Below are 114082 nucleotides of genomic sequence, written 5' to 3'. Positions count from 1 at the left end.
TCGCCGCCATCCACGGCGCCGTGAAGCCGATCGAGACCCTGTTCGTGGTCGACGCCATGCTGGGCCAGGACGCCATCAACACGGCCAAGGCCTTCAACGACGCGCTGCCGCTGACCGGCATCGTGCTCACCAAGCTCGACGGCGACTCGCGCGGCGGCGCGGCCCTGTCGGTGCGCCACATCACGGGCAAGCCGATCAAGTTCGCCGGCGTGTCCGAGAAGCTCGACGGGCTGGAGGCGTTCGACCCGCAGCGCATGGCCAACCGCATCCTCGGCATGGGCGACATCCTGGCCCTGGTCGAGGAGGCGCGCAAGGGCGTGGACGCCAAGGCGGCGGCCGACCTGGCGCAGAAGATCAAGGTCGGCGGCAAGTTCGACATGAACGACTTCAAGGCCCAGCTGGGCCAGATGAAGAAGATGGGCGGCATGGCCAGCCTGGTCGACAAGCTGCCGGCCCAGTTCCAGCAGGCGGCCGGCAACGCCAACATGGACCAGGCCGACAAGCAGGTGCGGCGCATGGTCGGCATCATCGACTCGATGACGCCGCAGGAGCGCGCCAAGCCGGAGCTGATCAAGGCCACCCGCAAGCGCCGCATCGCGGCCGGCGCCGGCGTCCAGGTGCAGGAGGTGAACCGCATGCTGACCCAGTTCGAACAGATGCAGACCATGATGAAAAAACTGTCGGGCGGCGGCATGATGAAGATGATGCGCTCGATGAAGGGCATGATGCCGGGCCTGCGTTAAAGCCCATATCGCGTCGTTCCCGCACAGGCGGGAACGACGGCTATCAGCCCTCCCCTGGCACCGCCCGCGCGCCCGCGCCAGGCGGTGTTTTCATGTGTGGGACAGGGGCGCCGCGCCCCTGAACGGTGCGTGGCCCGCCCGGCGCCCTGATTTAAGTGGTGTTTCCGGGAAAAAACGCGAAAAACACTTGCATCCCCGGTAAATCCCCACCAATATTAGCCGTGCGATCAATTGCGCAATTTTCCATGTGTTCGTTAAGGAGGCTAGAAGATGGCAACAGCCAAAAAAACCCCAGCAGCAGCACCAGTCAAGAAAGCGGCGGCCGCCAAGCCCGCCGCCGTGAAAAAAGCAGCACCCGCAGCCAAAAAAGCCGCCGCTCCGGCCGCTCCGCGCAAACCGAACGCCGCTTTCATGAAGGCCATGACGCCTTCGGCCGTGCTGGCCGCCGTGGTTGGCGCCGCCCCGTTGCCGCGCACCGAAGTGACCAAGAAAGTGTGGGATTACATCAAGAAGCTGAACCTGCAAGACCCGGCCAACCGCCGCATGATCAATGCCGACGACAAGCTGAAGGCGGTGTTCGGCGGCAAAGCCCAGGTGTCCATGTTCGAGATGACCAAACTGATCTCCGACCACCTGAAATAAGCCCACTGGCGACGCCAGCCCCCTGGCCCCACCCCGGCGCGGCGCGACCGGGGTTTTTTTTTGAATGCGGCGAACGCCGCACCGCCACGCCTCTTCCCGGCAACACCTACCATGTCGATCCAGTACCACGCGGTCACCCGCGAACGGCACGGCGCACTGCGCTGGCAACACCCGGCCAGTCACGCCTTCGCCTCCCACCTGCCCGTCGTCGCGCTGGCGGCCCACGAAATGGCCGAAGCGGCCCGCGCCATGCCGCTGGCCTTCATCGCCCAGGACGGCGGCCATCTGCCGGTCGCCGTGCTGGGCCTGCTGAATGAACGCAATGCCTACGTGGCCCCGGACGGGCGCTGGACGGCGCGCTACCTGCCGCAGGCGCTGCGGCTGCATCCTTTCCGCCTGCTCGACAACGGCAAGGCCGAGCGCATCCTGTGCGTCGATGAGAGCGGCGGCCTGATTGCGGACGGCCTGGACGGCCAGCCTTTCTTCGACGCGCAAGGCGCGCCGGCGGCGCCGCTGGCGGCGCTGCTGGCGCGCTTGCGCCAGCACGAACAGGGCCTGCGCCTGGCCGGGGCCGCATGCGCGGCCTTGCATCGCCTGGGGCTGCTGCGGCCGTGGCCGATCAGCGTCGACACGCCGCACGGCGTGCAGCGCACGGCGGGCCTGTTCCAGATCGACGAGGCGGCGCTGCAGCGCCTGCCGGGCGCCGAGCTGGCGGCGCTGCGCGATGGCGGCGCGCTGGCGATGGCCTATGCCCAGCTGCACGCGGCGCACAATCTGGCCGAGCTGCAGGCGCTGGCCGCCACGCCGGCGCCCGCGCCGCGCCAGCGGCCGGCGCAGCAAGTCCCGTCGGCGCTGCCGGCGTTGCCCGCGCTGCCGGCATTGCCTGCCGGCGCACCCGCCGTGCTGCTGGTGTCGTTCAACTGGAGCACGCTGTGCGAGATCCCCCACCTGGTGCGGCAGGCCGGCTGCCGGGTCGACGTGCTGTGCCCCAGCCACAACGCCGCCATCCAGAACAGTTTCCACGACCACTGGTTCGATTCCGGCCCGACCCTGGACAGCCTGCTGGCCGCGCTCGAGGGCCTGGCGGCCGGCGGACGCTACCGCCAGGTCATCATCGGCGACGACCCCATCCTGTGGGCCATCCACCGCCGCCCGCTGCCCGGCCTGCGGCACCTCCTGCCGATCCGCAAGGAGCAAGCCCAGGCCATGCTGGGCAAGACGGGCCTGGCCCGCCATTGCGACGAACATGGCGTCACGGCGCCCCGCTTCCATGTGCTGGCGCGGGCGGACGACGCGGCGGCCGCGTTGCGGGCGCTGGGCTTGCCGCTGGTGCTCAAACAGGACTATTCGAGCGGCGGCGCGGGCGTGTGGGTGGTGCGCGACGAGGCGCAACTGCGCCAACTGGTCGCCGCCCACGATTTCAGCGAACCGCTGCTGGCGCAGCAATTCATCGCCGGCACCCTGGTCGGCGCGGAAGCCCTGTTCCGCGATGGCGAGCTGCTCGAATATGTGAACGCGGCCGATGTGGACCCCGATTTGGGCCCCAGCACCAAGCGCCGCTACCTGGCGCGCGATTCGGTGATCGGCGCGCTGCTGACGCGGCTGGGCCGCAGCGCCGGGCTGCACGGCTTCGCCAATATTTCGTTGATGCGGGAGGACGGCAGCGGCGATTACTACCTGTTTGAGGCCGATCCACGCCCCAACAAGTGGGTGGCCTACGGCAAATGGTTCGGCAGCGACTTCACGGCCGCGTTCCGCCGCTTCATCGGCAACGACGCGACGACCGGCCCCGCGGCCGAAGTGCCCGGCGCGCCCCTGGTCCACCACGAGGTCGAGTACTTCCCCAACCACGCGGCCAAGCTGCTCAACGAAGGCCGGATGGCCGACGCCATCGTGCACCTGGTCGATTTCGCCAACAACTGGCGCTACACGGTGTACGACCCGGTGCTGCTGGAGGCGAAGATGCGCACGCTGCTGCGGGGGATCAAGTTCCAGCCGGCGCCATCACAACGGTGATTTGAACTTCCAGTTCTGCCACGCCGACAGCACGGCGTTCGGGTATTCGGGGCGGCCGCGGCTGCCGTTGTAGCGGCCCAGCGCCAGATACAGGTTGCCGGCCTCCATGTCCAGGTACATGCGCAGGATGGCGCAGCCGTAGCGCAGATTGGTCTGCATGTTGAACAGGGCGCTGCGGTTGCGGTCGCCGATCACGTTGGTCCAGAACGGCATCACCTGCATGTAGCCGCGCGCGCCCACCATGGACACGGCGTACTTGCGGTAGGCCGACTCGACCTGGATCAAGCCCAGCACGAGGCCGGGGTCGAGACCGGCCCGGTGCGCCTCGTACCACGCCGTCTCCAGGAACTCCGTGCGCACCTGCTGGTCCGGCAGGCGCCGTTGCAGCCGGGCCGACATCTGCGCCAGCCACACCTGGTAGCGCTGCTGGTCGCCGGGATTGCGGAACGCGGGTTTGGGCGGACGGCTGTCGAGGATGGCGTTCGACAAGGCCAGCCGCACGGAATCGGCCAGCGCCTCCTCCTTCTGGCTGCCGGCGTGGGCGTTGGGGCCGTGCAGCGCCCCCGTGGCCAGCGCCAGCGCCATCGCCCAGCGCTGGGGCCGGGCCCACCAGCGGCGCCGGTCGGCGCCGTCGGCTGGACGGGGGGCGGTCAGGGCGTCCACGGTCAGGCGGCGAGTTTGGCCTTGACGAAGTTGACGATCTCGGCCAGCGGCACGGCGGTCGCCTCGGTATCGCGGCGGCCCTGGTATTCGAGGTTGCCCTCCTTCAGGCCGCGCTCGCCGATCACGACGCGGTGCGGCACGCCGATCAGTTCCCAGTCGGCGAACATGGCGCCCGGACGCAGGCCGCGGTCGTCGACGATGACGTCGATGCCGGCCGCCAGCGCCTGCGCGTACAGCTGCTCCGTCTCCGCCTTGACCAGCTCGCTGCGGTCCATGCCCATCGGGCACAGCACCAGCTCGAACGGGGCCAGCGAGGTCGGCCAGATGATGCCCTTGTCGTCGAAGTTCTGCTCGATGGCCGCGCCCAGGATGCGGGTCACGCCGATGCCGTAGCAACCCATCTGCAACGGGGCCGGCTTGCCGTTCTCGTCGAGGAAGGTGGCCTTCATGCTTTCCGAATAGGCCGTGCCGAGCTGGAACACGTGGCCCACCTCGATGCCGCGCTCGATGGCCAGCACGCCCTTGCCGTCGGGCGAGGCGTCGCCCTCGACCACGTTGCGCAGGTCGGCCACCAAGTGCGCTTCGAGCACGTCGCGGCCCCAGTTGGCGCCGGTGTAGTGGAAACCGGCGTCGTTGGCGCCGCACACGAAGTCGGCCATGTTGGCCACCGTGCGGTCGGCCACCACGGTGACGGGCGCCTTGGTGCCGATCGGGCCCAGGTAGCCGGGCACGCAGCCGTACACTGCCAGGATCTCGGCCTCGGTCGAGAAGCGGTGCGCGGCCAGGCCGGCCACCTTGCCCACCTTGACCTCGTTCAGCTCATGGTCGCCGCGCAGCAGCAGCATGAAGTATTGCTGGGTGACTTTGCCGTCCTGCTCGTGGTCCACCGTCAGCGCGATGGTCTTGACGGTGCGGCTCAAAGGCAGGCCCAGCAGCTCGGCCACCTGTTCGCACTTGGTGGCGTTGGGGGTGGCGGCCTTGACCAGCGCCTCCGTCGCGGCGGGGCGGGCGGCCGCCAGCGGCAGCGCCTCGGCCGCCTCCATGTTGGCCGCGTAGTCGGACGTCGGGCAGTACACCAGCGCGTCCTCGCCGGTGCTGGCGATGACGTGGAATTCGTGCGAGCCGGTGCCGCCGATGGCGCCGTTGTCGGCCGCCACGGCGCGGAACTTCAGGCCGAAGCGGTTGAAGATGCGGGTGTAGGCGTCATACATGACCTTGTACGAGGCCTGCATGCCGGCCAGGTCGCGGTCGAACGAGTAGGCGTCCTTCATGGTGAACTCGCGGCCGCGCATCAGGCCGAAACGGGGGCGGCGCTCGTCGCGGAACTTGGTCTGGATGTGGTAAAAATTCAACGGCAGTTGGCGGTAGGATTTGATTTCCGAACGGACAACGTCGGTGATCACCTCCTCGGACGTGGGCTGGATCGCGAAGTCGCGGCCGTGACGGTCCTTGACGCGCATCAGTTCCGGGCCCATCTTGTCCCAGCGGCCCGTCTCCTGCCACAGTTCGGCCGGCTGCACGAGCGGCATCAGCAGTTCGATGGCCGACGCCGCGTTCATCTCTTCGCGCACGATGGCTTCGACCTTGCGGATCACGCGCAAGCCCATCGGCATGTAGGTGTAGATACCCGAGCCCAGGCGTTTGATCATGCCGGCCCGCATCATCAACTGGTGGCTGACGATTTCGGCATCGGCTGGTGCTTCTTTAAGCGTGGAAATAAAAAATCGGGAGGCGCGCATAACGGTGAATTCTTTTTAAAAAGAGAGGGTTATAATCAACCTAATTTTAAAGGATTAGCTGGCTGATGCGTCCATACTTTATACAAATGCGTTCAATTGATGGCGTTGCGGACGTTTTCGTACCCCGAAAACCGTGCCGGCACGCCAATTTGTGGGCAAAAATGTAAGCCGGACGCGCAGTCGCAGAAAGTTTGAGGTGCAACATGCTCGATCGTGAAGGGTTTCGGCCCAACGTCGGCATCATCCTGCTGAACGCCCATAACGAGGTGTGGTGGGGCAAGCGGGTGCGCGAGCACTCATGGCAATTTCCGCAAGGCGGCATCAAATACGGGGAAACGCCGGAACAGGCGATGTACCGGGAGCTGGAAGAGGAGATCGGGTTAAGGCAGGAGCACGTCAAGATCGTCGGCCGCACGCGCGACTGGCTGCGCTACGAGGTGCCCGACCACTTCATCAAGCGGGAAATCCGCGGCCACTACCGGGGTCAGAAGCAGATTTGGTTCCTGTTGCGCATGTGCGCGCGCGACAACGACGTCAACCTGCGCCTGACCGACCACCCCGAGTTCGACGCCTGGCGCTGGCATGACTACTGGGTGCCGCTGGATGTCGTGATCGAATTCAAGCGGGACGTGTATCAGCGCGCGCTGCAGGAATTGTCGCGCTTCCTGACCTGGCCGGCGCACGGCAACGGCCAGCACCGCCACACGTCGCGCTACCTGCGCCAGCCGCACGCGCCGCGCGCCGTGACCACGCCCGGGCCCGCGCCCTGCGCGGAAGGCGCACCGGCCGCCGCCACGCCGCAGCCGGAGGCGGGCCAGCAGCCGGCCGCTGGCGGGGCCGATCGCGGACCATCGCGCCCTCCCCGGCCCGCGGTGACGGCGCCGGCCGCAGCGGCGCCAACCGTTCGCGAGGAGGCGGCGGACGTGGTCAAGGCCGGCGGCTGAGCGCCCTCGGCTGAAACAACAGCAACAGTTTGAACGGGCGGGACGGCCAGACAGCGGTCCCGCCCGTTTTTCTGTGCGGCCGCGCCTTCACACCATGGGGCGGGTCCGGCCGGACGTCCGCCGTGGCGCGCGCGGCGCGCCAACGTGCACAAAGCACGCAGCGGGTACAATGGCGGCTGGCTGTTCCACCGATACCATCCATGTTCAATCCCTCCTCCGACGACGTGCGCCGCTTCTTCTGCGAGACGTTCCGCAAGCAGCGCGCCAACGACATCCTCAGTCCCATCGAAGCGATGGCGGCCGACTGGATACGCCACCACCCCGAGTACGACGACATCCTGAGCGACGTGGAGCGCGCGCTGGCGCGCGACTTCAGCGTCGACAGCGGCCAGACCAACCCCTTCCTGCACCTGGCTATGCACCTGTCGATCGACGAGCAGATCTCGATCGACCAGCCGCCCGGCATCCGCGACGCCGCCACGGCGCTCACCCTGCGGCTGGACTCGGCCCACGAAGCGCACCACCAGATCATGGAATGTCTGGGCGAGATGATCTGGACGGCCCAGCGCTCCGGCCTGCCGCTGGACGGCGACGCCTACGTGGAAAGCGTGCGGCGCCGCCTCAAATGAAAACCGGGGTCAGGTCATACCATCAGGCAAGATGCGCGCATCTTGCTGAATGGTATGACCTGACCCCGGTTTTTTACGGCCGGCTTAGCGGTGCGGCGTGGACAGCGTGCCCGGCAGGCTGTGCAGGTAAGCGGCCAGGTCCTTGATGTCCTGGTCGCTCAGTGGCTTGACCTGGCCGCCCATGATGGCGTTGCTGCGGCCGTTGGCGCCGTCGCCGCGCTTGTAGGCCGTCAGCGCGTGCTCCAGATAGTCCTTGTGCTGGCCGGCCAGCTTCGGATAGCTGGGGTCGATCGGGGTGTTGAAATCCTTGCCGTGGCAAGCGAAGCAGCTGTATTTTTCCGTCAGGGCCTTGCCGGCCTCGATGTTGCCGCTGGCGAAGGCCGACAGCGAGACGGCGGAGCAGACCAGCGCGGTGATCAGTTTTTTCATCGGTTCAGTCCTTATTTCGCCGTTTGCTGGGAATAGTATGCCGCCACGTCCGCGATGTCCTGCTCCGACAGGCTGGTCGCGATGCCCTTCATGGACGGATGCTTGCGCTCGCCCTTCTGGTAGGCCTTGAGCGCGTTCTCGATGTACTTGGCCGACTGGCCACCAATCATGGGCACCTGAAACAGTTCCGGGAAGGTCGCCTTGTAACCGGGGATGCCGTGGCAGCCGATGCACATTTCAATTTTGGCGGGCGCCGCCTTGGCGTCCCCGACGATGTCGGCCGCGGTGGCGGCATGGGCGAATCCTGCAAGCACGAGAAGTGCGTAGACTTTTTTCATGGTGTGGTGGCTTTGTGATCAGTTGGAATCGGATACAGCCCAAGCGCAAATCTTAACTTTTGCGCTATCAATCGCCGATTCTAACCCAAGAATGTTTCCATAGTCTATCTAGAATCATGGACAAACCGGCCGATCTTCGCTAGGCGTGGCGCATTGTTCCCACCCCGCTTTGAGGGCGGCCTCTAGCGAACTGTCTTATACTTCGACGATAACATCTGCGACACGCAGCATCGATCCCCCTTTCCACAGTGAGACCGCCACCCATGCACGCCAACCAAGCACCCGCCCCGCGCTTCGAGGGTTCCGACAACTACGTCGCCACCAACGACCTGAAACTGGCCGTCAACGCGGCGCTGACGCTGCAGCGTCCGCTGCTGATCAAGGGCGAGCCAGGCACCGGCAAGACCATGCTGGCCGAGGAGGTGGCGGCCGCGCTCAACATGCCGCTGATGCAGTGGCACATCAAATCGACCACCAAGGCCCAGCAGGGCCTGTACGAGTACGACGCCGTGTCGCGCCTGCGCGATTCGCAGCTGGGCGACGAGCGCGTGCGCGACATCCACAACTACATCGTCAAGGGCGTGCTGTGGCAGGCCTTCACGGCGCCCGAGCCGGTGGTGCTGCTGATCGACGAGATCGACAAGGCCGACATCGAATTCCCCAACGACCTGCTGCGCGAACTGGACCGCATGGAGTTCTACGTGTACGAGACGCGCGAAATGGTGCAGGCCAGGCACCGCCCGCTGGTCATCATCACCTCCAACAACGAGAAGGAATTGCCGGACGCCTTCCTGCGCCGCTGCTTCTTCCACTACATCAAATTCCCCGACCGCGACACGATGGAGCAGATCGTGGCCGTGCACTACCCGAACCTCAAGCGCGAGCTGCTGGCCCAGGCCCTGCAGACGTTCTACGAGGTGCGCGACGTGCAGGGCCTGAAGAAGAAGCCGTCCACCTCCGAATTCCTCGACTGGCTCAAGCTGCTCATGGCCGAGGACATCCCGGCCGAGGCCCTGCGCAGCCAGGACGCCAAGGCCATCGTGCCGCCGCTGCACGGCGCCCTGCTCAAGAACGAACAGGACATCCACCTGTTCGAGCGCCTGGTGTACATGGCCCGGACCAACCGCTGATGAACGCCGCCCTGCAATCGTTCACCCCCGTCACGCTGGAAGGGAACGGCGTGCGGCTGGAACCGCTGGCGCCGCACCACGCCGACGGCCTGCGCGCGGCCGCCGCCGACGGCGAACTGTGGCAGCTGCGCATCACCTCGGTGCCGGCGCCGGAGGAGACGGACGCCTATATCGACAAGGCCATCGCCATGCGCCCGTCGCGGTTCGCCTTCGCCGTGATCGACGCGGCCAGCGGCGCCGTGATGGGCAGCACCAGCTTCCACGACATCGTGCCGGAACTGGACCGCGCCGAGATCGGCTACACGTGGTACGCGCGCAGCCGCCAGCGCAGCCACGTCAACACCACCTGCAAGCTGCTGCTGCTCGGCCACGCGTTCGACGCGCTGGGCTGCGCCGTGGTCGGCCTGCGCACCGACAACTTCAACCACACGTCGCAACGCGCCATCGAACGGCTCGGCGCCAAGCGCGACGGCGTGCTGCGCCACCACGCGCTGCGCCGCGACGGCACCGTGCGCGACACCGTCATGTACAGCATCGTGCGCGGCGAGTGGCCCGAGATCAAAGCCCACCTGCAGTACAAGCTGCACCAGGGGGGACGCTGACCATCATGCTGATCGATTTCTTCTTCACCCTCAAGGACGCCAGGATCCCCGTCACGATCAAGGAGTTCCTGACCCTGCTCGAAGCGATGCAGAAGAACGTCATCGCGCCGTCGATGGACGACTTCTACTACCTGTCGCGCCTGACGCTGGTCAAGGACGAGGCCCACTTCGACAAGTTCGACCGCGCATTCGGCCAGTACTTCAAGGGCATCCACGGCGCCTTCGAGACCAACAGCGCCATCCCGCTCGACTGGCTGGTGCAGCGCATGAAGCGCGAGCTGACCGACGAGCAGATCGCCCAGCTCGAGAAATTCGGCTACGACAAGCTGATGGACCGGCTCCAGGAACTGCTCAAGGAACAGAAGGAGCGCCACGAGGGCGGCAGCAAGTGGATAGGCACGGGCGGCACCTCGCCGTTCGGCCACGGCGGCACCAACCCGGAAGGGGTGCGCATCGGCGGCAAGGGCGGCAACCGCACGGCCGTCAAGGTGTGGGAGGCGCGCGCCTACAAGGACTACGACGGCGAACGCGAACTGGGCACGCGCAACATCAAGGTGGCGCTGCGCCGGCTGCGCAAGTTCGCGCGCGAGGGGGCCGAGGAGGAGTTGGCGCTCGACGCCACCATCCGCGCCACGGCCAGCAACGCCGGCTACCTCGACATCAAGATGCGCCCCGAGCGCAAGAACAAGGTCAAGGTACTGATGCTGTTCGACGTGGGCGGCACCATGGACGACCACATCGAGCGCACCGAGGAATTGTTCTCGGCCTCGAAGACGGAGTTCAAGAACATGGAGTTCTTCTACTTCCACAACTGCGTGTACGACCACCTGTGGAAGAACAACCGGCGTCGCCACGCGGAACGCTTCGCCACCTGGGACGTGCTGCGCAAGTACCCGCCCGACACCAAGCTCATTTTCGTCGGCGACGCCACCATGAGTCCCTACGAGATCCTGCAGCCGGGCGGCTCGGTCGAGTACAACAACGAGGAGGCGGGCTCGGAATGGCTGGCCCGCTTCACCAACGCCTTCCCCAAGTTCGTGTGGCTGAACCCGGAGCCGGAGGGCATCTGGCAGTACCGCCAGTCCGTCTCCATCATCCGCCAGCTGATGAACAACCGCATGTTCCCGCTCACCATCGAGGGGCTGGAGCGGGCCATGCGCACGCTGAGCAAATGAGGCGGATGGGGCGCGCCCCCGCCCGTCAGGCCGGTAGCTGCAGGCGGTAGCCGACGGCCGTTTCCGTCAGCAGGTGGCGGGGCTGGGTGGGATCGTCCTCCAGCTTGTGGCGCAGGTGGCCCATGTAGATGCGCAGGTAGTGGCCGTTCTCGGCCTGCGACGGCCCCCACACGGCGCGCAGCAGCTGGGGGTTGGTCATCACCCGTCCCGCGTTGGCCACCAGCACGGCCAGCAGCCGGTATTCGGTCGGCGTCAGATGCACGTTCTGGCCGGCGCGCGTGACGCGCCGGTTCGGCAGGTCCACCTCCACGGCGCCAAAGCGCACCACATCGCCGCCGCCGGCGGGCTGGCGCTGGCGGCGCAGCGTGGCGCGCACCCGCGCCAGCAGTTCCCCCATGCCGAACGGCTTGGTCAGGTAATCGTCAGCGCCGGCGTCGAGCGCGCGGATCTTGTCGGCCTCGTTGGCGCGGGCCGACAGCACAATCACGGGCACGGCCGACCATTTGCGCAGGTCGGCGATCAGTTCCACGCCGTCACCGTCGGGCAGGCCCAGGTCCAGCACCACCAGGTCGGGCTTGCGGGTGCCGGCGTCGATCAGGCCGCGCTGCAGCGTGGCCGCCTCGTGCACGTGCCAGCCCTCGTCCTCCAGCGCGCCGCGCACGAAGCGGCGGATCTGCGGCTCATCCTCGATCAGCAGCGCGGTCGGCATGGTCTCATTCATCGGTGCGTCCTTGTCGTTCGGGTTCCGGCTCCGGCTCCGGCGGTGGCGGCGGACTGCCCACCGGCAGCGAGAACACGAAGGCGGCGCCGCCGGCCGGCGATGGCGCGGCGTCGATCCTGCCGCCATGGGCCTCGACGATGGCGCGGCAGATGGCCAGCCCCAGTCCCACGCCCGGCTTGGCCGACTCGCGTTCGCCGCGCGTGAATTTCTCGAAGATGGCCTCCTCGCGCCCGTGCGGCAGGCCGGGGCCGTCATCATAGACCATGACGTCGACCCACGCGCCGCGCGGCTCGGCGGCCACCGCCACGTGGCTGCCCGGCGGCGTGTATTTGGCGGCGTTCTCCAGCAGGTTGCACAGCACCCGTTCGATCAGCACGGCGTCGAAACGCAGCAGCGGCAGGTCCGGCGCCAGCCGGGTGGCCACCACGTGCGCCGCCAGTTGCGGGCCGCTGGCGCGCAGCGCGCTGCCCACCACCTCCTCCAGCGGCTGCCACTGCAGGTTGAAGGTCACCTCGCCGCTCTGGATGCGGGCCATGTCGAGCAGGTTGGTGACCAGGGCGCCCATGCGCCTGGCCTCGTCGTGCAGCGCGTTGGCCTGCGCCAGCTGGGACGGCGCCAGCGGCGGGCGCGACGCGGCCAGCGATTCGGACATGCCCACCAGCGACGTGAGCGGCGTGCGCAGATCATGCGACAGGGCCGCCAGCAGCGAATTGCGCAGCCGTTCCGATTCCATGTTCACCAGCGCGTCCTGCGCCACCTCGATGTAGTGCACGCGTTCGAGCGCGATGGCGGCCAGGGTGGCGAAGGTGTCGAGGTGCTGGCGCTGCTCCGGGACCATGATCCAGCGCCGGTGCTCGGGCTGGATCGCCAGCACGCCGCGGGTGCGCATGGGCGCCACCAGCGGCAGGTAGAAGATGCGGCTGGCCGGCAGCGTGTCCGTGCCCAGGCCCGCGCATTCGGCATGGTCGAACGCCCACTGGGCGATACCCCGGTCGAACACGGCCATGTGGGCCATGGCGGCGGCGTCGGACGGGTCCTGCGGCGGCAGCTTGAGGCGGCCGTCCGCGTCGGGCACCAGCAGCGTGGCGCGGGCCCGGAACGCGCCCTGGATGAAACGCTGGGTGATCTCGAAGATCTGCTCCGTCTGCAGCGCGCCGGACAGCGCGCGCGCGTACTCGTACAGCGCGCGCGAGCGGGCCTCGCGGCGCGAGGCCACGTGGGCCTGGAAGCGCAGGCCGGCCGTCAGATGGCCGGTGATCACGCCCACGGCCAGCATGACGGCGAACGTGACCAGGTATTGCAGGTCGGAGATGGCGAACGTGAAACGGGGCGGCACGAAGAAGAAGTCGAAGCACGCCACGCTGACGCAGGTGGCCACCACGGACGGGCCGCGCCCGAGGCGCACGGCCACCAGCAGCACGGCCAGCAGGAACAGCATGACGATGTTGGCCAGGTCCAGGTAGGCCAGCATGGGCGTGGCCGCCAGCGCCGTTGCCAGGCTGGCGGCGCCGGCCCACACGTAAGGGGCCAGGCGCCTGCCCTCGTCCGGTTCCAGGTCGCCGTCCGGCTCGGCCCGCGCGCGCGCGGACGCGCCCTGCCCGTCCGGCCCGTCCCGCTGCTGGGCGGCCACCTCGATCAGGTCGATCTCGGGCGCGTACTCGGCCACGCGGCGCAGTTGCGAACGGTGCCACGGACGGCGCCTCCGCCGGGCGCGCGCCATGACGATCTTGGACAGGTTGTGGCCGCGCGCGTAGTCGGCGATGGCCACGGCCACGTCCCGGTCCGACAGCACGGCCGTGGTGGCGCCCAGGCTCTCGGCCAATTTGAGCGTGTTCAGGATGGATTCGCGCCGGGCGGCCGGCAGCCGTTGCAGGGCCGGCGTCTCCACATAGACGGCGTGCCAGGCCGACCCGAGCTGGCTGGCCAGGCGCGCCGTGCTGCGCACCGTGTGCTCGGCGCCGGGATGCGGCCCCACGCAGGCCAGCAGCGTGGCGCCGGTCTTCCAGATGTCGCCGATAGCCTGCTCGACCCGGTAGGCGCGCACGTCGTCCTCGATACGGTCGGCCGTGCGGCGCAGCGCCAGCTCGCGCAGCGCGATCAGATTCCCCTTGCGGAAAAAATTCCGCGACGCGCGCTCGGCCTGCTGTTGCTGGTACACCTTGCCGCCCTTGAGGCGGGCCAGCAGTTCATCGGCCGGCAAGTCGACCAGCACCACCTCGTCGGCCTCGTCGAACACGGTGTCGGGCAGGGTCTCGGCCACACGGATGCCGGTGATGCCGCCCACCACGTCGTTCAGGCTTTCGAGGTGCTGGACGTTGACGGTGGTGAGCACGTCGATGCCCGCGTCCAGCAATTCCTCCACGTCCTGCCAACGCTTGGGATGGCGCGAGCCGGGCGCGTTGGCGTGGGCCAGCTCGTCGATCAGGATCAGCGGCGGGCGGCGCGCCAGCGCCGTGTCGATGTCGAATTCAGCCAGCTGTTTGCCGCGATAGGCGATCTGGCGCAGCGGCAGCACGTCCAGCCCCTCGAGCATGGCGGCCGTCTCGCTGCGGCCATGGGTCTCGATCACGCCCACCAGCACCGGCTGGCCGTCGGCCCGCAGCTTGCGGGCGGCCGCCAGCATGGCGTAGGTCTTGCCCACGCCGGCCGAAGCGCCGAAATAGATGCGCAGCTTGCCCCGCGCCGCCTTGCGTTCCTGCGCTTGCACTTGCGCCAGCAAGGCGTCCGGGTCGGGTCGTTCGCTATCGTTGGGGAACATGGCGTCCTGTTGTCATGGCCAGCAACGGCCAGTTTAACGCTTCTGTCGCGATTCCGCGTCCAGCGCCAGATTCAGCGCCAGCACGTTGACGCGCGCTTCACCGAAAAAGCCCAGATGCTGGCTCTGGCGGTGGTCCGCGATCAGCGCGAACACGCGGGCCGGATCGAGCCGGCGGGCCGCCGCCACGCGGCGCGCCTGGTACTGGGCGGCGGCCAGGCTGATCTCGGGATCGAGGCCGCTGCCGGAGGCCGTCACCAGGTCGACCGGGATCGGCAGCGGGTTGCCGGGACCGGCAGCGCGCAAGGCGGCGATGCGGCCCTTGACGGCGTCCACCTGGGCCGGGTTGTTGGGACCCAGGTTGGAGCCGCCGGAACCGGTGCCGTTGTTGGGCATGGGACTGGTGGCGGATGGGCGGCCCCAGAAGTATTTGGGCGACGAGAAGGCCTGGCCGATCAATTCGGAGCCGACCGGCTTGCCGCCGGCTTCGACGATGCTGCCGCCGGCCTGGGCCGGGAAGGCGGCGGCGCCCACGCCGGTCACGGCCAGCGGATAGAGCACGCCGCAGATAATGGTCAGGGCGCCGAACAGGACGACGGCGGGACGGATGGTGGAAGACATGATGACTCCAGAGTGTGTATGGGCATGCCCCGTCCCGCGCGCGCGGGACGGGGCGGACGGTTAGACGAGGTGGAACATGGCCAGCACCACGTCGATCAGCTTGATGCCGGCGAACGGCAGGACGACGCCGCCCACGCCGTAGATCCAGATGTTCCGGCGCAGCAGGGCGGCGGCGCCGATGGCGCGGTAGCGCACGCCCCTGAGCGCCAGCGGGATCAGGAACACGATGATGAGCGCGTTGAAGATCACGGCCGACATGATGGCCGAGGCGGGGCTGGCCAGGTGCATCACATCCAGCGCCTTCAGGGCTGGATAGGTGCCCACGAACGCGGCCGGGATGATGGCGAAGTACTTGGCGATGTCGTTGGCGATCGAGAAGGTGGTCAGCGAGCCGCGCGTCATCAGCATCTGCTTGCCGATCTCCACGATCTCGAGCAGCTTGGTGGGGTTGGAATCGAGGTCCACCATGTTGCCCGCCTCCTTGGCGGCCTGGGTGCCCGAGTTCATGGCCACGGCCACGTCGGCCTGGGCCAGCGCCGGCGCGTCGTTGGTGCCGTCGCCCGTCATGGCCACCAGCCGGCCTTCGGCCTGGTAGCTGCGGATCAGTTTCAGCTTGTCCTCGGGCGTGGCCTCGGCCAGGAAGTCGTCCACCCCCGCCTCGGCGGCGATGGCGGCCGCCGTCAGCCGGTTGTCGCCCGTGATCATCACGGTCTTGATGCCCATGCGGCGCAGTTCCGCGAAGCGCTCCTTGATGCCGCCCTTGACGATGTCCTTGAGCTCGACCACGCCCATCACGCGGCCGCCGTCCACCACCACCAGCGGCGTGCTGCCGCGTCGCGAGACGTCGTCCACCGCGCGCGTCACCTCGGGCGGATAGGGCATGCCCAGCGCCTCGACGTGCTTCCTGACCGTGTCGGCCGCGCCCTTGCGCACGGCGCGCTCGCCGATGTCCACGCCGCTCATGCGGGTGTTGGCGGAGAACGGCACGAAGGTGGCGTGCAGCGCGCCCATTTCGCGCTCGCGGATGTTGAAGCGCTGCTTGGCCAGCACCACGATGCTGCGCCCTTCCGGCGTCTCGTCGGCCAGCGAGGCCAGTTGCGCCACGTCGGCCAGCTGCTGCTCCGTCACGCCCGGCGCGGGGAAGAAGGCCGACGCCTGGCGGTTGCCCAGCGTGATGGTGCCGGTCTTATCGAGCAGCAGCACGTCCACGTCGCCGGCCGCCTCCACCGCGCGGCCCGAGGTGGCGATCACGTTGGCCTGCATCATGCGGCTCATGCCGGCCACGCCGATGGCCGACAACAGGCCGCCGATGGTGGTCGGGATCAGACACACCAGCAGCGCGATCAGCACCGTGATGGAGATCGGGCTGCTGGCGATGCCCAGCGCCTTGGCCGCGGCCACCGAGAACAGCGAGAACGGCAGCAGCGTCACCGTCACCACCAGGAAAACGATGGTGAGCGCCACCAGCAGGATGGTCAGCGCGATCTCGTTGGGGGTCTTCTGGCGCTTGGCGCCTTCCACCATGGAGATCATGCGGTCGAGGAAGGTCTCGCCGGGATTGGCCGTCACCTTCACCACCAGCCAGTCCGACAACACGCGGGTGCCGCCCGTGACGGACGAGAAGTCGCCGCCCGATTCGCGGATCACCGGCGCCGATTCGCCCGTGATGGCGCTCTCGTCGACCGAAGCCACGCCTTCGATCACCTCGCCGTCGATGGGGATCACGTCGCCCGCCTCGACCAGGATGTAGTGGCCCTTGCGCAGCTCGGTGGCCGACTGCGGCAGCCAGGTGGTGCCGTGCTTGGGGCTGGCCAGCTTCTTGGCCGTGACGGTCTGCTTCAGGCTGCGCAGCGAGGCCGCCTGCGCCTTGCTGCGGCCCTCGGCCAGCGCTTCGGCGAAGTTCGCGAACAGCACGGTGAACCACAGCCAGACGGAGGTCGCCAGGATGAAGCCGGACGGCGCCTCGCCCTGCCCCACCAGCGACTGCACATACAGCAGCGTGGTGATGATGCTGCCCACGTAGACAACGAACATCACGGGGCTGCGCAGCTGGGTGCGCGGGCTCAGCTTCCTGAACGCGTCCACGATGGCCGGCACCGCCAGCGCGGCATCGAGCAGCTTGATCTTCTTCGCGGGCGGATTGGTAAAGAGCGTCATCCCTTGTTGAGATGTTTGCGTGTGTGACATCTTGAGCTCCTGAGATTAACGGGCGAACAGCTGCAGGTGTTCGACCACGGGGCCGAGCGCCAGCGCCGGAACGTAATTGAGCACGCCGACCAGCACCACCACGCTCACCAGCAGGCCGATGAAGATGGGGCCGTGGGTGGGCATGGTGCCGGCGTTGGCCTCGAGCCGCTTCTTGCCGGCCAGCGAACCGGCCACGGCCAGGATCGGCACGATCATGGCGAAGCGGCCGAACCACATGGCGATGGCCAGCATGGTGTTGTAGAACGGTGTGTTGGCGGACAGGCCGGCGAACGCGCTGCCGTTGTTGTTGGCGGCCGAGCTGAACGCGTACAGGATCTCCGAGAAGCCGTGCGCGCCAGGGTTGGCGATGCCGGCCTTGCCGGCCGCCGTCAGCACGGCGATGGCGGTGCCGGCCAGCACCAGCGTGGGCGTGACGAGGATGGCGATCGAGGTCATCTTCATCTCGTACGACTGGATCTTCTTGCCCAGGTATTCCGGGGTGCGGCCTATCATCAGGCCGGCGATGAACACGGCCAGGATGGCGAAGATCAGCATGCCGTACAGGCCCGAGCCCACGCCGCCGAAGATCACTTCGCCGAACTGGATCAGCAGCATGGGCACCATGCCGCCCAGGGGCATGAACGAGTCGTGCATGGAATTGACGGCGCCGCACGAGGCGGCCGTGGTGACGGCGGCGAACAGGGTCGAGGCGCTGATGCCGAAGCGGGTCTCCTTGCCTTCCATGTTGCCGCCGGCCTGCAGGGCGCTCATCTGCTGGTCCACGCCCAGCGCCTGCAGCGCGGGGTGGGCTTGCTGTTCGGCGCCCATCACGGCCACCGCGCAGACGACGAACAGCAGCGTCATCGCGGCCAGCACGCCCCAGCCCTGGCGCTCATCGCCCACCATGCGGCCGAACGCGAAGCACAGGCCGGCCGGGATGAGGAAGATGGCGATCATCTGGAAGAAGTTGCTCAGCGGCGTAGGGTTCTCGTATGGATGGGAGGAATTGGCGTTGAAGAAACCGCCGCCGTTGGTGCCCAGCATCTTGATCGCCTCCTGCGACGCGACCGGGCCCATGGCGATGGTCTGGGTGGTGGTCGTCAGCGTCTCCGTGAGCGGTTCGCCGTTGGCGTCCTTCAGCGGCTGGCCGTCGGCGCCCGCTTTCGGCTGGGTGTAGGTGACGGGGTCGAGCAAGGTCACTTCCTTGTAGGCCGAGAAGTTCTGGATCGCGCCCTGCCCCACCAGGAACACGGCGAACACCAGCGACAGCGGCAGCAGCACGTACAGCGTGGAGCGGGTGATGTCGGCCCAGAAGTTGCCGATCGATTTGGCCGAGCGCGACGAGAAGCCGCGGATCAGCGCGAACGCGACGGCGATGCCGGTGGCGGCCGAGAAGAAGTTCTGACCCGCCAGCGCCAGCATCTGGGTCAGGTAGCTCATGGCCTGTTCGCCGCCATAGCCTTGCCAGTTGGTGTTGGAGACGAAGCTGACGGCCGTGTTGAAGGCCGAGTCGGGGCTGACATTGGCCATGGCCTGCGGATTCAGGGGCAGCCATTGCTGCACGCGCTGCAGGCCGTACACGGCCAGCGCGCCCAGCGCATTGAACGTCAGCAGGGCCACGGCGTAGGCTTTCCAGCCCTGGCCTTCGACCCTGCCGTCGCTGCGGTTCCGGTCCACGATGCCGGCGGCGCGGTACAGCAGTTGTTCCACCTTCCCCAGCCAGCCCAGGCCGGGGACGGGGGCACCCTCGCCCACGCGCGCCAGCACGATGCCCAACGGGTAGGCCAGCGCCAGCAGCACGACGAGGAACAGCGCCAGCAACAGTAACGATTGCATGGTCATCACAGGTCCTCCGCTTTCAACAGCGCCAGCACCAGATAAACCAGCAGACCGGCCGAGGCCAGCGCTCCGATCACATAAAAGGTGTTCATTGTTGGCCTCCCAGCTTGTCGCAGCCGGCGGCAAAGGCCACCGTCACGGCCAGGAAGGCCACGATCGCACCAACAAAAACCATATCCATTTCGCCCCTCACGAGTCTTGTTTTGACAGTGAGCAGGTTATCGGGACCGATCTAAAAGTGGTGTAAAGACTCGGGGAGCGGGTGTAAACAAGCCGTAAAAAAATCAAGGCTCGCCCGTGTATGCCGTGAGCGTTTGGAACGCGTCGTGCGGCAAGTGGACGGGGATAGAGTAGCTCATGGTGCCCCCCCGGTCTAAAAGCTCTACATCAGGCTAATTTGGTCTAGAACGCGCTAGAACACTCTGGAACGCTCCAAACCGGCTCTAATTCGCTCTAAAAGTAGCGATAGGAACTTGCTCTCCGCTCTAAAGTGGTCTAATTCTTGGGACTAGTTCCTGATAATTAGACTGCAATAGAGTTGATTAGCTCAATCTCCTCGAAATTAGACTTGAGTAGCCCGCTTTAGCCGTCTTAGAGCACCTCCCGAAAAATAGACGACGAGGTAGGTATCTACGGCGGGGGCGCCGCAGTGGCCAGAGTCACCCTTGATATACCGCCACGATCAGTCGTCCTTCTCGACGAAGCGCTTGAGGCGCGACAGCGCTTGTTCCCATTCGCGGCCGATGGCGTCCAGCGCGCGCCGGGCGTCGTTGATGCTGGCCGACTCCAGCTGCCACAAGCGCTCGCGGCCGAGCCGGACGTCGCGCACGACGCCCGCCTCGGCCAGCACGTTGAGATGCTTGGTCACGCCCTGGCGGCTGATGTCGGTGCCCTGGGTCAGCTGGGCGATCGACAGGGCGCCGCCGGCGCTGAGCGCGGACACCAGTTTCAAACGGGTGGGATCGCCGAGGGCCGCGAACACATGGGCCAGCGATGGGTCCGACGAAGCCGCCGCCCCACCCGCGCCGGCCGTGCCGCCCTGTTGCGACCTTTGCGCACTATTGGCTGACATAGCGTTCCACGTTCTTGAGCTGGTACACCCAGCCCTCCGAGTGCATCTCGAACGCCTTGCGGCGCCGGTGCTGCGGGATCTGGTCGAAGCCCGTTTCCACCACCGTCAGCAAGATGCCATTGCCCGGCGCGTCCTTGAGCGTGAACGTCACCAGCGTGGGCTGCTCCTGCGTGTAATCGATGGTCTGGTCCATCGGGTACGGATGCCAGTGGAATGACAACAAGTCCTGCGGTTCGATGCGGTCGAGCACCACGTCGAGGAAGATGTGCTCCATCCCTTCCGAGGTCATCCGTCCGCGCGCGCGCTGGCCGGGCTGGAAGCGCTGGCCCTTCATGTCGGCGCCGAACCAGACGCCGAATTGCTCGGCCTCGGACAGGGCGCGCCACACGCTGGCGCGGCTGGCGTTGATGAGGATGCTGCGTTCGATACGGTCGGTTTCCGATGCGGTAGTCATGCTGCGGTTCTCCTTTCCATTCGTCTGCGGTTGATAGGCAACCATCTGGTTGCAAGATCAGGATAGGACACGCAACGGAGAAATGCAACCATTTAGTTGCGCAAAACGCGCACGCGGGCGGGCCGTGTCAGGCCATGCCCATCAGCTTCTTGATGGCCGCGCGCAGCAGCGGGTCCGCCACCGGCAGGTCGAGGATGCCTTCCGCGCCGGCGGCGCTGCCCTTGCGCGCGTCGTACACGAACGGCGGCGCCACCAGCAGCACCACGGCCGGCTGCAACGGGCCGCCGCTGGCCCGCAGCTCGGCGCACAGCAGATACGGATCGAGGTGCATGGCCGTGTGGATCAGCGCCACGGACACGGCCCGCGCGCCGCAGGTGAGCACGGCCTCCGTCTCGCTGCCGGCCCACTCGACGGGTATCCCCAGCGGCTGCAGCAGCCTGCCCAGATGGGTGGCGAAGGTGGCGTTGTGGTCCACCACCAGCACCGTGCCGCGCGCGGGCTGGCGCCGCATGGCCGCGTAGTCGGCCGGGTCGGTCAGGTCCAGGTCCAGCCGTTCGCGCCGGCGCCGTTCGGGCAGCGGCGGCATGCCGGCCGCAGTCAGCTTGGCGAGGGCGTCGGCCCGGCGCGCGACCAGTTGCGCCAGTTCCGCGTACACGGCGTCCCAGTCGAGCGGACGTTCCAGGGTGGCGTAAGGCAGGGCCAGCGCGGGCGTGCCCAGGATCAGGGCCGGGCGGATGGCGCCGGCCGCCAGCGCCGACAGCGCGGCCAGCGCCTTGAGGTCGTCGCCGTTGGCGATCAGCAGGTCCGGCTCTTGCAAACTGTGTTCGGACAGGCAAAAATACGCCGGCCCCGGCGCGGGCGCGCCCGCCAGCTGGGCCGCCAAGGTTTGCGCCTCGTCCGGCGCGAAGCCGAGCAGGCGCACGGCGAACGGAAAACGCCCGGTGGGCATCGGAGTCGGGATCGGCGTGTTGGGCATAACCATGTCTGAACCTGCTGTTTTCCCCATTTAACCACAATTTGTGCCCCATCCCGGCCGCGCGAATGCCACCATGGCGGCCCGTTGAGGATAGAATACGCAGGCGTTTGCTTAAACCTGTACATAAACCCAGTATCGAATTGACAAGCCTGACCACGTATGGCCACTAAAAAACCCGCATCCGACTACAGCGAATCATCCATCCGCGTCCTCAAGGGACTGGAGCCCGTCAAGCAACGCCCGGGCATGTACACCCGCACCGAGAATCCGCTGCACATCATCCAGGAGGTGATCGACAACGCCTCCGATGAGGCGCTCGGCGGCCATTGCAAGAACATCGTCGTGACGCAGAACGCGGACGGCAGCATCACCGTGGAGGACGACGGCCGCGGCATCCCGGTCGGCCTGCACCCGGAGGAAGGCGTGCCGACCGTGGAGATCGTGTTCACGCGCCTGCACGCGGGCGGCAAGTTCGACAAGGGCTCGGGCGGCGCCTACGCCTTCTCGGGCGGCCTGCACGGGGTCGGCGTGTCGGTCACCAACGCGCTGTCGAAGCGGCTCGAGATCATGGTGTGGCGCAAGGAGCCGGACGGCAGCGGCCTGCACAAGCTGGCCTTCGAGCACGGCGACGTGGTCGAACCGCTGTCGTCGGCGCCCGCGCCGCGCGACGGCAAGAAGTCCGGCACCCGCGTCACGGCCTGGCCCGACCCCAAATACTTCGATTCGCCGCTGATCTCGCAGGTCGAGCTGCAACGGCTGCTGCGCTCCAAGGCCGTGCTGCTGCCGGGCGTGTCCGTCACGCTCACCAACGCCAAGACCGGCGACACCCAGACCTGGCAGTACAACGAGGGCTTGCGCGGCTACCTGACCGAAGCCCTGGCCCAGTGCTCGAACGGCGAGACCGTGATCCCCCTGTTCGAGGGCGCGCAGTTCGCCGGCCCGGACGCGGAGGGCTTCGCCGAGGGCGAGGGCGCGGCCTGGGTGGTGGCGTGGACCGAGGAAGGCGCCGTGGTGCGCGAATCGTATGTGAACCTGATCCCCACCCCGAACGGCGGCACCCACGAATCGGGCCTGCGCGAAGGCTTGTTCGGCGCCGTCAAGAACTTCGTCGAGATGCACTCGCTGCTGCCCAAGGGCGTCAAGCTGCTGCCCGAGGACGTGTTCGCGCGCGTCTCGTTCGTGCTGTCGGCCAAGGTGCTGGACCCGCAGTTCCAGGGCCAGATCAAGGAGCGCCTGAACTCGCGCGACGCGGTGCGCCTGGTGTCGACCTTCGCCAAGCCGCCGCTGGAACTGTGGCTGAACCAGCACGTCGAATACGGCAAGAAGCTGGCCGAACTGGTGATCAAACAGGCCCAGTCGCGTCTGCGCTCGCTGCAGAAGGTGGAGAAGAAAAAATCGTCCGGCGTGGCCGTTTTGCCGGGCAAGCTGACCGACTGCGAATCGTCGGACGTGCAGCGCAATGAACTGTTCCTGGTCGAGGGCGACTCGGCCGGCGGCTCGGCCAAGATGGGCCGCGACAAGGAATTCCAGGCCATCCTGCCGCTGCGCGGCAAGGTGCTCAACTCGTGGGAGACGGACAAGGACCGCCTGTTCGCCAACAACGAGATCCACGACATCGCCGTGGCCATCGGCGTCGATCCGCACACGGTCGGCGACACGCCCGACCTGTCCGGCCTGCGCTACGGGAAGATCTGCATCCTGTCCGATGCGGACGTGGACGGCTCGCACATCCAGGTGCTGCTGCTCACGCTGTTCTTCCGCCACTTCCCGGCGCTGATCGCCAAGGGCCACATCTGCATCGCCCGCCCGCCGCTTTACCGGGTGGACGCGCCGGCGCGCGGCAAGAAGCCGATCCAGAAGCTGTACGCGCTCGACGACGGCGAACTGGTGGCCATCGAGGACAAGCTGCGCAAGGACGGCGTGAAGGACGGCGCCTGGGCCATCTCCCGCTTCAAGGGCCTGGGCGAGATGAACGCCGAACAGCTGTGGGAAACCACCATGAACCCGGACACGCGGCGATTGCTGCCGGTGGCGCTGGGCGAATACGCGCACACGGAATCGGCCGCCCGCTTCAACATGCTGATGGGGAAAGGCGAGGCGGCCGCCCGCCGCGCCTGGATCGAGGAACACGGCAACGAAGCCGAAGCCGACATCTGATCCCCCGAATACACAACGACTAGACCATGACTCAAGCTAATCTCTTTGACGAACCCCTGCCGGAACCGGACGAGGCGGGCACGCCCGGCGGCCCCACCGACGGCGGCGAAACGCTGACCCTGTCCACCTTCGCCGAGCGGGCCTACCTCGATTACGCCATCTCCGTCGTCAAGGGCCGCGCCCTGCCCGACGTGTGCGACGGCCAGAAGCCCGTGCAGCGCCGCATCCTGTACTCGATGAACGAACTGGGGCTGAACGCCACGGCCAAGCCGCGCAAGTCGGCCACCGTGGTCGGCGACGTGCTCGGTAAATTGCACCCGCACGGCGACCAGTCCGTGTACGACGCGCTGGTGCGCATGGCGCAGGACTTCTCGCTGCGCTACCCGCTGATCGACGGCCAAGGCAACTTCGGCTCGCGCGACGGCGACGGCGCGGCCGCGATGCGGTACACGGAAGCGCGCCTGACCCCGATCGCCAGGCTGCTGCTCGACGAGATCGACCTCGGCACGGTGGACTTCCAGCCCAACTACGACGGCTCGTCCGAGGAGCCGTCGCTGCTGCCGGCGCGCCTGCCGATGGTGCTGCTGAACGGCGCCTCCGGCATCGCCGTCGGCCTGGCCACGGAGATCCCGTCGCACAACCTGAACGAAGTGGCGCAGGCCACCGTGGCCATGATCCGCAACCCCAAGATCGGCCACGACGAGCTGATGGCGATGATCCCCGGCCCGGACTTCCCCGGCGGTGGCCAGATCATCACGCCGGCCGCGCAGATCCAGGACATGTACGCCACCGGCCGCGGCAGCATGAAGGTGCGGGCCCGCTGGAAGATCGAGGAACTGGCGCGCGGCCAGTGGCAGGCCGTGGTCACGGAACTGCCGCCCGGCACCTCGTCGCAGAAGGTGCTCGAGGAGATCGAGGAGCTGACCAATCCCAAGGTCAAGCTGGGCAAGAAGGCGCTGTCGCCGGAGCAGCTGGCGTTGAAGTCGCTGATCCTCAATTCGCTCGACACCATCCGCGACGAATCGGGCCGCGCCGCGCCCGTGCGCCTGGTGTTCGAACCGAAGTCGAAGAACCAGGACCAGACCGAATTCATGCTGATGCTGCTGGCCCACACCTCGCTCGAGACGTCGGCCTCGATCAACCTGGTGATGATCGGCGGCGACGGCCGTCCGCGCCAGAAGGGCCTGGGCGACATCCTGCAGGAGTGGATCGACTTCCGCTTCGAGACCGTGACCCGGCGCACCAAGTTCAAGCTGGGCAAGGTGGACGACCGCATCCACATCCTGGAGGGCCGCGAGACCATCCTGCTCAACATCGATGAGGTGATCCACATCATCCGCAATTCGGACGAACCGAAGGCGGCCCTGATCGAGCGCTTCAAGCTGTCGGACCGCCAGGCCGAAGACATCCTGGAAATCCGCCTGCGCCAATTGGCCCGCCTGGAAGCGATCAAGATCCAGCAGGAACTGGCCGAGCTGCGCAAGGAAAAACAAACGCTGCAAGACCTGCTCGACAACCCGTCGTCGATGAAGCGTCTGATCATCCGCGAGATCGAAGCGGACGCCAAGCTGTATGGCGACGCGCGCCGCACGCTGATCGAAGAAGCGCAGAAGGCCGTGGCCGAGCAGAAGGTGGTGGACGAACCGGTCACCGTCATCATTTCGGAAAAAGGCTGGGTGCGCGCGCGCACCGGCATCGGCCACGACGCGACCCAGTTCACGTTCAAGGCCGGCGACGCGCTGTACGGTGCCTTCGAATGCCGCACGGTCGACACCCTGCTCGGCTTCGGCAACAACGGCAAGGTCTATTCCGTGCCGGTGGCGGCCCTGCCCAACGCGCGCGGCGACGGCGTGCCGATCACCACGCTGGTTGATCTGGCCGGTGGCGCGCGCATCCAGCACTACTACGCCGGACCGGCCACCACCCAGCTGATGCTGGCCACGACGGCCGGTTACGGCTTCCTGGCCAAGGCCGGCGACATGGTCAGCCGGATCAAGGGCGGCAAGGCCTTCATCACGCTCGACGAGGGCGACCTGCCTCTGCCGCCGGCCGTGGTGCCGGCCACGGCCAACGCCGTGGCGGTGGTATCGGAAGGCGCGCGCCTGCTGGTGTTCGGCCTGGACGAGATGAAGACGCTGGCCAACGGCGGGCGTGGCGTGATCCTGATGGAGCTCGACGCCAAGGAAAGCCTGGTGGCGGCCCGCCCGATCAGCCAGAAAGGCGTGCTGGTGAACGGCATCGGCCGGGGCGCCAAGCCGCAGGAACTGCGCGTGGTCGGTGAAACGCTGCTGGGCCACATCGGCAAGCGCGCCCGCAAGGGCAAGCCGCTGGCCTCGAAGATCAAGCCCGAGACGCTGACCGCCATCGTCTGATCGGCTGCCACAATAAAAACCGGGGTCAGGTCATGCGATCACGCATCTTGCGTGATCGCATGACCTGACCCCGGTTTCTTTATTGCGACGCTAGAAGGGCTTACTTCATCGTCTCTTGCTGCTCCGCCTTGGCGACCTTGGTGCGGTGGTGCTTGGCCTTGGTCTTGGCTTTCGCTTGCGCGGCGTCCGGCTTGGCGTCCATGGCTGGTTGCTCGGCCCGGGCGGCCGCCTTCATGTCGGTCGCATCGGCCTTGACGGCGGCGGCGTTGGCATCTTCCTGGGCGGCTGCCGGTGCCGGTTGCGCCTGGGCAGCCGGGGCCACGGATGCGGCGGGCGCCGCCGGCGCAGCTGCCGGTGCGGCCGCTTGCGCGGCCTCCGTATGCTGTGCGGCGGGGCCTTGGGCGTAGGCGGCGGTGGCCAGCACGGAGGCCAGCAGGGCGGTCATCAATTTAGTCATCTTCACTCCTTTTTAAGGTTCAGTTAAGCGAAGTGCAGGTTAAGGGTCGCACCATTGCCGCTCTGTGCGTTACTTAACCAAGCTCGACAATTTCCTGACGGCAGCGGCCGGCCCTTCAGCGTGGCGCCGGCCGCGAATACAGGTCGATGATGGTGCTGATCGCGTCCTGGCACACGGTGCAGAACTGGTCGCTGCGGTCGAACATCATGCACTGCAGCTGCGGCCGGAAATAGCCGGTCGCTTCATAGTTGGCGCCTTCGAACGCGCCCACCGCGTGCCGCGCGGGCGCGCGCGAGAACAGCTCCTCCTCGTGTGCCAGCTCGCGCCTGAACAGGGCGCTCATCTCCGACTCGGGCCGTTGCGCCTTGCGCAGCGCCGCGCGCTGCTGCTGGATGTCGCGCGAATAGGCTTCGAATTCCGCCTTCGGCCACGGCGTGGGCAGCGCGGTGCCCGGCGCCACGAACTTCTTCCACTTCACATTGGCCGGATCGCGCAGGGCCGTGGCGTTCGGCTCCCAAGGTTCGACCCGCGCGCCGCCGGGCTGGTACACGGCCGGCGACGTGTAGTACTCGTCGGCCAGCCCGGCGAAGTGGTGGCCGAACTCGTGGATGAACAGGTACTTGGCCCAATCGCTGTTGGCCGCCGCCGTGCTGAACTGGCCGAAGATGCCGCCACCGCCGTAGGTGTCGTTGTTGACCAGGATCTCGATGAATTCGTAGGGCGCGTTCTGCGCCAGTTCGCGCAGGGCGCGGTTGTCGGTGGCCAGCACATAGCGCTCGCTGCCGAAGATGTCGTAGCGCGTGCCCAGGCGCGAGGCGTGGTGCACGCCCGTGGACGGGCGCGAGACGCCCGATTCCGGCGTCGGCGCGGCCAGCGCCCACACGTTGAAATCGCCGGCCCGCTCGCGGAATGGCGACACGGAGAACAACTGGTCGGCCATGCGGCGCGCCGTCGCCTCGAACTTCTTCATTTCGCCGGCCGTGTAGCCGTCGCCGAGGATCAGCAGGTCGACCTTGTCGGGCGACGGGCCGCTCACGCGGATGGGGATAGGACGCAGCGCCGACGGCTCCTGCTTGCGCACCACGTCCGGCGCATCCGGGTCCAGCTCCGTGCTCCAGGCCAGCGTGAAGGCGTTGTTGTCGTCGCGCTTGAGGATGCGCACGGTGACGGGATGTTCAGGCCGGGGGAAGCGCACCGATTCCTCGAAGCCGCGATTGGTCTTCTCCGCTTCGGCCGTCGAGCGCCACTCGTTGAACACGGTGGAAAAGCCGCGCGAGTACAGCAATTTGCCGCTGGCCTTGTCCACCACTTCGACCTTGTTGACGCCGCGGTCCGTGTCGTCCACCGTGCGCGCCATGTTGCCCGGCCACGCCAGCGGTTCGATCACGACGCGTTCGATCGCGTACTGCTCGGCGCTGGCGTTGCCGGTGTGCAGATAGTCGAGGCGCATGGTGGCCGGCGCGGCGGGTTGCGCCGCATGCGCGGGCATCGCCAGCAATAACAGCGCGGCGCAGCTCAATGCCAGCGCGGGGTTCAGCCAGCGCTGGCTGGCGAGGAACGAAGGGAAAGTCACGACATCTCCTTTGAAGTGGCAAATTGCACGGTACGCATCGAAGCCGAGCATTGTAATCTGGAAGCCCGTCATCGCTCCCGCGGAGCGTGGGAAGCGCCGCCGTTGACATTGACCACGATGGATTGTTGCGTCATCGCAGAACATACGCCTGACGTACGTCCAATAATTGCTTGGGCCTCAGACGGCGAAAGCGAAAGGTGGGCAGCGTATGGAGCGGATAAGCACAGGAGAATTCACATCCAGCGTATGGGACAGGCTCACCGCCCCATCTGGCGCTTCCGGCCTGCATGAAGGCGCCGGGCGGTTCTCGGCGGAACAGCTCAAGCGTGCGATCGCACGCGACCTGGAGGCACTGCTCAACACACGCGTCGCCTTTCCAGAAGGCGACTTGGCCGCCCTGCCACTCTGTCAGCGCTCCATTCTCAATTTCGGCCTGACGGACTTCGCCCAACTGTGCCAATCCGACAGCGAGGACAGAAAGGAAATCTGCCTCCGCCTGCGCGACGCCATCGAACGCCATGAACCGCGCCTGGTCAAGGTGCGGGTCACGTTGCGCGCCGAAGCGGGCATGGTGAATCGGCTCAGCTTCGTCATCTCCGCCCAGTTGCGCGCCCTCCCCGCGAACGACAGGGCGCTTTTCGATATGCAGTTGGAGCAGTCCACCCTGCATTACTCGGTCAGCTAGTCATGCCCCACGGCGGCGCCACACACGGGAAGTAAGATGAAAAAGCTCAGAACCTACTACGAACGTGAACTCGGCGCCCAGTTGGGTTTTAATCAGGAATTCGCCGCCAGGTTCCCCGCCCAGGGCAGCCGCCTGGGGATGGTCGACGGCGCCGACGGCGATCCGCACATCGAACGCTTTATCCAGGCCAATGCGCTGTCGAACGCGCGCATCGCCAAACTCATCGATGAAAGCGACAGCAAGCTGACGGAAGCGCTGCTGGGTGTGAATTACCCGCAGTACGTGCGACCGCTGCCCGCCTGCGCCATCGTGTGCGCCGACACGGAAGCCCACGCGGGAACCATGATGGGAGTCACGACCATCGCGGCGGGAGCGACCATGGGCGCCCGCACGCCGGACGGTGATGCGTGCAAATTCCGCACCGTCTTCCCGTTGCAACTGACCCCGCTGCGGCCAGGAAAAGTCGCCTACCACGCCGGCTTTCACCCGCCCGCCTCCGTGCGGCGGCCCGCGACCGCGATCAGTGCACTCAGCATCGAGATCGAGAGCAAGGCGGCGACCATAGGCCTGGACCGCATTGAACTCGACCACTGGCGCCTGTACATCGATGCCGAACCGTCCTTGTGCGCCCTCATCCGCGACGTGCTGTTCATGCACACCGCTTGCGCCTACGTCGAACTGGACGACGAAAACTGGATCGAACTGGAGACGGTGCCGCTCAAGCCGGTCGGTTTCGAACCAGATCAGATGGTGCTGCCGTCCGTCGCGGGCGCGCACCCGGCCTACCAGTTGCTGACCGAGTACTTTGGCTACGGCGAAAAATTCAACTTCTTCGATGTGGATTGGCCCGTGCTCGCACGCCACGTGCGCGCGCCTTGCGGGCGCCTGACCTTGCATCTTGGATTGGCCGGGGTTGCCGCCGACAGCGACATCGCGCGCCGCCTCGCCATGTTGACGAACAAGCATTTCATCCCCGGTTGCACGCCCGCCATTAATCTGTTCAAACGCAACGCATGTCCGATCGAACTCAACCACACAGCCACGGATTACGCGTTGATGCCCGACGCCCATCCCGCCGCCGGCTATGACATCTACAGCGTGGACAAGGTGAGCGCGATCCAGGACGGTCCCAACGGGCAGACGCTGGCCGAATTCAGGCCCTACTACGCGATGCGCCACGGTGAGGGCGATGCCGCGCGGGGCCGCTACTATCTGGTCAGGCGCGACCCGCTCAAGGCGCTGAGCGATCCCGGCCACGACCTGCGCATCGCCCTGGTCGACCTCGATTTGGACCCGCTGGCCACGGACGACGCCTGCGTCTCCATCGAACTGAGCTGCACCAACCGCGATCTGCCGAGCCGGCTGCGCCCCGGCGCCCCCGGCGCCAACCTGTCGCTGGAGGAGGCCCCCGATGATTTCCCCCTGCGCCTGCTGCGCAGACCGGGCAAGCAACACCGCTTCAGTGCCGACGCCCACTGGCGCTTGATCGCCCACCTGTCACTGAACTATTGCTCCCTGGCGCAGGGCGGCCTGAACTACCTCAAGGAAATGCTGACCTTATATGACATCACCCGGTCGCCGGTGGCGCAGCGCCAGATCGCCGGCATCACCGCACTCGACCACCGGCCGGCCCGGGCCTGGCTCCTGGACAGCGAACGCGGCGCCCCGGTCCATGGCGTCGAAGTGCGGATCACGCTCGATGAAGACGCGTTCGCCGGCAGCGGCATGCATTTATTCGTCCAGGTGCTCGATCACTTCTTCGGCTTGTATGTACACCTCAACAGTTTTACGCAACTGACCGTCCTGTCGCACGCCAACGGAAGGGAACTGATACGATGCAAACCACGAAACGGCGCCCTGCAACTGGTGTGATGCGGCGCCTGATCGAGCGCCCGCAGCAGTTCCAGTTCTTCCAGGCTGTGCGTTTGATCGACCTGCTGCTCAAGCAACGCGCGGCAACCCGGCAAGTCACCCTGGAGCAGGTGCTACGCTGCAAGAACAGCGTTTCGCTGCGCTTTCCTCCCAGCCAGATCGAAGCCATGTCGATCGAAGCGCACGGGCCGCTCGACACCGACGTGGCGTTGCGTCAAGCCGTCGCCGACGGGCAGTTGCAACGCGTCGAACTCACCCCCGCCTTCATGGGCCTGCTGGGCGTGAGCGGCGTGCTGCCCTACTGCTACACGGACACCATCGCCGCGCAAGTCCATCTCGACAAGAACGAGAGCGGCCGCGCCTTCCTCGACAGCTTCACCCACCGTTCGCTGACGCTGTTCTATCGCGCCTGGGAAAAATCACACGTGGAATACCGCCGCGACGGCGATGGCAACGATGGTTTGCTGCCACTGCAACTGGCCTTGGCCGGCGCCGGGCCCCGCCTGGGAACGGCCCACCGTCCCCGGCCGCCGGCCAACATCATCCCCGACGAGGTCGTGGCGCACTATGCCGCCCTCCTGCGCCACCGTCCCGTATCGGCGATCGTGATGACGCGGGTGCTGAACGAATACTTTGGCTTGCCGATACGGTTGGAGCAATTTGTGGGCGCGTGGGAAGCACTGCAGCCGGACGAGCAAACCCGCATCGGCGAGTTCAGTCACCAGCTGGGGGTGAACGTCATCCTGGGCGACAGCTACCAGTGTCACGACCTGTGCGTAGGTCTTTGGTTAGGCCCGCTATCGCGCCAGCAATTCAACCAGTTCCTGCCCGACGGCGACGGTGCCCGCGCGCTGCAAGCCATGCTGGCCCTGTTCGCAAGCCCGCCCATCCGCTTTAAGGTGCACCTGGTGCTGCGCGCCGCCGACATTACACCCGCAATACTGAATTCCGACGCCCAGCTAAGCTACGGCACCGTGCTGGGTGGACCGGCGACGACCGACGAGGACGTTTTCCAGTATGACATCCGGTTCTGACACGGCCGGTCAACGCAGGCATACACGAAGGAGAATATGGTGAAAGATGACAACGATGTCGACGGCGCACAAGGCTTGGAAGCCATCCTCACGGCCCGCAACCGCCCCTTGCGCCTGCGGCTCGGCCGCACCAGCGACGGCGCGGACGAACCATTGCTGCCGCAACGGATCGATGGCGTGGAAGCCATCTGCGATGGCATCGAACTGCGCATCTACTGTCTCGCCCTGAGCGCCAGCATCGCACTCAACACCCTGATCGGCCAGCCGGTCGAAGTGCAGATCGTCACCGACCAGGGGGAATTGCGCAGCATCTGCGGCATCGTCACCGAGGCCAGCCAGGGCGAGAGCGACGGCGGCCTGGCCTCGTATCAACTGGTGATGCGCGACGCGCTCGCCGTGCTGGACCTGAGTGTCAACACCAAGGTATTCTTCAACCAGAGCGAACTGGACATCGTGCAAGCCGTGTTGCGCGAAGCGCGCAGCAGCATTCCGGCCCTGGCCGCCACCTTCGAATTCGAACTCGACACGGCCCTCAGCCTGCGCAAGGACCCGGTGCGGCGCCAGATCATCCAATACAACGAAGGCACCGGCGCCTTCCTGCGCCGGCTGCTGAAGCGGCGCGGCATAGGCTGGTTCTTCCGGCCCGGCCGCGCGGGGTCCGGCGGCCAGAGCGCGGACGCCTCGTCCACGCCCGCCCACACCATGGTGTTGTTCCATGACGCCAAACGCCTGAAACAGAGCCCCGCCGGCAGCGTGCGCTTCCACCGCGACAGCGCGACCGAGGAGCGCGACACCATCACCGCCTGGAGCGGCACCCGCGTCCTGCGGCCGGGGCGCGCCGCCCACTTCAGCTGGGACTACTGCAACCCGCGCGGCACCGGCTTCATGAGCGCCAGCGCCGACAGCGGGGCCGACCAGGGCGCCAAGGGCAACAAGTTGGCCGCCGGGCTGGAACGCTATCTGGTCGAGGCGCCGCATGTGCGCGACAACTACGATGATCTGTGCGCGCTGGCGCAACAAAGCATGGCGCGCTCGGACTTCGAGGCCAAATGCTATTACGCCGAAGGCGGCGTGCGGGCCTTCGGCGCCGGCCAGTACTTCAGCCTCGACGGCCATCCAGACCTGGATGGCCGGCCCGAGGAGGAGCGCCAGTTCATCATCCTGTCGCAGCACATCACGGGCCAGAACAACCTGCCCAAAGGCTACGACGAGCGGATCGACCGCCTGTTCGCGCGCAACGGCTGGCAGATCGACAGTCCGCACTCACCCACTTCCGGCGCCGGCTGGTTCGCTTCGGGCGAGCTGCGCTGGCGCACGCGCATCACCTGCGTGCGGCGCGACACCGCGTTCGTGCCGGCCTACGACACCCGCACCGACCTGCCCCACCCGCGGCTGCAGAGCGCGGTCGTCGCCGGTCCGGAAGGCGCGGAAGTCCATTGCGACGCGCAGGGCCGGGTCAAGGTGCGCCTGGGCGGCATGCGCGAGCAGGACGAGGTGAACGGCGTCGGCAATTACGCCTGGGTGCGCGTGGCCAGCAGCTGGGCCGGCACGGCCGCCGGCAGCGGCCAGCACTTCGGCGTGTTGACGCTGCCGCGTCCCGGCACGGAGGTGTTGATCGCGTTCCTGGGCGGCGATCCCGACAAGCCCGTCATCATCGGACAGCTCTACAACAGCGCCGCGCGGCCGCCCCGCCTCGGCGCGGACGACCTGCCGGGCAACAAGTACCTGTCCGGTGTGAAAAGCAAGGAAATCGGCGGCAGCCGCGCCAACCAATTGCGCCTCGACGACACCCCCGGCCAGATCAGCACGCAACTGGCCAGCGACCACGGCCGCAGCGAATTGAACCTGGGCTGGCTCACGGCGCCGCGCGAAAAGGGCGCGGGCAAGGCGCGCGGCGAGGGCGCCGAGTTGACCACCGACGCCCAACTGGCCCTGCGCGCGGGCAAGGGCATGTTGCTGTCGGCCTGGAAGCGGCTCAACGGCGACAGCAAGCAGCTGGAACGATCGGAGTATCTGACGCTGATGCAGGATTGCGTCGACCTGTTCCGCTCGCTCGGACAGTACGCGGCCCAGCACCAGGCACTGCCGGTGGACGAGGGGCCGCAGGGCGAAGCGCAGGCGGCCATCAAACAATGGGAGAACGGCAGCAACACGGCGCCGCAAGGCAGCGACGGCGGCGCCGGCGCGATCGGCGTCACGGCGCCGGACGGCATCAGTTTCGCCACCAACAAGGCCATCGTCAGCTATGCCGCCACCAACATCGACACGGTGGCGCAGCAGCATCTGCAGCTGACCTCGGGCCAGCGCTTCAATGTCAACGCCGGCAAGGGAGTCTCGCTGTTTTCGCAACAAGATGGCATGGCCTTGATCGCCAACTACGGCAAGTTGCTGATGCAGAGCCAGCACGACAGCACGCAAATCGACGCGGCCAAGGACATCAAGATCAGCGCCAGGGGACGGGTGATGATCATGGCCGAGGAGATCGTGTTCATCAATTCGGGCGGGGCCTACCTCAGCCTCAAAGGCGGCACGCCGGAAATCGGCGGGCCGGGGCCGTTGACGGTCAAAACCGGCGGCCACCATTGGAACGGGCCGGCCAGCCAGAGCGCGGAATTGCCGACATTCAGCGATGGCGACTTCAGCCGTGAGCCACATTTGGTGCGCGCCAGCGACGGACAGCCCGTGAAGGACATGGCGCTGCACCTGGTGCGGGACGGCGATGATCCGTTGTCCGGCACCAGCGATGCTACCGGCTCGGCCTGCAAGGTGGACGCCAATCGCATGCAGCAGTTGGGAGCGATCTTCCACAAACCGCGCACCTGATCCGGAGGATGGACGATGAGTAATCCAGAACCAAGCCAGTCCGACGCGGGGGCCGCCCCGGCGGCCCCACTTGATCCGCGCGACGATCCGAACGCTATCATCGTCGGGCAGAAATGGGGGCCCGCGCTGCTCAATGGCGGCAAACTCACGGCGATCATGGGTTTGCCCCTGCCTGGGGTGGTGATCTTCGTTCATGGCGTCAACTCGGACGGCGAGTGGTACAAGGAAGCTGAAAGTGGACTGTGCGCCGGACTCAACGACCGGCTCAAGCGATGCGATGAACACATGGCCTACCCAACGGCCGAAGGAGGACAACTGACGCCGGCCACATATTTGTCCGAGCTGACGCCGGATGGCCATATCAGTCCGAACATGCAGCCGGACACGTTCATGAAGAACGACGACTATTTCACACCTGTCATCCATTTCCGCTGGGGCTACAAGGCCAGCGCTCAGGAATTGCAACAATATGGCGACTCGATCTACCTGAACGAGCAGGATTACTGGGGCGGCGGCCCGTTCGCCAACGGCTGCACTGCACTGCCCGACCTGTGGAGCGAGGGGCTGTCGGACCAACTGTTCCTCTGGTTCCATGTCAATCATTTGAACCCCACCAATGACCGCAACGTCTATTCCTGTCCGCCACGGCCCTACTTCGTGCTGGCCGCATTGCGGCTGGCCAAACTGGTCGCCTCCCTCCGCGCCAAGCAGGCCGACGTGCCCATCACCCTGGTCTGCCACAGCCAGGGCAACATGATCGGTATGGCCGCCGCCTTCCTGGGCGACCGGATGGACCCGGTCACGGACGCGGCCGGGCTCACCGGCCGCTGTGTGGCCGACACCTATGTGCTGTGCAACGCACCCTACAGCCTGGCCAAGGAAAACAGCGCCGAGGACTGGACCGAGAGCCACATGAAGGACAAGCATGGCGGCTACGGCCGCCAGACCGCCAGCGCCCGCATCGGCACGCTGCGCGCATTCTTCGACATCGTCAGGCCGCCAGCCGCGCCGCCGCAGAAGGTCGAGGACATCAACCAGTTCATGGAAAACGAGAACCATCGCTTCGATGCGGCCGAGGACCGCTTGCGGTATGGCTACGGCATCGCCCCCGCCACCGTCGGCCGCGTGACACTCTATTGCAATCCGCATGACGAGGTGATCTCGTCGGCTTCCGTGCAGGGCATAGGCTGGCGCGGTTTGAACCAGGCCGAGATCGACGCCACCGGCGGCGCCACGCTATTCTGCCAGCGCGTGTTCGCGCAAGGATTCATGGTCGGTGAGAAGGGGCGATATCACTACTGGAACAACCACTACCTGCAACCCAGCCCAGGCAGCCAAAAATACTGGAACCCGGCGTCGCTGGAGGCGAAATACTCATTGTTGAAGGGTGTGGATGCGGACCGGGACAACTTCTTCGGACAGGTGATGAGCATTTTCACCGCGCCGTTCGCCATCGTGGCCTTCAGTCTGGCCAAGGTGCGCATCAACGCCTTGCCGGATAACGACTGGGCCATTCCCATCGACGCGCCCCAGTTGCCGAAAGCGTTCCCGCCACAGGCGATGCGCTTTGGCCTGCCGTGCGATAAATTTGATCAGGCTTATGAAGTACCGGGCCAATCGCGCAACCGCCTTCTGGTGCGCACAGCCGACGACTCGTTCGCCGGCGACCGTGACTTGCCGGCGCCGGTGGCCGCTGAAACGGGCGATAAGACCGATGCCGCCAAGGGCACTGAGGAAAGCGAGGCGGCCATGCGCTACGAGGATCACGCCCGTCTGCGTATGCAGGCCAGACGCGAAGGTTTGGTCAAGAAAGGCGGGCAGGTAATCGGCGAGGACAAGCCGGAAGAGGCCAGCGCGGAATACAAGACCTGGCACGACAAGAAGATCAAGACCTATCTGGCCGACAACCTCGACACCCACGCCACCGACCATTCGACGATTCTGACCAATCCCATGCACGCGCAGCAGGCGCTGGCTTATGACGTGGCCGTGGGACTGTGCCATATCCGCGACGAGCATTTGCATAAGCTGAGAATAGCAGCGGATTGGCGACTTCTAGACGGTTTGGCCGACGATGACCCGAACAGTGCATTTCTTGAATACTTCAAGTACGGTTACGTGGAAAGCGTTTCAGCCTACGAGTGGGTACGCAAGCCCGGTAGCGAGGGAACCATGCCAGACAAGATCATTGACCAGCGCGAGCATCCTGCCCCGCGCGCACAAGCACACCCTGGAGGCCATCCATGAGCCCCCTGATCTCAACCCGTCCACGACGGTTCGCCTGGACGATCCTAGCCTTTATCCTTGCCTTCGGCGCCATGTTCCTGCTCACATGGTTTGCCACCGCCGACGCACCACGCCAACTCACTGAGGAAGAAGTCATGAAACGATTCTTGATCATGCCCGCACTCGCCGCTTTCTCCACCCTAGCTTTGCTCACTTCCTGCGTAGGCGGGCCCGGCGCGACTGTCAAGGACACTCACGCTGCGGCACAAGTAATCGCCGAACCCGCCCCCCCCTTCATGGCTCAGGTTGTCGGATTGCAATGGCTCAACCCCCTGCATCGGAAGGACTACCCGACCGAATGGGAATTGCTGTGGACACTAGGGTTGGCGCAGCCCAACAAGAATGACGACATGGTTAGAACCGAGCCACAAAAATTTTCCACATTACAAACCGTCGGTTCCATCGCGGTCGGAAATGACGGCGAGGAGACTTTCAAGGGCTATCATCACAAATATGTTGACAAACTTACGGTGTTATTTCATGACATCTATTTCTCCAGCTCCAGTTACTTCTACAACGCCCACTCACTTGAGGATAAATCGACCTGGCGTGAGCTTGCCGGCATTCATGTCGAATATGCGCTGCCGGAGGGGCGACTCGACCCAGTTGAAGCGGCACAGTTCACACGAGACAACATCATCGCCTGTTTCAATATCGGAAATATCCACGCGCCAACCACTTGGTCCCGCAACACCCCACCTGACGTGCACGTGACCATGGGCGGCCCGAACGCCGGCTTCACTTCGCTCTCGGCAGCGCTGCGCTACCTGCAAGCGCATCCGAACGAAACCGTGTGGGCCATGAATTGGGATGCCCCCAGCCGCCCCAAGGATAAGCAGATCAACGAAAACATGGTGCTGCTGGTGCTGGCCGGCCCCAACTACAAGACCGAGCGCGACGCGCTGGCCTGGATCGGTTATCCGGTCACCCACGCCGCCACCGAGTTCGAGGTACAAAAGGGCATGCCGCCGCGTCCAGTCCAGGCACTGCAAGCCGCGCTGAACACGGCAACAGCAAACGCAGGCAAGCAAACCCTGGACATCGGCTACGTGATCCACGACGCCGGTCTCGACACTCCCGAGTCGCAGCAACGGCTGCGCAATCTGGCGCACGCGCTCACGCTCGACGCGCCGGAATTCGACGTGACGAAACATGCCTTCAACACTCCCGCCCTGCTGGGCGAGATGGGTGCAGGCACGGCGCTCACCAACGTCGCGCTGGCCATCGGCTACGCCAACCACCTGGGGAAAAACGTGCTGGTGGCGGGCACCACCGACCCCGATCACCCCACCGCCGTGCTGGTGACGCCGCCGGCCACCGTGCGCCCGATCGAGCCGGACAAGCCTTGGTACCGCGCGCGCGGCGGCAACCACGCCTACCTGATGTGGTGGGGCATCCGCCACGACGAGACCTCGCGCATGCAAGGCTACTCCGATTGAACGCTTGACCACGACCTGACCTGAAAGGAAAGAACATGCGCGGCGTAATACGATTGAACGACCCGACCAGCCATGGCGGGAAGGTGATGACGGCGGCGTCCGCCAGCATCGTGATGAACGTGGCCGTCGCCCGCAAGGGTGACATGTGCACCTGTCCTATTCCAGGCCATGGCATGTGTACGATCACGGAGGGCAATCCCGATGTCCTGATCGATGGCGTTCCCGTCGCGTTCCAGGGTCATAAAACCAGTTGCGGGGCGACGCTGATCTCCACGGTTTCCGATAGCGGCTGCGGCTAGGCGTCTCGGCCTCGCGAACGGGGGACGACTTGGCGGCGCGCTACACCGCCAAGCTTCGGCTCAACACCATTACTTGTACTGGTACAGCGGCAGCTGCAAATGAATCGGCCGGATGTCGAGCCGCAGGTTGTAGATCGAATACGCCTCGGCCATCGGCGACTGGTAGCCGACGCTGTCGGCGGTCTTGGTGAACTTGAACTCGAAGCCCAGGTCCGGCGACGCTTCGCCCGGTGGCGACAGGGCCAGCCCCAGCGCCTCCTCCTGGCTGTTGTCGATCAGCTTTTCCATCAGCTGGACGACGGCGTTGCTGCCCAGGATGTCGCCGCTGAACACGGGCATCTTGGAGAACGGCCGGGACGGATCGAGCTTGCCGGCCGCCTTGTCGGGCGCCGGCGTGTAGCGGCGCGTGGCCAGGTTGTACTTGTCGCCGTGGTCCAGGTAGCTGATCACGACGTTCTTGACGTTGAATTCGGCCGCCGCCTCGTCCGTCGTGGCGCGCGACAGGTCGATCAGCAGCGCGCCCGTGTAGCCGACGATCTCCACCTCGCGCCGGCTGTCGATCACCATGGCCGTGTTCTCGTCCACCCCCAGCCCGATCTGGTAGCCCTTCTTGAGCATGGCGGGGATCATGCGCGCGAAGCGGCCCCGCACCAGCAGGTGCTGATCGACGAACACGTCGTCGCCGATGAAGCCGAGGCCGGGCGCGATCTCGCGCCCCTCCGTCACGCCCTGCTTGAGCGTGGCCAGCACGGTCTTCGGTTCGTAGAACATGGTGCTGCTCATGATGGCGGCGCCGGCGCTGGTGCCGGCGATCACGCCGCCGCGCCGGTACACTTCCCACACGGCGTCCAGGATGGCGCTGCGCTGGCCGTCCTCGCGCAGCAGGGCGCGCGTGATGCGGGCCTGGTCGCCACCGGCGAAGAACACGCCGCCGGCCTGGCGCACGGCGTCGGCCAGGCGGACGTCGTCGGCGGCCTTGCGGAAGTCGCTGTCAGCCAGCTTGACGGCCACCGGCACCAGGAAGGCGTTGGCGCCATACTGGTCGAGGCGATTGATGATGGACAGGCCGGCCTGTTCGGGATAGGCCGAGGCGGACGGGAACACGGCGATGCGGGCGCCCTGGCCGCCGGCCAGCTGCACGATGCGTTGCCACACTTCGGCGTTGTCGCCGCGCAGGCCGCCGCCGATGATCACGAGCGAACCCTTGGGCGCGGCCGGCTCGTCCGCGTACAGGTTGCCCGCAGCGCAGCAGAACAGCACCACGCTCCCCAGATAAGCCAGCAAAGTCTTGAGCACTCGCATATCTTGTCCGATCCAGGAAAACAGGCCGGGCCAGAATGCGCCCGCCTCAGGAGACAATATACCTGATTTGACGGCTGGGTTTATGAGCGCGCAAATATATGGTCGTTTTCGCTCATGCCTGATGGCGCAGGTCGGCGCGGGGCACGGGCCGGCCCCCCCGGTCCAGGACGAATTGTCGCCATTTGCCCCCGCCACGCCCCCCAAACGCGCACTATCGGGTCCTATTTATCCTGTGCCGGGCCATCCTTGTTTATAATCAATCAAATCTTCCGGTCCACCTAGCCTCTTCTTATCACCATGACAGCACAACTCTCCAAAAAAGCCGAAGCCTGGTCGGCGCGCTTCTCCGAACCCGTCTCCGACCTGGTCAAGCGCTACACGGCCTCCGTGTTCTTCGACAACCGCCTGGCCAAGGCCGACATCCAGGGCTCGCTGGCCCACGCCGAAATGCTGGCCGCCCAGGGCATCATCAGCGCCGCCGACCGCGCCGAGATCGAGCGCGGCATGGCGCAGATCGCCCAGGAAATCGAGGCCGGCCAGTTCGAATGGCTGCTGGACCTGGAGGATGTGCACCTGAACATCGAGAAGCGCCTGACCGAACTGGTGGGCGACGCCGGCAAGCGCCTGCACACGGGCCGCTCGCGCAACGACCAGGTGGCCACCGACATCCGCCTGTACGTGCGTTCGGCCATCGACGACATCCTGGCCCTGCTGGCCGCCCTGCGCGGCGCCCTGACCGACCTGGCCGAGGACAACGCCGACACCATCCTGCCCGGCTTCACCCACATGCAGGTGGCCCAGCCCATCACCTTCGGCCACCACATGCTGGCCTACGTCGAGATGTTCGGCCGCGACGCCGAGCGCATGGCCGACTGCCGCAAGCGCGTCAACCGCCTGCCGCTGGGCGCGGCCGCGCTGGCCGGCACCACCTTCCCGATCGACCGCGTGCGCGTGGCCAGGACGCTGGGCTTCGACGACGTCTGCCACAACTCGCTGGACGCCGTCTCGGACCGCGACTTCGCCATCGAGTTCACGGCCGCCGCCTCGCTGATCATGACCCACGTGTCGCGCATGTCGGAGGAACTGGTGATCTGGATGAGCCCACGGGTGGGCTTCATCGACATCGCCGACCGCTTCTGCACCGGCTCGTCCATCATGCCGCAGAAGAAGAACCCGGACGTGCCGGAACTGGCGCGCGGCAAGACCGGCCGCGTCTACGGCCACCTGATGGGCCTGCTCACGCTGATGAAGGGCCAGCCGCTGGCCTACAACAAGGACAACCAGGAAGACAAGGAACCGCTGTTCGACACGGTCGACACCGTGGTCGACACGCTGCGCATCTTCGCCGACATGGCCGGCGGCATCAGCGTCAAGCCCGATGCCATGCGCGGCGCCGCCCTGCAGGGCTACGCCACCGCCACCGACCTGGCCGACTACCTGGTCAAGAAGGGCCTGCCGTTCCGCGACGCCCACGAAGCCGTGGCGCGCGCCGTGCGCGCCTGCGTGGACCAGGGCTGCGACCTGGCCGACCTGTCGCTCGAGCAGCTGCGCGCCTTCTCCGATCTGATCACCGACGACGTGTTCGCCGTGCTGACGCTGGAAGGCTCGGTGGCCGCGCGCGACCACGTGGGCGGCACCGCGCCCAACCAGGTGCGCGCCGCCATCGCGCGCGTGCGCGCCCAGCTGGCCGGCTGACCGCGACGCGCGCCCAACGCGCGCGCCGGCCGCAGGCTGTCCATGCCGTCTCCACCCGGGGCGGCATGCAAGACATAACACGGGGCGCCCACGCAGCGCCCCGATCGCAACGCCCAAAACGAGAACGAGGAGACCGGAATGTTTATGTCGATATCGCGGGCCATCGACCTGCTCAACGAAAAAGTGGCGAACGCCGTGGCCTATGCGCTGCTGGCGGCCGTCGCCATCTGCACCGTCAACGCCCTGGTGCGCTACATCTTCAACACCAGCTCCAACGCCTGGCTGGAGATCCAGTGGTACCTGTTCGCGGCCATGTTCATGCTGGCCTCCAGCCACACCCTCAAGCGCGACGAGCATGTGCGCATCGACGTCATCGCCGGCCGCTTCTCCAAACGCACCCAGGTCTGGATAGACCTGTTCGGCTTCCTGTTCTTCCTGATGCCCATCTCGCTGGTGATCCTGTACTTCGGCGTGCCGTTCGCGCTCGGCTCGATCCAGAGCGGCGAGATGTCGAGCAACGCGGGCGGCCTGATCGTGTGGCCGGCCAAGCTGCTGGTGCCGGTCGGCTTCGTGCTGATGGTGCTGCAGGGCGTGTCCGAGATCATCAAGCGCATCGCCTTCCTGGCCGGGAAGATCGACGGCCATGAATTCGCCAAGCACGTGGCCACGCCGGAAGAAGAAATCGCGGCCATCAAGGCCGCCAACAAGCTGCAGTAATCCCCCACACTAAAACAAGAGCGGAACGCGAGACATGGAACTATTCTTGACTGCGAACCTGGCGCCCATCATGTTCGGCGCGCTGGTGATCTTCCTGCTATCGGGCTTCCCGGTGGCGTTTTCCCTGGCCGCCAACGGCCTGTTCTTCGGCCTGGTGGGCATCAAACTGGGCCTGCTGAACATCGAACTGCTGCAGGCGCTGCCCAACCGCATCTTCGGCATCATGGCCAACGACACGCTGCTGGCCATCCCCTTCTTCACCTTCATGGGCCTGGTGCTGGAACGCTCCGGCATGGCCGAGGACCTGCTCGACACGATAGGCCAGCTGTTCGGCCCCATCCGCGGCGGCGTGGCCTACGCCGTGATCTTCGTGGGCGCCCTGCTGGCCGCCACCACCGGCGTGGTGGCCGCCTCCGTGATCTCGATGGGCCTGATCTCGCTGCCCGTGATGCTGCGCTACGGCTACGACAAGCGCCTGGCCTCGGGCGTGATCGCCGCCTCCGGCACGCTGGCCCAGATCATCCCGCCGTCGCTGGTGCTGATCGTGATGGCCGACCAGCTGGGCCGCTCCGTGGGCGACATGTACAAGGCCGCCTTCGTGCCCGGCCTGCTGCTGACGGTGATGTACGCCGGCGTGGTGCTGCTGATCTCGATCTTCGCGCCCAAGATGGTGCCGGCCCTGCCGCTGGAGGCGCGCAACCTGCGCGAACCGAACGGCGACAGCGGCGTGCGTTCGCTGCTGGCCCTGGTGGCGGGCGCCGTCGCCGCCTCCTACGCGTTCGCGCGCTACTTCGGCGCCGCCCACCCGGCGCTGGCGGCCGATGAACTGGGCATCTTCTCGGCCGGCGTCGGCATCGGGGGCGCCTTCCTGTTCGCCCTGCTCAACCGCCAGCTGAAACTGGGCCTGCTGTCGCGCATGGCCGAGCGCGTGGTGTTCGTCATGATCCCGCCGCTGGCCCTGATCTTCCTGGTGCTGGGCACCATCTTCGTCGGCCTGGCCACGCCCACCGAGGGCGGCGGCATGGGCGCCATGGGCGCCATCATCCTGGCCATGCTCAACGGCCGCCTGTCGTGGAGCCTGACGCGCCAGGCCATGCATTCGACCACGCGCCTGGCCTGCTTCGTGATCTTCATCCTGATCGGCTCGACCGTGTTCTCGCTGGTGTTCCGCGGCGTGAACGGCGACCTGTGGGTCGAGCACCTGCTGTCGTCCCTGCCCGGCGGCAGCACCGGCTTCCTGATCGTGGTCAACCTGATGTTCTTCCTGCTGGCCTTCTTCCTCGACTTCTTCGAGCTGGCCTTCATCCTGGTGCCGCTGGTGGGTCCGGTGGCCGACAAGCTCGGCATCGACCTGATCTGGTTCGGCGTGCTGCTGGGCGTGAACATGCAGACCTCGTTCATGCACCCGCCGTTCGGCTTCGCCCTGTTCTACCTGCGCTCGGTGGCCCCCAAGGAAGTCAAGACCTCCGACATCTACTGGGGCGCCATCCCGTTCGTGCTGATCCAGGTCATCATGGTGGGCCTGATCATCGGCTTCCCGCACCTGGTGTCGGTGGAGAAGAAGGTCGACATGCACGAGCAGCTGGAACTGAAGATCGACACCCCGTCCAGCGACGAGAGCGCGCCGCCGCCCGAACCGACACAGGACGACGAGGCGCCGCAGCTGAACTTCTCGACCGACACGGACAAGAAGTGATGCGCGACCTGCGCCCCGCCGCGCCGGCGCCGGCCCGCCGGCCCACCCTGACCTACCGCAAGCCGCAGCTGGGCCGCGACTACTGGGTGGCCGACGGCATCCTGCCCAACGCCGACGACGTGTCGCGGCGCTGCTTCGGCAAGGCGGAATGGGAGCTGGGCGCGCCGCACCGGGCCGAGCCCTGGCCCGGCATGCGCGCCGCCGGCGCGCTGCTGCCCGGGGAACTGGCGCGGGTCGAGGCGTGGGTGAGGAAGGTGACGGGGGCCAGGCGGCTGTGGCAGGAGGCCACGCCGCAGGGCAGCACGCTCAATCACAACTACGTGCAGCTGGTGGGCGGCATCGAATCGGGCGCGCGCCCGCACACGGATTCGACCAAGCTATGCCGCTACGCGGCCGTGATCTACCTGTCGCCCGATCCGCTGCCGACGGCCGGCACCTCGTTCTACCGGCTGCGCTACCCGGACGGCACGCTGGGCGGCAATGTCTGCAGCCCGCCGCACGCCAACCTGCGCGAGGCGCTGGGCGTGACCGGCCTGCCGCCGCAGGCGTGGCACGAGGAACTGCGGGTCGACAACGTCTACAACCGCATCCTGCTGTACAAGGCCAACCTGGTGCACTCGGCCAGCGGCTACTTCGGCTGCGACCATGCCGACAAGCGCATGACGGCCGTGTTCTTCTGGATGGCCTGAAAGATCAACGAGGGCGACGCGCGCTGAGGCGTCAGCGCCCCAGCCCCGGCCGGGGCGGCGCCACGATCTTGGCCAGCACCGAGAACGCGGCGCCGGTCTGGTTCTGCTCCAGCAGCAAGGTCAGCTCGGTGTAGGTGCAGATCATGTTGACCAGGCTGATCTTGTCCCACGCCAGCTGCTTGAGCACGGCGTGGTAGATGCCCGGCGTGCGGCAGGTCTCCGGATTCAGGTGCAGCGTCACCGCGTTCAGCTGTTCCAGCCGCGCCAGCAGGCGCTCGCCGGCGAACACCTGCTCCACCACGCCGATCAACGGCCGGCTGCAGATCACCATCACCTCGTTCACGCCGCGCGTGACGGTCACGAAGGCGCCGCGCACCGGCTCCGTGCGCGCCAGCAACTGGCGGTGGCATTCGTGCGTGTGCTCGGAATAGCGGAACGTGAATTCCGTCAGCTCGGTGCGGGTGGTCAGCTCGCCCGTCTTCTGGGCCAGCACGATCTGGCTCTCGCGCACCGGCGGCAGGCGCTCGGACACGCGCCGCAGCGCCATCACCACGGCCGCCTGGCCGACCGGCTTCCACAAATCGCTCTCCAGCTGCGGCTGCAGCTGGCGCGCCAGTTCCGATAAATTGATCAGGCCACGGCCCAGCCCTTCGGTCAGAAACGCCGATTCCATGACGATCCGCTCTACTTTGGTAGCTATCGACAGCATAGTGAACTCCCGCTTGCGTCGCCGCCCCTGCGCGGCCGGCATCCGGTCCCGCGCGACGGCGAACTATCCACCCAATGACAAGGGCGCCATGCGCCCGGGCCGGGCGGGCATGGCGCCGGGACCGCGCGCTGCGCGGACCTGCGCGGTTTATGTGGGAGGGGGCAGCGCGGCGCTGATCACGTTGCGGGATAAGCGATAGTGTCTGGACCGACGTGGGTGAGCAGTCATGGTTTTCTTCCTGTGGTTCCCGATAGGCGCGATGTGCCGAGGGTGTGCCCCGCGCTTTTTATAAGCCGGCCGGAATGGTATTGCGGCCGTGTTGCGACCTAGTGTAAATCGCAATATTAAAAATTCGCAACCTTTACCTGCCGTTAAGCCGCGCAGAGTGTTGCGTTCGGCGCGAATTTAGAGTGTTACACCTATTCCGTGGCGGAATTCACACGAAACCGGGCTATCGTGCGCGATTCCCACGCCAAGTTGCGGTAAAAGCGGCCGCCGTAATGCTTTTGAGAATGTCCCATTCTTAACATTTTTGCGCGCCGCGACCAATTTCCCAAGTTTTTTGACTTGGCCCCGGCCGACAGCATAGTGTGCCCCTGCCCGCTGTTTTCGCCCCATCCAGCGCGCGCCCGGCCACCCCGCCTGGCGCACGCGGGAAACACCGGGCTGGCCACCGTTACCCCCGGCCAGGCAGCCCTTCAATCGAACGAACATACCCCATGGAGAAGAGATGAATTTACGTAAGACCCTACTTGCCGCATCCATCGCCGCCCTGCCGGTGGTGGCGTCCACCGCCGCCCACGCGGCCGGCCCCCTGATGGCGGCGCCCGTCGCCCTGGCTTCTCCACAAGAGAGCGCCAGCCTGGTGGCCAAGCTGACCGCCAAGGACAGCGCGCTGGGCCTGGGTGCGCAGCACAGCTTCCAGATCGCCAGCCAGCATCCGGGCGTGGCCGGCACCAAGATCGTGCGCCTGAACCACACCTTCAACGGCCTGCGCGTGTTCGGTTCGGAAGCCGTGGTCGTCACCAACGCGGCCGGCGACATCGTCAGCCAGTCGGTGTCGGAGCGCCGTCCCGGCGTGCGCGTCGCCGACGCGCGCGGGCGCGTGGCCATGGCCACCCCGGCCGCGCCCGACCTGACCCCGGTCCTGAGCGGCGCCGACGCCATCGCGCTGGTGGTCAAGCAGGTGGCGCCGCGCGGCGTGCACCGCTGGATGCCGACCTCGGAACTGCTGGTCTACCCCGTGATGAAGTCGGTGCGCGTCGCGTCGGCCCTGAACAAGGCGGAATCGGATCTGAACGCGCTCGACCTGGAACAGGTGGTCGACCACTACGAGCTGGCCTACATGGTCCACACCCGCATGGCCGACGGCAACCGCCTCGTCTATCACGACACCGTCGTCAACGCCAAGACCGGCGCCGTGATCGCCCAGTGGAAGGCGCTGCAGACCGTGGTCGGCACCGGCAACAGCCAGTACAGCGGCTCGGTGCCCATCAACACCACCCTGAGCGGCAGCACCTATTCGATGAAGGACGCCACGCGCGGCGTGGGCGGCACCTACGGCGGCATGGCCATCACCAACGCCAACCACAGCTCGGCCAACAGCCCCAGCGCCGGCAGCATCTACACCAACACCAGCAACTCCTGGGGCGACGGCCAGAACTACAGTGGCGGCAGCACCACCAGCGCCAACGGCCAGACGGCCGCCGTCGATTCGCTGTGGGGCCTGATGAACACCTACGACGGCATGAAGAACGTGCTGGGCTGGTCCAGCCTGGACGGCAACAACACGGCCACCTACATCGCCGTCCACGTCGACAACTCGTACGACAACGCGTTCTACGACTCGGGCTGCAAGTGCATGTACATCGGCGACGGCAGCAGCTTCAAGAGCCTCGACTCGATCGACGTGATCGGCCACGAGATGTCGCACGGCGTGACCGACTCGAGCTCCAACCTCAACTACTCGGGCGAATCGGGCGGCCTGAACGAGTCGAACTCCGACATCGGCGGCGAGATGATCGAGGCCTACGCCCACGGCGGCGGCACCGGCAGCGTGGTGCCGGCCACCGGCAACGACTGGATGATGGGCAAGGACATCGCCAAGGACGGCCAGCCGCTGCGCTGGATGTACAAGCCGAGCAAGGACGGCAGCAGCCCGGACGCGTGGAGCAGCACCATCAAGAACCTGGACGTGCACTACAGCTCGGGCCCGAACAACCGCATGTTCTACTTCCTGTCGCAGGGTTCCAACGCCAGCTCGACCAGCGACTACTACAGCCGCTACCTGGTCAAGAGCCCGCTGGCCATGACCGGCATCGGCAACGACAAGGCGTGGCGCATCTGGTTCAAGGCCAACACCACCAAGTTCACCTCCACCACCAACTACGCCGATGCGCGCTCGAAGGTGCTCGCTTCGGCCGAGGAACTGTATGGCGTGGGCAGCAAGGAGGCGATCGCCGTGCAGCGCGCCTACGCGGCCATCAACGTGGGCAGCGACGTCGACGAGGTGGCCGGCGGCGGCGGCGTGAGCATCAGCACCCAGCCGGCCAGCATCACCGTGGCGGCCGGCTCCACCGCCTCGTTCGCCGTCGGCGCCACGGGCGGCACCGCGCCCTACACCTACAAGTGGTACCGCAACGGCGCCCTGATCAGCGGCGCCGGCGCGGCCACCTACAGCTTCACGGCCCAGAGCACCGACAACGGCGCCGTGTTCAACGCCACCGTGACCGATTCCTCGGCCACGCCGGTGACGGCCACCTCGGGCAACGCCACGCTGACCGTCAGCAGCACCGGCGGCACCACCGAGCGCGTCACCAACGGCGGCTTCGAGTCCGGCACCACGGGCTGGAGCGGCAACACGGGCGACATCGGCTCCTACAGCGGCGAGACGGCCTACGAGGGCAGCAAGTTCGCCTGGATGGGCGGCAACGGCAGCGCCGTCACCGAGAAGCTGACCCAGGCCGTGGTGATCCCGTCGACCGCCACCAGCGCCACGCTGAGCTTCGCGCTGCACATCGACACGGCCGAAAGCGGCAGCACCGCCTACGACAAGCTGACGGTGAGCGTGAAGAACAGCGCCGGCACCACGCTGGGCACGCTGGCCACCTACAGCAACGTGAACGCGGCCTCGGGCTACCAGATCCGCAGCTTCAACCTGTTGCCGTACAAGGGCCAGACCGTGACGCTGTCGTTCTCGGAGACGGAGGATTCGTCGCTGCAGACCTCGTTCGTGATCGACAAGGTCAGCGTGCTGACCCAGTAATCGACTGAAGCGGTAACGCAATAGGACCGGCGGCGCTGTTGTATCGGCGTCGCCGGTTGCAGAGCAACATTGCCTTTTTTGCAGCAGCGGTCTAAGGTAGCGCAGGGCTGTCCGACCGTTGAGATTTTTTCGATTGTGAACCACCGATGCGTACACCGAATTTCCCCTCCGTGCCCTCCCCCATGCCGTTGAAGCGCGCCCGGGCCCGGACCTGACATGCGGTTCCAGTTGCAGGTGCAAGGCGCCGGCGCCGCCCGCCGCAGCGTGGCGCTGGAGGCGGCCAGCGAGGCGGAGGCGATCCGGCTGGCGGCCCGCCAGGGCTGGCGCGTGCTGGCCGTCGCGGCCCCCGGCACGATGGACGCCGACAGCCGCGCCGGTGCCGGTGCCGGTGCCGGTGCCGGTGCCGGTGCCGGCGCGGCCGTCGGCGTCCGCGGCGCCCAGCCCTTCCCCCTGCTGCAATTCAGCCAGGAGCTGCTGGCCCTGCTCGAAGCGGGCCTGAACCTGGGCGAGGCCATCGCCACCCTGCGCAACAAGGAGCAGCGGCCCGGCGCGCGCGCCACGCTGGTGGCCATCGAGCGCGCGCTGCAGCAGGGCCAGAGCTTCTCCGACACGCTGGCCGGCCTGCCGTCCATCTTCCCCGACATCTACGTGGCCACCGTGCACGCGGCCGAACGCTCGGGCAACCTGCCCGAGGCGCTGGCCCGCTACGTGGCCTACCAATTGCAGTTCGACGCCATCCGCAAGAAGCTGGTGTCGGCCGCCATCTACCCGGCCATGCTGCTGGTGGTGGGCACGCTGGTCACGCTGTTCCTGCTCGGCTACGTGGTGCCGCGCTTCAGCGTCGTGTATGAAAGCTCGGGGCGCGAGATCCCCGTCATGTCGCAGCTGCTGCTCGGCTTCGGCCGCACGCTGGCCGGCCACCCGTGGCTGTCGCTGGGCGCGCTGGGCGGCGCCGTGGCCGCCGTGGCGCTGGGCCTGGGCCACCCGCAGCTGCGCGCGCGCCTGATCCTGGCCGTGCTGCGCCTGCCCGTGCTGGCCGCGCGCGCGGCCGAATTCCGGCTGGCGCGCTGCTACCGCGCCCTGAGCCTGCTGCTGCACGCGGGCATCCCGCTGGCCAAGGCGCTGGCCATGACCAACGCCATGCTGCTGCCGGCCCAGCAGGAACAACTGGCGCTGACGCGGCGCGCCGTCGAACAGGGCCTGCCGTTTTCCGTGGCGCTGGAACGGCACGGCCTGGCCACGCCGGTGGCGCAGTCGCTGCTCAAGGTGGGCGAGAACACGGGCCGCCTGGGCGACATGCTGGAACGCTCGGCCAAATTCCACGACGAGCAATTCGCGCGCTGGGTGGACTGGGCCTCGCGCCTGATCGAGCCGCTGCTGATGACGGTGATCGGCGTGGTGATCGGCGGCGTGGTGGTGCTGATGTACATGCCGATCTTCGAGCTGGCCGGGAGCCTGTCGTGAACGCGCGCGAACCGGCCATCCTCGGCCCGGCCCTGCTGCAGGCGGCGCGCGCGGCCGCCATGGAACAGGGCCGCCCGCAACTGGCCGTGCTGCAGGAAATGGCCGGCCTCACGCCGGAGGAATTCACGCGCCAGCTGGCCGCGCTGTTCCACTATCCGGCCTGGCCCATGGCCCGGCTGCAGGCGGCCCATCCCGCGTTCGAGCTGCTGCCCTACACGGACTGCGCCCAGCGCGACTGCGTGCTGCTGCACGAAGCTGGCCACGACCACGGCCACGGCGGCGCGCCGGTGCTGGTGATCGCCGACCCGCTGGCCGACGACGTGCTGCAATGGGCCGGCTACGCGGTGCCGGTGGCGTTCACGGTGGCGCTGGCCCACGCCGACGACCTGGCCGCCTACCTGGCCCAGCTTGAATCGGCCCAGCAAGCCATGGCCGGCATGCTGGGCGAGGATGGCGCCGGCCCGGGCGACGACACGGACGTCGAGGACATCTCGCTGATCCGCATCAGCGAGGACAGCAGCCCCGTCGTCAAGCTGGTCAACTCCACCATCTACGACGCGCTCAAGTTCCAGGCCAGCGACATCCACCTCGAATGCGACGTGGCCAGCCTGGTCATCAAGTACCGGGTCGATGGGGTGCTGGTGCAGGCCGGCCAGGTGCAGGGCTTGCAGATGGCCGAGCAGGTGATCTCGCGCATCAAGGTGCTGGCCGAGCTGGACATCGCCGAGCGCCGCGTGCCCCAGGACGGGCGCTTCAAGGTGCGCGTGAAAGGCAGCGAGATCGACTTCCGCGTCTCCATCATGCCCAACATCTTCGGCGAGGACGCCGTGCTGCGCCTGCTGGACCGGCGCGCGCTGACCGAGGCGGCCCAGTCGCTGCGGCTGGAAAGCCTGGGCCTGAACGGGGACGCCATCGTCCACATCCGGCGCCTGGCCGCCAAGCCGCACGGCATGCTGCTGGTGACGGGCCCCACCGGCTCGGGCAAGACCACCACGCTGTACGCGGCGCTGACGGAAATTAACACGGGACGCGACAAGGTGGTCACCATCGAAGACCCGGTCGAATACCGGCTGCCGCGCGTGCTGCAGATCCCCGTCAACGAGAAGAAGGGCCTGACCTTCGCGCGCGGCCTGCGCTCGATCCTGCGCCACGATCCGGACAAGATCATGATCGGCGAGATCCGCGACGACGAGACGGCGCAGATCGCCGTGCAGGCGTCGCTCACGGGCCACCTGGTGTTCACCACGGTCCACGCCAACAACGTGTTCGACGTGGTGGGCCGCTTCCTGCACATGGGGGTGGACCCGTACAGCTTCGCGGCCGCGCTGAACGGCATCGTGGCCCAGCGCCTGCTGCGCCTGAACTGCGAGCACTGCGCGGTGGACGCGGCGCCCGATCCGCAAGACCTGCGCGACAGCGGCCTGACGCCGCAGCAGGTGGCGGGCTGGCGCTTCAAGGCCGGCGCCGGCTGCGGCCATTGCCGCGGCACCGGCTACAAGGGCCGCAAGGCGGTGGCCGAGGTGCTGATCCTGAACGACGCCATGCGCGAAATGATCTGCACCCGCGCGCCGGTGGGCCGCATGAAGGAGGAAGCGGCCACGATGGCGTTCCGTCCCGCGCGCGAGGCGGCGCTGGACCTGGTGCGGCTGGGGGAAACGACTTTAACGGAGCTCAATCGTGTCACTTATTGATGGGCTGAACGCGTGGCGCGACGCGCGCCGCGACGGGCGCGCGCATGGGGGCCGGAACGATGGCTTGAACACGGGCTTGCTCGCGGGCCTGGGCGCGCGCACGCTGCGCGTGCACGTGGCGCCCCAACAGTTGCTGACGGTGGTCTGCCGTGGCGGCCAACCGGTGGCGGCCAGCTCCGCGCGCGTGGCCATCGACAATCCCACAGGCCACTGGCAACCGGCCGTGGACGCGCTGCGCGCGTGGCTGGCCAAGTCCGGCCAGACCGGCGCCGGCCTGCCGCTGGAACTGAGCCTGGCGGGCCGCTGGTGCCAGATGCTGGTGGCGCCGTGGAGCGACGCCGTGCTGACGGAGGCGGGCGCCACCCGCTTCCTGCAGACCCAGTTGGCCGCCCTGTACGGCGAGGCGGCGCGCGGCTGGAGCGTGGCGGCCGACGACGCGCCCCACGGCCAGCCGCGCCTCGCGTGCGGCATCGACGCGGCCTTGCTGGCCGACCTGCGGGCCGCCGCCGGCGCGCGTTGCCGCGCCATCGAACCGGCCGTCAGCGTGGTGCTGCGCGCGCTGCTGGCGTCGCGTCCGCAGGCGCTGGCCGTGGTGGAGGCGGGCCGGCTCACGCTGGCCGCGCTGGCCGGCGGCCGCATCACGGCCATCGCGGCCCAGCCCTGCGGCGCGGCCTGGCACGGCGAGCTGGTTCAGGCGTGGCAGCGCTGGACCCTGCGCGCGCCGGAACTGGCGCAACTGACCGACATCGCCGTGGTCGATCTGAGCGGGGCCAGCCTGCGCCTGGCCCGCGCGGCCGGCGCCGACGTGCTGCCGCCGCCGTTCCGGCTGGCCGACAGTCCGTTCGGCGCCGTGCAGACGCCGGCCATCCCACAGGAGGCGGCATGAATTTCAATCACCTGCCGCCCGCCCATCAACCGCCCGGGCCTCCCGGATCGCCACCCGGATCGCCGCCGCCGCCGGCCACAGCGCGCCTGCGCTTCCGGCTGGCGCGCCTACTGCCGCTGCCCGCCGGCCATGTCAGCCGCGTCAACTTCCTGCCCGCCGGCGCGCCCCTGTCGGGCTGGCGCCTGGCCCTGCTGGCGGCCGGCCTGCTCGTGCTGGCCCCGACGGCCATCAGCTGGAACGCCCGCCAGCAGGCCGTGGCGCGGCTCGACAGCCAGCTGGCCCAGGCCCAGCCCCGTCCCATCGCCCGGCCCGCGCGCGCGCCGGCTGAACAGCGCGCGCTGGATCAGCAGGTGAAGGCGGTCGCCGCCGCCGTGCGCCAGCTCAACCTGCCCGTGGCGCGTCTGGTGAAGACCGTGCAGCCGCCGCGCGACGTGCGCGTGGCGCTGCTGGCGCTGGACCTGAACAGCCAGCCGGCCGCCGACGCGGGCACCTCCACCACCCCGGCCGGGGCGCTGAAGATCGCGGCCGAGGCGGAAACCATGCAGGACATGATCAACTACCTGGCCTTCCTCAACCAGCAGCCGCTGTTCCAGTCGGTCTATCTGGTCAAGCATGAAATGAACGTGAACGCACCGGACCACCCGTACCGCTTCCAGATGGAGGCCCAATGGCATCAATGAGCGCACCGAAGCTGACGCTGCCGCCCAATCTGTCGGCCCGCCTCGCATGGCAGACGCGCCGCGCGCTGCGCCGCACCGGCCTGCCCGCCATCGCGGGCGCGGCCTGCCTGGCGCTGGCCGCGCTGGCCTCCTGGCATGGCGCGCAACTCGAACAACGCCAGGCCGAGCTGACCCGCCAGCTGGCCGCCGCCGCCCGCGCGGCCGCCACGCCCGCCATCCCCGTGGCCACGGAAGCGGACGGCGTGGCCGCGTTCTACGCCTACCTGCCCGCGCACGACACCATCCCCGACCAATTGAGCGCGCTGGCCAGGGTGGCGCAGGACAGCGGCGTCACGCTGGCCAAGGCCGAATACAAGGCGGAGCAGGACAGCCAGGCCGCGTTCCTGCGCTACCAGATCACGCTGCCGGTGCGGGCCGACTACGCCAGCGTGCAGAACTTCATCATCGGCGCGCTGCAGGCCGTGCCGGCGCTGATACTGGACTCGGTGGCCTTCAAGCGCGAACAGATCGAGAGCGGCGACGTGGAGGCGCGCATCCAGTTCGTGCTGCTGGTGCGGCTGCGCGGGGTGCGCCGATGAGAAAGCTCGTACTCGGGGTGGCCGCCGCCGCCACCGTGCTGGCCGCATGGTTCGCCCCCGACCAGGATGGCGGCGTGGTCGGCCCGGCCGGCGCCACCACGCGCGAACCGGCCGCCGCGCGCACTGCCGGCGATGCCGGCGCCGGCACGACGCAGGGCGGAGCGACGCAGGGCGGAGCGAGCGGCGCGGCGGGCACCCCGGCCGACGCCAACGGCGGCCCCGCCCCACAACAATGGCTGGACCTGCAAATCCATCCGCGCGTGAGCGACGATGAACTGGGCAACCTGTTCGCCAAGCAGAGCTGGCAGCCGGACGCGCCCAAGAAGGTGCTGCCGCCGCAGGTGGCCGATGCAACCCAGGCGGCGCAACCGGCGCGCGCCTCGGCCGCGGCGACGGGCGCGCCGCCGCTGCCGTTCCAGTTCATGGGCCGCTTCGTCGAGGATGGCAAGAGCGCCTACTTCCTGCAGCAGGACGGCCGCAACGTGGTGGCCCGCCCCGGCGAGAAGATCGACGACAACTACCTGCTCGAAAGCGCGGCCAACGGCGCGCTCCAATTCATCTACCTGCCGCTCAACGAGCGCCAGACCTTAGCCGTAGGGGACAACAATTGAACCATCACGCCGCATTCGCCGTCCTGTCGCTGAGCGCCCTGCTGTGCGGCTGCGCCGGCAGTCCCAGCTACAAGGAAGGCAACGCGCTGCTCGACGCGGGCCAGATCGACCAGGGCCTCGCCAGGCTGGAACAGGCCGTGCGCGACGACCCGCACAACGCCGAATACCGCATGGTGCTGCTGAACCGCAAACTGAAGATCGTCAACGCGTACAACGCGCGCGCCGAGCTGCTGCGCGAGCAGGGCGACGCCACCGGCGCCGGGCAAAGCTACCGCCAGGCGCTGGCCGTGGACCCGGCCAACAGCGTGGCGCGCCAGGGGCTGGCCGCGCTGGAGCAGGACGCGCGCCACCGCCGGATCATGGCCGAGGCGGAGCAACTGCTGGCCAAGGGCGGCGACGCCAACCTGGCGCAGGCGCAGGACGTGCTGCGCCCGCTGCTGCTGGAGCGACCCAACCAGCGCGACGCGCTGCGCCTGAAGACCCGCATCGCCGACGCCCAGACCCGGCTGCATCCGGCCGGCGGCCGGCTGGCGGCCGCCTACCGCAAACCCGTCACGCTGGAATTCCGCGACGCGCCGCTGCGCTCCGTGTTCGACTTCATCGGCAAGGTGTCGGGCCTGAACTTCGTGTTCGACCGCGACGTCGATCCCAACCTGCGCGCCACCATCTCCGTGCGCGACGCCAGCATCGAGCAGGCCATCTCCATGCTGCTGGGCGCCAACCAGCTGGAACAGACGGTGACGGGCGAGCGCGCCATCACCATCTACCCCAACACGCCGCAGAAGGTGAAGGACTACCAGCAGCTGGTGGTGCGCAGCTTCTTCCTGGCCAACGCCGACGTGAAGACCGTGGCCTTCACGCTCAAGACCCTGCTCAAGGCGCGCGACATCGTGACGGACGAGCGGATCGGCATGATCATGATGCGCGACACGCCGGAGATGGTCCGCATGGCCGAGCGCATCATCGCCGTGCAGGACGTGGCCGACCCCGAGGTGATGCTGGAGGTGGAAGTGCTGGAGGTCAAACGCACGCGCGGCCAGGAACTGGGCATCCGCTGGCCCGACGGCGCCGGCCTGACCCTGCTCGGCCAGGGCAACAGCCTGCCGGGCAGCCTGAAACTGGCCGACCTGCACCGCATCAACGGCGAGAACATCGCGCTGGGCCTGGGCTCCACCACGCTCAACGCCACGGGAACGGACACCGACAGCAACATCCTGGCCAACCCGCGCATCCGCGTGCGCAACAAGGACAAGGCCAAGGTGCTGATCGGCGACCGCGTCCCCGTCATCACCGTCACCACCAACAACGGCGTCAGTTCCGACAGCGTCAACTACGTGGATGTGGGCCTGAAGCTGGAGGTCGAGCCGAACGTCCATCTGGACGATGAGGTGGCGATCAAGATCAACCTCGAAGTGAGCAGCGTGGTCAAGGACATCACCAGCAAATCGGGCACCCAGGCCTACCAGATCGGCACCCGCAGCGCCGCCACCGTGCTGCGCCTGCACGACGGCGAAACCCAGGTGCTGGCGGGCCTGATCAACGACGAGGACCGCAAGACGGCCTACAAGGTGCCGGGTCTGGGCGAAGCGCCCGTGCTCAACCGCCTGTTCGGCAGCCAGAAGGACGACAGCACCCGCAGCGAGATCGTGCTGTCGATCACGCCGCATGTGCTGCGCGCCATCCAGCGTCCGGAAATGAGCGCGGCCGAATTCAATTCCGGCACCGAGACGGACATCGGCGGGCGCGGCGCGGCCGGGCTGGTGCTGGCCTCGGCCGGCGGCGGTGCCGGTGCCGGTGCAGGCGCGGGCCAGCCCGCCCCCATGCCCGCGCGCGCCGCCACGGCCATGACGGGCGGCGCGCCCATGGCCGACGCGGACGCGCCGACCTCGGCCCCCACCGAACCGCCAGCCGCATCCGACGCCGGCGACGGCGCCGCCACGCCGCCCGCGCCGGCTTCCGCCAAGCCGGTTCCGCCGGGCGGCATCCCCTACGCGCCGAAGAAAGGACAGTGATTGTGGCCGCCCTTCGCGCGCGCCAGCGCGGCTTCACCTTCATCGAGCTGATGATCACGCTCACCATCATGGCCACGCTGGCCACGGTGGCCGTGCCGATGGCGCAGGTGGCCCTGCAGCGCGACAAGGAGCGCCAGCTGCGCGCCGCCCTGATCGAGCTGCGCGAGGCGATCGACGCCTACAAGCGGGCCGCAGACAACGGCCGCATCAAGCCGGCCCTCGGCGAATCGGGCTACCCGAAGAAGCTGGAGGACCTGGTGGACGGCGTGCCCGACGAACGCAGTCCGCGCAAGCAGAACATGTACTTCCTGCGCCGCCTGCCGCGCGACCCGTTCGCGCCGCCCGGCGTGGGCGCGGCGGCCAGCTGGGCCACGCGCAGCTACGCCTCGCCGCCGGACAATCCCACCGAGGGCGAGGACGTGTTCGACGTGGCCTCGCGCTCGGACGCCGTGGGCCTGAACGGCGTGCCGCTCAAGCTATGGTGACGGCCATGCACAGGCGCGCGCGGGCCGGCTTCACGCTGATCGAACTGCTGGTGGTGTTGTCCATCATCGCGCTGATGCTGACCATCGCGCTGCCGCGCTATTTCGGCTCGGTGGAGAAGTCGAAGGAGGTGGCGCTCAAGGAAAACCTGCAGGTGCTGCGCAGCGGGATCGACAAATACTATGCCGACAAGGGCGAATACCCGTCCGCGCTGGCCGACCTGGTGACGCAGCACTACTTCCGCACCGTGCCGCTGGACCCGGTGACGGAGTCGGCGTCCACCTGGCAGCTGCTGCCCTCGCCCGACGTGGACAAGCCGGGCGTGGCCGACGTGCGCAGCGGCGCCAAGGGCAACACGCATGAGGGAGTGCCGTATGGCCAGCTTTGATGGACGGCCAGGACGGCGGCCCGCGCGCGGCTTCGCCTACCTGTGGACGCTGCTGATGGTGGCCTTCATGGGCGTGGGCCTGACCATCGCGGGCGACCTGTACGCGACGGCGGCGCGGCGCGACCAGGAACGCCAGCTGCTGTTCATCGGCCACGAATTCCGCAACGCCATCGCCAGCTACTACAAGGCCAACGGCCGCAACCAGTATCCGCAAACGCTGGACGAGCTGCTCAAGGATCCGCGCTTCGCCGGCGCCACGCGCCACCTGCGCCGGCTGTACGCGGACCCCGTCACGGGCAAGGCGGAATGGGCGCTGGTGCTGGTGCAGGGCCGCATCGCGGGCGTGCACTCGTTGTCGTCCCGCCAGCCCATCAAGCAGGACAATTTCGACGACGACGACGCCGGACTGCGGCAGAAAGCCCATTACGCCGACTGGGTGTTCACCTATCCGCACGACCTGTTCATCCCGCCCCAGAGCGGCGCATCGCCCCAGAACGGCGCCGCACCCAACGCCGCGCCCAATGCCATTCCCGGCGGTTCGCCCATACGGGGAGGATAGAATGACGGCATGAGCCTGACAATATCCCGTATCCTCCACGCCGGCTATGTGTTCGCATGCGGCGCCACGCGCATCGCCTTCGACCCCATCTTCGAAAATCCGTTCAGCCGCAACTGCCACGCCTTCCCGGACGTGCGCTTCGACCTCGACCGGATCAGGCAGCAACGCTTCGACGCCGTCTTCATCTCGCACTTCCACGACGACCACTGCTCGCTCGAGAGCCTGGACCTGCTGGACCGCGACACGCCGGTCTATCTGTACTGCCTGTTCGACGAGCTGTTCGCCATGCTGCGCGAACTGGGCTTCCGCCACGTGCACGCGCTGCGGCTCGACGAGACGGTCGTCGTCGGCGCCATGGCGGTGACACCGCGCGAGGCGATCGACGCCGACGTGGACGCCATGTTCCAGGTGCGGGCCGGTGGCGTGAACGTGCTCAACGTGGTGGACGCGTGGATCGCCCCCGTCACGCTGGCCGTGCTGGCGCGCGAAGCGCCGTGGGACATGGTGCTGTGGCCGTTCCAGACCATGCGCGAGGTGGAGGTGCTGATGCCGTCCCGCGCGGAGATCGATCCGGTGGAGATTCCGGCCGAATGGCTGGAGCAGCTCAAGGTGCTCAATCCCCGCTACGTGGTGCCCAGTTCCTGCCAGTTCCAGCAGGAGCCGTGGTCGTGGTACAACCGCGCCTTCTTCCCGCTCACCTACCGGCTGTTCCAAGAGGCCGTGGAGGCGGCGCTGCCGCAGGCGCGCGTGGTGCGCCTGAACCCGTCCGTGTCGGTGACGCTGGACGCGGCCACGCTGCGCCCCTCGGAACCGCTGCCGTGGGTGATCCCGGTCGGCGAGCAGGACGTCGATTACCAGTACGACGGCCACGCCGCGCCGCCCGCGACGGCCGACATCGCGCGCCACTTCGCGCCGCTGACGGCGCCGCAGCGGCAGACCGTGCTCGATTACTGCCGCACAGGGCTACTGGAAAAATACAGCGGTATGGAACTGGAACCGGGCGGCTATTTCGACCAGCCGCGCGTGTGGCGGCTGTCGCTGTACGACCATGACGGGACGGCCACCCACTTGCGCTACCGGGTGCGCGGCGACAGCATCGCGCGCCTGCCCGATGACGATGCCAGCCCGCTGGGCTGGGCCACGGAGGTGCCGCTGGCCAAAGTGTACGCGGCGCTGGTGCTGGGGGAATCGTTGACGTCGATGTACATGCGCATCAACGATGCGCGCTTCGACGCGGTCACGGAGGAGGAGATCGCGGACGCGGAGATCGTGGACGATCCCCTGATCCGCTGCCTGTTCAACGACGCCTTCGGCGCCTACCAGGCCGCCCAGTTGCGTCGTCTACAGCAAGGAAGGAACTAGCGCTTGAGCCCCGGCCAGGGCGGCCGGGGCGGCGGGAATGCTTACTTCTCGACGAAGGCGCGTTCCACCACGTAGCTGCCCTGGTGGTTCATATTGCCTTCGTTGAAGCCCTTGGCCTTCAGCATCTCGGACAGGTCGTGCAGCATGGCGGGGTTGCCGCAGATCATCACACGGTCCTGCTCCGGATCGAGCTGGTCCAGGCCGAACTCGGCCGCCAGCGCGCCCGTCTCCAGCAGTTCAGGGATGCGGCCCGAGCGCACAAACGGTTCGCGGCTGGCCACCGGGCAGTAGATCAGCTTGTCCTTGATCAGTTCGCCCAGGTATTCGTGGTCGTGCAGTTCGGCCTCGATGAAGTCCTTGTAGCCGAATTCGCTCACGAAACGCACGCCGTGCACCAGCACGATGTGCTCGTAATCGTCGTAGTACTCGGGGTCGCGGATGATGCTCATGAACGGCGCCAGGCCCGTGCCGGTGCTCAGCAGGTACAGGTTGCGGCCCTTCTTCAGGTTGTCCTTGATCAGGGTGCCGGTCGGCTTCTTGCCCACCAGCACGGTGTCGCCCACCTTCAGGTGCTGCAGGCGCGACGTCAGCGGGCCGTTCGGCACCTTGATGCTGTAGAACTCCAGCAAATCGTCGTAATGGGGGCTCACGATACTGTAGGCGCGCACCAGCGGACGGCCCTCCACTTCCAGGCCCATCATCACGAACTGGCCGGACAGGAAACGCAAGCCAGCCTTGCGCGTGGTTTTGAAGCTGAACAGCGTGTCGTTCCAGTGATGGACCTCGGTCACCGTTTCTGAGTAGTAATTCGGGAAATTGGCAGTGGTCATACAGGTAGAGGTTGCAAGTTGATGGAGTTGCAGCTAAAGCATGGCGATGGGGCGCCGAAGGGGCAATTGTACATCTTCCACCACATGCCTGCATTTTAGGCGGCCCCCGCCCGCCGCCGTCACGGATGAAACTGCTATCATCGGCGCAGCGCAGACACGACGATCCGCGCTCCCACGACACACCCACAGGAGACACTATGACCATCGGCGGCAGCACCATCGAACAGGCATTGGCCACCCTTTCCGACATGACGGCCGGCGCCGTGCCCATCGGCCGGGACGAATACCGGCAACGCATCCTCAAGGCGCAGGCCCGCATGCGCGAGCTGGGCATCGCCGCCATCTACGTGAACGCCGGCGCCAACCTCACCTACTTCACCGGCACCCGCTGGACGGCCAGCGAGCGCATGGTGGGCGCGATCGTGCCGGCCCACGGCGCGCTCGAATACATCGCGCCCGCCTTCGAGGAAGGCACGCTCAAGGACTTCATGCAGGTGGAGGGCCGCGTCAACTGCTGGGAGGAGCATGAAAGCCCCTACCAGCTGTTCATCGCCACCCTGCAGCGCATGGGCGTGGCGCCGGACGCCGACCGCCCGCCCCGCGTCGGCCTGTGCGAAAGCGCCGCCTTCTTCATCGTCGACGGCATCCGTCCGCTGGCGGCCGGCTACACGCTGGAGAACGCCCGCCCCATCACGGCCTGGTGCCGCAGCCGCAAATCGGCCGCCGAAATCGCCCTGATGCAGCGCGCCAAGGACATGACGCTGGCCGTGCACGTGGCCACGGCCAGCATCCTGCACGAAGGCATCACGACGGTCGAGGTGGAACAGTTCATCGAGCGCGCGCACCGCAAGGTGGGCGCCTCGGGGTCGTACTTCGTCATCGTGCTGTTCGGCGAGGCCACGGCCTACCCGCACGGCGTGAGCTACGTGCAGACGCTCAAGCCGGGCGACACGGTGCTGATCGACACCGGCTGCAAGCTGCACAATTACATTTCCGACATCACCCGCACCTACGTCTACGGCCAGCCCAGCGACCACCAGCGCGCCGTGTGGGCCAGCGAGCAGAAGGCGCAGCTGGCCGCCTTCAACGCCGCGCAGCTGGGCGTGCCGTGCGAGCATGTAGACCAGGCGGCCCGCCGCGCGCTGGAGGAGGATGGCTACGGCCCCGGCTACAAGCTGCCCGGCCTGCCCCACCGCACCGGCCACGGCATCGGCCTCGACATCCACGAGTGGCCGTACCTGGTGGGTGGCGACCAGACCCCGCTCGACGTCGGCATGTGCTTCTCGAACGAGCCGATGATCTGCATCCCCGGCCACTTCGGCGTGCGCCATGAGGACCACTTCTACATGACGGCATCCGGTCCCAAATGGTTCACGCAGCCGGCCTACAGCATCGACGACCCGTTCCGCCTGCAACACAAGTGACGCAAAACAACCGGGGTCAGGTCATGAATTCAGGCACTTTTCCTGAATTCATGACCTGACCCCGGTTTTCCAGGCGACCAAGTTACTAGCACGATGCTATAGTCGTCGGGAATGCCGCCCGCTGGATGCGGTGGCGCTTCTGACAATCTGTTTCATCATGGCAACGACCGACGCTACCGGATTCGCGCGCTACGCTTGGCTCACGGCGGGCCTGTCGCTGCTGTTCTGCGCCACGTTCACGCTGTACGTGTGGAGCGAGAAGCAGATCGACCTCGCCAACGACGTGCGCCATGAGAGCGAAATGCTGTCCGACGAGCTGCGCCAGTCGTCCGACGACCTGACCCACATGGCGCGCAGCTACGTGGCCACCGGCGAGCCGGCCTTCCGCCGCCATTACGACGCCATCCTCGCCATCCGCGACGGCCGCGCGCCCCGCCCGCTCGATTACCACATCGTGTATTGGGACCTGGTGCCGGCCGACGGCCACGCGCCGCGGGCCGACGGTCCGCCTGTGCCGCTGCTGACGCTGTTGCGCCGGGCCGGCGTCACGCCGGACGAACTGGCGCTGCTGACCGAATCGAAAACCAATTCCGACCAGCTGACGGGCATCGAGCACGCGGCCATGGCGCTGGCCGGGCCGGGCGCCGACACGGCGGCGCGCGCGCAGGCCACCCGCATGTTGAACGACGCGGCCTATCATCAGGCCAAGGCCCGCATTTTGCGCCCCATCATGCACTTCCAGCTCCAGCTGGAACAACGCACGGACGCCAGCGTGCAGGACGCCAAAGTGCGGGCCCGGTGGGCGCGCCGCGCCTTCCTGCTGGCCGGCGCGCTGCTGGTGGCGCTGCTGCTGCGCGTGGTGTGGCTGCTGCGCACCACGCTGGGCGCGTCCGTCACGGCGCTGCACGCCAGCATCGCGCGGCTGGGCAGGGGCGACTTCGCGACCCCGATCACCGTGGCGCCCGGGCGCGAGCACAGCGTGCAGGGCTGGCTGGCGGCCACCCGCGCCAAGCTGGCCGCCAGCGACGCCAGCCGCGCGGCGGCCGAGGAGCAGGTGCGCTACCTGGCCCACTTCGATCCGCTCACGGGCCTGCCCAACCACAGCCGCATGCATCAGCTGGCCCGGCAGGCGTTCGCCGACGCCGGCCCGGCCGGCCAGCCGGTGGCGCTGCTGTTCCTGGACCTGGACCACTTCAAGGACATCAACGACGCGCTGGGCCACGGCACCGGCGACGCCGTGCTGGCCGAGCTGGCGCGCCGCCTGCACGCCCAGCTCGCCCACGAGGACGTGGCCTGCCGCCTGGGCGGCGACGAATTCGTGCTGCTGCTGCGCGGCGCCGGCCGCGCCGAGGCGCCCGCGCGCGCGCAACGGCTGCTGGCCGCCGTCGCCGCGCCGTGCCGCGTCGAGGAATACGACCTCAATCTGTCGGCCTCGATCGGGGTGGCCATCTTCCCCGACGACGGCGAGGAGCTGGAACTGCTGCTGCAGCGGGCCGACATGGCCATGTACAGCGCCAAGCGCGAAGGGCGCAACGGCTACCGCCTGTTCGCGCCGGCCATGCAGGCCCATTTCACGCGCCAGCTGCAACTGGTGACGGCGCTGCGCCAGGCGCTGGGCAGCGAGCAGCTGCAGGTGGTGTACCAGCCGCAGGTGGCGCTGCACAACGGCGCCGTGGTGGGCGCCGAGGCGCTGCTGCGCTGGCGCCATCCGGCGCTGGGCGTGGTGGCGCCGGTCGAGTTCATCCCCGCCGCCGAACACAGTGGCCTGATCCTGCCGCTGGGCGAATGGGTGCTGCGCCAGGCCGTGCGCCAGGCGCGCGCGTGGCTGGACGCGGGCCTGCCGCCGCTGACGATGGCCGTCAACCTGTCGGCGCACCAGTTCCGCCATCCGGACCTGCCCGAACTGGTGGGCCGCATCCTGCGCGAGGAGGGGCTGGCGCCCGAACACCTGGAACTGGAGCTGACCGAGGGGGTGGCCATGCACGACCCGCACGGCGCCGTGCTGACCATGAACAGCCTGCACGAGCGCGGCGTGCGCATGGCGATCGACGACTTCGGCACCGGCTTCTCGTCGCTCAGCTATCTCAAGCAATTCAAGATCTGCAAGCTGAAGATCGACCGCAGCTTCGTGCGCGACATCGACAGCAACCCCGAGGACCAGGCCATCGTGGCGGCCATCGTCAGCATGGCGCGCGGCCTGGGGCTGAGCACCATCTCGGAAGGGGTGGAGACGGAGCAGCAACTGGCCCTGCTGCGCGCGCAGGGCTGCGACGAAATCCAGGGCTACTACTACAGCCGGCCGCTGGCGGCGGCCGACTTCGCGGCCTTCGTGCGCAGCCGCGCCGGCGACAGCACCGCCGGGGATCAGCCGCGCTTCATCACCAGCGTCAGGATGTCGTAACTGGCCACCAGCTCGTCGCGCTGGTTGGTCACCTGCACGTCCCAGGCCACCACGCCCTGGCCCACGCCCTTGTCGTCGGTGCGGTTGCGGTCGACCTTGCGCTTGCACGTGAGGCGCGCGCGGATGGTGTCGCCGATCGCCACCGGGGTGATGAAGCGCAGGTTGTCGAGCCCGTAGTTGGCCAGCACGGGACCGGGCGCGGGCGACACGAACAGCCCGGCCGCCGCCGACAGCACGAAGTAGCCGTGCGCGATGCGCTGGCCGAACTGGGTGTCGCGCGCGGCGATCTCGTCGAAGTGCATGTAGAAGTAGTCGCCCGAGACGCCGCCGAAGTTGACGATGTCCGCCTCGCTCACCGTGCGGCGGTGGGTCAGCAGCGAGTCGCCGATCTGCAGGTCCTGGAAGTATTTGCGGAACGGGTGCTGTTCGCTCTCGCGCACGGCCGCGCCGCGCACGTACTCGCCCGTGACGGCGGCCAGCATGGTGGGCGAGCCCTGGATCGCGGCCCGCTGCAGGAAGTGGCGCACGGCGCGGATGCCGCCCAGTTCCTCGCCGCCGCCGGCCCGGCCCGGGCCGCCGTGCTTGAGCTGGGGCAGCGGCGAGCCGTGGCCGGTGGAGTCGACGGCCGCCTCGCGGTCCAGGATCAGCACGCGGCCGTGCGAGGCGGCCGCCAGCGGCACGCAACGGGCGGCCGTGCCCACGTCCTTGGTCACCAGCGTGGACACCAGGCTGCCCTTGCCGCGCGCGGCCAGCGCCATCGCCTCGTCGATGTCGTCGTAGGCGATCATGGTGCTGACCGGGCCGAACGCCTCCACGTCGTGCACGGCGTCGTTGCGCAGGCCGTCGCGGCACAGCAGCAGCGTGGGCGCGAAGAACGCGCCGTGCTCCACACCCTGGCCCACGGGCTTGAAGCCGTCGCCGGCGCCGTACACGATCTCGTTGCCGCGCGCCAGCATGGCCACGCGCTCGGCCACGTCGCGCTGCTGGTCCTTCGAGGCCAGCGCGCCCATGCGCACGCCCTCGACGGACGGGTCGCCCACGCTGACCTTGGCCAGCCGCTCGCGCAGCCGTTCGCCCACGGCCTGCACCTGCTGGCGCGGCACGATGATGCGGCGGATGGCCGTGCACTTCTGGCCGGCCTTGCCCGTCATCTCGCGCGCCACCTCCTTCACGAACAGGTCGAACTCGGGGTCGTCCGGCGTCACGTCCGGCGCCAGGATGGCGCAGTTGAGCGAGTCCGCCTCGGCCGTGAACGGCACCGAGTTGGCCACCAGGTTGGCGTTGGTGCGCAGCCGCGCGGCCGTGTCGGCCGATCCCGTGAACGTCACCACGTCGGCGCCCGTCAGGCGGTCCAGCAGATCGCCCGTGCCGCCGATCACCAGTTGCAGCGCGCCTTCGGGCAGCAAGCCCGATTCGTGCATCATGCGCACCAGCGCCTCGGTCAGGTAGCTGGTAGCCGTGGCGGGCTTGCCGATGCACGGCATGGCGGCCAGGAAGCTGGGCGCGAATTTCTCCAGCAAGCCCCAGATGGGGAAGTTGAAGGCGTTGATGTGCACGGCCAGCCCGCCGCGCGGCACCAGGATGTGGGTGCCGGCGAAACCGCCGCTCTTGCCGAGCGCCATGGCCGGGCCTTCATGCAGCACGTTGGACGACGGCAGCTCGCGGCTGCCCATGCTGGCGTAGGCGAACAGGGTGCCGGTGCCGCCCTCAATGTCGACCCAGCTGTCGGCGCGGGTGGCGCCCGTCAGGTGCGAGATCGCGTACAGCTCCTCCTTGCGGCCGACCAGGTACAGGGCCAGCGCCTTCAGGCGCGCGGCGCGCTGCTGGAAATCCATCGCCATCAGGGCCGGCACGCCGGTCTTACGGGCGTAGTGGACGGCCTCGCCGAAGTCGATGCGCTCGGCGTGGGTGTGGTAGATGACGGCGTTGGTCAGGGCGTTGTGCAGCGGCGTGGCCGCCTCGGCGCCGAGCCAGCGGCCGCCGATCAGGCTTTGCAGGGTGGGGGTGTGGGCCATACTGTGGTCTCCGTTCGATTCTTTATCCGACCGGCGCGTGGCGGCCGGCGCATGTTTGCTTGTTACGTCATTCAGGTGTGGCGTTCTTGTGCAGGTGCAGCGGCAGCGAGGTTTCCCATTCGATGCGCGGGCGGTCCGGCTCCACCTCCGTCAGCGCCTCCACCTCGCGCATGGTCTGCATCGAGCGCACGGCCAGCTCCTGGTATTGGGCCGTGCCCTCGCTCTTCCAGCGGATCTCGTCGTCGCTCAGCGTGCGCAGCACGCGCGCGGGCGAACCGACGGCCATGCTGCGCGGCGGGATCACCATGCCGGCCTTGACGAAGGCCATGGCGGCGACGATGCTGTCGGCGCCCACTTCGGCCTTGTCCATCACCACCGCGTTCATGCCCACCAGCGCGTTGCGGCCGATGCGGCAGCCATGCAGCACGGCGCCGTGGCCGATGTGGCCATCGCGCTCGACCACCGTGTCGCAGCCGGGGAAGCCGTGCATGACGCAGGTGTCCTGCAGGTTGGCGCCCTCCTCCAGAATCAGGCGGCCGAAGTCGCCGCGCAGCGCCGCCAGCGGGCCGATGTAGCAGCGCGGGCCGACCACCACGTCGCCGATCAGCACCGCGCTCGGATGGACGTAGGCGGTCGGATGCACGACCGGCGTGACGCCGTTGATTTGATAGACCTTGACCATGCCGTCGCTCCTTTCCTTACACGCGCTCGATGATGAGGGCGATGCCCTGGCCCACGCCGATGCACATGGTGCACAGGCCATAGCGTCCGCCCGTGCGTTCCAGCTGGTTCAGCGCCGCCAGCACCAGCCGCGCGCCGGACGCGCCCAGCGGGTGGCCGATGGCGATGGCGCCGCCGTTGGGGTTCACGTGCGGCGCGTCGTCGGCCAGGCCCAGGTCGCGCGTGACGGCCAGGCCCTGGGCGGCGAACGCCTCGTTCAGTTCGATCACGTCCATCTGCGCCAGCGTGAGCCCGGTCTGCGCCAGCACCTTCTTCGAGGCCGGCGACGGGCCGAAGCCCATGATGCGCGGCGCCAGGCCGGCCGTGGCCATGCCCACCACGCGGGCGCGCTTCTTCAGGCCGTACTGCTGGGCGGCGGCGGCCGACGCCAGCAGGATGGCGCAGGCGCCATCGTTCACGCCCGACGCGTTGCCGGCGGTGACGCTACCGTCCGGCGTGACCACGCCCTTCAATTTCGCCAGCATCTCCAGCGTGGTCTCCGGACGCGGATGCTCGTCCGTGTCCACCACCCTCGGTTCGCCTTTCTTCTGGTGCAGCGTGACGGGCACGATCTCGTCGCGGAACACGCCGGCCGCGTGGGCGGCGGCCCAGCGCTGCTGGCTGCGCACGGCGAACGCGTCCTGGTCGGCGCGGCTGATGTTGAACTCCGTGGCCACGTTCTCGGCCGTCTCCGGCATGCTATCGATGCCGTAGCGCGCCTTCATCACCGGGTTGACGAAGCGCCAGCCGATGGTGGTGTCCTCGATCTTCGCCGCGCGCGAGAACGCGCTGTCGGCCTTGCCCATCACGAACGGGGCGCGCGTCATGCTCTCCACGCCGCCGGCGATCACCAGCTTCGCTTCGCCGGCCTTGATGGCGCGCGCGGCGATGCCCACCGCGTCCAGGCTGGAGCCGCACAGGCGGTTGATGGTGTTGGCCGGCACCTCGACCGGCAGGCCGGCCAGCAGCGCGGCCATGCGGCCGACGTTGCGGTTGTCCTCGCCGGCGCCGTTGGCGCAGCCGTAGTAGACGTCGTCCACGGCGGCCCAGTCCACGCCGGGGTTGCGCGCCATCAGGGCGGCGATGGGCAGCGCGGCCAGGTCGTCGGCGCGCACGCCGGCCAGGGCGCCGCCGTAGCGGCCGAAGGGGGTGCGGATGGCGTCACAGATGAAGGCGTCGTTCACGTAGGCTCCTCGTTGGGATGGTTCAATTCAGGATTTCGGTCGGGGTTTCAAGACTTGGGGCGCTTGTCGACCACGCGCTTGGCCTTGCCCGTCAGCGTGCGTTCGATACTGTTGGCCGCCAACAGGCGCACCTTGGTGCTCACGCCCACGTAGGTCTTGATGTGGTGTTCCAGTTCGCGCGACAGGGCTTCCGTCTCGAACTCGGTCAGGCGGCCCGACACCTCGGGACGCAGCTCGCCGATCACGTCCAGCTTGTCCAGGTGGCCTTCGCGCGAGACGACCAGCTGGTACACCGGCGCCAGCTTGGGCATCCTCAGCACCAGCTCCTCGATCTGGCTGGGGAACACGTTCACGCCACGGATGATCAGCATGTCGTCCGAGCGGCCCGTGATCTTGCCGATGCGGCGCATGGCGCGCGAGGTGGGCGGCAGCAGGCGCGTGAGGTCACGGGTGCGGTAGCGGATCACGGGCAGCGCCTCCTTGGTCAGCGACGTGAACACCAGCTCGCCCTCGCTGCCGTCGGGCAGCACCTCGCCCGTTTCCGGGTCGATGATCTCGGGGTAGAAATGGTCCTCCCAGATCACGGGGCCGTCCTTGCTCTCGATGCACTCGCTGGCCACGCCCGGCCCCATCACCTCGGACAGGCCGTAGATGTCGACCGCGTCGATGCCGGCGCGGCGTTCGATCTCGGCGCGCATGGCGTCGGTCCACGGCTCGGCGCCGAAGATGCCGACCTTGAGCGAGCTGGCCGCCGCGTCCAGGCCCTGGCGCTGGAATTCCTCGACGATGTTGAGCATGTACGACGGCGTGACCATGATGATGGACGGCTTGAAGTCCTGGATCAGCTGCACCTGCTTCTCCGTCTGCCCGCCCGACATGGGCACCACCGTGCAGCCGAGCCGCTCGGCGCCGTAGTGCGCGCCCAGGCCGCCCGTGAACAGGCCGTAGCCGTAGGCGATGTGCACCATGTCGCCGCGCCGGCCGCCGGCCGCGCGGATCGAGCGCGCCACCACGTTGGCCCAGGTGTCGATGTCGTTCTGGGTGTAGCCCACCACGGTCGGCTTGCCGGTGGTGCCGCTGGACGCGTGCACGCGCACCACCTGCTCGCGCGGCACGGCGAACATGCCGAACGGGTAGTTGTCGCGCAGCTCCTTCTTGCCCGTGAACGGGAAGCGGGCCAGGTCGGCCAGCGACTTCAGGTCGTCCGGATGCACGCCGGCCGCGTCGAACGCGGCGCGGTAGTGCGGCACGTTGTCGTAGGCGTGGCGCAGCGACCATTGCAGCCGTTGCAGCTGCAGCGCCTGCAGTTCATCCTTGCTGGCGCGTTCGATGGGCTCCAGATCGTCCGGGCCGGGAATACGAGTTACCATTGCTCTCTCCTTGCGGGCGCCGAAGCGCCCGGTGCTGCGATGCGAGGCGGATCAGACGAGGGACGGGGGCGGCGGCATCACCTCGCCGCTCACGCGGTGCGACTTGCCGCGCATGAGCGCGAGCACGCGCCCGCCCTGGTCGCTGACCCGGATGTCGTAGACCCCGCTCTTGCCGGCCAGCGCCTGCTCCACCGCTTCCGCGGTCAGCACGTCGCCCAGCCGGCCGGGGGCCAGGTACTCAATCGTGCAGCCGGCACCCACCGTGTTTTGGTTGTGGCTGTTGCACGCGAACGCGAAGGCGCTGTCGGCCAACGCGAAAATGAAGCCGCCGTGGCAGGTCTGGTGCCCGTTCAGCATGTCTTCCCGCACCGGCATGCGCATGCGCGCGTAGCCGGGACGGATGGAATCGAGGGTCATGCCCAGCGCCTGGCTGGCGCGGTCGCGCGCGTACATGGCGGCGCCGGCCGCCTCGGCCAGCGCCTGCGCCTGCTCGGGTGTCAGCGCGGGCCGGTGGGCGTGGGCGTCCTTGTGCGCGTCCTGGTGGACTTCCTTGTTGGCGATGTTATGCATGGATGGGGGCTCCCGAAGCTTGACGGCGGCGCAGCAGCGGCGAGACGCGGTAGCGGTCCTCGCCGTAGCCCTGGGTCAGGTGATGCAGCACCGCGACCACATGGTCCACGCCCACGGCGTCGGCCCAGGCCAGCGGGCCGCGCGGATAGTTGACGCCCTTCTGCATGGCGATGTCGGCCGCCTGCGCGCTGCACACGCCCTGCTGCACGGCGTCGGCCGCCTCGTTGGCCAGCATGGCGACGGTGCGCATCACGGCCAGTCCCGGCACGTCGTCGAGCCGGGTGACGGTGAAGCCGGCCGCCTGGAACAGGCCGACGACGGCGTTGAACGCGGCCGGGTCGCACTGGTCGGCGCGGGCCACGGCGATGCGCGTGGCCGTGGCGTAATCCAGCGCCAGATCGAACAGCACCGTGTTGGCGTGCTGGTTGTCGCGCGCGCGGGCGGTGGCCGTGCGGCCGTCGGTCAGGTAGACGGCGGCGCCGTTGCAGTGGAAGACGGGCGCTTCGCCGCTCGCATGGCCCTCGGGCGCATGGCGCAGCGGCACCTCGATGCCGCGCGCGCGCAGGCGCGCCGCCAGCGCTTCGACCATGGGGCCATGGGCGCCCGGCGCCATCTCGACATGGACCTGGGCGGGGCAAGGCTGCGGCGCTTCGCAACGGGGCCGCGGCGCCGCCGCGTCCTCGCCGTACGGGTAGCAGCCACGGCCCGATTTGCGGCCCAGGAAGCCGGCGTTGACCAGTTCCTGCTGCTGCACGGACGGCGTGAAGCGCGGGTCGTTGAAATAGGCCGCGAACACGGACTGGGTGACGGAGAAGTTCACGTCGTGGCCGATCAGGTCCATCAGCTCGAAAGGCCCCATGCGGAAGCCGCCCGCCTCGCGCAGCACGGCGTCGATGGTGGCCGCGTCGGCGGCCTGCTCGTTCAGCAAACGCCAGCCCTCGGCGTAGAACGGCCGCGCCACCCGGTTGACGATGAAGCCCGGCGTGGATTTGGCGTGCACGGGGCTCTTGCCCCAGGCGGCGGCCGTGTCGAACACGGTGGCCGCCACGGCGGCGTCGGTGGCCAGGCCGCTCACCACCTCCACCAGCGCCATCAGCGGCACCGGATTGAAGAAGTGCATGCCCACCAGCCGTTGCGGCGCGCGCAGCGGCGCACCGATGGCCGTGACGGAGATGGACGAGGTGTTGGTGGCCAGGATGCAGTCGTCGCCGACGACGGATTCCAGCTCCGTGAACAGGGCGCGCTTGGCGTCCAGATTCTCCACGATGGCTTCCACCACCAGGCCGGCGTCGGCCACGTCGGCCAGCGTGGCGGCGGCTTGCAGGCGCGCGCCGGCGGCGGCCGCGTCGACCGCGCTCATGCGCTCCTTGGCCACCAGCTTGTTGAACATGCCGATGACGCCGGCGATGGCCTTGGCCACCACCTCCGGCCGGGCGTCGTACAGCTTGACGGTGTAGCCGGCGGCGGCCGCCACCTGGGCGATGCCGCTGCCCATGGCGCCGCTGCCGATCACGGCCACCACGCGCGAAGTCGGGAGCGCGGCCATGCTCATTGCCCCTTGAATTGCGGCGCGCGCTTGGCCATGAAGGCGGCCACGCCTTCGCGGTAGTCGTCGCTGTTACCGAGTTCGCTCATCATGCCGCATTCGAGCGTGAGCTGCTGCTGCAGGGTGTTGGCCGGGCTGGCGTACAGGGCCTGCTTGGTGAACGCCAGGCCCTTGGTCGGCGCGCTGGCGAAGTGCTTGGCCATGGCGGCCGTCTGCTGCGCCAATTCCTCGTCGGGCACGCATTTCCAGATCAGGCCCCAGGCTTCGGCCTGTTCGGCGCTGAGCTTCTCGCCCAGCATGGCCATGCCCATGGCGCGCGCCGTGCCCACCAGCCGTGGCAGGAAGTAGGTGCCGCCCGTGTCGGGGATCAGGCCCAGTTTGCAGAACACCTCCACGAAGCTGGCCGATTTGGCGGCCAGCACGATGTCGCAGGCCAGCGCCAGGTTGGCGCCGGCGCCGGCCGCCACGCCGTTCACGGCGCAGATCACGGGCATGGGCAGCGCGCGCAGCGACAGCACCAGCGGCGCGTAGTTCTTCTCCACCGAGTCGCCCAGGTCGACGCCGCGCGCGCCCGGTTCCACGGCGCGGTCGGCCAGATCCTGTCCGGCGCAGAAGCCGCGCCCGGCGCCCGTGAGCACGAACACGCGCACGCTCTTGTCGCCCTGCACGCGGTGGATGGCGTGCTTGACCTCGTCGTGCATGGCCTGGGTGAAGCTATTGAGCTTGTCCGGGCGGTTCAGGGTGAGCTGGGCTATGCCGTCGGTGATCTCGAACAGGATGTTTTCGTAGTTCATGGCGTCTCGTAGGGTTGTCCGGTTGATGTGGATTATTCAGCCTGGTCGAAATCGACCACCAGCTTGTCCGTCACGGGGAAGCTCTGGCAGCTCAGCACGAAACCACGGGCGATCTCGTAATCCTCGAGCGCGTAGTTGACGTCCATGTCCACCTTGCCATCGACCACCTTGCAGCGGCAGGTCGAGCACACCCCGCCCTTGCACGAGTAGCGCATGTCGATGCCGGCCCGCAGGCCCGCGTCCAGCACGGACTCCTTGTCCTTGTCCATGGTGAAGGTGGTGTGGTTGCCGTCCATGATGACCGTCACTTCCGTCTCGTGGCGGGCCAGCGCAGGATCGAGCGCGCGCTTCTGGTGCTGGTGCTTGGGGATGCTGGCCGCGAACAGCTCGATCTTGATCTGCGACTTGGCCATGCCCGCTTCCTGCAACGCCTCGGACACACCATGCATCATGTCCTCCGGGCCGCAGATGAAGGCCACGTCGTAGTCCTTGATATCGATCCAGTGCTGCAGGAACTGCTGGCACTTTTCCTTGGTGATGCGGCCGTTGAACAGGTCGATGTCCTGCTGCTCGCGGCTCATCACGTAGGCCAGGTTCAGGCGGTCGAGGTACTGGTCCTTGAGGTCCGTCAGCTCCTCCTTGAAGATCACGGACGAGGAGGCGCGGTTGCCGTAGAACAGCGTGAAGCTGCTGTGCGGCTCGGCCAGCAAGGTGGTCTTGATGATGGACAGGATGGGCGTGATGCCGCTGCCGGCCGCGAAGGCCACATAACGGCGCCGGCTCTGCGCGTCGAGCGGCACGTTGAAGTGGCCCATGGGCGGCATCACCTCCAGCGTGGCGCCGGCCTTGAGCGTGTCGTTGGCCCAGCCCGAGAACAGGCCGCCGGCCGTGCGCTTGATGGCCACGCGCAGCGCGCCGTCCTGCACCGCCGAGCAGATCGAATACGAGCGGCGCACGTCCTCGCCGTCGATGTGGGTGCGCAGCGTGAGGTGCTGGCCCTGCTGGAACGCGAAGCTCTCGCGCAGTTCCGGCGGCACGGCGAAGGTGACGGCGATGGTGTCGCGCGTTTCATTGCGCACCTGCGAGACGGTCAACGGATAGAATTTGCTCATGGTGGTCAGTGGCACTTGAAGTAGTCGAAAGGCTCGCGGCAATCGAGGCATTTGTAGAGCGCCTTGCAGGGCGTGGAGCCGAACTGGCTGGTGAGTTCCGTATGGGTTGAGCCGCACTGCGGACAGGCGACGACCGGTTGCGCGCCCAGTCCCGGCAAGGCGCCGCGCTGCACGGCGTTGCGGTCGCGCAGGCCGCTGATGTCGATCGCCTGCTGGGCCGGCGGGGCGATGCCGTAGCCGCGCAGCTTGGCCTTGCCCGATTCGCTCATCCAGTCCGTGGTCCAGGCGGGCGTGAGCTGGGTGTGCAGCCGCACGTCGGCCACGCCGCGCGCGCGCAGGGCCTCCGTGACGGCGTCCGCGATCACCTGCATGGCCGGGCAGCCGGAGTACGTGGGCGTGATGGTGACGGTGCAGGCGCCGTCCGCCGCCACGTCGACGGCGCGCACGATGCCCAGGTCCACCACCGAGATCACGGGGATCTCGGGGTCGGCCACCTCGGCCAGCCAGGCCCAAACCTGTTCGGCGGTGACGGCGGCGGCTTGCATGGCCATCACCTTCGTCACCATTCCGCGCCGGGATAGGCGCGCTGCAGGAACTGCATCTCGGCCAGCAGGTAGCCCAGGTGTTCGCTGTGCACGCCCTGCTTGCCGCCCTTTTGCATCCACGCGTCCGGCGACGGCATGACCAGCGTGGCCTCGGCGAAGATGGCGGCCACGTGTTCCAGCCACTGGGTCCGCAGCGGCGCGGCGGCCGGCGCCACGCCGGCGTCCACCATGGCCTGGTCGACGGCGTCGTAGTTGAACATCTCGCCCGTGTACATCCACAGCGCGTCGGCCGCGGCCTGCACCTTGGCGTGGCTCTCGGGCGTGCCGTCGCCCATGCGCACCACCAGGTCGCCGCTGCGGCGCAGGTGGTAGGTCACTTCCTTGAGCGACTTCTCGGCGATGCCGGCGATGCGCGCGTCGGACGACTTGGTCAGCGCGCCGATCAGGAAGTAGTGCCAGGTGTCGAAGAAGAACTGGCGCATCATGGTGTCGGCGTAGTTGCCGTTGCGCTGCTCCACCAGCAGGCAGTTGCGGAACTGGTGCGCGTCGCGGTGGAAGGCGAGGCGGTCCTCGTCGCGGCCTTCGCCTTCCAGCTCGCCCGCGTAGCTGTACCACAGGCGGGTCTGGCCCAGCAGGTCGAGCGAGACGTTGGTGAGCGCCATGTCCTCCTCCAGCGCCGGCCCTTTGCCGCACAATTCGGAGATGCGCTGGCTCAGCACGAGGGCGTTGTCGCCCAGGCGCAGCAGATAGTCGAACTTGTTGTGATCCACGGTGCGCGCTCCCGCTTACAGGTTCTTGACTTCTTCCGGCATCGGGAAGAAGGTTGGATGGCGGTACACCTTGCTGTTGGACGGCTCGAACAGGGCACCCTTGTCGGACGGGCTGCTGGCCACGATGTCGGCCGCGCGCACCACCCAGATGCTGACGCCCTCGTTGCGGCGGGTGTAGACGTCGCGCGCGTTATTGATCGCCATTTCGGCGTCCGGTGCGTGCAGGCTGCCCACATGCTTGTGCGCCAGACCGTGCTGGCTGCGGATGAACACTTCCCACAATGGCCATTCTTTGCTCATGCGATTCTCCTCGTTTTATCGTTTTCAGGCGGCAGCCTTGGCGGCGGCGTGCTTGTCGGCGTAGGCCGTGAGCGCGTCGCGGAACCACTGGCCTTCCTCGTAGGCCTTGACGCGGGTGGCCAGGCGTTCGCGGTTGCAGGGGCCGTTGCCCTTAAGGACCGCGTGGAACTCGCTCCAGTCGATCTCGCCGAATTCGTAGTGGCCCGTTTCGGCGTTGAACTTTAGCTTGGGGTCGGGGATGGTCAGGCCCAGGTACTCGGCCTGGGGCACGGTCTGGTCCACCATGCGCTGGCGCAGCTCGTCGTTGGAGAACAGCTTGATGCGCCACTGGGCCGATTGCGCGCTGTTGACCGATTCCGCGTCCGACGGGCCGAACATCATCAGCGACGGCCACCACCAGCGGTTCAGCGCATCCTGCGCCATGGCCTTCTGCTCCGGCGTGCCGCGCGACAGCGCCAGCATGATGTCGTAACCCTGGCGCGCGTGGAACGATTCCTCCTTGCAGACGCGGATCATGGCGCGCGAGTACGGGCCGTACGAGCAGCGGCACAGCGGGATCTGGTTGATGATGGCCGAGCCGTCCACCAGCCAGCCGATGGCGCCCATGTCGGCCCACGACAGCGTGGGGTAGTTGAAGATGCTCGAATATTTGGCCTTGCCCGCGTGCAGGGCGGCCAGCAGCTCGTCGCGCGAGACGCCCAGCGTCTCGGCCGCGCTGTACAGGTACAGGCCGTGGCCCGCCTCGTCCTGGATCTTGGCCAGCAGGATGGACTTGCGCTTGAGCGTGGGCGCGCGCGTGACCCAGTTCCCCTCCGGCAGCTGGCCCACGATCTCCGAGTGCGCGTGCTGCGAGATCTGGCGGATCAGCGTCTTGCGGTAGGCGTCCGGCATCCAGTCCTTGGCCTCGATCTTCACGCCCGCGTCGATCCGGTCCTGGAACGCGCGTTCTTCCGCGCTCATGTCATCCAGGTTGCGAACTTGCTTGAGCCCCGTTTCCACCATCTGTGCGTACATGATTGATCTCCAAGTGAGAAGAACGCATCATACGATACGAATTTTCGTTTGGCTACACGTTTTTTGAGTCATAACGAAATTTCGTATCTTGTCATAGGCAAGCATGAAAATAATGCTGCGCTCAAGCCGGGGCAAAGTAAACTGCTGCCTGATCTGATTCATTCAATCTGCGGAAACCGATTTTGCCCATGACAACAACGACGACTTGCGACGGCTGGATAGCCCACTTTCTGGCCACCGACCCACCGCGCTCCAAGTCGCTGGTGGTGACGATCTTCGGCGACGCCATCGTGCCGCACGGCGGCATGGTGTGGCTGGGCAGTCTGATCAACTTGCTCGAACCGTTCGGCGTGAACGACCGGCTGCTGCGCACCTCCGTATTCCGTCTGGCGCAGGAAGGCTGGCTGGGCGCGCAGCGCGACGGGCGCCGCAGCTCGTACGCGATTCCGGCCGACGCCATGGCCCGTTTCAGCAGCGCCTACCGCCGCATCTACGCGCCGCTGCAACTGCACTGGGACGGCAACTGGACCCTGCTGTTGAGCGCCGGCGGCAACATCACGCCGGCCGAACGCAGCACGCTGCGCAAGGAATTGTTGTGGCAAGGCTACAGCATGATCGCACCCGGCATCTTCGGCCACCCGGCCGCCGAGGCCGACGTGCTGGAAGCGTTGCTGGCCCGCGTGGGCGTGCAGGGCAAGCTGTATGTGTGCCGTGCCAGCACGCTGCCGCAGGTGAGTGCGCGGCCGCTGAGCGACATGGTGGCCGAGGGTTGGGATTTGTCGGACGTGGAAGCGGGCTACCAGAATTTCATGCGCCAGTTCGCGCCGCTGCTGGACTTGCTGCGCCAGCAACCAGCCATCACCACGGCGCAGGCCTTCGTCGTGCGCAGCCTGCTGATCCACGCTTATCGCCGCGTGCAACTGCACGATCCTCAACTGCCGGTGGAACTGCTGCCCGACCCGTGGCCGGGCGCCCAGGCTTACGAACTGGCGCGCGACATCTACCGGCTCGTGTTCGCGCCAGCCGAGGACTTCATCATGGCCACCCTGCGCCGCGAGGACGAGCGCGCGCCAGAGGCCGACGACAGCTTTTACCAGCGCTTCGGCGGGCTGCGCTAAGCCGCGCCACCGACGGCATACATGGGGTGGCGCGTTTTTTTCTGGTTTTTCTAAACCATCGGATTTCGCACTAATTCGCTCTGGATGCCACTATTCCGCTCTAATTTTGCCCGCTGACATTACTATTTCGTACTAAACCATACTAAAAGATCGCCCGTCGTTTAGTGCGTTTTAGTGCGTTTTAGAGTTGCCGCCAAAGTCATTTTAGTAAGCGATAGTATGATCTAGCGCGCTTCCGCATCAAATAGCGTCATCTAGAAAAAGCCCCTTCCAGAGAGTCCCACCCCACCTATACCCGCGCTCAGACTTGACTAGAATTAAATTCTAGAACAATATTCTAGCCATGAAAACAGCCGACACCACCATCCCGCTCGACCGAAAAAGCGCCATCCTGGCCGCCGCGCTGGCCGTGTTCGCCGAAAAAGGCATAGCAGCGGCCACCATCGACGACATCCGCCAGCGCAGCCAGGCCTCCGTGGGCAGCATCTACCACCACTTCGGCACCAAGGAAAACATCGCCGCCGCCCTGTTCGCGCAAGGGCTGGACGACTATTGGAACGGCTTGCTGGCCGGCGTGCGCGAAGCGGAAGACGCGCGCGCCGCCATCCACAACCTGCTGTCCACCCACCTGGACTGGATCGTGGCGCGGCCCGAACTGGCGCGCTTCCTGTTCGCCCGGCGGCAGGCCGTGAGTCCGGCCCACGACCAGGCCATCCGCGAGCTGACGGCCGGCCATTTCAAGACCATGCTGGCCCTGCTCAAACCGTGGTTCCAGCAAGGGATACTGCGCCGGCTGGCGCCCGAGTTGTACGCCCCGCTGCTGCTGGGCCCCGCGCAGGAACTGGCCCGCCACTGGCTGGGCGGCCGCCTGCTGCACGACCCGCGCAGCGCGATCGACGAACTGAGCGCCGCCGCCTGGCGCAGTCTGGCCACCGACGACGCATTGGCCGCCACCCTGCCCCGCCCCGCCCCGCCCACCAGGAGCTGAAGAAATGACCCGCACCCGCCACACCCTGCACGCCCACGACGGCCACCCGCTGACCGCCTATGCCTACGAACCGGCGCAGGCGCCGCGCGCCCATCTCGTGATCGGCCCGGCCATGGCCGTGCCCCAATCGTTCTACGCCGACTTCGCCACCTTCCTGGCGCAGCAAGGCTACCGGGTCTGGACCTTCGACTACCGGGGCATGGGCGAATCGCGGCACGGCGCGCGGCGCGCCTGCAAGGCCAACATCACGGATTGGGTCACGCTCGATTACGACGCCGTGCTGCACCATGCCAGCGCTGGGCGGGAGAAGGACGGCCTGCCGCTGTTCGTGCTCGGTCACAGCCTCGGTGGTCAGACGGTGCCGCTGCTGCCATCCATCGAGAAAGTGAGCGGCGTAATCAACATCGCCGTCGGCAGCGGCGCGCTGCGCCACAACCAGCCCGCCGTGCGGCGCAAGGCGCCCTTGTTATGGCACGTGTTCACGCCCCTGCTGTGCCCCGTGTTCGGCTACTTCCCCGGCACGCGCATCGGCGTGGTGGGCGACATACCGCGCCGCGTGATGTACCAGTGGCGCCACTGGTGCTTGCAGCCCGAGTACCTGCTGCAGGGCGAACCGGGCGCGCGCGAGGCGTACGCGCGCGTGCGCCAGCCCGTGCTGGGGCTGACGTTCAGCGACGATGAACTGCTGCTGGAATCAGGCTCGCGCATGCTGCACGAAGCCTACCGCGGCGCCCGGGTGGACTACCGCGAACTGAGTCCCGGCCAGTTCGGCTTGAAACGCATCGGCCACTTCGGCTTCTTCCGCCGCGAGCAGGAAGCCATCCTGTGGCCGCTGGTGAGCGACTGGCTGGAACAGCGCCTTACTTGCGTCCCATGCTGATCAGGTAGTTCTGCATGGTCGCTTCCGCCACCGAGGCCCACTGGTTCTGGTCCTGGCGGAAGCGCTTCCACGGCTCGTAGATCTTCTTGAACTTGGCGTTCTTGGCCGCCTCCTCCTCCATCACGTGCTGGGTGACTTTGTAGGCTTCGTCCATGATGTCCTTCGAGAATGTGTGCAGCTTGATGCCGGCCTTGAGCAGGCGCGCCAGCGCGGCCGGGTTCTTGGCGTCGTACTCGGCCTGCATCACCACGTGGCACTCGTAGCTGGCCGCCTCGATGGCCGCCTGGTATTCCTTGGGCAGCTTGTCCCACTCCTTGTGGTTGATGTAGAACGACAGCTGCGGCCCGGCCTCCCACCAGCCCGGCGCGTAGTAGTGCGGCGCCACGCGGGCCAGCCCCAGCTTCTCGTCATCGTACGGGCCGACCCACTCGGCCGCGTCGATGGTGCCCTTCTCCAGCGCCGCGTACAGGTCGCCGGCCGGGATCTGCTGCGGCACCACGCCCATGCGCTCCATCACGCGGCCGGCGAAACCGGCCACCCGCATCTTCAGGCCCTTCATGTCGGCCACCGAGCGGATCTCCTTGCGGTAGAAGCCGCCCATCTGGGTGCCCGTGTTACCGGCCATGAAATTGACGATGCCATATCCCTTGAAGAAGTCGCGCATCAGCTCACGGCCGCCGCCCTGGTCGAACCACGCCGTCTGCTGGCGCGAGGTGAGGCCGAACGGCACGGCGCAATCGAAGGCGAACGCCGGGTCCTTGCCGAAGTAGTAGTAGGACGGCGTGTGGCCCATCTCCACCGTCCCGGCCTGCACCGCGTCGAGCACCTGGAAGCCGGGCACGATCTCGCCGGCCGCGAAGGCGCGGATCACGAACTTGCCGCCGGTGAGCTCGGCCACCCGCTTGGTGAACTTGTCGCAGGCGCCGAAGATGGTGTCGAGCGTCTTGGGGAAGCTGGACGTCAGGCGCCAGCTGATGGCGGGCTGGCTTTGCGCCAGGGCCGGCGCGGACAGGGCGGCGGCGGTGGCGCCGGCGGCGGATTTGGTGAGGAAGGAACGACGCTGCATGAACTGGACTCCAAAATGATGGTTGCACTGGAACGACAAGCGGGCCGTTAAGTGTAGAGCCATCTTGCCAGAGGGGCAATCGCACACGCCCCGTTTGCGGCCTGCACGCGGCCAAAGCTTGTATCATTGCGACAATTGCGCCACAAGCGCAACGGACTTTCACTCTGAATTCAACAGGACACCTGCAATGCCTATCAAAATCAGCCATCAATTCGATGCCGGCGCGATCGACGTGCTGCGCGCGGACGACCCGTCCGCCATCGAGCTCAATATCCGCAAGGACTCGCACGCCGACATCACCCAGTGGTTCTTCTTCCGCGTGCAGGGCGCGCGCGAGACGGCGCTCACCATGCGCTTCCTGAACGCCGGCCAGAGCGCCTATCCGGACGGCTGGAAGGACTACGAGGCCGTGGCCAGCTACGACCGCGAAACGTGGTTCCGCGTGCCCACCAGCTTCGATGGCCAGGTGATGACGATCGACCACACGCCGACCCACGACAGCGTGTACTACGCCTATTTCGAGCCCTACTCGTGGGAGCGCCACCTGGCCCTGCTCGACTCGGCGCAGCTGTCGCCGCTGGTGCAGCTGGTGGACCTGGGCAGCACCGTCGATGGCCGCGACCTCAACATGCTGGTGATCGGCAATCCGGCCGCCGAGAAAAAAGTGTGGGTGATCGCGCGCCAGCACCCGGGCGAGACGATGGCCGAATGGTTCGTCGAAGGCATGGTGGAGGCGCTGCTGGACCCGGCCAACCCGTTCGGCCGCCAGTGCCTGACGGAGGCCGAATTCCACGTGGTGCCGAACATGAACCCGGACGGCGCGGTGCGCGGCAACCTGCGCACCAACGCGGCCGGCGCCAACCTCAATCGCGAGTGGATGACCCCGACCATGGCGCGCAGCCCGGAAGTGTTCCTGGTGCGCGAGAAGATGCACGAAGTGGGCTGCGACCTGTTCCTCGACGTGCACGGCGACGAAGGCCTGCCCTACGTGTTCGTGGCCGGCAGCGAATCGCTGCCCGAGTTCACGGCCGAGCAGGCGGCGGCCCAGCGGAAGTTCATCGCCGACTTCAAGACCGCCAGCCCCGACTTCCAGGACGAGCATGGCTACGGCGCCACGCCGTTCACGGCCGAGACGCTGACCATGGGCTCGCCCTACGTCACCCACGCCTTCGGCTGCCTGTCGCTGACGCTGGAGATGCCGTTCAAGGACAACGCCAACGACCCGGACCCCGAAGCCGGCTGGAGCGGCGCCCGCAGCGCCGAATTGGGCAAATCCATCCTGCAGCCGGTGCTGCAAGCACTGCGCGCGCAGTAATCCCCGCCGTAAGTTGACACCGTCACTCCCGCGCACGCGGGAATGACGGTCTTACGTTGGCGGCATCGGGAGCGCCCCCTCCATTCCTTTCCCAACCCGCATCAAATCAACACTACGCCATCCGGCGTATTGCCTTCAATCAAATCGCAAATTATAATCATTCTCATTTGCAGTTAAACCAACAACGCTCTTGCAATGCGAATGACACTTCCTGCGACCATGACGCGCCTGGCGGGCGCCGCCGTACTTCTGGCCCTGAGCGCCTGCGGCGGCTCCTCCTCCGGCAACGGCGACAGCCCCGCCCCCACGCCCACCGCCAGCCTGAGCGAACCGGCCCAGCTGGGCGCACTGATCTTCAGCGACCAGTCGCTGTCGGCCTCCGGCCGCCAGTCGTGCGCCAGCTGCCACAATCCGGCCAACGCCCACGGCCCCACCAGCGACCTGGCGGCGGAACTGGGCGGCCCGGACGGCACCACGCCCGGCTTCCGCGCCGCGCCCTCGCTGCGCTACCTGGAACGCACGCCGGCCTTCGCCTTCGCCAAGGACGGCACGCCCACGGGCGGCTTCGACCGCGACGGCCGCGCCCAGTCGCTGGCCGAGCAGGGCCAGCGCCCGTTCCTGGCGCCGCACGAGATGGCCAACGCCAGCGTGGCCGACGTCATCGCCCGCCTGAGGCAGACCCCGTACGCGGCCCGCTTCCGCCAGCAGTTCGGCGACACCATCCTCGACCAGCCCGAGCAGGCGTTCAGCCGCATGACCTACGCGCTGCAGCAGTTCCAGCTGGAAGACCCGTCGTTCCACCCCTACGATTCCAAGTACGACCTGTTCCTGGCCGGTCAAGTGAAACTGGCCGACGCCGAACTACGCGGCCTGGCCCTGTTCAACAACCCCACCAAGGGCAATTGCGCGGCCTGCCACACCAGCGCGCGCGGCGCGGACGGCGCGGCGCCCCTGTTCACCGACTTCACGTTCGACAACCTGGGCGTGCCGCGCAACCCGCGCCTGGCCGCCACCGCCGACCCGGCCTACTTCGACCTCGGCCTGTGCGGCCCGGACCGCACCGACCTGGCCGGGCGCGCCGACCTGTGCGGCGCCTTCAAGGTGCCCACGCTGCGCAACGTCGCCACCCGCAAGGTGTTCTTCCACAACGGCGCGTTCAGCAACCTGACCGACGTGGTGCGCTTCTACGTCACGCGCGACACCAATCCCGCGCTGTGGTATCCGGTCAACGCCGACGGCACGGTGGCGAAGTTCAACGACCTGCCGCCCCAGTACCGCGCCAACGTCAACGTGACGGAAGTGCCATACAACCGCCAGCCCGGCATGGCGCCCGCGCTGTCGCCGGCCGAAATCGACGACCTGGTGCAGTTCCTCGGCACCCTGACCGACGGCTACAAGAATTAACCTGCAGACCCCGAGAGAGCACATGATGAGCAAAATGATGAACAACATGATGAACAAGCGCGTGATCGCCACGGCCCTCGCGGCCGCCTTCCTGAGCGCACCGCTGGCCGCCACGGCCGGCGAAGCGGAACTGATGCAGCGCATCGAAAAGATGGCCGCCGAACTGGAACAACTGAAGGCCGAACTGCGCGCCAGCGTCAAGAAGACGGAAGCCGTCGAGCAGCGCCAGCAAGCCATGGCCGCCGCGCCAGCAGCGCCAGCAGCGCCGGCCGCCCCCGCGGCACCTGGCGCTCCGGCGGCCCCCGCAGCCCCCGCAGCCCCCGCCGCTCCTGCCGCCCCGGCCGCGCCTGCGGCGGCCTGGCAGGTCGCCGCCTCCGCGCCGGCCACCATCGTCACCGGCTATGGCGAGATCAACTACAACCGCCCCACCAAGGACGCCAGCGCCGCCCAGGCCGACGTGCGCCGCGCCGTGATCGGCATCACCCACCGCTTCGACGACAAGACCAAGATGGTCTCCGAGTTCGAATGGGAGCACGCCGTCGTGTCGGCCGACGACAAGGGCGAGAGCGAAGTCGAACAGCTGTACATCGAACGCGAATTCGGCAACGGCCTGCGCGGCAAGGCCGGCCTGTTCCTGATCCCATCGGGTCTGCTCAACACCAACCACGAACCGACCGCCTACTTCGGCGTCGAGCGCAACTTCGTCGAGACGGCCATCATCCCGTCCACCTGGCGCGAAGTGGGCGTGGGCCTGTCGGGCGACACGGCCGCCGGCCTGACCTGGGACACCGGCATCACCACCGGCTTCGACCTGGGCAAGTGGGACGCCACCTCGGAAGAAGGCCGCGAATCGCCGCTGGGCGCCATCCACCAGGAAGGCCAGCAAGCCAAGTCGCGCGACCTGAGCGTGCACGCGGCCCTGAACTGGCGCGGCGTGCCGGGCCTGCTGGTGGGCGGCTCCGTCTTCACCGGCAAGGCCGGCCACAAAGCGGCCGGTTTCGCCGGCCAGGACGCCCGCGTCACCATGTATGACCTGCACACGCGCTACACGCCGGGCCACTGGGACCTGTCGGCCCTGTACGCGCGCGGCCAGATCAGCAACACCGAAGCGCTGAACGCCACGCTGGTGGGCAGCCCGACCCCGGTGCCGAGCAGCTTCGCCGGCTGGTACCTGCAGGCGGCCTACCAGTTGCTCAAGTCGGGCGACTACGTGCTGAGCCCCTTCGCGCGCTATGAGCAGTTCAACACGGCCAAGGCCTACGCGGCCCTGCCGCAGGGCCTGGACGTGGCCACCGGCACCGACGAGAAGGTGGCCACCGTGGGCGCCAACCTGAAAGTGGGCGAAGGCGTGGTGCTGAAGGCCGACTACCAGAAATTCCGCGAAGACAAGACCCGCGACCGCCTGAACCTGGGCGTGGGCTTCTCGTACTGATCGCCGGGCCGGCCATGCGCTACCTCGCCCTGATCCCGCTGGCGGCCGGTGCCGCCTGTGCGCCCGCCTTCGCCACCCAGTACCTGGACGTGGCGCAGGCGCAAAAGCTGATGTTCGCGGACGCCACCGGCTTCCGCGAACAGAACCTGGCGCTCACCCTGCCGCAGATGCAGCAGGTGGAAAAGCTGGCCGGCCTGCCGGCCCGCTCCGTGAACTGGCGCGTGTTCGGCGCCTACAAGGGCGACGCCCTGCTCGGCTTCATGGTGCTCGACGACGTGGTCGGCAAGTTCGAGCTGATCTCGTACGCCGTCGGCCTCAATCCGGACGCCACCATCCGCCAGGTGGAGATCCTGGCCTACCGCGAAAGCCACGGCGGCGAAATCCGCACCCCGGCCTGGCGCCGCCAGTTCGTGGGCAAGGCGGCGCCGGCCGGGCTGGCCATCGGCGACGGCATCGCCAACATCAGCGGCGCCACGCTGTCGTGCACCCACCTGACCGATGGCGTGCGGCGCATCGCCGCCATCGCCCAGGTGGCGCTGAAAAAATGATGCGGCGCGCCCAGCCCTGGCTGGGAACCATGGTGGAGATCACCGTGGCCGACGCCGGCCCGGCGCCGGACGCGCAGCAAGCGCTCACGCAGGCCATCACGCAAGCGTTCGCGCAGGTGGCGCTGGTCCACCGTCTGATGAGCTTCCACGACGGCGCCAGCGACGTGGCCCGCCTCAACCTGGCCTGGGCCAGCGAAACCATCGCCGTCCATCCCCACACCTGGCAGGTGCTGCACCTGGCCCAGCAAGTGGCCGACCAGTCGGACGGCATCTTCAACATCGCCTGCGCGCCGCGCCTGGTGGACTGGGACTGCCTGCCCGCGCCCCTGCCCGACCTGCCGGCCTACCGCCCCGGCGTGACGGTGCTGCGCTGCGAGGCCAACCACATGGTGCGCAAAGCGGCGCCGGGCTGGGTCGACTTGGGCGGCATCGCCAAGGGCTACGCCGTGGACCTGGCCATCGAGGCGCTGCGCGGGGCCGGCGTGCGCAACGCCTGCGTCAACGCCGGCGGCGACTTGCGCGCCATCGGCGACGCGCCATGGCCGGTGGCGATCCGCGATCCGCGCGCGCCGGGGCGGGCGGGCGCGCGCGTGACCATCACCAACGAGGCGCTGGCCACCTCCGCCAACTATTTCACGGCGCGCCGCCACGCGGGGCGCGACATCAGCGCCCTCGTCGACGGACGCGACGGCACGCCGATCACGGACGGCGCCAGCGTCACCGTGCGCGCCGCCAGCTGCGCCGTGGCCGACGCGCTGACCAAGGTGGTGCTGGCCAGCGGCGATACCGACCACCCGGCCCTGCGCGCCATGGGCGCCACAGCGCTTATAATCTAGCCGATGCATACCCAGACCTCACAACCACGGCCCGCAGCCCGCCACCACATCAACCTCAAACTGGAACGCTGGCACCGCCGCTGCGTGTACGCCAGCCTGGCCCTGCTGCTGGCCAGCGGCGCCGCCTGGCTGGTGGCGCGCTACTGGCTGCGCCAGGCCGGCGAATTCGGCGAAACCGTGCACCCGCTGGAACCGTGGTCGATGAAGCTGCACGGCGCGGCCGTCATGCTGACGCTGTTCTTCCTCGGCAGCCTGATGAACGCCCACATCCGGCGCGCCCTCAAGGCCGGCCGCAACCTGGCCACGGGCTGGGGCATGATCGCCACCATGCTGTTCCTGATCGCCACCGGCTTCGGCCTGTACTACCTGGCCGGCGAGAGCGACCGCCCCGTGTGGTCCGCGCTGCACTGGGTGGTGGGTCTGGCCACGGGCGCGCTGTTCGTGCTGCACGTGGTGCTGGGACGGCGCGCCAACCCGCATCACCACCACTAGCCGCGCGCCGGCCCTGCGGAAAGCAGGCGCTTACTTATCCTTGTAGATGCCGCAGCTGACGATCATGTCGTCGTATTTTTCGAAGTACATGGACTTCGGCTCGATCGTCTTGGACACGGGATTGACGAACTTGTAGTCCTGCCAGCCCTTGCCCTTGGTCTTGGCCATTTCCAGCCGCTCGCGGATATACAGCTTGCCGTCCTGGTCCTTGATGTCGATCAGGTTCACGCCCTGCATGCGCTTGTTGCTGCCATGGGCCAGTTCCACGCCCTTCAAGTCCATGATGGTCACGTACAGGTCGCGGTCGCGGTAGGTGGGGCTGAGGGTATTGATCTCCGCGATGGTCTTGTCGCGGCCATGGGACTTGATGTCGGCGATCACCTTGTGCACCATCTGCACGGCTTGCTCGGCCGTCCCGTGGTCTTCCGCGAAGCAGTTGGTGGCCAGGCACAGCGCGCTGATCAGGAATGCCGAAATGAACTTGCTCATGTTGATGTCTCCTTTGAGGTGGTGTGCCGGCCAGTATCGCCCTGCAATCGGCCGCATTTCAATGAGGGACTACACGTAGCAAAAAAACCGGGGTCAGGTCATGAACTCACGCAACTTGCGCAATTTCATGACCTGACCCCGGTTGATGCTTAACGGCCGCCGCGGCCGGCGTTGATCAGGTAGTTCTGCATGGTCGCCTCGGCCACCGACGCCCACTGGTTCTGGTCCTGGCGGAAGCGCTTCCACGGTTCGTAGATCTTCTTGAACTTGGCGTTCTTGGCCGCTTCCTCGTTCATCACCTCGTTGGCCGCCTTGTAGCACGCGTCCATCGTGTCTTTCGGGAAGTTGCGCAGCTTGACGCCGTTCTTCAGCAACCGCGCCAGCGCCACCGGGTTCTTGGCGTCGTACTCGGCCTGCATCACCACGTGCGCCTCGTAGGTCGCCACTTCCAGCGCGGCCTGGTATTCCTTGGGCAGCTTCTCCCATTCCTTGATGCCGACATAGAACGAGAAATTGGCGCCCGCCTCCCACCAGCCCGGCGCGTAGTAGTACGGCGCCACCTTGTAGAAGCCCAGCTTTTCGTCGTCGTACGGGCCGACCCATTCGGCCGCGTCGATGGTGCCCTTCTCCAGCGCCGGGTAGATGTCGCCGCCGGCCAGCTGCTGCGGCACCAGGCCCAGACGCTCCATCACCTTGCCGGCGAAGCCGCCGATGCGCATCTTGGTGCCCTTCAGGTCGGCCACGGTCTTGACCTCCTTGCGGAACCAGCCGCCCATCTGGGTGCCCGAGTTCCCGCCCAGGAAGTTGATGATGCCGTAGCCCTTGAAGAATTCACGCGTCAGATCGCGCCCGCCGCCCTGGTCGAACCAGGCCGTGTGCTGGCGCGAGGTGAGGCCGAACGGCACCGCGCAGTCGAAGGCGAACGTGGCGTCCTTGCCGAAGTAGTAGTACGAGGCGCTGTGGCCCATCTCCACCGTGCCGGCCTGCACCGCGTCCATCACCTGCAGGCCGGGGACGATCTCGCCGGCCGCGAAGCTGCGGATGTTGAATTTGCCGCCCGTGAGCTGGTGCACGCGGCGCGTGAACGTGTCGGCCGCGCCGAAAATGGTGTCGAGCGATTTGGGGAAGCTCGACGCCAGGCGCCAGTTGATGGTGGGCAGGGCGTCGGCCGCCAGGGCCGGTGCGGCGATCACGCCGGCGCCGGTGCCCGCTGCCGCTTTCTTCAGGAAGGAACGACGTTCCATGCTGTTTATCTCCTCTGTGTGTGTGAAGGCATAACGCTGATGCACGTCACAGTGTATGAGCAGTGGGGAAAGCTTGCAACGAAAATAAAGACGGCCGCGCGAGGCGGCCGTGCTGCACTGCGGCGAAACGGGACGGCTCGTCAGGCGCCGGCCACCACCATCTTCTCGATCAGGATCGAGCCGGTCTGCTTGGTGCCGCGCACCAGCACGTCGGCGCCCACGGCCACGATCTGGGCCAGCATGTCCTTCATGTTGCCGGCGATGGTGATCTCCTCCACCGGGTACTGGATCACGCCGTTCTCGACCCAGTAGCCGGAGGCGCCGCGCGAGTAGTCGCCCGTCACGTAGTTGGTGCCCTGGCCCATCAGCTCCGTCACCAGCAGGCCGGTGCCCATCTTCCTCAGCATGGCCACGAAGTCGTCCGACGGTTTTGTATTGGACGAAGTGAGCGACAGGTTGTGCGAACCGCCCGCGTTGCCCGTGGTTTTCATGCCCAGCTTGCGGGCCGAATAGGTCGACAGGAAGTAGCCCTGCACCACGCCGTCCTTGACCACGTCGCGTTTGACGGTGCGCACGCCCTCCTCGTCGAACGGGGCCGAACCGACGGCGCCGATGACGTGCGGGTCCTCCGTGACCTGGATGTGGGACGGGAACACGGCCTTGCCCAGCGAGTCGAGCAGGAAGGTCGACTTGCGGTACAGCGCGCCGCCCGACGTGGCTTGCACGAAGGCGCCCAGCAGGCCGGCCGCCAGCGGCGCCTCGAACAGCACGGGGCAGGTGCGGGTGTCGATCTTGCGCGCGTTCAGGCGCGCCAGCGCCCGTTCGGCGGCGTAGCGGCCGATCGCCTCGGGCGAGGACATCTTGCTCGCGTCGCGCACGGAGCTGTACCAGTCGTCGCGCTGCATCTTGGCGCCCTTGCCGGCGATCGGCGCCACCGACAGCGTGTGGCGCGAGTATGGATAGCCGCCGATGAAGCCGCGCGAATTGGCCGACACGAAGTGCGATTGCTGCACGTGCACGCCGGCGCCCTCGCTGTTGGTGATGCGCGGGTCGACGGCGAAGGCGGCCGCCTCGGCGCGCTGGGCCAGCGCCACGGCTTCCTCGGTGCTGATATTCCACGGGTAGAACAGCTGCAGGTCCTGCGGGGCCATCTCCAGCATGTCGGCGTCGGCCAGGCCGGCGCAGTCATCGTCGGCCGTGAAGCAGGCGATGTTGTAGGCCGCCTCCACCGTGGCGCGCAGCGCGGCCGGCGAAAAGTCGGAGGTGCTGGCGTTGCCGCGCTTCTGGCCGATGAACACCGTCACGCCCATGCCCTTGTCGCGGTTCTGCTCGATCGTCTCGATCTTGCTCTTGCGGACCGAGACCGACAGGCCGCTGCCCTCGCTGATCTCGACCGCGCAATCGGTGCCGCCCTTCTCGCGGGCGTAGGCCAGCACGTCGCGCGCGAGCTGTTTCAATTGGTCCTGGGTATGGGTAAAAACGGAGTCGCTCATGTGGTGATTTCTTCGGATGACCGCTAAAACAGTTATGATAGCAGTCGTTTACAGTTTATAGGGGCGGCCTTGCGCCAAACCGCAAGTTAATATTATGGTAAATCCAAACCGCGGTGCCGTTGGCTACCAATCATCCGAGTTCGAGCAGGAGTACGAACGCCCATCCAAATCGGAGCTCAAGCGCCAGATGAACGCGCTGCAGGAACTGGGCGAGGCGCTGGTGGCCGAGCCGCGCGACCGCGTCAAGCGCGTGCCCATGCCCGAGGACGTGCGCGACGCCATCCTCGAATGCCAGACCATCACCAACCATGAGGGCCGGCGCCGCCAGATGCAGTACGTCGGCAAGAAGATGCGCACGCTCGACGAGGCCGAGGTGGCCCTGATCCAGAAGACCATCGACGGCTGGAAGGGCGCCTCCAAGGCCGACACGGCCGCCATGCACGCGCTGGAGCGGCGCCGCGAGAAGCTGCTGGCCGACGACAAGGCCCTGACCACCCTGCTGGCCGAGAACCAGGACCTGGACGCGCAGCACCTGCGCACCCTGATCCGCAACGCCCGCAAGGAGCAGGCCGAGAACAAGCCGCCCAAGGCCTACCGCGAGATCTTCCAGATCCTCAAGCAGATCGAGGCCAAGAAGAACAAGCCGGCCGCCGGCGACGACGCGGCCGACGAAGAGGACGAATCGGGCGATGAGTAACGACGTGGAACTGGTGATCGGCCTGGTGTCCGTGTCGGACCGCGCCAGCGGCGGCGTGTACCAGGACCAGGGCATCCCCGCGCTGCGCGACTGGCTCACGCGCGCGCTGACCACCCCGTTCCGGGTCGAGACCCGCTTGATCGCCGACGAGCGTCCGCAGATCGAGGCCACCCTGGTCGAGCTGGTGGACCAGGCCCGCTGCCACCTGGTGCTGACCACGGGCGGCACCGGCCCGGCGCGGCGCGACGTCACGCCCGAGGCCACGCTGGCCGTGGGCACCAAGGAGATGCCGGGCTTCGGCGAGCAGATGCGCCAGATCAGCCTGCGCTTCGTGCCGACCGCCATCCTGTCGCGCCAGACGGCCGTGATCCGCGAGACGGCCGACCACGCGGCCCTGATCATGAACCTGCCGGGCCAGCCCAAGGCCATCCAGGAAACGCTGGAGGGCTTGAAGGACGCCGGCGGCAACAGCGTGGTGGGTGGCATCTTCGCCGCCGTGCCGTACTGCGTGGACCTGATCGGCGGCCCGTACATGGAAACCGATCCCGCCGTCTGCAAGGCGTTCCGGCCCAAGTCGGCGCTGCGCCCGGCCGCCACCCAAGCCACCTGACCCGCATGCGCCGGCGCGCGTTTGTTCAGGCCGCGCTGGCCGCCGGCGCGCTGGCCACCGTCCCGTCATATGCAAAGAAAGCAAGGAAACCCATGAGCACTCTGCTGCAAACCATCGACATCGAATCGGCCCCCAATCCCACCGTGGCCATCATCTGGATGCACGGCCTGGGCGCCGACGCCAACGACTTCGTGCCCATGGTGCGCGAACTGGACCTGGCCGGCCTGCCCGGCATCCGCTTCGTGTTCCCCAACGCCGAAATGATGCCGGTGACGATCAACGGCGGCTACGTGATGCGCGCCTGGTACGACATCGTGGCCACCGACCTGGGACGCCACGAGGACGAGAAGGGCTTGCGCACGTCGCAAGGCCAGGTGGAGGCGCTGATCGCGCGCGAGAACGCGCGCGGCATTCCGACCGATCGCATCATCCTGGCCGGCTTCTCGCAAGGCAGCGCGATGACGCTGCAGACGGGCCTGCGCCAGCCGGGCAAGCTGGCCGGCATGATGTGCCTGTCGGGCTACGTGCCGATCGCCGACAAGGCCATCGCCGAACACACGGCCGCCAGCAAGGCCACGCCCATCTTCATGGCGCACGGCCGCATGGACCCGGTGGTGCCGGTGGCGCGCGCCGAACAGTCGCGCGACCTGCTCAAGCAGCTCGGCTACAACGTGGAATGGCACGAATACCCGATGCAGCACTCGGTGTGCCAGGAGGAAGTGGCGCACATCAGCGCGTGGCTCAAGCGCGTGCTGGCGTAAGGCCGGCACCGGCGCCGGTACCGGCACTGGCGCTGGCACTGGCACTGGAGCCGGTGTAGGGCGCCCGGCGTTGGCGTGGCGTCCGGTTGCGCTTGCCGACCGCCGGCTAGGGCGCCAGCGGCGCCGCGCGCGATGGTGGCGCGGGCGTCTGCGCCGCGTTCATCACCATCGCCAGAAAAGTGTAATAACCGTTTATCCCGATCAGATCGACCACCCCGTGCTCGCCGAAGCGCGCCAGCGCGGCCGTGTAGGTGTCGTCGCCGACCCGCTGCCGCTGGTGCAGTTCGATGCAGAAGTCGTGCACCAGGGCCTCGTCCTCCGTCATGTTTTCCGGCCGCCGGCGCGCCGCGATGGCCTCGATGATGGCCGGCGCGATGCCGCTATCCTGCGCGATGGGCGCATGGATGGCCCATTCCACGGGCTGGTTCCACTGGCGCGCCGTCACCAGTATCGCCAGTTCCGACAGGCGCGTGCCGATGGCGCTGCGGTAGCGCAGGTATTCGCCCATGCGCTGGGCCGCCTCCATCAACTCCGGACTGCGCACCAGCGGCACGAACGGCCCGTACAGCGCGCCGCGCGGGCCGTCGATCACGGCTTGCGCGGCCACCTGCTGGGCGGCGCTGAGCTGGGCAAAGGGAATGGGAGGGAGGCGATCGCTCATCGGGGCAAGTTCCGGTCATGGTCCAGTCTGGATCTTCAGGCAAATCATGGGGGAACACAAGCTTCGCGGCCCGTCCGCCCCTGCTTGCGTATCGACCGCACCAGACGAACACCGGATTATGCTTCTGGCTTGTCGATGCGCTGCCGCGCGTCGCGCAACGCCCGGCGCAGCCGCGCATTATCGACCACGACGACAACCAGGCAGACCGCCACAAGCACGTTCATCGCATCACTTCCGAGCACGTGCCAGAAGAGCCAGGCCAGGGCGGAAAACAAACTGCCGAAGAACAGCAGCGAGGCGGCATCCTTCATTTACCGCGCTCCCACATAGCGACGCTCCCTCGTGGCGCCAAATAACAAGAATCTCACCATAGTCCTTCGCTCACATGTCTATCAGGAATCCGCCCGATGCGGACGGTTGCGCAAACTGACTGACTATAGAAGCAAGTTGCGCCCGGCCCTTTGACGCGCCGCAGGCCGCCCCTCCGCAGCACTCGGCATGGTGCGCATACCAGACAACCCACGGGGAACAGTCCCACTGCCCTTGCACACAAAAAACATTTTCCTCGGCAAATATCAACGACATAACGGCCGCTCCCGTCTAACCTAGGCAGTCTGTCATCCCCTTCCGCCCCCCACCGAGAGGACGCAATGAGCCAAACGAGCCACATCATCCACCGTAATCTGCGGCACGTCCCGCCCACGGCCGTCAGCGCCTCCGGCATGCTGGTGCGCGACGCCAGCGGCAAAAGCTATCTCGACGCCAGCGGCGGCGCGGCCGTGTCCTCGCTGGGCCACGGCCACCCCGACGTGCTAGCCGCCATGCACGCGCAGATCGACCGCACCGCTTATGCTCACACTGGCTTCTTCACCACCGAGGTGGCCGAGGAACTGGCGGCCACGCTGGCGGCGGACGCGCCCGGCGACCTCGATCACGTCTACCTCGTATCGGGCGGGTCGGAGGCGATCGAGACGGCGCTCAAGCTGGCGCGCCAGTATTTCGTAGAGGCGGGCCAGCCCGAGCGCACCATGTTCATCGCCCGCCGTCAGAGCTACCACGGCAACACGCTGGGCGCGCTGGCCCTGGGCGGCAACGAGTGGCGCCGCCGGCATTTCACGCCGCTGCTGATGGATGTGGCGCGCGTCTCCCCCTGCTACGAATACCGCGACCGCGCGCCCGGCCAGAGCGTCGATGACTACACCTTGTGCCTGCTGGCCGAACTGGAGGCGTGCATCGTCGAGACGGGACCGGAACGGGTGATCGCGTTTTGCGCCGAGCCCGTGGTGGGCGCCACCGGCGGCGCCGTGCCGCCCACGCCCGGCTACTTCCGCGGCGTGCGCGCGCTGTGCGACAAGTACGGCATCCTGTTCATCGCGGACGAGGTCATGTGCGGCATGGGCCGCACCGGCACGCTGTATGCGATCGAACAGGAGGACGTGGTGCCGGACCTGGTGGCGCTGGGCAAAGGCCTGGGCGCCGGCTACGCGCCGATCGGCGCCGTGCTCGCGCGCGCGCCCTTGGTGGCGCGCCTGCGCGAGGGCAGCGGCGTGTTCCAGCACGGGCACACCTACATGGGCCATCCGGTGGCGGCGGCCGCCGCGCTGGCCGTGCAGCAGGTGATACGACGTGACGATCTGCTATCACAGGTGGCCGTGCGCGGCGCGGCCTTGCGGCGCATGCTGGACCGCGCGTTCGGCGCGCACCCGCATGTGGGCGACATCCGGGGGCGCGGGCTGTTTCTAGGGCTGGAACTGGTGCGCGACCGGGACAGCAAGGAACCGTTCGCGCCGGAGTTGAAACTGCACGCGGCCGTCAAGGAGCAGGCCATGGCGTGCGGGCTGATGGTTTATCCGATGGGCGGCACCATCGACGGCCGGCGCGGCGACCATATCCTGCTGGCGCCGCCGTTCATCGCCACCGAGGCCGACCTGGCCGAGATCGTGGCGCGGCTGGGCGACGCGCTGGCGCAGGCCCTGGCCCGCGTGCGCTGACAATTGTGTTGCGCCCCAATTTCGCTAATTTCGAAGCGTCAAACCAGGGTCTGACCCAAGGGTCAGACCCTTTCGGCTATGGCGCCTGCCAGGCGATGACGTCGGCCTGCTGTTCGCCCAGGCCGGCGATGCCGAGGCGCAGCTGGTCGCCCTTCTTCAGGAAGCGCTGCGGCTTACGGCCCTGGCCCACGCCGGGCGGGGTGCCGGTGGCGATGATGTCGCCCGGCTCCAGCGTCATGAACTTCGACAGGTAGCTGACCAGCTGCGCCACCGTGAAGATCATGGTGGACGTGCTGCCCGTCTGCATGCGCTTGCCGTTCAGGTCCAGGTACAGGTCCAGCTGCTGCACGTCGTAGATCTCGTCCTCCGTCACCAGCCACGGGCCGACCGGGCCGAAGGTGTCGCAGCCCTTGCCCTTGTCCCACTGCGGACCGCGTTCAAGCTGGAACGCGCGCTCGGACACGTCGTTGACCACGCAATAGCCGGCCACGTACTTGAGCGCATCCGCCTCGCTCACATATTGGGCGCGCGTGCCGATCACCACGCCCAGCTCCACTTCCCAGTCCGTCTTCTTCGACCCTTGCGGCAGCATGATGGGATCGTCCGGGCCGTTCAGGCACGAGGTGGCCTTCATGAACACGATCGGTTCCTTGGGCACCGGCATGCCCGCTTCGGCCGCGTGGTCCGAGTAATTGAGGCCGATGCCGATGAACTTGCCCACCTTGGCCAGCGGCACGCCAAAGCGGGGATTGCCGCGCACGGCCGGAAGCGTCTCGGGATCGAGCTTGGCCAGTTTGCGCAGGGCCTTGGCCGACAATTGTTCGGGGCCGATGTCGTCGATCACGCCCGACAGGTCGCGCAGCTTGCCGAAGTCGTCGATCAAACCTGGTTTCTCTTTGCCGGGACGGCCGTAACGCACGAGTCTCATACTTTTCCTTGGTTGCCAGAGCGGGTGGTTCAAGCCCGCCATTCTAACCGAAGGCTCAGCTAGTACACGCCGGCGCGCAGCCACTTGTTGGCGATGATCTTGGTGCCGCGCACCACCGGGCAGCCCGCGTGCAGGGTCTGCTGGTCGGGCCGGCGGCCGGCGTCCGTGTTGAGGAAGAACAGCGCGTTGCCCTTGCGGGGAAAGACTTCCAGGCCGATGTTGGGGAAGGCCGTGCCGCCGCCCTGCTCCACGTCGCTCAGGTAGAGGATGAAGGTGGCCAGCCGCTGGCCGCCGCGCCGCAGGTGCGCGCGGTGGCCGTCCGAGTCGGGATTGAGCCAGTCGAAATGGGGACGGTATTCCTGCGCCACGCCATATTTCTGCAGCTGGAACGGCTCGCCGCGCTCCACCGGCCACTGGGCGATGGCGGCCAGCCGCTGTTCGATGCGGTCGGCCAGCGCGCATTCGCCATGCTGGATGAAAGCCATCTCGCTGGTGCGCCCGTCATGCACGGTGCTGGCGCCGTCCTCCTCGCTGGTGACGGTGGAACGCGCGTACCGTCCGGCGCAGTGGGCCACGATGGCGTCGCACTCGTCCTCGCCCAGCACGTTGCCCAGCAGGACCACGCGCGGCTGGCGCAGCGCGCACAGGATGTCGACCGCGCGGTCGGCCACGGCCAGCCGGTTGCTCGACGTGTCCACCTGCGGCATGTCCTCGTCCAGGCCCGGCGCCGCGAGCGGATCGGCGCCCAGCGCCTCGCCGATGGCGGCGCGCGCGAACGCCATGCTGTACTGGCCGGAGCGGGCCATGCTGTCGGCCATGTCGTGCGGGCTGCACGCGCGCGCCAGGTTGTCCCTGATCCAGTCCTGCCAGTCGGGTGGCAGGGTGGCGAACACGGAAGTGGTCATGTGCTACCTCCCCAGTTGAGTGCAGTGTCAGTGCGCCGGACTGCCGGATGGAAGCCTGATTTTACCTCCATGCGCCGCGCCCGCGCGCGCCGGCGTGCGCGCGCGCCACCGGCGCCACACAAAACGCAACAGTCCCGGCAACTGCAACGCCACCAGCACGGCGAAGCCGCAGCGGTAGGCGACGGCCGGGTACTGGTGCAGCAGGTTGGCCTGCCAGCAGCCGACCAGTTGCCCGAACCCAGCCTGCACCGCGAAAGCGCCGAGGAAGATCAGCAGGTTCAGACAGGTGGCCGCCCGCCCCGTGAGCGCCGGCGGCATGCTCTGCGCGACGATCGCGTATTCGATGCCGGTGATGGTGCCCACCAACGTGAACAGCACCGACAGCAGCTGGTAGCTGGGCGCGTAGCCGATCACGAAGCCCAGCTGCACCGCGATGAACAGGGCGATGCCGGCCGCCGCCACCGTCAGCGGCCGCACGCCGCGCCGCCCGGCCCACTCGGTCACCATGCCCACGAAGATGGCGCCGAAGATGATGGCCGCCATGCCCAGGTACAGCAGGTAGGCCACGGCCGCGTCTGAGAAGCGGGCCACGTCGTTCAGCCAGCGTCCTATCCACAGGCCCTGCATGCCGAAGAACACCGTGTGCGGCACCAGCACCAGCGCCGCCGTTTCGCGGAACGCCGGATGGCGGTACACGGCCAGCACGGCCTGGCGCGTGAGCGGCGCGCCGCGCGCGGGCGGCGGCGGCGCCGGCGACAGCACGTGGATCAGCAGGCCGACGGCGGCCGCCGCCCCCCCCAGGCCGAGGAACAGGCCGCGCCAGTCCGTGTACTGCAGCGCCAGCCGCACGGGCAAGGTGGCCGAGGCGGCGCCCAGCCCGCCCACGGCGATCAGGTAGCCGTGCACGGACGGCAGCCTGGCCGGCGCGATCCAGGTCGAGATGGCTTTGACGGCCGACATGAAGCAGCCGCCCAGCCCGAAGCCGATGACGGCCCGCGCCCACACCAGCTGGGCGAAGTCGCGCCCGCCCGAGAAGGCCAGCGCGCCCAGCGCCGCCACCAGCAGCAGCACCGGCTGCACCCGGCGCGGCCCCCAGCGGTCGAGCGCCATGCCGACCGGCAGCTGCACCAGCGCGAAGGCGAAGAAGAAGGCGCTGGTCAGCAGGCCAAGCTGGCCGGGCGTGAGGCCCAGCGCGGCCACCAGCTGCGGCGCCAGCATGGCGTTCACGGTGCGCATCAGGCAGGACAGGTAATGCCCGAGCGCGAACGGCAGGAACACCAGGCAGAACATGGCGAGCCCGCCCAGCTGTCCCGGTTGGCGAGTGGGCGCGGCCATGATGCTCGCCTAGGCCACGTTGCTGTGGGCCGCGCAGGCGCCGCCGCCATCGTCCTCGTGGCGGGCCGGCGTGAGCGGGATCACTTTGCGCGGCGCGGCCGGCTGGCCATCGCCCTCGGTCTCGAAGAAGAACTTGTCGCGCCCGAACGCGGGGCGCAGCTCGTCCATCCACGTGGCCTGCGGGTCGTAGCGCGCGTAGAACGGCTTGCGCACCCAGTCGGCGTTGCGGGCCTGCAGGAACTGCAGCGCGAACACCTTCTCGCCGCCGATGTGGGCCACACCGTCGATCACCACCTTGCCGGGGAAGGCGCTCATGGACGGCCCGCGCACCGTGCGCGCCAGGCCCGACACCATCTGGTACGCGGCCTGGAAGATCTCGTGCGCCTTCACCAGCGGCAGCTGGAAGTACTCGCGCGGCCCGGTGTCGCGCTCGACGAACATGTAGTACGGGATCGCGCCCAGCCGCACGCCCGTCTGCCACAGCTCGGCCCAGCTTTTCGGGTCCTCGTTGATGTGACGGATCAGCGGCCCCTGCATGCGCACCGTGGCGCCGGTGCCGACGATGCGCTTGACGGCTTGCTGGGCGACGGGCTGGCGCAGTTCCACCGCGTGGTTGTAATGACCCATGATGGCCAGGTTCTTGCCGCTGGCGACCACGCGTTCGAACAGGCGCAGCAGGTCGTCCGCGTCGGCGTCCGTCACGAAGCGCTGCGGCCAGTAGGCCACCGACTTGGTGCCGATGCGGATGTTCTGGATGTGGGCCAGCTCCGGCACCAGCAGCGGTTCAATGTAGCCGGCCAGCGAGCGGCTGTTCATGATCAGCGGATCGCCGCCCGTGATCAGCACGTCCGTCACCTCCGGGTGCAGCTTCAGGTATTCCACCAGCTCGGTCGATTCGCGCGCGTCGAACTTCATGTCGTCCATGCCCACGAACTGCGGCCAGCGGAAGCAGAAGGTGCAATAGGCGTGGCAGGTCTGGCCGGCGCTGGGGAAGAACAGCACCGTCTCCTTGTACTTGTGTTGCAGGCCCTTGAGCGGCGCGTCGTTCACGCGCGGCACGTTGTGCGTCATCTGGCCGGCCGGGTGCGGGTTCATGCGCAGGCGGATCTCGCGCACCAGCTTGACCAGCGCGGCCTGGTCGGCGCGCCCCAGCACCAGCTCGCGCAGCCGCGCGTACTCGTGCGCGGGCAGCATGTCGCGGTGCGGGAAGGTGAGCCGGAAGATCGGGTCGTCCGGGATGTTGCTCCAGTCGATCAGGTGGTCCATCACATAGGCGTTGGTGCGGAACGGCAGCACGTGCGACACCACCTGCACGGCTTCGCGCAACTCGGGCGGCATGGCGGCCCACTGGGGCGCCTGGGCGATGGTCTGGCGGATGTAGGGTTTGAACTTGACGGCGGCGGCTTCGGTGGTCATGGCGTGCTCCTGTGGCGATGGGGTGGCCGGGAATTCCATGCTAGGCCGTGGCCCGCCGTCGGGATTGCCGTACATCAACTAGGCGGTGAAAAAGTTGCGCTACGGAATAAACCTTTGACCTGCCCGGCGCGCCGGCTGGCGCCGGACCGGGCGCTTGCGTTAGCGCAAATGGCGGCGGGCGGCGGCGGCGTACAGTACGACATGCGCACAGGCAATATTTCCCCACTATCCGCCCCCTTGAAGGATCGCCATGAACCGTTTACCGCACACCGCCGCCGCCCTCGCCATCATGCTGGCCGGCGTGGCCAACGCCGCCAACGAACCGACCGAGAAGGATGCCATCGCCATGGCCGAGCGCGGCGCTGCCTACATCAAGAGCCACGGCCGCGACGAGATGATGAAGCGCATCAGCGCCAGGGACCCGGACTTCGTGCAGGGCTCGCTGTACGTGGACATGCGCGACCTGCGCACCGGCATCGTGCTGGCCCATCCGATCAACCCCTCCATCGTCGGCAAGGATCTGATCGACGTGCCCGACGCCAGCGGCAAACGCTACCGGCGCGACATCGTCGAACTGGCCCAGAAACAGGGCAAGGGCTGGGTCGACTACCAGTACCGCAACCCCGCCAGCGGCAAGATCGAACCCAAGACCACCTACATCCTGCGGGTCGGCGACGTGGTGCTGGAGGCGGGCATCTACAAGAAGTGAGGCACCAGTGACGCCGGCGTCGCCGCGCGTCAGCCCCCCCATCGATCCACCTGCGCCGGGAGCCACCATGCTGAAGCGACTGAGGATAGGTCCGAAACTGCTGCTGGCGCCCGGCCTGGTGCTGGTGCTGCTGCTGTGCACCTCGGCCGCCGGCTACTACGGCATGGTGCGCCAGAACGCCTCGCTGGAGAACCTGGTGCAGGTGCGCGCGGCGCGCCTGAAGGCGGCGGCCGACGTGGGCGGCGAGGCCAAGCACGCGCACGCCAACATCTACCAGTTGCTGGCCTGGACCAACGGCAGCTTCGCCCGGGACCGCATCAACGCGCTGGACCAGGAACTGCGCGGCCGCCACGCCGCCATCGGGGCCCGGCTGGCGGCGCTGGCGGCCGTGGCCGATCCGGCCGAGCGGCCCTTCGTGGACGCCTCCAGCGAGGCGCTGGCCGCCTACCGCAAGGCCGTGCGCGACACCGTGGAGATCGCCCAGGTCGACCAGTCGATCGCGGCCAACGCCATGGCCAAGGCCGAGCAGCAGTTCAGCCGCCTGAACGGCGCGCTGGCCAAGCTGGCCGCGCTCGAGCAGCAGCTGAGCGTGCAGGCCTACGCGCGCGCCAAGGCCGAATACCACACGCTGGGCGTGGCCATGGCCGGCCTGCTCGCGCTGTCGGTGGCGCTGTCGCTGGTGGTGACGATGCGGGTGCGCGGCGCCATGCTGCGCGACATCCAGGCCATCGCCGCCGTGGTGGTGCGGCTGGCGGCCGGCAGGCTGGCGCCGGGCCGCGCCAACGACGGCCACGACGAGATCGCCCACACGGCCCGCCTGCTCGACGGCACCATGGCCCAGCTCAGCGCCACCCTGCGCACCATCCTGGCGGCCGTGCAGAACATCGACGTGGCCGCGCACGACATCGCCAGCGGCAACCTCGACCTGTCCAACCGCACCGAGCGCCAGGCCGGTTCGCTGGAGCAGACGGCCAGCGCCATGGACAGCCTGACGCTGGCCGTGCGCGACAACGCGGCCCACGCGCGGCAGGCCTGCCAGCTGGCCGACGGCGCCTCGCATCTGGCCGAGCGCGGCGGCGCGGCCATGGGCGAGGCCGTCGATACGATGGACTCGATCCGCGCCAGCGCCGGCCAGATCGTCGACATCACGGGCGTGATCGACGCCATCGCCCTGCAGACCAACATCCTGGCCCTGAACGCGGCCGTCGAGGCGGCCCGCGCCGGCGAGCAGGGCCGCGGCTTCGCCATCGTGGCGGCCGAGGTGCGCACGCTGGCCCACCGCTCGGCCGCCGCCGCCAGCCAGATCAAGAACCTGGTGGCCGCCGCGGTGGCCACCATCGACGGCGGCAGCGCCTCGGTGCGCCAGGCCGGCGAGCGCATGGGCGAGCTGGCCGCCTCGGTGCGGCAGGTGAACGACATCATCCGCCGCATCAGCACCGCCAGCGCCGACCAGGCCCAGGGCATCGCGGAGGTGAACCAGGCCATGGGCCAGATGGACGAGGTGACCCAGCAGAACGCGGCGCTGGTGGAGCAGGCCGCGGCGGCGGCGGCCAGCCTGCAGGAGCAGGCCGAGAGCCTGACCCAGGCCGTGGCCGTGTTCCAGCTCGACGACGCCGGAACGGGCGAGCCGGCCCCCGCCGCCGGCGCGGCCGCCATGTTGCCGTCCCGGCCACAAACCTCGCGCCCGGGTCCGGCAAGCATGACAATTGCACATCGAAACAGCGTGCCGCGCGCCCGGCGGGCCTGAAAATCGGCCATCGCCACCACATTTTCACGCCACTTTCGCGCAACGGGGAGCGGGAAGCGGCGATAATCGGAACTGCGCGGACTCGGCGCGCGGCGCCCGGCTGGTTTATAGTGCTGGTTTTGACGCCGCGCCGCCACCGTCGCCGGCCCGTAACCCGATAACCCATCATGACCCCAGCCGCAGCCCCAGCCTTGCCAGTCGAAAACTCGGTGGAAGACGCCCTGCTGCGTTCCATCCGCATCCCGCCTCGGCCCAGCCTGCTGGTCGACCTGCAGCAGGAACTGGCCGAGCCGGACCCGTCGCCGCGCCGCATCGCGCGCATCATCGGCAACGACGTCGGCATGTCGGGCGCCCTGCTCAAGCTGGCCAATTCGCCGTTCTACGGGGCCGGCCGCAAGGCCAAGTCGGTGGAACAGGCCATCAACTTCCTCGGCATCAACCACTGCGCGGCCCTGCTCACGGGCCTGCTGGCCAAGCAGGCCATCGAAGGCGACGCCGGCACCCTGGAGCAGTTCTGGGAAACCTCGGCCCGGCGCGCCCAGGCCCTCGTGTACACCTCGCGCCAGCTGCGCATCGCCCCGCCCGACATCGCCCACACCTTCGGCCTGTTCTGCGACATCGGCGTGCCGCTGCTGATGAACCGCTTCCCCGGCTACGTCGACACCTTCGCCGCCGCCAGCCACGACCCGGTGCGCCGCTTCACGGAGGTGGAGGACGCGCGCCACCAGACCAACCACGCCGCCATCGGCTGCCTGCTGGCGCGCAACTGGGGCCTGTCGCCGGACGTGTCGTGGGCCATCCTGCTGCACCACGACTACCGCGTGCTGGACGACCCGGCCACCGACGACGCCGTGCGCTCGCTGGTGGCGCTGTCGGTGCTGGCCGAAAAAGGCATCCAGCGCTACCACGGCAACCCGGTCTCGCTGGAATGGGACAAGGGCGGCGCGCCCGCCTGCCGCCACCTGGGCCTGTCCGAGGACGAGACGGCCGACCTGCTGGACGAACTGCACGAAACCTTTCACAACGAGCGCTGACACCACCGTGTCGAGCGCGCCGGGGCGGCCCGCGCCGCCCCCTCAATCCAGGAAACCATGCCAAAAAACAAGCGCCCCGTGCCCCGCAAACCGGCCGACACGCCCGAGCTCAAGGATGAACTGCTGACCAGCAACCTGTGCGAACTGGCCCTCGAGCTGGCCGAACAGGAAGACCCGGACACCATGAGCGAGCTGCTGCGCCAGCGCGAGACCACCTTCCACAAGCTGGTGCGCAAGCTGCTCAACCAGCACAAGGACGAGGTGCTGTACGGCGCCGTCGAGCAGGCCAGGGACGAGGACGTGGGCGCCTACCAGTACCTGCGCGACGCCATCGAGGAGGCGGCCGGCACCGTGCTGCTGCGGCGCGACAACGCCCCCGAGCTGGAGATCGACGCCTTCGCCATCCCGGTGTTCGTGCACAGCACGGGCGGCCTCGACCCGGCCCACGACTTCCAGGACCCGGACGCCTACGACGCCCTGCTGGCCAGCTTCACCGAAGCCCAGCTGGAGAGCCCCAAGGCCAAAGTGGTGCTGATCGGCCACGCCTACGACCTGGGCGAGATCGACCGCATCACCTACAGCGACCTGCACGAGATGGTGCGCGAGGCCGCCGCCTCGATGATGGAGAAGAAACTGGTGCCCACGCCGGCCATCGAACGCAGCCTGGCCGGCTGGAGCGCCACCGGCTTCGGCCCCGACGACGCGGCCGTGGAACTGCGCTTCCTGGTCGGCTTCGCGCTCAAGCGGGCCGACGACCCGTTCTACCGGGTGCCGGCCGGCGAGGCGGCGGCCGACGCCTATTTCGCGCGCCGCATGGAACGCTACCAGCGCTGGACCGAGCAGCACGGGCCGCTGGTGCGGCGCTGCCTGGCCGGCGCGCGGCCGCTGCAGCTGAACTTCCTGTACCAGGACCTGTTCTTCGGCGCCAAGCAGCAGGGCGTGGCCGAGCACGACATGCTGCAACTGCTGGCCACGCTGAACGCGGCGCTGGCCGCGCGCGGCGCCGCCCCGGCCGGCACCACGGTCATCATCGGCCCCACCGACGACGGCCACGCGCTGCAGTTGCGCACCTGCCTGTACCTGGATGGCGAACAACTGGCCGCCTACGACAAGCCGCTGGACCTGGGCGCGGACCTCGAGACGGAGGTGGCCGACGTGCGCGACGCGCTGGCCAGCATCGGCCTGCGCCGGCTGTCCGTGGCCCTCAGATTCGACGCCAGCGGGGCCCCGGTGACACCGCAGGCGCTGTAAGGTCCGGGCCGATCGGCGTGCACGCCCGGCCGTTTGACAGTGGCCGGGGAGCCGAGGATACTTGGCTTCAAATAACGCATCGCGGCACCCCGGCCGCAGCCTGGGCGGCGCAGGCTTCCAGCTCCGCCGTACAAACGCGCCGCCCAGGCCGCAACTTGGGCGGCGTGGAGGAGACTGTCATGTTGAGCCGCCTTGTCATCGCGTGCGCCGTCCTGCTGGCCGGCTGCGCCAGCCCGTCCCCGGACCGCGTCGCGGCGGCGCCGCCCACGCTGTTCCAGGACCAGTTGTTCGCCCCGCCGTCGGCGCCCGTCAGCACCGACCAGCTGTTCACCGTCACGCCGGCCATGGAAGCCTATCTGCAGGAGCAGGTGCTGCACCAGCAGCACGGCAAGGACAAGCGCCAGGCCCTGTTCGACGCCCTGTACCGGCGCGACAAGCTGCAACTCGAATACGATTCGGCCATCACCCGCAACGCCCAGCAGACGTTCGAGGCGCGGCGCGGCAACTGCCTGTCGCTGGTCATCATGACGGCCGCGCTGGCCAACAAGCTGGGGCTGGAGGTGCAATACCAGCGCATCACCATGGATGACGCGTGGAGCCGCAGCGGCAACCTGTACTTCTCCAGCGGCCACGTCAACCTGATCCTGGGCCCGCCCAAGCTGGACATGAGCCGCGGCTACAACGCCTCGCAGTACATGACGGTGGACTTCATCCCCATCCCGGAGCTGGCCAAACAGCAGGCCCAGCCGCTCGAGGAGCGCACCGTGGTGGCCATGTACATGAACAACCGGGCCGCCGAGCTGCTGGTGCAGAACAAGCTCGACGACGCCTACTGGTGGGCCCGCGGGGCGGTCCGGCAAGACCCGGCCTTCCTCAACGCCTACAACACGCTGGGCGTGATCTACCAGCACCACGGCGACCTGGCGCCGGCCGAGCAGGTGCTGCGCTACGCGTGGAACCATGCGCCCGACAACACCGTGTTCCTGTACAACCTGGCGCAGGCGCTGGCCGAACTGGGCCGGCCGCAGGAGGCGCAGGCGCTGCGTTCGCGGCTGGCCCAGCTCGAGCCGTATCCGCCGTTCTATTTCTTCAACCAGGGCCAGCAGGCGATGCGGGCCGGCGACTACGCGCGCGCGCGCGACCTGTTCCAGCGCGAACTGGACCGTTCGCCCGACTACCATGAATTCCACTTCTGGCTGGCCGTGGCCTCGTTCAAGCTGGGCGACCTGGCGCGGGCCGACATCCACATGAAGCAGGCGATGGAGAACAGCACCACGCGCGGCGACCACGACCTGTACGCGGCCAAGCTGGACCGCCTCAAGGCCTACGAGGCGCAAGCCCGGCAATAAAGGTCCCGCCCCCGCCGCGCACGACCAGTGTTGCGCCGGCCCCTGGAATGGCTTGACAGGATGTTGCGCATGCGCAACAATTGCAAAATATATAAACTGTCCGCCCAAGGGTACCGCCATGCAACGACTCTGGTCCGTCCTCACGCTCGCCTCCCTCCTGACCGCCTGCGGTGGCGGCGGCGGCGGCGGCACGGGCGGCGCGCCCGCGCCGGCCACCGGCGCGGCGCTCACGTTCAGCCCGGAGCAGGTCGCCATCTCGGCCGTCGCCGGCACCTCGGCCACGGCCACCGTCAACGCGGCCGTGGCGCGGCCCGCCGATTTCAACGGCGCCACCGTGTATCCGGTCCTGGTCGACGGCGCCGGCGTGCTGCTGCCCAACGCGCAACTGGCGCAGGACGGCGGCCAGGCCTACCACGCCACGTTGCAGACGGCGCCCACGCTGGCCGCCGGCAGCTACCAGGGCAATTTCACCGTCAAGCTGTGCCGCGACAGCGCGTGCGCCAGCCAGTTCCCCGGCTCGCCCATGCTGCTGCCCTACGCGATCACCGTGGCGCCGGCCGGTTCGGCCCCGTTCACGGCCAGCGCGGCCGTGCCGCTGACCGTCTCCATGCACCAGGGGGGCGCCGTGCCGGCCCCGGCCGCCATCAGCGTGCAGGCCGTCGGCCGCAGCTGGAGCGCGGCCAGCGGCGCCGCCTGGCTCACCCTGAGCAGCACCAGCGGCAACGGCAGCGCCACCATCACGGCCACCTACGCGGCCGCCGGCCTGGCCGCCGGGCAGTACAACACCAACATCACGCTGACGGCCGGCGACGGCCAGGTGGCCACGGTGCCGGTGGCGCTGACGGTGCTGGCGCCCGGTTTCCAGGTCAGCAGCGACGGCGTCGCCTTCACGGCCATCAACGGCGCCCCCATCGCGTCGCAGGACGTGCAGATCGCCACCGACAACGCCCAGGCCACGCGCTGGAGCGCCAGCAGCAGCGCCGGCTGGCTGCGCGCCAACCCCAGCCAGGGCTACACGCCGGCCACCACCACGCTGTCGATCGATCCCACCATCGGTCCGCTGGCGAGTGGCAGCTACAACGCCACGCTCACGTTGACGGCCACCGGCCTGACGGCGCGCCAGCTGCCCGTGTCGCTCAAGCTGTTGCCGGCCACGCTGCTGGCCTCCGCCACCACGGTGACGCTGGGCGGCAGCTACGGGCGCGACTTCACGCCGCGCAGCGTGACCCTCAGCCTGAACACGGGCGGCAACCTGTGGCCGTGGCGGCTGTCGGCACTGCCCGCGTGGGCCGGCGCCAGCCCGCTGACCGGCACGGTGGGCGCCGGCGGCGGCACCATCGTGTTCACCCCCAGCCCGGCGCTGGCGCCAGCCGGCGGCGCCAGCGCCTCGCTGCTGCCCTCGGCCACCGTCAACGGCGACCTGGTGGCCGCGCCCATCACGCTGGTCATCAACAAGGACCAGCACAAGCTGCTGCCGGCTGAGGCGGGCGTGGCCCTGAGCGCCACGCCCGGCTGGTCGCGCCTGACCCGCACCATCGCCATGACCGACAATTACGGCCAGACGCCGAACTGGACGGCGAGCAGCGACCAGTCCTGGCTGACCGTCAGCGGCAGCGGCGCCAGCCTGACGCTGACGGCCGACCCCAGCGGCCTGACGGCCGACACCCTCAACCTGGCCACCGTCAGGGTGACGCCGACCGACGGCACCATGGTGGGCCCGGCGCCGATCCAGGTGGCGTTGTGGAAGGGTTCGACCAATCCCACGGCGCCCGCCTCGCCCCATCCGCTGTACCGCAACATCGTGGCCGACCCGGTCCGGCCGCTGGTGTACGCCCACAACGGCGGCACCAGCGTCGACATCTACCAGGTCTACACGGGCCAGCTGGTGGGCACGGTGTCGGGCTTCGGCGGCGCGCTCGGCGACATGGCCGTCTCGGCCGACGGCGCGCGGCTCTACGCCTATGACCTCGACAACGGCAGGCTGGAAGTGCGCGCACTGGCCAGCAAGGCCGTGCTGGGGCGCTGGGCGCTGGCGCACAAGCCGGACCGCAGCGCGCGCCTGGCCCTGTTGCGCCCCAATGGTGTCGACCTGGTGGCCCTGAACGACGGCAGCATCCTCAACGCCAGCGGCAAGTTGCTGACCAGCCTGCCCATCCAGGGCGGCACGCTGAGCGCGGCGGCCGACGGCAAGCGGCTGTATGTGCAGGACGAGGATGGCACGGCCATCCACCTGGCCACCTACGCCATCGACTACGCCAACCTGGCCGGCGGCACGCTGTTCGCGGCGCAACTGCCGGCCGCCACCCACCTGGGCAATGGCAGCGGCGGCCAGGACCTGGCCGTCAGCGCGGACGGCGCCACCCTGTACGCGGCCAGCAGCAGCCCCACCCAGTGCAGCGTGCTGGGCACGAACGACCTGGGCACGCTGTCCTACCTGGCCAGCGGCAACAACGCGCCCGACAACGTGGAAGTGGGCAGCGACGGCCGCGTCTACTGCGGCGTGGCCGGTAAGACGGCGCCGGCCGACGTGTGGGTCTACAGCGCGACCGGCGTGCTGCAACGCCAGCTCAAATTCGTGCCCGTGGGGCGCCAGCTGGCGCCGCGCCAGATGGCGATCTCGGGCGACGGCTTCATGCTGATCGGGCTGAACGACGACGGCGTGCTCAACATCGTGCCGGTGGGGCCGTGAGCGCCATGCGCCACGGCGCTCCGGCTCACCTCACCTTCCGCAGGTAAGCGCGCAAGCCATGCGTGAGCAGGAAGGGGAACACGCTGGCATGGTCCTCGCCGGCAAACACCTCCAGCCGCGTTGTGAGGCCCGGGTAGCGGTGCGACGCCAGCGCCGCGTCGAAGTCGCGCAGGTCGGCCAGCATGTCGGCGTCGTCTTCGGTGCGGGCGCGCCGGCGCCCGGCCGCTAGCGTCTCCAGCCCGCCGATGCCGAAGTAGACCGAGGCCCGCAGATCACGGTGCGCTTGCGCATAGGCCCGTTCGCGCCCGAACATCACGCCGCCGTCGTACCACAGCGAGGGGCTGCCGAGGATGTAGTGGGCGAACGTGCCGGGACGGGTCAGCAGCACTTGCAGGCCAAGCAGGCTGCCGTAGGAGTGGCCGATGAACACCGCGCGGCCCAGGTCGGCACGGTACTGCGCGGCGATCATGGGGAACACCTCGCCGGCGATGAAGCGGCCATAGGCATCGGCCTGGCCGAACGCCGGCGCGCGGCCCGGCATGTCGCTGACGTAGCGCTGCGCGCGCGGCACCGACGGCGTGTAGTCGCGGCGGCGGCTGTACACCGGGCCGTCGCCCTTCGCGTACGACAGCCCGACCACGATGGCCTCCTCCAGGCCGGCGTGTTTGCTCAACCGTTGCGCGATGCTGCGCACGACGGGAAAGGCGTAGTTGGCATCGACCACGAACAACACCGGATAGCGCCGCCGCGACGTGCGGTAGGACTCGGGCAAGGCCACGTAGAGCTGGTAGTCGCGGTCGAGCGCCTGCGCATGGATGTCGCGCACCTCCGTGTCGTCCAGCTGGTAGGGCGTGGAAGCGGCGGCGCCGCCGGCCAGGCAGCAAACGAAGATCAGGGTCAGGATGTGTCTCAAGTGCGCTCCATCGGGTTGGGGGACTGCGATCCATTTTTGCGCAGCCCGCGGCGCCGGGCAGCAGCCCGGTGATGAAACGCCGGTTCCGCGTGACGACCGCCGCCGGCCCCGCCTTACCGGCGCCATGGGCCGCTGCTATACTTTTGCCGATGACGGACCGCCCCTACTTCAAGAACGCGAAAGCCCTCGCCATCCCGGTGCTGCTGTGGACCGCGATCAGCGCGCTCGGCGCGCTGCAGACCTACAGCGACAATCTGCGCGTCGGCCGCTCCAGCCACTATCCGACCCTGCTGGTCACCTGGTTCATCGAATACGCGGTGCCGCTGATCGCGCTGAGCGCGGGCCTGAGCGCGGCGCTGGCGCGCTGGCCGGCGCTGATACGGCGTCCGCGCAACGTGGTGGCGTTGTTCCTCGGCCTGGTGCTGGTGTTCCAGCCGGCGCAGTGGACCTACATGGCCTGGCTGCGCGGCTACCTGCATATCGCCAGCCTGGACGACGCCAGGCAGCTGCTGTTGAAGATGCTGCTGGTGGGCTGGTTCTCGACCAGCGGCACCTTCGCCGCCATCCTGGCGATCGCCTACTTCCGCCAGGCCCGCGAGCGCGAGCTGGCGTGGCAGCGCTCGCAGACGGACATGCTCAACCTGCGCCTGGCGCTCGAGGAGCAGCGCATGCTGGCCCTGCGCGCGCAGCTTGAGCCGCACTTCCTGTTCAATGCCCTCAACGCCATCAGCGCGCTGGTGCGGGGCGGCGACAAACCGCTGGCGCTCGGCGGCATCGGCCGCCTCAGCGACCTGCTGCGCTACGCGCTGGCGGCCAGCGGCCGCAACACGGCGACGGTGGCCGATGAACTGCGCTTCGTCCACGACTACCTGGACTTGCAGCGCCTGCGCTACGGCGACCGTCTGCGCGTGCACATCGACGGCGCCGGCGACCTGCTGCACGACGTCGCCTGCCCGCCTTTGCTGCTGCAGCCGCTGATCGAGAACGCCCTGCGCCACGACCTCGATTGCCACGAGGGGCCGAGCGACATCCGGCTGTCGTTCGCGCGCGATGGCGACACCTTGTCGATCCGGGTGACGAACCCGATCAGCGCCCAGGCCTCGCCCAACCCCGGCACCGGCCTGGGGCTGGCCAACACGCGCGACCGCCTGCGGCTGATGCATGAGGGCGCGTCGCTGCGCGCCGACGCGCACGGCGGCCGCTTCGTGGCCGAAGTGCGCCTGCCCTTGACGGACTAGCGCCATGCCCGTGCACTACATGATAGTCGATGACGAGGCGCCCAGCCGGGCCAACCTGCGCATGGCGCTGGCCGCGCACCGGGACTGGGTGCTGGCCGCCGAATGCGGCAGCGCCGCCTGCGCGCGCGCGGCGCTGGACAACCGCGCCATCGACGTGATCCTGCTCGACATTCAAATGCCCGCCGAATCGGGCCTGGCGCTGGCGCGCGAGATCAGCCGGATGCCGGAGCCGCCGCTGATCATCTTCGTCACCGCCTACGGCGAGCACGCCATCGAGGCGTTTGAAGTGCATGCGCTCGACTATCTGTTGAAGCCGCTCGACGACGCCCGGCTGGCGCAGGCCGTGGAGCGCGCCACGGCCATGCTGCGCCAGCGCCAGCGCGAAGCGTATGGCGCTGCCGTGCGCGACTATGTCGATGGCGGCGACGCGCAGCGCATCGGGCACGTCAACGTGCGCTCGGTCGGCCGCATCGAGCGCATCCTCGTCGACGACATATTGTGGGTCGAGTCGGCCGGCAACTATGTGGAGCTGCATCTGGCATCGCGCACCGTGCTGCACCGGATCACCCTGAACCGCCTGGAGGCGCAGTTGCCCTCAGAGGCGTTCCTGCGCGTGCACCGCGGCGCCATCGTCCGGCGCGATCAGATCGCCAGCCTGGACACCAACGGCGAAGGCAGCTACCGCCTGACGCTGCGCTGCGGCGGCGCCGCGCCGGTCAGCGAACGCTATCTGGCCGCGCTCAGGGCTGCCATGTGACGAAGGGCCGGAAGGCTGGGATGGCCGCGCTGTCGCTGGCCCCAGCCGGTTCGGTAAGCTGTGGTTCACCTTGAATCACTCACTGGAGTCAGCTTTGAACATCTTCCCGAAAACCTGTCTGACCATCGCGCTGGCCGCCCTCTGCAGCGCACCGCGCGCAAGCCAGGCCGCCGATCCCGCCCGCCTCCGCACGGCGGTCGAGCGCATCATCGCGCCGCTGATGACGCAGTACCAGGTGCCCGGCATGGCCATCGCCGTGACGGTCGATGGCCAGACCATGTTCTTCAACTATGGCCTGGCGTCGAAAGAGGACAAGGTGCCGGTCAGCGAGCACACGCTGTTCGAACTGGGTTCCATCAGCAAGACCTTTACGGCCACGCTGGCCAGCCATGCCATCGACCAGGGCAAGCTGTCGCTGGACGATCATCCCGGCAAATACATGCCGCAGCTGCAGGGCAGTGCGATCGACCAGGCCAGCGTGCTCCATCTCGGCACCTACACGGCGGGCGGACTGCCGTTGCAACTCCCGGACGACATCGCCGTCAACGACGACGCGCAGATGCTGGCCTACTTCCGCAACTGGAAGGCCGATGCGGCGCCCGGTACCCAGCGCAGGTATTCCAACCTCAGCCTGGGCCTGTTCGGCCACGTGACCGCGCTGGCGCTCCACGCCGATTTTCGCGACGCGATGGAGCGACAACTGCTGCCGGCGCTCGGCCTGCAGCATAGCTACATCCAGGTGCCGGACAGCGCGATGGCCGATTACGCGTGGGGCTACGACAGGAACGACCGCCCCGTGCGTGCGCGGCCCGACGTCTTCGCCGCGGAGACGTATGGCGTGAAGTCCAGTGCGGCCGACATGATCCGCTTTGTGCAGGCGAACATCGCGCCGGAGCGGTTGGCGGAACCGATGCGGCGCGCGGTCGAAGGAACACACATCGGCTATTTCAAAACCGGCGAGATGCGGCAAGGACTGGGCTGGGAACAATACCGCGCGCCCGTGACGCTGGAGCGCCTGCTGGCCGGCAATTCGGAAGCGATGATCTTCGACGCCAATCCCGCGACGGCACTGACGCCGCCACAAGCGGCGCCGCGCGGCACCCTGTTCAACAAAACCGGCTCGACGCGGGGCTTCGGCGCCTACGTGGCGTTCGTGCCGGAGCGGAAGATCGGCATCGTGATGCTGGCGAATAAGAGCTACCCCATCGCCGCCCGGGTGAGGGCCGGCTACGAGATTCTGCAGCAACTGCGGTAAGGCGTTGTGCGTGGGATGCGGATCAACACCCGCGAAGCTGGCTCCACAGTTGCAGTTTCTTCTCATACGGTAAGGTATAAGCCGGACTGCTCGATGGAAGTGCGACGATCTGGTACGCGGAAGCATGGCCACCCAATATCTTCAAGCCCAGCTTAGCGGCCGTGCCACCGTTGAAGGCAATGGTCCTGATATTGGGGAATCTTGCGAGTAATCCTGGCAAATCGTTGTCCGCACGCGCGCGTATCCGGCTGTCGAGGCTACCCGGCCGGTGCGCCTCGGCCACCACGTCCCACAGGCCCACGCCATGATCGAGCAATGTGCGCAAGCGCGCCTGGTAGTCGGTGCGGACCAGATCGACGCCCAGCACTTCGCTCATGAGGTGCCAGAAACGATTTTGGGGGTGCCCGTAGTATTCCTGAATCGCCAGCGATTTATCGCCGGGCAGGCTGCCCAGCATCAAAAGACGAGTACGCGCGTCGACAACAGGATCGAAGCATTGCTTCCGCGCATTTTGATGCTGACTCAATGGTGTCATGCCTTGGGTTCGGATAGTGATGGACCGAACAAGGGCGGCCCGTGCTGCTTCCATGGTAACACCTTGAAGCGATCTCTCATGGCCTGCCGGCGACAGCGAACACGAGCGGCCAGCGGGCCGGGCCGTCGTCGCCCAGCAGGATGACGGTGGCCGTGCTCAGCAGCACGTAGCCGACCACGGTGGCCACTTTGATGCGCAGCGAGAGGGGCATAGCTGTCTCCGGTAAATAAATGATGGTATTTTTATAATAACCAACCGGCCGCCCGCGCCGCGAAATGCGGGCCACGACTGCGCCACATCAAGCGCGTTTGTGGCAAATTTGTCAAAAGAGTGGCTGCTAGGCAATCTCAGGGCAAGCCCGGTATACTGCGTCGATGTCCTCGCCCATCCTGTTCCTCACCGCCTGCCTGATCTGGGGCTCCACCTTCTTCGCCATCACGCTGCAACTGGGACAGGTGGCGCCGGCCGTGTCCGTCGTCTACCGCTTCGCGATCGCCTCGGCCGCCCTGTTCGGGTGGTGCCTGGCGCGCGGCGACACCCTGCGCCTACCGTGGCGCACCCAGCGCTGGCTGCTGCTGCAAGGCGTGGCCAGCTTCGGGCTGAGTTACATCTGCACCTACACGTCCGAGCAATATCTGGTGTCGGCCCTGGTGGCCGTGCTGTTCGCGCTGATGGTGTTCTGGACCCCGATCTGCAGCCGGCTGATGCTGGGCACGCCGCTCACGGCGCGCATCTGGACGGCGGGCGCCGCCGCCATGGTGGGGGTGACGCTGCTGTTTTACCAATCCATCGCCAGCGCCTGGACATCCATGCCCGGCGGTGGCAATGGCCACTTCCTGCTGGGTCTGGGGCTGGCCCTGTGCGCCACCGTCTCCAGTTCGGTCGGCAACGTGCTGGTGGTCAAGGTGCGCGAACAATCGTCCAATGTGCTGCTGACCATGGCCTGGTCCATGCTGTGGGGCACGCTGCTGGTGGCGGCCTGGGTGCTCGTCAGCGGCCAGTCGTTCACGCTGCCCGCCACGGCCCGCTACTGGGGCGGCCTGTTCTACCTGGCCATCTTCGGCTCCGTGATCGCCTTCGCCGCCTATTTCACCTTGATCCACCGCATCGGTTCGCACAAGGCCGTCTATATCGGCGTGGTCACGCCCGTCATTTCCGTGCTGCTGTCGATGCGCCTCGAACACTTCCGTCCCGGCCCGCAGGAATGGCTGGGCATGCTGCTGTGCCTGGCCAGCGTGGCCTGGGCCTTGCGGGCCGACGCGCCCGCCCCTTCCATCAACCCCGAACTTGAAAGCGCCGCATAACCCATGAGCACCCAGCAACTGACCATCCGCCCCGCCACGCCAGCCGACGTGGACGCCATCTTCGGCATGATCCATGAACTGGCCGTGTTCGAAAAACTCGAACATCTGGTGGTGGCCAATCCGGCCATGCTGCACGAGGGCTTGTTCGGCGCCCACCCCGCCTGCGAAGCCATCGTGGGCGAGGAAGCGGGCGTGGTCGTGACCTTCGCCCTGTTCTTCCACAACTTCTCCACCTTCCTGTGCCGCAAGGGGCTGTACCTGGAAGACCTGTACGTCAAGCAATCGTGCCGTGGCAAAGGTTACGGCAAGCAGATGCTGGTGGCGCTGGCCCAACTGGCGGTGGAACGCAACTGCGGCCGCTTCGAATGGTCGGTGCTGGACTGGAACGAGAACGCCATCAATTTCTACCGCGGCGTGGGCGCCGACCTGCTGCCCGACTGGCGCATCTGCCGCGTCACCGGCGACGCCCTGCAGCATCTGGCCGCAGTCTGACCGCCGAATGTGTCACGTCCCCATATTTAAATTGGGGACGTAATACATTTGGGGGACGGCGAAAAAAAAGGCTATGTCCCCATTAAGTGTTGAACTTCCCCTGGGAACGTTTGTCCAAGACTAAGCACCCAAGTCTTGGAGAGAGC

General features: G+C 67.7%; 102 protein-coding genes (1 of these 102 cut by a window edge). 59 read left to right on the top strand and 43 right to left on the bottom strand.

What is annotated here, in order from left to right; all coding sequences use genetic code 11:
• The 3 genes from ffh to AC1RQG_RS03690 form a co-directional block, all read left to right on the top strand.
• Window positions 1-743, top strand: partial view of a signal recognition particle protein gene (ffh, locus tag AC1RQG_RS03700; protein ID WP_182153989.1) — the 3' portion only. It extends 625 nt beyond the left edge of the window; only the last 743 of its 1368 coding nucleotides appear in the window; its start codon lies beyond the left edge, outside the window; it ends in the stop codon at window positions 741-743.
• A 270-nt stretch (window positions 744-1013) separates the two neighbouring features.
• Window positions 1014-1385: an SWIB/MDM2 domain-containing protein gene (locus tag AC1RQG_RS03695; RefSeq protein ID WP_182164849.1), complete on the top strand. Its 372-nt coding sequence runs from the start codon at window positions 1014-1016 to the stop codon at window positions 1383-1385.
• A gap of 111 nt (window positions 1386-1496) precedes the next feature.
• Complete coding sequence (locus AC1RQG_RS03690; RefSeq protein ID WP_493128435.1) at window positions 1497-3401, top strand: SapC family protein; 1905 nt, start codon at window positions 1497-1499, stop codon at window positions 3399-3401.
• Here the strand turns inward: AC1RQG_RS03690 and AC1RQG_RS03685 are convergent.
• Window positions 3390-3986 carry a lytic transglycosylase domain-containing protein gene (locus tag AC1RQG_RS03685; RefSeq protein WP_493129265.1) on the bottom strand — a complete coding sequence of 199 codons (597 nt, stop codon included), beginning with the start codon at window positions 3984-3986 and terminating at the stop codon, window positions 3390-3392. The genes AC1RQG_RS03690 and AC1RQG_RS03685 overlap by 12 nt on opposite strands.
• 80 nt (window positions 3987-4066) lie before the next feature.
• Window positions 4067-5803 carry a proline--tRNA ligase gene (locus tag AC1RQG_RS03680; RefSeq protein ID WP_493128433.1) on the bottom strand — a complete coding sequence of 579 codons (1737 nt, stop codon included), beginning with the start codon at window positions 5801-5803 and terminating at the stop codon, window positions 4067-4069.
• Window positions 5804-6006: 203 nt separating this feature from the next.
• Here AC1RQG_RS03680 and AC1RQG_RS03675 point away from each other — a divergent pair, with 203 nt between their 5' ends.
• Both AC1RQG_RS03675 and AC1RQG_RS03670 read left to right on the top strand, forming a co-directional pair.
• Window positions 6007-6747, top strand: coding sequence for an RNA pyrophosphohydrolase (locus AC1RQG_RS03675; protein ID WP_493128431.1), 741 nt, complete (start codon window positions 6007-6009; stop codon window positions 6745-6747).
• A 200-nt stretch (window positions 6748-6947) separates the two neighbouring features.
• Complete coding sequence (locus AC1RQG_RS03670) at window positions 6948-7376, top strand: DUF1841 family protein (RefSeq protein ID WP_493128429.1); 429 nt, start codon at window positions 6948-6950, stop codon at window positions 7374-7376.
• Window positions 7377-7460: 84 nt separating this feature from the next.
• Here AC1RQG_RS03670 and AC1RQG_RS03665 read toward each other — a convergent pair whose 3' ends face one another.
• Together AC1RQG_RS03665 and AC1RQG_RS03660 are read right to left on the bottom strand one after the other, a co-directional pair.
• On the bottom strand, window positions 7461-7805 hold the full coding sequence (locus AC1RQG_RS03665; protein ID WP_493128427.1) for a c-type cytochrome: 345 nt from the start codon (window positions 7803-7805) through the stop codon (window positions 7461-7463).
• Between the two features lie 11 nt (window positions 7806-7816).
• Window positions 7817-8143, bottom strand: a complete 327-nt coding sequence (locus AC1RQG_RS03660; protein ID WP_493128425.1) for a c-type cytochrome — start codon at window positions 8141-8143, stop codon at window positions 7817-7819.
• Window positions 8144-8406: 263 nt separating this feature from the next.
• Here AC1RQG_RS03660 and AC1RQG_RS03655 point away from each other — a divergent pair, with 263 nt between their 5' ends.
• Genes AC1RQG_RS03655 through AC1RQG_RS03645 form a run of 3 tightly spaced genes read left to right on the top strand, consistent with a single transcriptional unit; the run spans window position 8407 to window position 11050 of the window.
• A complete protein-coding gene (locus tag AC1RQG_RS03655) occupies window positions 8407-9273 on the top strand; it encodes an AAA family ATPase (protein ID WP_493128422.1) in 867 nt (288 codons plus the stop codon).
• Entirely contained in the window at window positions 9273-9875 is a 603-nt protein-coding gene (locus AC1RQG_RS03650) for a GNAT family N-acetyltransferase (RefSeq protein WP_493128420.1), read from the top strand. The genes AC1RQG_RS03655 and AC1RQG_RS03650 overlap by 1 nt, the downstream gene beginning before the upstream one ends.
• Window positions 9876-9880: 5 nt before the next feature.
• On the top strand, window positions 9881-11050 hold the full coding sequence (locus AC1RQG_RS03645; RefSeq protein WP_493128418.1) for a vWA domain-containing protein: 1170 nt from the start codon (window positions 9881-9883) through the stop codon (window positions 11048-11050).
• 25 nt (window positions 11051-11075) lie between these two features.
• Here AC1RQG_RS03645 and kdpE read toward each other — a convergent pair whose 3' ends face one another.
• The 9 genes from kdpE to AC1RQG_RS03600 all read right to left on the bottom strand — a co-directional run bounded on the left by kdpE (window position 11076) and on the right by AC1RQG_RS03600 (window position 21681).
• Entirely contained in the window at window positions 11076-11771 is a 696-nt protein-coding gene (gene kdpE / locus AC1RQG_RS03640) for a two-component system response regulator KdpE (protein ID WP_493128416.1), read from the bottom strand.
• Window positions 11764-14529, bottom strand: coding sequence for a two-component system sensor histidine kinase KdpD (gene kdpD / locus AC1RQG_RS03635; protein ID WP_493128414.1), 2766 nt, complete (start codon window positions 14527-14529; stop codon window positions 11764-11766). Before kdpD ends, kdpE begins: the two co-directional genes overlap by 8 nt.
• Window positions 14530-14562: 33 nt before the next feature.
• On the bottom strand, window positions 14563-15147 hold the full coding sequence (gene kdpC, locus AC1RQG_RS03630; protein WP_493128412.1) for a potassium-transporting ATPase subunit KdpC: 585 nt from the start codon (window positions 15145-15147) through the stop codon (window positions 14563-14565).
• Between the two features lie 60 nt (window positions 15148-15207).
• Window positions 15208-17304, bottom strand: coding sequence for a potassium-transporting ATPase subunit KdpB (kdpB, locus tag AC1RQG_RS03625; RefSeq protein WP_493129263.1), 2097 nt, complete (start codon window positions 17302-17304; stop codon window positions 15208-15210).
• A 45-nt stretch (window positions 17305-17349) separates the two neighbouring features.
• Window positions 17350-19176, bottom strand: a complete 1827-nt coding sequence (gene kdpA / locus AC1RQG_RS03620) for a potassium-transporting ATPase subunit KdpA (RefSeq protein ID WP_493128410.1) — start codon at window positions 19174-19176, stop codon at window positions 17350-17352.
• A complete protein-coding gene (locus AC1RQG_RS03615) occupies window positions 19176-19265 on the bottom strand; it encodes a potassium-transporting ATPase subunit F (protein WP_182166162.1) in 90 nt (29 codons plus the stop codon). The genes kdpA and AC1RQG_RS03615 overlap by 1 nt, the downstream gene beginning before the upstream one ends.
• A gap of 590 nt (window positions 19266-19855) precedes the next feature.
• On the bottom strand, window positions 19856-20245 hold the full coding sequence (locus AC1RQG_RS03610) for an ArsR/SmtB family transcription factor (RefSeq protein ID WP_493128407.1): 390 nt from the start codon (window positions 20243-20245) through the stop codon (window positions 19856-19858).
• Complete coding sequence (locus tag AC1RQG_RS03605; protein ID WP_493128405.1) at window positions 20232-20699, bottom strand: SRPBCC family protein; 468 nt, start codon at window positions 20697-20699, stop codon at window positions 20232-20234. The genes AC1RQG_RS03610 and AC1RQG_RS03605 overlap by 14 nt, the downstream gene beginning before the upstream one ends.
• A 127-nt stretch (window positions 20700-20826) precedes the next feature.
• Window positions 20827-21681: a response regulator gene (locus AC1RQG_RS03600; RefSeq protein WP_493128403.1), complete on the bottom strand. Its 855-nt coding sequence runs from the start codon at window positions 21679-21681 to the stop codon at window positions 20827-20829.
• Between the two features lie 153 nt (window positions 21682-21834).
• Between AC1RQG_RS03600 and AC1RQG_RS03595 the strand changes: the two genes are divergently transcribed.
• The gene (locus AC1RQG_RS03595; RefSeq protein WP_493128401.1) at window positions 21835-23832 is read left to right on the top strand and encodes a DNA topoisomerase IV subunit B; all 1998 of its coding nucleotides are present in this window, start codon (window positions 21835-21837) and stop codon (window positions 23830-23832) included.
• 26 nt (window positions 23833-23858) lie between these two features.
• Window positions 23859-26204 carry a DNA topoisomerase IV subunit A gene (gene parC, locus AC1RQG_RS03590; protein WP_493128399.1) on the top strand — a complete coding sequence of 782 codons (2346 nt, stop codon included), beginning with the start codon at window positions 23859-23861 and terminating at the stop codon, window positions 26202-26204.
• A 100-nt stretch (window positions 26205-26304) separates the two neighbouring features.
• On the opposite strand, the gene AC1RQG_RS03585 is transcribed toward parC, so the two are convergent.
• Both AC1RQG_RS03585 and AC1RQG_RS03580 read right to left on the bottom strand, forming a co-directional pair.
• Window positions 26305-26661: a hypothetical protein gene (locus AC1RQG_RS03585; RefSeq protein ID WP_493128397.1), complete on the bottom strand. Its 357-nt coding sequence runs from the start codon at window positions 26659-26661 to the stop codon at window positions 26305-26307.
• 115 nt (window positions 26662-26776) lie between these two features.
• The gene (locus tag AC1RQG_RS03580; protein ID WP_493129261.1) at window positions 26777-28150 is read right to left on the bottom strand and encodes an IgA Peptidase M64; all 1374 of its coding nucleotides are present in this window, start codon (window positions 28148-28150) and stop codon (window positions 26777-26779) included.
• A 292-nt stretch (window positions 28151-28442) separates the two neighbouring features.
• Between AC1RQG_RS03580 and tssE the strand changes: the two genes are divergently transcribed.
• From tssE to AC1RQG_RS03545, 7 genes are read left to right on the top strand one after another with little or no spacing between them, the layout of a single operon-like run.
• Window positions 28443-28919, top strand: coding sequence for a type VI secretion system baseplate subunit TssE (tssE, locus tag AC1RQG_RS03575; protein ID WP_493128395.1), 477 nt, complete (start codon window positions 28443-28445; stop codon window positions 28917-28919).
• A 36-nt stretch (window positions 28920-28955) separates the two neighbouring features.
• Window positions 28956-30791, top strand: coding sequence for a type VI secretion system baseplate subunit TssF (tssF, locus tag AC1RQG_RS03570; RefSeq protein ID WP_493128393.1), 1836 nt, complete (start codon window positions 28956-28958; stop codon window positions 30789-30791).
• Complete coding sequence (gene tssG, locus AC1RQG_RS03565) at window positions 30755-31825, top strand: type VI secretion system baseplate subunit TssG (RefSeq protein WP_493128391.1); 1071 nt, start codon at window positions 30755-30757, stop codon at window positions 31823-31825. Before tssF ends, tssG begins: the two co-directional genes overlap by 37 nt.
• A 36-nt stretch (window positions 31826-31861) precedes the next feature.
• Window positions 31862-34648 (top strand): type VI secretion system Vgr family protein, encoded by a 2787-nt coding sequence (locus AC1RQG_RS03560; RefSeq protein WP_493128389.1) that lies wholly within the window; start codon window positions 31862-31864, stop codon window positions 34646-34648.
• A gap of 15 nt (window positions 34649-34663) precedes the next feature.
• Entirely contained in the window at window positions 34664-36895 is a 2232-nt protein-coding gene (locus tag AC1RQG_RS03555; RefSeq protein WP_493128387.1) for a T6SS effector phospholipase Tle3 domain-containing protein, read from the top strand.
• Window positions 36892-38373 carry a virulence factor gene (locus tag AC1RQG_RS03550; RefSeq protein WP_493128385.1) on the top strand — a complete coding sequence of 494 codons (1482 nt, stop codon included), beginning with the start codon at window positions 36892-36894 and terminating at the stop codon, window positions 38371-38373. Before AC1RQG_RS03555 ends, AC1RQG_RS03550 begins: the two co-directional genes overlap by 4 nt.
• A 35-nt stretch (window positions 38374-38408) precedes the next feature.
• The gene (locus AC1RQG_RS03545; protein WP_493128383.1) at window positions 38409-38672 is read left to right on the top strand and encodes a PAAR domain-containing protein; all 264 of its coding nucleotides are present in this window, start codon (window positions 38409-38411) and stop codon (window positions 38670-38672) included.
• 69 nt (window positions 38673-38741) lie between these two features.
• Here AC1RQG_RS03545 and AC1RQG_RS03540 read toward each other — a convergent pair whose 3' ends face one another.
• Window positions 38742-39968, bottom strand: coding sequence for a cyanophycinase (locus AC1RQG_RS03540; protein ID WP_493128381.1), 1227 nt, complete (start codon window positions 39966-39968; stop codon window positions 38742-38744).
• A gap of 303 nt (window positions 39969-40271) precedes the next feature.
• Here AC1RQG_RS03540 and argH point away from each other — a divergent pair, with 303 nt between their 5' ends.
• The 4 genes from argH to AC1RQG_RS03520 all read left to right on the top strand — a co-directional run bounded on the left by argH (window position 40272) and on the right by AC1RQG_RS03520 (window position 44771).
• Window positions 40272-41669: an argininosuccinate lyase gene (gene argH / locus AC1RQG_RS03535; RefSeq protein ID WP_493128379.1), complete on the top strand. Its 1398-nt coding sequence runs from the start codon at window positions 40272-40274 to the stop codon at window positions 41667-41669.
• Window positions 41670-41813: 144 nt separating this feature from the next.
• Window positions 41814-42386, top strand: a complete 573-nt coding sequence (locus tag AC1RQG_RS03530; RefSeq protein ID WP_493129259.1) for a TRAP transporter small permease subunit — start codon at window positions 41814-41816, stop codon at window positions 42384-42386.
• Between the two features lie 34 nt (window positions 42387-42420).
• On the top strand, window positions 42421-44082 hold the full coding sequence (locus AC1RQG_RS03525) for a TRAP transporter large permease (protein ID WP_493128377.1): 1662 nt from the start codon (window positions 42421-42423) through the stop codon (window positions 44080-44082).
• Complete coding sequence (locus AC1RQG_RS03520; RefSeq protein ID WP_493128375.1) at window positions 44082-44771, top strand: DUF6445 family protein; 690 nt, start codon at window positions 44082-44084, stop codon at window positions 44769-44771. The genes AC1RQG_RS03525 and AC1RQG_RS03520 overlap by 1 nt, the downstream gene beginning before the upstream one ends.
• Window positions 44772-44802: 31 nt before the next feature.
• Here the strand turns inward: AC1RQG_RS03520 and AC1RQG_RS03515 are convergent, their stop codons facing one another.
• On the bottom strand, window positions 44803-45480 hold the full coding sequence (locus tag AC1RQG_RS03515; protein ID WP_493128373.1) for a hypothetical protein: 678 nt from the start codon (window positions 45478-45480) through the stop codon (window positions 44803-44805).
• A 730-nt stretch (window positions 45481-46210) separates the two neighbouring features.
• On the opposite strand from AC1RQG_RS03515, the gene AC1RQG_RS03510 reads away from it, so the two are divergent.
• The 12 genes from AC1RQG_RS03510 (at window position 46211) to AC1RQG_RS03455 (ending at window position 59459) form a co-directional block, all read left to right on the top strand.
• Window positions 46211-48745 carry a M4 family metallopeptidase gene (locus AC1RQG_RS03510; RefSeq protein WP_493128371.1) on the top strand — a complete coding sequence of 845 codons (2535 nt, stop codon included), beginning with the start codon at window positions 46211-46213 and terminating at the stop codon, window positions 48743-48745.
• 216 nt (window positions 48746-48961) lie between these two features.
• Complete coding sequence (locus AC1RQG_RS03505) at window positions 48962-50209, top strand: type II secretion system F family protein (protein ID WP_493128369.1); 1248 nt, start codon at window positions 48962-48964, stop codon at window positions 50207-50209.
• Window positions 50206-51900: a GspE/PulE family protein gene (locus AC1RQG_RS03500; protein WP_493128367.1), complete on the top strand. Its 1695-nt coding sequence runs from the start codon at window positions 50206-50208 to the stop codon at window positions 51898-51900. Before AC1RQG_RS03505 ends, AC1RQG_RS03500 begins: the two co-directional genes overlap by 4 nt.
• Complete coding sequence (locus AC1RQG_RS03495) at window positions 51887-52786, top strand: hypothetical protein (protein ID WP_493128365.1); 900 nt, start codon at window positions 51887-51889, stop codon at window positions 52784-52786. The genes AC1RQG_RS03500 and AC1RQG_RS03495 overlap by 14 nt, the downstream gene beginning before the upstream one ends.
• A complete protein-coding gene (locus tag AC1RQG_RS03490) occupies window positions 52783-53466 on the top strand; it encodes a hypothetical protein (RefSeq protein WP_493128363.1) in 684 nt (227 codons plus the stop codon). Before AC1RQG_RS03495 ends, AC1RQG_RS03490 begins: the two co-directional genes overlap by 4 nt.
• On the top strand, window positions 53454-54044 hold the full coding sequence (locus tag AC1RQG_RS03485; protein WP_493128361.1) for a hypothetical protein: 591 nt from the start codon (window positions 53454-53456) through the stop codon (window positions 54042-54044). The genes AC1RQG_RS03490 and AC1RQG_RS03485 overlap by 13 nt, the downstream gene beginning before the upstream one ends.
• A complete protein-coding gene (locus AC1RQG_RS03480) occupies window positions 54041-54655 on the top strand; it encodes a hypothetical protein (RefSeq protein WP_493128359.1) in 615 nt (204 codons plus the stop codon). The genes AC1RQG_RS03485 and AC1RQG_RS03480 overlap by 4 nt, the downstream gene beginning before the upstream one ends.
• A complete protein-coding gene (locus tag AC1RQG_RS03475) occupies window positions 54652-56667 on the top strand; it encodes a secretin GspD/PilQ domain-containing protein (protein WP_493128357.1) in 2016 nt (671 codons plus the stop codon). Before AC1RQG_RS03480 ends, AC1RQG_RS03475 begins: the two co-directional genes overlap by 4 nt.
• A complete protein-coding gene (locus AC1RQG_RS03470; RefSeq protein ID WP_493129257.1) occupies window positions 56667-57152 on the top strand; it encodes a type II secretion system protein in 486 nt (161 codons plus the stop codon). Before AC1RQG_RS03475 ends, AC1RQG_RS03470 begins: the two co-directional genes overlap by 1 nt.
• Window positions 57146-57538, top strand: a complete 393-nt coding sequence (locus tag AC1RQG_RS03465; protein ID WP_493128355.1) for a type II secretion system protein — start codon at window positions 57146-57148, stop codon at window positions 57536-57538. Before AC1RQG_RS03470 ends, AC1RQG_RS03465 begins: the two co-directional genes overlap by 7 nt.
• Window positions 57525-58097: a type II secretion system protein gene (locus AC1RQG_RS03460; RefSeq protein ID WP_493128353.1), complete on the top strand. Its 573-nt coding sequence runs from the start codon at window positions 57525-57527 to the stop codon at window positions 58095-58097. The genes AC1RQG_RS03465 and AC1RQG_RS03460 overlap by 14 nt, the downstream gene beginning before the upstream one ends.
• 9 nt (window positions 58098-58106) lie before the next feature.
• Window positions 58107-59459 carry an MBL fold metallo-hydrolase gene (locus AC1RQG_RS03455; protein WP_493128351.1) on the top strand — a complete coding sequence of 451 codons (1353 nt, stop codon included), beginning with the start codon at window positions 58107-58109 and terminating at the stop codon, window positions 59457-59459.
• 41 nt (window positions 59460-59500) lie between these two features.
• Here the strand turns inward: AC1RQG_RS03455 and AC1RQG_RS03450 are convergent, their stop codons facing one another.
• On the bottom strand, window positions 59501-60289 hold the full coding sequence (locus tag AC1RQG_RS03450) for a ferredoxin--NADP reductase (protein ID WP_493128349.1): 789 nt from the start codon (window positions 60287-60289) through the stop codon (window positions 59501-59503).
• 197 nt (window positions 60290-60486) lie between these two features.
• Here AC1RQG_RS03450 and AC1RQG_RS03445 point away from each other — a divergent pair, with 197 nt between their 5' ends.
• Both AC1RQG_RS03445 and AC1RQG_RS03440 read left to right on the top strand, forming a co-directional pair.
• Window positions 60487-61713 carry a M24 family metallopeptidase gene (locus AC1RQG_RS03445; RefSeq protein ID WP_493128347.1) on the top strand — a complete coding sequence of 409 codons (1227 nt, stop codon included), beginning with the start codon at window positions 60487-60489 and terminating at the stop codon, window positions 61711-61713.
• Between the two features lie 157 nt (window positions 61714-61870).
• Window positions 61871-64114, top strand: a complete 2244-nt coding sequence (locus AC1RQG_RS03440; protein ID WP_493128345.1) for a putative bifunctional diguanylate cyclase/phosphodiesterase — start codon at window positions 61871-61873, stop codon at window positions 64112-64114.
• Here the strand turns inward: AC1RQG_RS03440 and paaZ are convergent.
• From paaZ to paaA, 12 genes are all read right to left on the bottom strand, one after another.
• On the bottom strand, window positions 64078-66129 hold the full coding sequence (gene paaZ, locus AC1RQG_RS03435; protein ID WP_493128343.1) for a phenylacetic acid degradation bifunctional protein PaaZ: 2052 nt from the start codon (window positions 66127-66129) through the stop codon (window positions 64078-64080). The genes AC1RQG_RS03440 and paaZ overlap by 37 nt on opposite strands.
• Before the next feature lie 67 nt (window positions 66130-66196).
• On the bottom strand, window positions 66197-66811 hold the full coding sequence (gene paaY / locus AC1RQG_RS03430) for a phenylacetic acid degradation protein PaaY (RefSeq protein WP_493128341.1): 615 nt from the start codon (window positions 66809-66811) through the stop codon (window positions 66197-66199).
• A 16-nt stretch (window positions 66812-66827) separates the two neighbouring features.
• Entirely contained in the window at window positions 66828-68033 is a 1206-nt protein-coding gene (gene pcaF / locus AC1RQG_RS03425; RefSeq protein WP_493128339.1) for a 3-oxoadipyl-CoA thiolase, read from the bottom strand.
• Between the two features lie 47 nt (window positions 68034-68080).
• Window positions 68081-69403 carry a phenylacetate--CoA ligase PaaK gene (gene paaK, locus AC1RQG_RS03420; protein ID WP_493128336.1) on the bottom strand — a complete coding sequence of 441 codons (1323 nt, stop codon included), beginning with the start codon at window positions 69401-69403 and terminating at the stop codon, window positions 68081-68083.
• Window positions 69404-69454: 51 nt separating this feature from the next.
• Window positions 69455-69973, bottom strand: a complete 519-nt coding sequence (paaI, locus tag AC1RQG_RS03415; RefSeq protein ID WP_493128333.1) for a hydroxyphenylacetyl-CoA thioesterase PaaI — start codon at window positions 69971-69973, stop codon at window positions 69455-69457.
• On the bottom strand, window positions 69966-71519 hold the full coding sequence (gene paaH / locus AC1RQG_RS03410; RefSeq protein WP_493128331.1) for a 3-hydroxyacyl-CoA dehydrogenase PaaH: 1554 nt from the start codon (window positions 71517-71519) through the stop codon (window positions 69966-69968). Before paaH ends, paaI begins: the two co-directional genes overlap by 8 nt.
• Window positions 71520-71521: 2 nt before the next feature.
• Window positions 71522-72313: a 2-(1,2-epoxy-1,2-dihydrophenyl)acetyl-CoA isomerase PaaG gene (gene paaG / locus AC1RQG_RS03405; RefSeq protein ID WP_493128329.1), complete on the bottom strand. Its 792-nt coding sequence runs from the start codon at window positions 72311-72313 to the stop codon at window positions 71522-71524.
• 32 nt (window positions 72314-72345) lie between these two features.
• Entirely contained in the window at window positions 72346-73425 is a 1080-nt protein-coding gene (gene paaE / locus AC1RQG_RS03400; RefSeq protein WP_493128327.1) for a 1,2-phenylacetyl-CoA epoxidase subunit PaaE, read from the bottom strand.
• 5 nt (window positions 73426-73430) lie between these two features.
• Window positions 73431-73976 (bottom strand): 1,2-phenylacetyl-CoA epoxidase subunit PaaD, encoded by a 546-nt coding sequence (gene paaD / locus AC1RQG_RS03395; RefSeq protein ID WP_493128324.1) that lies wholly within the window; start codon window positions 73974-73976, stop codon window positions 73431-73433.
• 8 nt (window positions 73977-73984) lie between these two features.
• Window positions 73985-74740 carry a 1,2-phenylacetyl-CoA epoxidase subunit PaaC gene (gene paaC, locus AC1RQG_RS03390; protein ID WP_493128322.1) on the bottom strand — a complete coding sequence of 252 codons (756 nt, stop codon included), beginning with the start codon at window positions 74738-74740 and terminating at the stop codon, window positions 73985-73987.
• Between the two features lie 15 nt (window positions 74741-74755).
• The gene (paaB, locus tag AC1RQG_RS03385; protein WP_493128320.1) at window positions 74756-75040 is read right to left on the bottom strand and encodes a 1,2-phenylacetyl-CoA epoxidase subunit PaaB; all 285 of its coding nucleotides are present in this window, start codon (window positions 75038-75040) and stop codon (window positions 74756-74758) included.
• A 24-nt stretch (window positions 75041-75064) separates the two neighbouring features.
• Window positions 75065-76054 carry a 1,2-phenylacetyl-CoA epoxidase subunit PaaA gene (gene paaA, locus AC1RQG_RS03380; RefSeq protein WP_493128318.1) on the bottom strand — a complete coding sequence of 330 codons (990 nt, stop codon included), beginning with the start codon at window positions 76052-76054 and terminating at the stop codon, window positions 75065-75067.
• A gap of 188 nt (window positions 76055-76242) precedes the next feature.
• On the opposite strand from paaA, the gene paaX reads away from it, so the two are divergent.
• The 3 genes from paaX (at window position 76243) to AC1RQG_RS03365 (ending at window position 79040) form a co-directional block, all read left to right on the top strand.
• Window positions 76243-77172, top strand: a complete 930-nt coding sequence (paaX, locus tag AC1RQG_RS03375; protein ID WP_493128316.1) for a phenylacetic acid degradation operon negative regulatory protein PaaX — start codon at window positions 76243-76245, stop codon at window positions 77170-77172.
• Between the two features lie 343 nt (window positions 77173-77515).
• On the top strand, window positions 77516-78160 hold the full coding sequence (locus tag AC1RQG_RS03370; RefSeq protein WP_493128314.1) for a TetR/AcrR family transcriptional regulator: 645 nt from the start codon (window positions 77516-77518) through the stop codon (window positions 78158-78160).
• Between the two features lie 4 nt (window positions 78161-78164).
• Window positions 78165-79040 carry an alpha/beta hydrolase family protein gene (locus tag AC1RQG_RS03365; protein ID WP_493128312.1) on the top strand — a complete coding sequence of 292 codons (876 nt, stop codon included), beginning with the start codon at window positions 78165-78167 and terminating at the stop codon, window positions 79038-79040.
• Here the strand turns inward: AC1RQG_RS03365 and AC1RQG_RS03360 are convergent.
• Complete coding sequence (locus AC1RQG_RS03360; RefSeq protein WP_493128310.1) at window positions 79021-80106, bottom strand: TRAP transporter substrate-binding protein; 1086 nt, start codon at window positions 80104-80106, stop codon at window positions 79021-79023. The two genes, AC1RQG_RS03365 and AC1RQG_RS03360, sit on opposite strands and share 20 nt — an antisense overlap.
• Before the next feature lie 187 nt (window positions 80107-80293).
• Here AC1RQG_RS03360 and AC1RQG_RS03355 point away from each other — a divergent pair, with 187 nt between their 5' ends.
• The 6 genes from AC1RQG_RS03355 to AC1RQG_RS03330 all read left to right on the top strand — a co-directional run bounded on the left by AC1RQG_RS03355 (window position 80294) and on the right by AC1RQG_RS03330 (window position 86133).
• On the top strand, window positions 80294-81421 hold the full coding sequence (locus AC1RQG_RS03355; protein WP_493128308.1) for a M14 family metallopeptidase: 1128 nt from the start codon (window positions 80294-80296) through the stop codon (window positions 81419-81421).
• 195 nt (window positions 81422-81616) lie between these two features.
• Window positions 81617-82825, top strand: a complete 1209-nt coding sequence (locus AC1RQG_RS03350; protein ID WP_493128306.1) for a cytochrome-c peroxidase — start codon at window positions 81617-81619, stop codon at window positions 82823-82825.
• Between the two features lie 22 nt (window positions 82826-82847).
• Window positions 82848-84257, top strand: a complete 1410-nt coding sequence (locus tag AC1RQG_RS03345; protein WP_493128304.1) for a hypothetical protein — start codon at window positions 82848-82850, stop codon at window positions 84255-84257.
• Window positions 84258-84271: 14 nt separating this feature from the next.
• Window positions 84272-84805 carry an FMN-binding protein gene (locus AC1RQG_RS03340; protein WP_493128302.1) on the top strand — a complete coding sequence of 178 codons (534 nt, stop codon included), beginning with the start codon at window positions 84272-84274 and terminating at the stop codon, window positions 84803-84805.
• On the top strand, window positions 84802-85641 hold the full coding sequence (locus tag AC1RQG_RS03335; RefSeq protein WP_493128300.1) for an FAD:protein FMN transferase: 840 nt from the start codon (window positions 84802-84804) through the stop codon (window positions 85639-85641). Before AC1RQG_RS03340 ends, AC1RQG_RS03335 begins: the two co-directional genes overlap by 4 nt.
• Before the next feature lie 3 nt (window positions 85642-85644).
• Window positions 85645-86133 carry a DUF4405 domain-containing protein gene (locus AC1RQG_RS03330; RefSeq protein ID WP_493128298.1) on the top strand — a complete coding sequence of 163 codons (489 nt, stop codon included), beginning with the start codon at window positions 85645-85647 and terminating at the stop codon, window positions 86131-86133.
• 30 nt (window positions 86134-86163) lie between these two features.
• On the opposite strand, the gene AC1RQG_RS03325 is transcribed toward AC1RQG_RS03330, so the two are convergent.
• The 3 genes from AC1RQG_RS03325 to pmbA form a co-directional block, all read right to left on the bottom strand.
• Complete coding sequence (locus tag AC1RQG_RS03325) at window positions 86164-86622, bottom strand: cache domain-containing protein (RefSeq protein WP_493128296.1); 459 nt, start codon at window positions 86620-86622, stop codon at window positions 86164-86166.
• A gap of 149 nt (window positions 86623-86771) precedes the next feature.
• Window positions 86772-87866 carry a TRAP transporter substrate-binding protein gene (locus AC1RQG_RS03320; protein ID WP_493128294.1) on the bottom strand — a complete coding sequence of 365 codons (1095 nt, stop codon included), beginning with the start codon at window positions 87864-87866 and terminating at the stop codon, window positions 86772-86774.
• Window positions 87867-88006: 140 nt separating this feature from the next.
• Entirely contained in the window at window positions 88007-89359 is a 1353-nt protein-coding gene (pmbA, locus tag AC1RQG_RS03315; RefSeq protein WP_493128292.1) for a metalloprotease PmbA, read from the bottom strand.
• Window positions 89360-89453: 94 nt separating this feature from the next.
• On the opposite strand from pmbA, the gene yjgA reads away from it, so the two are divergent.
• The 3 genes from yjgA (at window position 89454) to AC1RQG_RS03300 (ending at window position 91427) form a co-directional block, all read left to right on the top strand.
• A complete protein-coding gene (gene yjgA / locus AC1RQG_RS03310; protein WP_493128290.1) occupies window positions 89454-90056 on the top strand; it encodes a ribosome biogenesis factor YjgA in 603 nt (200 codons plus the stop codon).
• Entirely contained in the window at window positions 90049-90666 is a 618-nt protein-coding gene (gene mog, locus AC1RQG_RS03305) for a molybdopterin adenylyltransferase (RefSeq protein WP_493128288.1), read from the top strand. The genes yjgA and mog overlap by 8 nt, the downstream gene beginning before the upstream one ends.
• Window positions 90667-90758: 92 nt before the next feature.
• A complete protein-coding gene (locus AC1RQG_RS03300; protein WP_493128286.1) occupies window positions 90759-91427 on the top strand; it encodes an alpha/beta hydrolase in 669 nt (222 codons plus the stop codon).
• Between the two features lie 106 nt (window positions 91428-91533).
• On the opposite strand, the gene AC1RQG_RS03295 is transcribed toward AC1RQG_RS03300, so the two are convergent.
• Together AC1RQG_RS03295 and AC1RQG_RS03290 are read right to left on the bottom strand one after the other, a co-directional pair.
• Complete coding sequence (locus AC1RQG_RS03295; RefSeq protein WP_493128284.1) at window positions 91534-92088, bottom strand: carboxymuconolactone decarboxylase family protein; 555 nt, start codon at window positions 92086-92088, stop codon at window positions 91534-91536.
• Window positions 92089-92204: 116 nt separating this feature from the next.
• Window positions 92205-92399: a hypothetical protein gene (locus tag AC1RQG_RS03290; RefSeq protein WP_493128282.1), complete on the bottom strand. Its 195-nt coding sequence runs from the start codon at window positions 92397-92399 to the stop codon at window positions 92205-92207.
• 339 nt (window positions 92400-92738) lie between these two features.
• On the opposite strand from AC1RQG_RS03290, the gene AC1RQG_RS03285 reads away from it, so the two are divergent.
• A complete protein-coding gene (locus AC1RQG_RS03285) occupies window positions 92739-94079 on the top strand; it encodes an aspartate aminotransferase family protein (protein WP_493128280.1) in 1341 nt (446 codons plus the stop codon).
• 76 nt (window positions 94080-94155) lie between these two features.
• Here AC1RQG_RS03285 and AC1RQG_RS03280 read toward each other — a convergent pair whose 3' ends face one another.
• The 4 genes from AC1RQG_RS03280 to AC1RQG_RS03265 are packed head-to-tail and all read right to left on the bottom strand — an operon-like array spanning window position 94156 to window position 98663.
• Window positions 94156-95007 (bottom strand): fumarylacetoacetate hydrolase family protein, encoded by an 852-nt coding sequence (locus tag AC1RQG_RS03280; protein WP_493128278.1) that lies wholly within the window; start codon window positions 95005-95007, stop codon window positions 94156-94158.
• Window positions 95008-95066: 59 nt separating this feature from the next.
• Complete coding sequence (locus AC1RQG_RS03275) at window positions 95067-95912, bottom strand: 2OG-Fe(II) oxygenase (protein WP_493128276.1); 846 nt, start codon at window positions 95910-95912, stop codon at window positions 95067-95069.
• Window positions 95913-95939: 27 nt separating this feature from the next.
• Window positions 95940-97247, bottom strand: coding sequence for an MFS transporter (locus AC1RQG_RS03270; RefSeq protein ID WP_493128274.1), 1308 nt, complete (start codon window positions 97245-97247; stop codon window positions 95940-95942).
• A gap of 9 nt (window positions 97248-97256) precedes the next feature.
• Entirely contained in the window at window positions 97257-98663 is a 1407-nt protein-coding gene (locus AC1RQG_RS03265) for a KamA family radical SAM protein (RefSeq protein ID WP_493128272.1), read from the bottom strand.
• 250 nt (window positions 98664-98913) lie between these two features.
• On the opposite strand from AC1RQG_RS03265, the gene AC1RQG_RS03260 reads away from it, so the two are divergent.
• The 6 genes from AC1RQG_RS03260 (at window position 98914) to AC1RQG_RS03235 (ending at window position 107442) form a co-directional block, all read left to right on the top strand.
• Complete coding sequence (locus AC1RQG_RS03260; RefSeq protein WP_493128270.1) at window positions 98914-99372, top strand: cache domain-containing protein; 459 nt, start codon at window positions 98914-98916, stop codon at window positions 99370-99372.
• 67 nt (window positions 99373-99439) lie between these two features.
• Window positions 99440-101119, top strand: a complete 1680-nt coding sequence (locus AC1RQG_RS03255; RefSeq protein WP_493128268.1) for a methyl-accepting chemotaxis protein — start codon at window positions 99440-99442, stop codon at window positions 101117-101119.
• A 167-nt stretch (window positions 101120-101286) separates the two neighbouring features.
• Window positions 101287-102153 carry an HDOD domain-containing protein gene (locus AC1RQG_RS03250; RefSeq protein ID WP_493128266.1) on the top strand — a complete coding sequence of 289 codons (867 nt, stop codon included), beginning with the start codon at window positions 101287-101289 and terminating at the stop codon, window positions 102151-102153.
• 57 nt (window positions 102154-102210) lie between these two features.
• Complete coding sequence (locus AC1RQG_RS03245; RefSeq protein WP_493128264.1) at window positions 102211-103404, top strand: DUF2863 family protein; 1194 nt, start codon at window positions 102211-102213, stop codon at window positions 103402-103404.
• A gap of 179 nt (window positions 103405-103583) precedes the next feature.
• Window positions 103584-104753 carry a tetratricopeptide repeat protein gene (locus tag AC1RQG_RS03240; protein WP_493128262.1) on the top strand — a complete coding sequence of 390 codons (1170 nt, stop codon included), beginning with the start codon at window positions 103584-103586 and terminating at the stop codon, window positions 104751-104753.
• A gap of 118 nt (window positions 104754-104871) precedes the next feature.
• Window positions 104872-107442 (top strand): BACON domain-containing protein, encoded by a 2571-nt coding sequence (locus AC1RQG_RS03235; RefSeq protein WP_493128260.1) that lies wholly within the window; start codon window positions 104872-104874, stop codon window positions 107440-107442.
• Between the two features lie 25 nt (window positions 107443-107467).
• Here the strand turns inward: AC1RQG_RS03235 and AC1RQG_RS03230 are convergent, their stop codons facing one another.
• A complete protein-coding gene (locus AC1RQG_RS03230; RefSeq protein WP_493128258.1) occupies window positions 107468-108355 on the bottom strand; it encodes an alpha/beta hydrolase in 888 nt (295 codons plus the stop codon).
• A gap of 71 nt (window positions 108356-108426) precedes the next feature.
• Here AC1RQG_RS03230 and AC1RQG_RS03225 point away from each other — a divergent pair, with 71 nt between their 5' ends.
• From AC1RQG_RS03225 to ampC, 3 genes are all read left to right on the top strand, one after another.
• Complete coding sequence (locus AC1RQG_RS03225) at window positions 108427-109593, top strand: sensor histidine kinase (RefSeq protein ID WP_493128256.1); 1167 nt, start codon at window positions 108427-108429, stop codon at window positions 109591-109593.
• A gap of 4 nt (window positions 109594-109597) precedes the next feature.
• Complete coding sequence (locus tag AC1RQG_RS03220) at window positions 109598-110350, top strand: LytR/AlgR family response regulator transcription factor (RefSeq protein WP_493128254.1); 753 nt, start codon at window positions 109598-109600, stop codon at window positions 110348-110350.
• A gap of 94 nt (window positions 110351-110444) precedes the next feature.
• Window positions 110445-111605 carry a class C beta-lactamase gene (gene ampC, locus AC1RQG_RS03215; RefSeq protein WP_493128252.1) on the top strand — a complete coding sequence of 387 codons (1161 nt, stop codon included), beginning with the start codon at window positions 110445-110447 and terminating at the stop codon, window positions 111603-111605.
• 22 nt (window positions 111606-111627) lie between these two features.
• Here ampC and AC1RQG_RS03210 read toward each other — a convergent pair whose 3' ends face one another.
• A complete protein-coding gene (locus tag AC1RQG_RS03210) occupies window positions 111628-112140 on the bottom strand; it encodes a DNA-deoxyinosine glycosylase (protein WP_493129255.1) in 513 nt (170 codons plus the stop codon).
• A gap of 76 nt (window positions 112141-112216) precedes the next feature.
• The gene (locus tag AC1RQG_RS03205; protein ID WP_493128250.1) at window positions 112217-112351 is read right to left on the bottom strand and encodes a hypothetical protein; all 135 of its coding nucleotides are present in this window, start codon (window positions 112349-112351) and stop codon (window positions 112217-112219) included.
• 163 nt (window positions 112352-112514) lie between these two features.
• On the opposite strand from AC1RQG_RS03205, the gene AC1RQG_RS03200 reads away from it, so the two are divergent.
• Both AC1RQG_RS03200 and AC1RQG_RS03195 read left to right on the top strand, forming a co-directional pair.
• On the top strand, window positions 112515-113444 hold the full coding sequence (locus AC1RQG_RS03200) for a DMT family transporter (protein WP_493128248.1): 930 nt from the start codon (window positions 112515-112517) through the stop codon (window positions 113442-113444).
• A 3-nt stretch (window positions 113445-113447) separates the two neighbouring features.
• Window positions 113448-113936 (top strand): GNAT family N-acetyltransferase, encoded by a 489-nt coding sequence (locus AC1RQG_RS03195; RefSeq protein ID WP_493128246.1) that lies wholly within the window; start codon window positions 113448-113450, stop codon window positions 113934-113936.
• Window positions 113937-114082: the final 146 nt, after the last annotated feature.

This window comes from Rugamonas sp. GW822-FHT03B10 (assembly GCF_058801745.1).
Note: the sequence above shows the minus strand (reverse complement) of the source record. Positions and strands in the feature narration are given on the sequence as shown.

Coding starts and splice junctions, on each gene's coding strand:
- AC1RQG_RS03695 (WP_182164849.1), top strand. CDS start 1,014: ATGGCAACAGCCAAAAAAACCCCAGCAGCAGCACCAGTCAAGAAAGCG.
- AC1RQG_RS03690 (WP_493128435.1), top strand. CDS start 1,497: ATGTCGATCCAGTACCACGCGGTCACCCGCGAACGGCACGGCGCACTG.
- AC1RQG_RS03685 (WP_493129265.1), bottom strand. CDS start 3,986: ATGGCGCTGGCGCTGGCCACGGGGGCGCTGCACGGCCCCAACGCCCAC.
- AC1RQG_RS03680 (WP_493128433.1), bottom strand. CDS start 5,803: ATGCGCGCCTCCCGATTTTTTATTTCCACGCTTAAAGAAGCACCAGCC.
- AC1RQG_RS03675 (WP_493128431.1), top strand. CDS start 6,007: ATGCTCGATCGTGAAGGGTTTCGGCCCAACGTCGGCATCATCCTGCTG.
- AC1RQG_RS03670 (WP_493128429.1), top strand. CDS start 6,948: ATGTTCAATCCCTCCTCCGACGACGTGCGCCGCTTCTTCTGCGAGACG.
- AC1RQG_RS03665 (WP_493128427.1), bottom strand. CDS start 7,805: ATGAAAAAACTGATCACCGCGCTGGTCTGCTCCGCCGTCTCGCTGTCG.
- AC1RQG_RS03660 (WP_493128425.1), bottom strand. CDS start 8,143: ATGAAAAAAGTCTACGCACTTCTCGTGCTTGCAGGATTCGCCCATGCC.
- AC1RQG_RS03655 (WP_493128422.1), top strand. CDS start 8,407: ATGCACGCCAACCAAGCACCCGCCCCGCGCTTCGAGGGTTCCGACAAC.
- AC1RQG_RS03650 (WP_493128420.1), top strand. CDS start 9,273: ATGAACGCCGCCCTGCAATCGTTCACCCCCGTCACGCTGGAAGGGAAC.
- AC1RQG_RS03645 (WP_493128418.1), top strand. CDS start 9,881: ATGCTGATCGATTTCTTCTTCACCCTCAAGGACGCCAGGATCCCCGTC.
- kdpE (WP_493128416.1), bottom strand. CDS start 11,771: ATGAATGAGACCATGCCGACCGCGCTGCTGATCGAGGATGAGCCGCAG.
- kdpD (WP_493128414.1), bottom strand. CDS start 14,529: ATGTTCCCCAACGATAGCGAACGACCCGACCCGGACGCCTTGCTGGCG.
- kdpC (WP_493128412.1), bottom strand. CDS start 15,147: ATGTCTTCCACCATCCGTCCCGCCGTCGTCCTGTTCGGCGCCCTGACC.
- kdpB (WP_493129263.1), bottom strand. CDS start 17,304: ATGACGCTCTTTACCAATCCGCCCGCGAAGAAGATCAAGCTGCTCGAT.
- kdpA (WP_493128410.1), bottom strand. CDS start 19,176: ATGACCATGCAATCGTTACTGTTGCTGGCGCTGTTCCTCGTCGTGCTG.
- AC1RQG_RS03615 (WP_182166162.1), bottom strand. CDS start 19,265: ATGAACACCTTTTATGTGATCGGAGCGCTGGCCTCGGCCGGTCTGCTG.
- AC1RQG_RS03610 (WP_493128407.1), bottom strand. CDS start 20,245: ATGTCAGCCAATAGTGCGCAAAGGTCGCAACAGGGCGGCACGGCCGGC.
- AC1RQG_RS03605 (WP_493128405.1), bottom strand. CDS start 20,699: ATGACTACCGCATCGGAAACCGACCGTATCGAACGCAGCATCCTCATC.
- AC1RQG_RS03600 (WP_493128403.1), bottom strand. CDS start 21,681: ATGGTTATGCCCAACACGCCGATCCCGACTCCGATGCCCACCGGGCGT.
- AC1RQG_RS03595 (WP_493128401.1), top strand. CDS start 21,835: ATGGCCACTAAAAAACCCGCATCCGACTACAGCGAATCATCCATCCGC.
- parC (WP_493128399.1), top strand. CDS start 23,859: ATGACTCAAGCTAATCTCTTTGACGAACCCCTGCCGGAACCGGACGAG.
- AC1RQG_RS03585 (WP_493128397.1), bottom strand. CDS start 26,661: ATGACTAAATTGATGACCGCCCTGCTGGCCTCCGTGCTGGCCACCGCC.
- AC1RQG_RS03580 (WP_493129261.1), bottom strand. CDS start 28,150: ATGCCCGCGCATGCGGCGCAACCCGCCGCGCCGGCCACCATGCGCCTC.
- tssE (WP_493128395.1), top strand. CDS start 28,443: ATGGAGCGGATAAGCACAGGAGAATTCACATCCAGCGTATGGGACAGG.
- tssF (WP_493128393.1), top strand. CDS start 28,956: ATGAAAAAGCTCAGAACCTACTACGAACGTGAACTCGGCGCCCAGTTG.
- tssG (WP_493128391.1), top strand. CDS start 30,755: ATGCAAACCACGAAACGGCGCCCTGCAACTGGTGTGATGCGGCGCCTG.
- AC1RQG_RS03560 (WP_493128389.1), top strand. CDS start 31,862: ATGGTGAAAGATGACAACGATGTCGACGGCGCACAAGGCTTGGAAGCC.
- AC1RQG_RS03555 (WP_493128387.1), top strand. CDS start 34,664: ATGAGTAATCCAGAACCAAGCCAGTCCGACGCGGGGGCCGCCCCGGCG.
- AC1RQG_RS03550 (WP_493128385.1), top strand. CDS start 36,892: ATGAGCCCCCTGATCTCAACCCGTCCACGACGGTTCGCCTGGACGATC.
- AC1RQG_RS03545 (WP_493128383.1), top strand. CDS start 38,409: ATGCGCGGCGTAATACGATTGAACGACCCGACCAGCCATGGCGGGAAG.
- argH (WP_493128379.1), top strand. CDS start 40,272: ATGACAGCACAACTCTCCAAAAAAGCCGAAGCCTGGTCGGCGCGCTTC.
- AC1RQG_RS03530 (WP_493129259.1), top strand. CDS start 41,814: ATGTCGATATCGCGGGCCATCGACCTGCTCAACGAAAAAGTGGCGAAC.
- AC1RQG_RS03525 (WP_493128377.1), top strand. CDS start 42,421: ATGGAACTATTCTTGACTGCGAACCTGGCGCCCATCATGTTCGGCGCG.
- AC1RQG_RS03520 (WP_493128375.1), top strand. CDS start 44,082: ATGCGCGACCTGCGCCCCGCCGCGCCGGCGCCGGCCCGCCGGCCCACC.
- AC1RQG_RS03515 (WP_493128373.1), bottom strand. CDS start 45,480: ATGCTGTCGATAGCTACCAAAGTAGAGCGGATCGTCATGGAATCGGCG.
- AC1RQG_RS03510 (WP_493128371.1), top strand. CDS start 46,211: ATGAATTTACGTAAGACCCTACTTGCCGCATCCATCGCCGCCCTGCCG.
- AC1RQG_RS03505 (WP_493128369.1), top strand. CDS start 48,962: ATGCGGTTCCAGTTGCAGGTGCAAGGCGCCGGCGCCGCCCGCCGCAGC.
- AC1RQG_RS03490 (WP_493128363.1), top strand. CDS start 52,783: ATGAATTTCAATCACCTGCCGCCCGCCCATCAACCGCCCGGGCCTCCC.
- AC1RQG_RS03485 (WP_493128361.1), top strand. CDS start 53,454: ATGGCATCAATGAGCGCACCGAAGCTGACGCTGCCGCCCAATCTGTCG.
- AC1RQG_RS03480 (WP_493128359.1), top strand. CDS start 54,041: ATGAGAAAGCTCGTACTCGGGGTGGCCGCCGCCGCCACCGTGCTGGCC.
- AC1RQG_RS03465 (WP_493128355.1), top strand. CDS start 57,146: ATGGTGACGGCCATGCACAGGCGCGCGCGGGCCGGCTTCACGCTGATC.
- AC1RQG_RS03460 (WP_493128353.1), top strand. CDS start 57,525: ATGGCCAGCTTTGATGGACGGCCAGGACGGCGGCCCGCGCGCGGCTTC.
- AC1RQG_RS03455 (WP_493128351.1), top strand. CDS start 58,107: ATGAGCCTGACAATATCCCGTATCCTCCACGCCGGCTATGTGTTCGCA.
- AC1RQG_RS03450 (WP_493128349.1), bottom strand. CDS start 60,289: ATGACCACTGCCAATTTCCCGAATTACTACTCAGAAACGGTGACCGAG.
- AC1RQG_RS03445 (WP_493128347.1), top strand. CDS start 60,487: ATGACCATCGGCGGCAGCACCATCGAACAGGCATTGGCCACCCTTTCC.
- AC1RQG_RS03440 (WP_493128345.1), top strand. CDS start 61,871: ATGGCAACGACCGACGCTACCGGATTCGCGCGCTACGCTTGGCTCACG.
- paaZ (WP_493128343.1), bottom strand. CDS start 66,129: ATGGCCCACACCCCCACCCTGCAAAGCCTGATCGGCGGCCGCTGGCTC.
- paaY (WP_493128341.1), bottom strand. CDS start 66,811: ATGGTCAAGGTCTATCAAATCAACGGCGTCACGCCGGTCGTGCATCCG.
- paaK (WP_493128336.1), bottom strand. CDS start 69,403: ATGGTAACTCGTATTCCCGGCCCGGACGATCTGGAGCCCATCGAACGC.
- paaI (WP_493128333.1), bottom strand. CDS start 69,973: ATGCATAACATCGCCAACAAGGAAGTCCACCAGGACGCGCACAAGGAC.
- paaH (WP_493128331.1), bottom strand. CDS start 71,519: ATGGCCGCGCTCCCGACTTCGCGCGTGGTGGCCGTGATCGGCAGCGGC.
- paaG (WP_493128329.1), bottom strand. CDS start 72,313: ATGAACTACGAAAACATCCTGTTCGAGATCACCGACGGCATAGCCCAG.
- paaE (WP_493128327.1), bottom strand. CDS start 73,425: ATGAGCAAATTCTATCCGTTGACCGTCTCGCAGGTGCGCAATGAAACG.
- paaD (WP_493128324.1), bottom strand. CDS start 73,976: ATGGCCATGCAAGCCGCCGCCGTCACCGCCGAACAGGTTTGGGCCTGG.
- paaB (WP_493128320.1), bottom strand. CDS start 75,040: ATGAGCAAAGAATGGCCATTGTGGGAAGTGTTCATCCGCAGCCAGCAC.
- paaA (WP_493128318.1), bottom strand. CDS start 76,054: ATGTACGCACAGATGGTGGAAACGGGGCTCAAGCAAGTTCGCAACCTG.
- paaX (WP_493128316.1), top strand. CDS start 76,243: ATGACAACAACGACGACTTGCGACGGCTGGATAGCCCACTTTCTGGCC.
- AC1RQG_RS03370 (WP_493128314.1), top strand. CDS start 77,516: ATGAAAACAGCCGACACCACCATCCCGCTCGACCGAAAAAGCGCCATC.
- AC1RQG_RS03365 (WP_493128312.1), top strand. CDS start 78,165: ATGACCCGCACCCGCCACACCCTGCACGCCCACGACGGCCACCCGCTG.
- AC1RQG_RS03360 (WP_493128310.1), bottom strand. CDS start 80,106: ATGCAGCGTCGTTCCTTCCTCACCAAATCCGCCGCCGGCGCCACCGCC.
- AC1RQG_RS03355 (WP_493128308.1), top strand. CDS start 80,294: ATGCCTATCAAAATCAGCCATCAATTCGATGCCGGCGCGATCGACGTG.
- AC1RQG_RS03350 (WP_493128306.1), top strand. CDS start 81,617: ATGCGAATGACACTTCCTGCGACCATGACGCGCCTGGCGGGCGCCGCC.
- AC1RQG_RS03345 (WP_493128304.1), top strand. CDS start 82,848: ATGATGAGCAAAATGATGAACAACATGATGAACAAGCGCGTGATCGCC.
- AC1RQG_RS03340 (WP_493128302.1), top strand. CDS start 84,272: ATGCGCTACCTCGCCCTGATCCCGCTGGCGGCCGGTGCCGCCTGTGCG.
- AC1RQG_RS03335 (WP_493128300.1), top strand. CDS start 84,802: ATGATGCGGCGCGCCCAGCCCTGGCTGGGAACCATGGTGGAGATCACC.
- AC1RQG_RS03330 (WP_493128298.1), top strand. CDS start 85,645: ATGCATACCCAGACCTCACAACCACGGCCCGCAGCCCGCCACCACATC.
- AC1RQG_RS03325 (WP_493128296.1), bottom strand. CDS start 86,622: ATGAGCAAGTTCATTTCGGCATTCCTGATCAGCGCGCTGTGCCTGGCC.
- AC1RQG_RS03320 (WP_493128294.1), bottom strand. CDS start 87,866: ATGGAACGTCGTTCCTTCCTGAAGAAAGCGGCAGCGGGCACCGGCGCC.
- pmbA (WP_493128292.1), bottom strand. CDS start 89,359: ATGAGCGACTCCGTTTTTACCCATACCCAGGACCAATTGAAACAGCTC.
- yjgA (WP_493128290.1), top strand. CDS start 89,454: ATGGTAAATCCAAACCGCGGTGCCGTTGGCTACCAATCATCCGAGTTC.
- mog (WP_493128288.1), top strand. CDS start 90,049: ATGAGTAACGACGTGGAACTGGTGATCGGCCTGGTGTCCGTGTCGGAC.
- AC1RQG_RS03300 (WP_493128286.1), top strand. CDS start 90,759: ATGAGCACTCTGCTGCAAACCATCGACATCGAATCGGCCCCCAATCCC.
- AC1RQG_RS03295 (WP_493128284.1), bottom strand. CDS start 92,088: ATGAGCGATCGCCTCCCTCCCATTCCCTTTGCCCAGCTCAGCGCCGCC.
- AC1RQG_RS03290 (WP_493128282.1), bottom strand. CDS start 92,399: ATGAAGGATGCCGCCTCGCTGCTGTTCTTCGGCAGTTTGTTTTCCGCC.
- AC1RQG_RS03285 (WP_493128280.1), top strand. CDS start 92,739: ATGAGCCAAACGAGCCACATCATCCACCGTAATCTGCGGCACGTCCCG.
- AC1RQG_RS03280 (WP_493128278.1), bottom strand. CDS start 95,007: ATGAGACTCGTGCGTTACGGCCGTCCCGGCAAAGAGAAACCAGGTTTG.
- AC1RQG_RS03275 (WP_493128276.1), bottom strand. CDS start 95,912: ATGACCACTTCCGTGTTCGCCACCCTGCCACCCGACTGGCAGGACTGG.
- AC1RQG_RS03270 (WP_493128274.1), bottom strand. CDS start 97,247: ATGGCCGCGCCCACTCGCCAACCGGGACAGCTGGGCGGGCTCGCCATG.
- AC1RQG_RS03265 (WP_493128272.1), bottom strand. CDS start 98,663: ATGACCACCGAAGCCGCCGCCGTCAAGTTCAAACCCTACATCCGCCAG.
- AC1RQG_RS03260 (WP_493128270.1), top strand. CDS start 98,914: ATGAACCGTTTACCGCACACCGCCGCCGCCCTCGCCATCATGCTGGCC.
- AC1RQG_RS03255 (WP_493128268.1), top strand. CDS start 99,440: ATGCTGAAGCGACTGAGGATAGGTCCGAAACTGCTGCTGGCGCCCGGC.
- AC1RQG_RS03250 (WP_493128266.1), top strand. CDS start 101,287: ATGACCCCAGCCGCAGCCCCAGCCTTGCCAGTCGAAAACTCGGTGGAA.
- AC1RQG_RS03245 (WP_493128264.1), top strand. CDS start 102,211: ATGCCAAAAAACAAGCGCCCCGTGCCCCGCAAACCGGCCGACACGCCC.
- AC1RQG_RS03240 (WP_493128262.1), top strand. CDS start 103,584: ATGTTGAGCCGCCTTGTCATCGCGTGCGCCGTCCTGCTGGCCGGCTGC.
- AC1RQG_RS03235 (WP_493128260.1), top strand. CDS start 104,872: ATGCAACGACTCTGGTCCGTCCTCACGCTCGCCTCCCTCCTGACCGCC.
- AC1RQG_RS03225 (WP_493128256.1), top strand. CDS start 108,427: ATGAAACGCCGGTTCCGCGTGACGACCGCCGCCGGCCCCGCCTTACCG.
- AC1RQG_RS03220 (WP_493128254.1), top strand. CDS start 109,598: ATGCCCGTGCACTACATGATAGTCGATGACGAGGCGCCCAGCCGGGCC.
- AC1RQG_RS03210 (WP_493129255.1), bottom strand. CDS start 112,140: ATGACACCATTGAGTCAGCATCAAAATGCGCGGAAGCAATGCTTCGAT.
- AC1RQG_RS03205 (WP_493128250.1), bottom strand. CDS start 112,351: ATGCCCCTCTCGCTGCGCATCAAAGTGGCCACCGTGGTCGGCTACGTG.
- AC1RQG_RS03200 (WP_493128248.1), top strand. CDS start 112,515: ATGTCCTCGCCCATCCTGTTCCTCACCGCCTGCCTGATCTGGGGCTCC.
- AC1RQG_RS03195 (WP_493128246.1), top strand. CDS start 113,448: ATGAGCACCCAGCAACTGACCATCCGCCCCGCCACGCCAGCCGACGTG.